Annotated in this window: 113 protein-coding genes (2 of these 113 running past the window's edge); 77 read left to right on the forward strand and 36 right to left on the reverse strand. The window is 63.3% G+C overall.

Features of this window, described 5'->3' with window-relative positions; all coding sequences use genetic code 11:
* On the forward strand, positions 1-2,256 hold the 3' portion of the coding sequence (locus tag FEZ59_RS14770; RefSeq protein ID WP_029255290.1) for a RelA/SpoT family protein. Its footprint begins 156 nt before the window's first position; only the last 2,256 of its 2,412 coding nucleotides appear in the window; its start codon lies beyond the left edge, outside the window; it ends in the stop codon at positions 2,254-2,256.
* 53 nt (positions 2,257-2,309) lie between these two features.
* Here the strand turns inward: FEZ59_RS14770 and FEZ59_RS14775 are convergent, their stop codons facing one another.
* Complete coding sequence (locus FEZ59_RS14775) at positions 2,310-3,104, reverse strand: peptidylprolyl isomerase (RefSeq protein WP_021344164.1); 795 nt, start codon at positions 3,102-3,104, stop codon at positions 2,310-2,312.
* Between the two features lie 17 nt (positions 3,105-3,121).
* A complete protein-coding gene (locus tag FEZ59_RS14780; protein ID WP_047888380.1) occupies positions 3,122-4,003 on the reverse strand; it encodes a peptidylprolyl isomerase in 882 nt (293 codons plus the stop codon).
* A 194-nt stretch (positions 4,004-4,197) separates the two neighbouring features.
* On the opposite strand from FEZ59_RS14780, the gene FEZ59_RS14785 reads away from it, so the two are divergent.
* The 4 genes from FEZ59_RS14785 (at position 4,198) to FEZ59_RS14800 (ending at position 7,840) form a co-directional block, all read left to right on the forward strand.
* Complete coding sequence (locus tag FEZ59_RS14785; protein WP_141487325.1) at positions 4,198-4,878, forward strand: MBL fold metallo-hydrolase; 681 nt, start codon at positions 4,198-4,200, stop codon at positions 4,876-4,878.
* A 15-nt stretch (positions 4,879-4,893) separates the two neighbouring features.
* On the forward strand, positions 4,894-6,165 hold the full coding sequence (hisS, locus tag FEZ59_RS14790; RefSeq protein ID WP_019748310.1) for a histidine--tRNA ligase: 1,272 nt from the start codon (positions 4,894-4,896) through the stop codon (positions 6,163-6,165).
* On the forward strand, positions 6,155-6,784 hold the full coding sequence (locus tag FEZ59_RS14795) for a hypothetical protein (protein ID WP_047888379.1): 630 nt from the start codon (positions 6,155-6,157) through the stop codon (positions 6,782-6,784). Before hisS ends, FEZ59_RS14795 begins: the two co-directional genes overlap by 11 nt.
* Before the next feature lie 66 nt (positions 6,785-6,850).
* A complete protein-coding gene (locus FEZ59_RS14800; RefSeq protein WP_084325982.1) occupies positions 6,851-7,840 on the forward strand; it encodes a malate dehydrogenase in 990 nt (329 codons plus the stop codon).
* 33 nt (positions 7,841-7,873) lie between these two features.
* On the opposite strand, the gene FEZ59_RS14805 is transcribed toward FEZ59_RS14800, so the two are convergent.
* Complete coding sequence (locus tag FEZ59_RS14805) at positions 7,874-9,196, reverse strand: hypothetical protein (RefSeq protein ID WP_172932834.1); 1,323 nt, start codon at positions 9,194-9,196, stop codon at positions 7,874-7,876.
* A complete protein-coding gene (locus tag FEZ59_RS14810; protein WP_242459818.1) occupies positions 9,193-9,522 on the reverse strand; it encodes a type VII secretion target in 330 nt (109 codons plus the stop codon). Before FEZ59_RS14810 ends, FEZ59_RS14805 begins: the two co-directional genes overlap by 4 nt.
* A 173-nt stretch (positions 9,523-9,695) precedes the next feature.
* Between FEZ59_RS14810 and otsB the strand changes: the two genes are divergently transcribed.
* Positions 9,696-10,484: a trehalose-phosphatase gene (otsB, locus tag FEZ59_RS14815; protein ID WP_019748315.1), complete on the forward strand. Its 789-nt coding sequence runs from the start codon at positions 9,696-9,698 to the stop codon at positions 10,482-10,484.
* Between the two features lie 9 nt (positions 10,485-10,493).
* Here the strand turns inward: otsB and FEZ59_RS14820 are convergent, their stop codons facing one another.
* The 5 genes from FEZ59_RS14820 to FEZ59_RS30025 form a co-directional block, all read right to left on the reverse strand.
* The gene (locus FEZ59_RS14820) at positions 10,494-11,294 is read right to left on the reverse strand and encodes an alpha/beta hydrolase (RefSeq protein WP_172932836.1); all 801 of its coding nucleotides are present in this window, start codon (positions 11,292-11,294) and stop codon (positions 10,494-10,496) included.
* Positions 11,295-11,427: 133 nt separating this feature from the next.
* Complete coding sequence (locus FEZ59_RS14825; RefSeq protein ID WP_019748317.1) at positions 11,428-12,219, reverse strand: ABC transporter permease; 792 nt, start codon at positions 12,217-12,219, stop codon at positions 11,428-11,430.
* Positions 12,219-13,193, reverse strand: a complete 975-nt coding sequence (locus tag FEZ59_RS14830) for an ATP-binding cassette domain-containing protein (RefSeq protein WP_021332944.1) — start codon at positions 13,191-13,193, stop codon at positions 12,219-12,221. The genes FEZ59_RS14825 and FEZ59_RS14830 overlap by 1 nt, the downstream gene beginning before the upstream one ends.
* Before the next feature lie 80 nt (positions 13,194-13,273).
* Positions 13,274-14,329 (reverse strand): serine/threonine protein phosphatase, encoded by a 1,056-nt coding sequence (locus tag FEZ59_RS14835; RefSeq protein WP_172932837.1) that lies wholly within the window; start codon positions 14,327-14,329, stop codon positions 13,274-13,276.
* Entirely contained in the window at positions 14,326-14,829 is a 504-nt protein-coding gene (locus FEZ59_RS30025) for a hypothetical protein (protein ID WP_223257837.1), read from the reverse strand. The genes FEZ59_RS14835 and FEZ59_RS30025 overlap by 4 nt, the downstream gene beginning before the upstream one ends.
* A 158-nt stretch (positions 14,830-14,987) precedes the next feature.
* Here FEZ59_RS30025 and FEZ59_RS14845 point away from each other — a divergent pair, with 158 nt between their 5' ends.
* Genes FEZ59_RS14845 through FEZ59_RS14855 form a run of 3 tightly spaced genes read left to right on the forward strand, consistent with a single transcriptional unit; the run spans position 14,988 to position 19,057 of the window.
* Entirely contained in the window at positions 14,988-15,608 is a 621-nt protein-coding gene (locus FEZ59_RS14845) for a TetR/AcrR family transcriptional regulator (RefSeq protein ID WP_020969546.1), read from the forward strand.
* The gene (gene kstD, locus FEZ59_RS14850; protein ID WP_020969547.1) at positions 15,608-17,371 is read left to right on the forward strand and encodes a 3-oxosteroid 1-dehydrogenase; all 1,764 of its coding nucleotides are present in this window, start codon (positions 15,608-15,610) and stop codon (positions 17,369-17,371) included. Before FEZ59_RS14845 ends, kstD begins: the two co-directional genes overlap by 1 nt.
* A 15-nt stretch (positions 17,372-17,386) precedes the next feature.
* Positions 17,387-19,057, forward strand: coding sequence for an ATP-binding cassette domain-containing protein (locus FEZ59_RS14855; RefSeq protein ID WP_172932838.1), 1,671 nt, complete (start codon positions 17,387-17,389; stop codon positions 19,055-19,057).
* Positions 19,058-19,074: 17 nt separating this feature from the next.
* Here the strand turns inward: FEZ59_RS14855 and FEZ59_RS14860 are convergent, their stop codons facing one another.
* On the reverse strand, positions 19,075-19,722 hold the full coding sequence (locus tag FEZ59_RS14860; protein ID WP_084325905.1) for a hypothetical protein: 648 nt from the start codon (positions 19,720-19,722) through the stop codon (positions 19,075-19,077).
* Positions 19,723-20,162: 440 nt separating this feature from the next.
* On the opposite strand from FEZ59_RS14860, the gene FEZ59_RS14865 reads away from it, so the two are divergent.
* Positions 20,163-20,717, forward strand: coding sequence for a transglycosylase family protein (locus FEZ59_RS14865; protein WP_019748325.1), 555 nt, complete (start codon positions 20,163-20,165; stop codon positions 20,715-20,717).
* 12 nt (positions 20,718-20,729) lie between these two features.
* Here FEZ59_RS14865 and FEZ59_RS14870 read toward each other — a convergent pair whose 3' ends face one another.
* Positions 20,730-21,461 carry a TetR/AcrR family transcriptional regulator gene (locus FEZ59_RS14870; RefSeq protein ID WP_041814987.1) on the reverse strand — a complete coding sequence of 244 codons (732 nt, stop codon included), beginning with the start codon at positions 21,459-21,461 and terminating at the stop codon, positions 20,730-20,732.
* Between the two features lie 197 nt (positions 21,462-21,658).
* On the opposite strand from FEZ59_RS14870, the gene FEZ59_RS14875 reads away from it, so the two are divergent.
* From FEZ59_RS14875 to FEZ59_RS14890, 4 genes are read left to right on the forward strand one after another with little or no spacing between them, the layout of a single operon-like run.
* Positions 21,659-23,218, forward strand: coding sequence for an amino acid permease (locus FEZ59_RS14875; protein ID WP_020907661.1), 1,560 nt, complete (start codon positions 21,659-21,661; stop codon positions 23,216-23,218).
* A 2-nt stretch (positions 23,219-23,220) separates the two neighbouring features.
* Positions 23,221-24,054, forward strand: coding sequence for an urea amidolyase associated protein UAAP1 (locus FEZ59_RS14880; protein ID WP_047888372.1), 834 nt, complete (start codon positions 23,221-23,223; stop codon positions 24,052-24,054).
* Entirely contained in the window at positions 24,051-24,704 is a 654-nt protein-coding gene (locus FEZ59_RS14885; protein WP_021332947.1) for an urea amidolyase associated protein UAAP2, read from the forward strand. Before FEZ59_RS14880 ends, FEZ59_RS14885 begins: the two co-directional genes overlap by 4 nt.
* Complete coding sequence (locus tag FEZ59_RS14890) at positions 24,701-26,683, forward strand: 5-oxoprolinase/urea amidolyase family protein (RefSeq protein WP_172932839.1); 1,983 nt, start codon at positions 24,701-24,703, stop codon at positions 26,681-26,683. Before FEZ59_RS14885 ends, FEZ59_RS14890 begins: the two co-directional genes overlap by 4 nt.
* Positions 26,684-26,798: 115 nt before the next feature.
* On the opposite strand, the gene FEZ59_RS14895 is transcribed toward FEZ59_RS14890, so the two are convergent.
* The 4 genes from FEZ59_RS14895 to FEZ59_RS14910 are packed head-to-tail and all read right to left on the reverse strand — an operon-like array spanning position 26,799 to position 30,364.
* The gene (locus FEZ59_RS14895) at positions 26,799-27,581 is read right to left on the reverse strand and encodes a Fic family protein (protein ID WP_134999222.1); all 783 of its coding nucleotides are present in this window, start codon (positions 27,579-27,581) and stop codon (positions 26,799-26,801) included.
* A complete protein-coding gene (locus FEZ59_RS14900) occupies positions 27,578-29,011 on the reverse strand; it encodes a putative nucleotidyltransferase substrate binding domain-containing protein (RefSeq protein ID WP_223257836.1) in 1,434 nt (477 codons plus the stop codon). Before FEZ59_RS14900 ends, FEZ59_RS14895 begins: the two co-directional genes overlap by 4 nt.
* A gap of 49 nt (positions 29,012-29,060) precedes the next feature.
* Positions 29,061-29,945, reverse strand: coding sequence for a DUF5995 family protein (locus FEZ59_RS14905; protein WP_134999252.1), 885 nt, complete (start codon positions 29,943-29,945; stop codon positions 29,061-29,063).
* Between the two features lie 53 nt (positions 29,946-29,998).
* The gene (locus FEZ59_RS14910) at positions 29,999-30,364 is read right to left on the reverse strand and encodes a RidA family protein (protein ID WP_019748335.1); all 366 of its coding nucleotides are present in this window, start codon (positions 30,362-30,364) and stop codon (positions 29,999-30,001) included.
* Positions 30,365-30,462: 98 nt separating this feature from the next.
* Here FEZ59_RS14910 and FEZ59_RS14915 point away from each other — a divergent pair, with 98 nt between their 5' ends.
* The 4 genes from FEZ59_RS14915 to FEZ59_RS14930 are packed head-to-tail and all read left to right on the forward strand — an operon-like array spanning position 30,463 to position 36,207.
* Entirely contained in the window at positions 30,463-31,500 is a 1,038-nt protein-coding gene (locus tag FEZ59_RS14915; protein ID WP_134999223.1) for an Rv2578c family radical SAM protein, read from the forward strand.
* Positions 31,501-31,537: 37 nt separating this feature from the next.
* Positions 31,538-32,962 (forward strand): 3' terminal RNA ribose 2'-O-methyltransferase Hen1, encoded by a 1,425-nt coding sequence (locus FEZ59_RS14920; RefSeq protein ID WP_153211192.1) that lies wholly within the window; start codon positions 31,538-31,540, stop codon positions 32,960-32,962.
* Positions 32,959-35,502 (forward strand): polynucleotide kinase-phosphatase, encoded by a 2,544-nt coding sequence (locus FEZ59_RS14925; RefSeq protein WP_172932840.1) that lies wholly within the window; start codon positions 32,959-32,961, stop codon positions 35,500-35,502. Before FEZ59_RS14920 ends, FEZ59_RS14925 begins: the two co-directional genes overlap by 4 nt.
* 36 nt (positions 35,503-35,538) lie before the next feature.
* Positions 35,539-36,207 (forward strand): class I SAM-dependent methyltransferase, encoded by a 669-nt coding sequence (locus FEZ59_RS14930; RefSeq protein WP_070386082.1) that lies wholly within the window; start codon positions 35,539-35,541, stop codon positions 36,205-36,207.
* Here FEZ59_RS14930 and FEZ59_RS14935 read toward each other — a convergent pair.
* Positions 36,168-37,397, reverse strand: coding sequence for an MFS transporter (locus FEZ59_RS14935; RefSeq protein WP_134999224.1), 1,230 nt, complete (start codon positions 37,395-37,397; stop codon positions 36,168-36,170). The two genes, FEZ59_RS14930 and FEZ59_RS14935, sit on opposite strands and share 40 nt — an antisense overlap.
* 70 nt (positions 37,398-37,467) lie before the next feature.
* On the opposite strand from FEZ59_RS14935, the gene FEZ59_RS14940 reads away from it, so the two are divergent.
* Together FEZ59_RS14940 and FEZ59_RS14945 are read left to right on the forward strand one after the other, a co-directional pair.
* Positions 37,468-38,523, forward strand: coding sequence for a LacI family DNA-binding transcriptional regulator (locus FEZ59_RS14940; protein WP_228117894.1), 1,056 nt, complete (start codon positions 37,468-37,470; stop codon positions 38,521-38,523).
* Complete coding sequence (locus FEZ59_RS14945; protein WP_202022886.1) at positions 38,520-39,143, forward strand: hypothetical protein; 624 nt, start codon at positions 38,520-38,522, stop codon at positions 39,141-39,143. The genes FEZ59_RS14940 and FEZ59_RS14945 overlap by 4 nt, the downstream gene beginning before the upstream one ends.
* A gap of 95 nt (positions 39,144-39,238) precedes the next feature.
* Here the strand turns inward: FEZ59_RS14945 and FEZ59_RS14950 are convergent, their stop codons facing one another.
* Positions 39,239-40,057, reverse strand: coding sequence for an AraC family transcriptional regulator (locus FEZ59_RS14950; protein WP_172932841.1), 819 nt, complete (start codon positions 40,055-40,057; stop codon positions 39,239-39,241).
* An 89-nt stretch (positions 40,058-40,146) separates the two neighbouring features.
* On the opposite strand from FEZ59_RS14950, the gene FEZ59_RS14955 reads away from it, so the two are divergent.
* Positions 40,147-40,518 carry a cupin domain-containing protein gene (locus FEZ59_RS14955; protein ID WP_020969562.1) on the forward strand — a complete coding sequence of 124 codons (372 nt, stop codon included), beginning with the start codon at positions 40,147-40,149 and terminating at the stop codon, positions 40,516-40,518.
* Here FEZ59_RS14955 and FEZ59_RS14960 read toward each other — a convergent pair whose 3' ends face one another.
* The 4 genes from FEZ59_RS14960 to FEZ59_RS14975 form a co-directional block, all read right to left on the reverse strand.
* Positions 40,519-41,247 (reverse strand): HD domain-containing protein, encoded by a 729-nt coding sequence (locus FEZ59_RS14960; protein ID WP_134999227.1) that lies wholly within the window; start codon positions 41,245-41,247, stop codon positions 40,519-40,521.
* 207 nt (positions 41,248-41,454) lie between these two features.
* Positions 41,455-42,051, reverse strand: a complete 597-nt coding sequence (locus tag FEZ59_RS14965) for a CHAP domain-containing protein (RefSeq protein ID WP_021344205.1) — start codon at positions 42,049-42,051, stop codon at positions 41,455-41,457.
* A gap of 17 nt (positions 42,052-42,068) precedes the next feature.
* On the reverse strand, positions 42,069-43,640 hold the full coding sequence (locus tag FEZ59_RS14970) for an MDR family MFS transporter (protein ID WP_020969565.1): 1,572 nt from the start codon (positions 43,638-43,640) through the stop codon (positions 42,069-42,071).
* A 43-nt stretch (positions 43,641-43,683) separates the two neighbouring features.
* The gene (locus FEZ59_RS14975; protein ID WP_172932842.1) at positions 43,684-44,316 is read right to left on the reverse strand and encodes a TetR/AcrR family transcriptional regulator; all 633 of its coding nucleotides are present in this window, start codon (positions 44,314-44,316) and stop codon (positions 43,684-43,686) included.
* Positions 44,317-44,429: 113 nt separating this feature from the next.
* On the opposite strand from FEZ59_RS14975, the gene FEZ59_RS14980 reads away from it, so the two are divergent.
* The 4 genes from FEZ59_RS14980 (at position 44,430) to FEZ59_RS14995 (ending at position 47,825) form a co-directional block, all read left to right on the forward strand.
* Positions 44,430-44,789, forward strand: coding sequence for a zinc ribbon domain-containing protein YjdM (locus FEZ59_RS14980; protein WP_020969567.1), 360 nt, complete (start codon positions 44,430-44,432; stop codon positions 44,787-44,789).
* A gap of 101 nt (positions 44,790-44,890) precedes the next feature.
* On the forward strand, positions 44,891-45,922 hold the full coding sequence (locus tag FEZ59_RS14985; RefSeq protein WP_259349279.1) for an ABC transporter substrate-binding protein: 1,032 nt from the start codon (positions 44,891-44,893) through the stop codon (positions 45,920-45,922).
* A gap of 51 nt (positions 45,923-45,973) precedes the next feature.
* The gene (locus tag FEZ59_RS14990) at positions 45,974-46,393 is read left to right on the forward strand and encodes a DUF1622 domain-containing protein (RefSeq protein WP_007728052.1); all 420 of its coding nucleotides are present in this window, start codon (positions 45,974-45,976) and stop codon (positions 46,391-46,393) included.
* A 31-nt stretch (positions 46,394-46,424) separates the two neighbouring features.
* Positions 46,425-47,825: a DUF2252 domain-containing protein gene (locus FEZ59_RS14995; protein ID WP_080910429.1), complete on the forward strand. Its 1,401-nt coding sequence runs from the start codon at positions 46,425-46,427 to the stop codon at positions 47,823-47,825.
* A 4-nt stretch (positions 47,826-47,829) separates the two neighbouring features.
* Here the strand turns inward: FEZ59_RS14995 and FEZ59_RS15000 are convergent, their stop codons facing one another.
* The 3 genes from FEZ59_RS15000 to FEZ59_RS15010 all read right to left on the reverse strand — a co-directional run bounded on the left by FEZ59_RS15000 (position 47,830) and on the right by FEZ59_RS15010 (position 50,160).
* Positions 47,830-48,546: an SRPBCC domain-containing protein gene (locus FEZ59_RS15000; RefSeq protein WP_134999229.1), complete on the reverse strand. Its 717-nt coding sequence runs from the start codon at positions 48,544-48,546 to the stop codon at positions 47,830-47,832.
* A 2-nt stretch (positions 48,547-48,548) separates the two neighbouring features.
* Positions 48,549-49,160 carry a helix-turn-helix domain-containing protein gene (locus FEZ59_RS15005; RefSeq protein ID WP_134999230.1) on the reverse strand — a complete coding sequence of 204 codons (612 nt, stop codon included), beginning with the start codon at positions 49,158-49,160 and terminating at the stop codon, positions 48,549-48,551.
* Between the two features lie 76 nt (positions 49,161-49,236).
* The gene (locus FEZ59_RS15010; RefSeq protein ID WP_003945028.1) at positions 49,237-50,160 is read right to left on the reverse strand and encodes a neutral zinc metallopeptidase; all 924 of its coding nucleotides are present in this window, start codon (positions 50,158-50,160) and stop codon (positions 49,237-49,239) included.
* 163 nt (positions 50,161-50,323) lie between these two features.
* Here FEZ59_RS15010 and aspS point away from each other — a divergent pair, with 163 nt between their 5' ends.
* The 3 genes from aspS (at position 50,324) to FEZ59_RS15025 (ending at position 54,489) form a co-directional block, all read left to right on the forward strand.
* Positions 50,324-52,132: an aspartate--tRNA ligase gene (aspS, locus tag FEZ59_RS15015; protein ID WP_019748356.1), complete on the forward strand. Its 1,809-nt coding sequence runs from the start codon at positions 50,324-50,326 to the stop codon at positions 52,130-52,132.
* 18 nt (positions 52,133-52,150) lie between these two features.
* Positions 52,151-53,116 carry a DUF389 domain-containing protein gene (locus tag FEZ59_RS15020; RefSeq protein ID WP_019748357.1) on the forward strand — a complete coding sequence of 322 codons (966 nt, stop codon included), beginning with the start codon at positions 52,151-52,153 and terminating at the stop codon, positions 53,114-53,116.
* Positions 53,117-53,307: 191 nt separating this feature from the next.
* Positions 53,308-54,489 (forward strand): Kae1-associated kinase, encoded by a 1,182-nt coding sequence (locus tag FEZ59_RS15025; RefSeq protein WP_021344212.1) that lies wholly within the window; start codon positions 53,308-53,310, stop codon positions 54,487-54,489.
* Positions 54,490-54,560: 71 nt separating this feature from the next.
* Here FEZ59_RS15025 and FEZ59_RS15030 read toward each other — a convergent pair whose 3' ends face one another.
* Positions 54,561-54,941: a nuclear transport factor 2 family protein gene (locus FEZ59_RS15030; protein ID WP_134999231.1), complete on the reverse strand. Its 381-nt coding sequence runs from the start codon at positions 54,939-54,941 to the stop codon at positions 54,561-54,563.
* A 210-nt stretch (positions 54,942-55,151) separates the two neighbouring features.
* Here FEZ59_RS15030 and FEZ59_RS15035 point away from each other — a divergent pair, with 210 nt between their 5' ends.
* From FEZ59_RS15035 to aroQ, 11 genes are all read left to right on the forward strand, one after another.
* Positions 55,152-56,477: a replication-associated recombination protein A gene (locus FEZ59_RS15035; RefSeq protein ID WP_317558648.1), complete on the forward strand. Its 1,326-nt coding sequence runs from the start codon at positions 55,152-55,154 to the stop codon at positions 56,475-56,477.
* 77 nt (positions 56,478-56,554) lie between these two features.
* Positions 56,555-59,227: an alanine--tRNA ligase gene (gene alaS, locus FEZ59_RS15040; RefSeq protein WP_172932843.1), complete on the forward strand. Its 2,673-nt coding sequence runs from the start codon at positions 56,555-56,557 to the stop codon at positions 59,225-59,227.
* Positions 59,228-59,229: 2 nt separating this feature from the next.
* The gene (ruvX, locus tag FEZ59_RS15045; protein ID WP_003944838.1) at positions 59,230-59,763 is read left to right on the forward strand and encodes a Holliday junction resolvase RuvX; all 534 of its coding nucleotides are present in this window, start codon (positions 59,230-59,232) and stop codon (positions 59,761-59,763) included.
* Positions 59,760-61,070 (forward strand): endolytic transglycosylase MltG, encoded by a 1,311-nt coding sequence (gene mltG, locus FEZ59_RS15050; protein ID WP_019748362.1) that lies wholly within the window; start codon positions 59,760-59,762, stop codon positions 61,068-61,070. The genes ruvX and mltG overlap by 4 nt, the downstream gene beginning before the upstream one ends.
* Complete coding sequence (locus FEZ59_RS15055; RefSeq protein ID WP_019748363.1) at positions 61,060-61,899, forward strand: shikimate dehydrogenase; 840 nt, start codon at positions 61,060-61,062, stop codon at positions 61,897-61,899. The genes mltG and FEZ59_RS15055 overlap by 11 nt, the downstream gene beginning before the upstream one ends.
* 80 nt (positions 61,900-61,979) lie before the next feature.
* Entirely contained in the window at positions 61,980-62,618 is a 639-nt protein-coding gene (locus FEZ59_RS15060) for an A24 family peptidase (protein WP_060938541.1), read from the forward strand.
* A gap of 225 nt (positions 62,619-62,843) precedes the next feature.
* The gene (locus FEZ59_RS15065; RefSeq protein ID WP_020907692.1) at positions 62,844-63,542 is read left to right on the forward strand and encodes a S1 family peptidase; all 699 of its coding nucleotides are present in this window, start codon (positions 62,844-62,846) and stop codon (positions 63,540-63,542) included.
* 111 nt (positions 63,543-63,653) lie between these two features.
* Entirely contained in the window at positions 63,654-64,841 is a 1,188-nt protein-coding gene (gene aroC / locus FEZ59_RS15070; protein ID WP_003944974.1) for a chorismate synthase, read from the forward strand.
* 13 nt (positions 64,842-64,854) lie between these two features.
* A complete protein-coding gene (locus FEZ59_RS15075) occupies positions 64,855-65,364 on the forward strand; it encodes a shikimate kinase (RefSeq protein ID WP_020907693.1) in 510 nt (169 codons plus the stop codon).
* 25 nt (positions 65,365-65,389) lie between these two features.
* A complete protein-coding gene (gene aroB, locus FEZ59_RS15080; protein WP_172932844.1) occupies positions 65,390-66,499 on the forward strand; it encodes a 3-dehydroquinate synthase in 1,110 nt (369 codons plus the stop codon).
* The gene (gene aroQ / locus FEZ59_RS15085; protein WP_020907695.1) at positions 66,496-66,924 is read left to right on the forward strand and encodes a type II 3-dehydroquinate dehydratase; all 429 of its coding nucleotides are present in this window, start codon (positions 66,496-66,498) and stop codon (positions 66,922-66,924) included. The genes aroB and aroQ overlap by 4 nt, the downstream gene beginning before the upstream one ends.
* An 87-nt stretch (positions 66,925-67,011) precedes the next feature.
* Here the strand turns inward: aroQ and FEZ59_RS15090 are convergent, their stop codons facing one another.
* On the reverse strand, positions 67,012-67,620 hold the full coding sequence (locus FEZ59_RS15090) for a B-4DMT family transporter (RefSeq protein ID WP_019748369.1): 609 nt from the start codon (positions 67,618-67,620) through the stop codon (positions 67,012-67,014).
* A gap of 111 nt (positions 67,621-67,731) precedes the next feature.
* On the opposite strand from FEZ59_RS15090, the gene FEZ59_RS15095 reads away from it, so the two are divergent.
* The 19 genes from FEZ59_RS15095 (at position 67,732) to FEZ59_RS15185 (ending at position 88,627) form a co-directional block, all read left to right on the forward strand.
* Positions 67,732-68,826, forward strand: a complete 1,095-nt coding sequence (locus FEZ59_RS15095; RefSeq protein ID WP_080910420.1) for a Xaa-Pro peptidase family protein — start codon at positions 67,732-67,734, stop codon at positions 68,824-68,826.
* 34 nt (positions 68,827-68,860) lie between these two features.
* Positions 68,861-69,424 carry an elongation factor P gene (gene efp / locus FEZ59_RS15100; protein ID WP_003944958.1) on the forward strand — a complete coding sequence of 188 codons (564 nt, stop codon included), beginning with the start codon at positions 68,861-68,863 and terminating at the stop codon, positions 69,422-69,424.
* The gene (gene nusB / locus FEZ59_RS15105) at positions 69,425-69,922 is read left to right on the forward strand and encodes a transcription antitermination factor NusB (protein WP_007728014.1); all 498 of its coding nucleotides are present in this window, start codon (positions 69,425-69,427) and stop codon (positions 69,920-69,922) included. It begins immediately after the preceding gene.
* Between the two features lie 173 nt (positions 69,923-70,095).
* Complete coding sequence (gene pyrR / locus FEZ59_RS15110) at positions 70,096-70,737, forward strand: bifunctional pyr operon transcriptional regulator/uracil phosphoribosyltransferase PyrR (RefSeq protein ID WP_020907698.1); 642 nt, start codon at positions 70,096-70,098, stop codon at positions 70,735-70,737.
* On the forward strand, positions 70,734-71,678 hold the full coding sequence (locus FEZ59_RS15115) for an aspartate carbamoyltransferase catalytic subunit (protein ID WP_172932845.1): 945 nt from the start codon (positions 70,734-70,736) through the stop codon (positions 71,676-71,678). The genes pyrR and FEZ59_RS15115 overlap by 4 nt, the downstream gene beginning before the upstream one ends.
* On the forward strand, positions 71,675-73,012 hold the full coding sequence (locus FEZ59_RS15120) for a dihydroorotase (RefSeq protein ID WP_007728012.1): 1,338 nt from the start codon (positions 71,675-71,677) through the stop codon (positions 73,010-73,012). The genes FEZ59_RS15115 and FEZ59_RS15120 overlap by 4 nt, the downstream gene beginning before the upstream one ends.
* 6 nt (positions 73,013-73,018) lie before the next feature.
* Positions 73,019-73,585, forward strand: a complete 567-nt coding sequence (locus FEZ59_RS15125; protein WP_003944773.1) for a transporter — start codon at positions 73,019-73,021, stop codon at positions 73,583-73,585.
* A complete protein-coding gene (carA, locus tag FEZ59_RS15130; protein WP_003944927.1) occupies positions 73,582-74,757 on the forward strand; it encodes a glutamine-hydrolyzing carbamoyl-phosphate synthase small subunit in 1,176 nt (391 codons plus the stop codon). Before FEZ59_RS15125 ends, carA begins: the two co-directional genes overlap by 4 nt.
* A complete protein-coding gene (gene carB / locus FEZ59_RS15135; RefSeq protein ID WP_019748372.1) occupies positions 74,757-78,113 on the forward strand; it encodes a carbamoyl-phosphate synthase large subunit in 3,357 nt (1,118 codons plus the stop codon). The genes carA and carB overlap by 1 nt, the downstream gene beginning before the upstream one ends.
* A complete protein-coding gene (gene pyrF / locus FEZ59_RS15140; protein WP_021332968.1) occupies positions 78,110-78,931 on the forward strand; it encodes an orotidine-5'-phosphate decarboxylase in 822 nt (273 codons plus the stop codon). The genes carB and pyrF overlap by 4 nt, the downstream gene beginning before the upstream one ends.
* A gap of 57 nt (positions 78,932-78,988) precedes the next feature.
* The gene (locus tag FEZ59_RS15145; protein WP_230544042.1) at positions 78,989-80,188 is read left to right on the forward strand and encodes a glycosyltransferase 87 family protein; all 1,200 of its coding nucleotides are present in this window, start codon (positions 78,989-78,991) and stop codon (positions 80,186-80,188) included.
* Positions 80,189-80,557: 369 nt separating this feature from the next.
* Positions 80,558-80,878 (forward strand): integration host factor, actinobacterial type, encoded by a 321-nt coding sequence (mihF, locus tag FEZ59_RS15150; protein WP_003944825.1) that lies wholly within the window; start codon positions 80,558-80,560, stop codon positions 80,876-80,878.
* Between the two features lie 36 nt (positions 80,879-80,914).
* The gene (gmk, locus tag FEZ59_RS15155) at positions 80,915-81,514 is read left to right on the forward strand and encodes a guanylate kinase (protein ID WP_019748375.1); all 600 of its coding nucleotides are present in this window, start codon (positions 80,915-80,917) and stop codon (positions 81,512-81,514) included.
* A gap of 98 nt (positions 81,515-81,612) precedes the next feature.
* The gene (rpoZ, locus tag FEZ59_RS15160) at positions 81,613-81,912 is read left to right on the forward strand and encodes a DNA-directed RNA polymerase subunit omega (RefSeq protein WP_003944996.1); all 300 of its coding nucleotides are present in this window, start codon (positions 81,613-81,615) and stop codon (positions 81,910-81,912) included.
* A 44-nt stretch (positions 81,913-81,956) separates the two neighbouring features.
* Positions 81,957-83,207: a bifunctional phosphopantothenoylcysteine decarboxylase/phosphopantothenate--cysteine ligase CoaBC gene (gene coaBC, locus FEZ59_RS15165; protein ID WP_020907705.1), complete on the forward strand. Its 1,251-nt coding sequence runs from the start codon at positions 81,957-81,959 to the stop codon at positions 83,205-83,207.
* 188 nt (positions 83,208-83,395) lie between these two features.
* Positions 83,396-84,610, forward strand: a complete 1,215-nt coding sequence (gene metK / locus FEZ59_RS15170; RefSeq protein ID WP_003944827.1) for a methionine adenosyltransferase — start codon at positions 83,396-83,398, stop codon at positions 84,608-84,610.
* Positions 84,611-84,635: 25 nt separating this feature from the next.
* A complete protein-coding gene (locus FEZ59_RS15175; protein ID WP_019748377.1) occupies positions 84,636-86,654 on the forward strand; it encodes a primosomal protein N' in 2,019 nt (672 codons plus the stop codon).
* A gap of 103 nt (positions 86,655-86,757) precedes the next feature.
* Positions 86,758-87,513: a PadR family transcriptional regulator gene (locus FEZ59_RS29840; protein ID WP_020969583.1), complete on the forward strand. Its 756-nt coding sequence runs from the start codon at positions 86,758-86,760 to the stop codon at positions 87,511-87,513.
* 94 nt (positions 87,514-87,607) lie between these two features.
* Positions 87,608-88,627, forward strand: a complete 1,020-nt coding sequence (locus FEZ59_RS15185; protein ID WP_084325924.1) for an alpha/beta fold hydrolase — start codon at positions 87,608-87,610, stop codon at positions 88,625-88,627.
* 57 nt (positions 88,628-88,684) lie between these two features.
* Here FEZ59_RS15185 and FEZ59_RS15190 read toward each other — a convergent pair whose 3' ends face one another.
* Positions 88,685-88,891 carry a hypothetical protein gene (locus FEZ59_RS15190; RefSeq protein WP_003944900.1) on the reverse strand — a complete coding sequence of 69 codons (207 nt, stop codon included), beginning with the start codon at positions 88,889-88,891 and terminating at the stop codon, positions 88,685-88,687.
* Between the two features lie 288 nt (positions 88,892-89,179).
* On the opposite strand from FEZ59_RS15190, the gene fmt reads away from it, so the two are divergent.
* From fmt to tpiA, 16 genes are all read left to right on the forward strand, one after another.
* Positions 89,180-90,103 (forward strand): methionyl-tRNA formyltransferase, encoded by a 924-nt coding sequence (gene fmt / locus FEZ59_RS15195; protein ID WP_020907709.1) that lies wholly within the window; start codon positions 89,180-89,182, stop codon positions 90,101-90,103.
* Positions 90,100-91,548: a transcription antitermination factor NusB gene (locus FEZ59_RS15200; RefSeq protein ID WP_141487303.1), complete on the forward strand. Its 1,449-nt coding sequence runs from the start codon at positions 90,100-90,102 to the stop codon at positions 91,546-91,548. The genes fmt and FEZ59_RS15200 overlap by 4 nt, the downstream gene beginning before the upstream one ends.
* 40 nt (positions 91,549-91,588) lie before the next feature.
* Positions 91,589-91,936 carry an MmcQ/YjbR family DNA-binding protein gene (locus FEZ59_RS15205; protein ID WP_019748383.1) on the forward strand — a complete coding sequence of 116 codons (348 nt, stop codon included), beginning with the start codon at positions 91,589-91,591 and terminating at the stop codon, positions 91,934-91,936.
* Between the two features lie 132 nt (positions 91,937-92,068).
* Positions 92,069-92,752, forward strand: a complete 684-nt coding sequence (gene rpe, locus FEZ59_RS15210) for a ribulose-phosphate 3-epimerase (RefSeq protein WP_019748384.1) — start codon at positions 92,069-92,071, stop codon at positions 92,750-92,752.
* 8 nt (positions 92,753-92,760) lie between these two features.
* Positions 92,761-93,813, forward strand: a complete 1,053-nt coding sequence (ribD, locus tag FEZ59_RS15215) for a bifunctional diaminohydroxyphosphoribosylaminopyrimidine deaminase/5-amino-6-(5-phosphoribosylamino)uracil reductase RibD (RefSeq protein ID WP_141487302.1) — start codon at positions 92,761-92,763, stop codon at positions 93,811-93,813.
* 5 nt (positions 93,814-93,818) lie between these two features.
* Positions 93,819-94,427 (forward strand): riboflavin synthase, encoded by a 609-nt coding sequence (locus FEZ59_RS15220; RefSeq protein WP_003944892.1) that lies wholly within the window; start codon positions 93,819-93,821, stop codon positions 94,425-94,427.
* A gap of 110 nt (positions 94,428-94,537) precedes the next feature.
* Positions 94,538-95,812, forward strand: a complete 1,275-nt coding sequence (locus tag FEZ59_RS15225; protein ID WP_003944833.1) for a bifunctional 3,4-dihydroxy-2-butanone-4-phosphate synthase/GTP cyclohydrolase II — start codon at positions 94,538-94,540, stop codon at positions 95,810-95,812.
* A complete protein-coding gene (gene ribH, locus FEZ59_RS15230) occupies positions 95,809-96,306 on the forward strand; it encodes a 6,7-dimethyl-8-ribityllumazine synthase (protein ID WP_020907710.1) in 498 nt (165 codons plus the stop codon). The genes FEZ59_RS15225 and ribH overlap by 4 nt, the downstream gene beginning before the upstream one ends.
* Entirely contained in the window at positions 96,303-96,776 is a 474-nt protein-coding gene (locus FEZ59_RS15235; protein WP_007727982.1) for a PH domain-containing protein, read from the forward strand. The genes ribH and FEZ59_RS15235 overlap by 4 nt, the downstream gene beginning before the upstream one ends.
* Positions 96,777-96,850: 74 nt before the next feature.
* Complete coding sequence (gene uvrC, locus FEZ59_RS15240; RefSeq protein WP_019748387.1) at positions 96,851-99,043, forward strand: excinuclease ABC subunit UvrC; 2,193 nt, start codon at positions 96,851-96,853, stop codon at positions 99,041-99,043.
* Positions 99,040-99,939, forward strand: coding sequence for an RNase adapter RapZ (rapZ, locus tag FEZ59_RS15245; RefSeq protein ID WP_003944872.1), 900 nt, complete (start codon positions 99,040-99,042; stop codon positions 99,937-99,939). The genes uvrC and rapZ overlap by 4 nt, the downstream gene beginning before the upstream one ends.
* Positions 99,936-101,000: a uridine diphosphate-N-acetylglucosamine-binding protein YvcK gene (yvcK, locus tag FEZ59_RS15250; RefSeq protein WP_019748388.1), complete on the forward strand. Its 1,065-nt coding sequence runs from the start codon at positions 99,936-99,938 to the stop codon at positions 100,998-101,000. Before rapZ ends, yvcK begins: the two co-directional genes overlap by 4 nt.
* A complete protein-coding gene (gene whiA, locus FEZ59_RS15255) occupies positions 100,997-101,974 on the forward strand; it encodes a DNA-binding protein WhiA (protein WP_021344225.1) in 978 nt (325 codons plus the stop codon). The genes yvcK and whiA overlap by 4 nt, the downstream gene beginning before the upstream one ends.
* A gap of 158 nt (positions 101,975-102,132) precedes the next feature.
* On the forward strand, positions 102,133-103,152 hold the full coding sequence (gap, locus tag FEZ59_RS15260; RefSeq protein WP_003944851.1) for a type I glyceraldehyde-3-phosphate dehydrogenase: 1,020 nt from the start codon (positions 102,133-102,135) through the stop codon (positions 103,150-103,152).
* A gap of 17 nt (positions 103,153-103,169) precedes the next feature.
* Positions 103,170-104,381 carry a phosphoglycerate kinase gene (locus FEZ59_RS15265; protein WP_019748389.1) on the forward strand — a complete coding sequence of 404 codons (1,212 nt, stop codon included), beginning with the start codon at positions 103,170-103,172 and terminating at the stop codon, positions 104,379-104,381.
* A 6-nt stretch (positions 104,382-104,387) separates the two neighbouring features.
* Positions 104,388-105,173, forward strand: a complete 786-nt coding sequence (tpiA, locus tag FEZ59_RS15270) for a triose-phosphate isomerase (protein WP_019748390.1) — start codon at positions 104,388-104,390, stop codon at positions 105,171-105,173.
* A 110-nt stretch (positions 105,174-105,283) separates the two neighbouring features.
* Here tpiA and FEZ59_RS15275 read toward each other — a convergent pair whose 3' ends face one another.
* A complete protein-coding gene (locus tag FEZ59_RS15275) occupies positions 105,284-106,084 on the reverse strand; it encodes a tyrosine-protein phosphatase (protein WP_134999235.1) in 801 nt (266 codons plus the stop codon).
* A gap of 209 nt (positions 106,085-106,293) precedes the next feature.
* On the opposite strand from FEZ59_RS15275, the gene secG reads away from it, so the two are divergent.
* The 3 genes from secG to FEZ59_RS15290 all read left to right on the forward strand — a co-directional run bounded on the left by secG (position 106,294) and on the right by FEZ59_RS15290 (position 110,295).
* Positions 106,294-106,527: a preprotein translocase subunit SecG gene (gene secG, locus FEZ59_RS15280; protein ID WP_003944946.1), complete on the forward strand. Its 234-nt coding sequence runs from the start codon at positions 106,294-106,296 to the stop codon at positions 106,525-106,527.
* A 103-nt stretch (positions 106,528-106,630) separates the two neighbouring features.
* Positions 106,631-109,405, forward strand: a complete 2,775-nt coding sequence (gene ppc / locus FEZ59_RS15285; RefSeq protein WP_172932846.1) for a phosphoenolpyruvate carboxylase — start codon at positions 106,631-106,633, stop codon at positions 109,403-109,405.
* Positions 109,406-109,509: 104 nt separating this feature from the next.
* Positions 109,510-110,295, forward strand: a complete 786-nt coding sequence (locus FEZ59_RS15290) for an oxidoreductase (protein ID WP_021344228.1) — start codon at positions 109,510-109,512, stop codon at positions 110,293-110,295.
* Here the strand turns inward: FEZ59_RS15290 and FEZ59_RS15295 are convergent.
* The 8 genes from FEZ59_RS15295 to zwf form a co-directional block, all read right to left on the reverse strand.
* On the reverse strand, positions 110,282-110,794 hold the full coding sequence (locus FEZ59_RS15295) for a hypothetical protein (protein WP_223257831.1): 513 nt from the start codon (positions 110,792-110,794) through the stop codon (positions 110,282-110,284). The two genes, FEZ59_RS15290 and FEZ59_RS15295, sit on opposite strands and share 14 nt — an antisense overlap.
* Before the next feature lie 121 nt (positions 110,795-110,915).
* The gene (locus tag FEZ59_RS15300; RefSeq protein WP_019748395.1) at positions 110,916-111,236 is read right to left on the reverse strand and encodes a TfoX/Sxy family protein; all 321 of its coding nucleotides are present in this window, start codon (positions 111,234-111,236) and stop codon (positions 110,916-110,918) included.
* A gap of 27 nt (positions 111,237-111,263) precedes the next feature.
* Positions 111,264-111,986: an AAA family ATPase gene (locus tag FEZ59_RS15305; protein ID WP_046378541.1), complete on the reverse strand. Its 723-nt coding sequence runs from the start codon at positions 111,984-111,986 to the stop codon at positions 111,264-111,266.
* 32 nt (positions 111,987-112,018) lie between these two features.
* Positions 112,019-112,363 (reverse strand): DUF1801 domain-containing protein, encoded by a 345-nt coding sequence (locus FEZ59_RS15310; RefSeq protein WP_041814994.1) that lies wholly within the window; start codon positions 112,361-112,363, stop codon positions 112,019-112,021.
* A gap of 26 nt (positions 112,364-112,389) precedes the next feature.
* Positions 112,390-113,310, reverse strand: a complete 921-nt coding sequence (locus tag FEZ59_RS15315; RefSeq protein ID WP_134999237.1) for an SDR family oxidoreductase — start codon at positions 113,308-113,310, stop codon at positions 112,390-112,392.
* 326 nt (positions 113,311-113,636) lie between these two features.
* The gene (gene pgl / locus FEZ59_RS15320; protein ID WP_020969595.1) at positions 113,637-114,374 is read right to left on the reverse strand and encodes a 6-phosphogluconolactonase; all 738 of its coding nucleotides are present in this window, start codon (positions 114,372-114,374) and stop codon (positions 113,637-113,639) included.
* Positions 114,367-115,275, reverse strand: a complete 909-nt coding sequence (gene opcA, locus FEZ59_RS15325; RefSeq protein ID WP_097388189.1) for a glucose-6-phosphate dehydrogenase assembly protein OpcA — start codon at positions 115,273-115,275, stop codon at positions 114,367-114,369. Before opcA ends, pgl begins: the two co-directional genes overlap by 8 nt.
* On the reverse strand, positions 115,275-115,343 hold the 3' end of the coding sequence (zwf, locus tag FEZ59_RS15330) for a glucose-6-phosphate dehydrogenase (RefSeq protein ID WP_020907722.1). 1,476 nt of this gene lie beyond the right edge of the window; 69 of the gene's 1,545 nt are visible here — the last part of the coding sequence; its start codon lies off the right edge, out of view — the gene reads right to left on this strand; its stop codon occupies positions 115,275-115,277. The genes opcA and zwf overlap by 1 nt, the downstream gene beginning before the upstream one ends.

The raw sequence follows: 115,343 nt of genomic DNA on the forward strand, positions 1-115,343 counted from the left end.
GTGCCCGCTTCCGCCTCCCGTAGGGTGCGCGCTCGGCTTGCTCGGCGCATCACCGGTCAGCGCAACGCCACCATCCGCCCGGTGCTCGAGCCGTTGGTCAGCCTCCACCGTGAGCTGTATCCGAAGGCCGACCTCGCGCTGCTCCAGCGTGCGTACGACGTCGCCGAGGACAGACATTCGAGCCAGCGTCGCAAGTCCGGCGATCCGTACATCACGCATCCGTTGGCCGTCGCAAGCATTCTGGCCGAGTTGGGTATGGACACCACCACCCTCGTCGCAGCCCTGCTGCACGACACCGTCGAGGACACCGGGTACTCACTCGAAGAGTTGACCAAGGACTTCGGTGACGAGGTCGCTCACCTCGTCGACGGCGTCACCAAACTCGACAAGGTCGTTCTGGGCACCGCCGCCGAGGGCGAAACCATCCGCAAGATGATCATCGCGATGGCGCGGGACCCGCGCGTGCTCGTGATCAAGGTCGCGGATCGTCTGCACAACATGCGCACGATGCGATTCCTGCCGCCAGAAAAGCAGGCACGTAAGGCGCGAGAGACTCTCGAAGTCATTGCGCCACTTGCACATCGACTTGGAATGGCGACCGTCAAGTGGGAACTCGAGGACCTCTCATTCGCCATCTTGCACCCGAAGAAGTATGACGAGATCGTTCGACTGGTCGCCGATCGCGCGCCTTCTCGTGACACCTATCTGGCCAAGGTTCGCGCCGAGATCAACTCGACCCTGTCCGCCTCGCGGATCAACGCCATCGTCGAAGGCAGGCCCAAGCATTACTGGTCGATCTATCAGAAGATGATCGTCAAGGGCCGCGATTTCGACGACATCCACGATCTGGTCGGCGTCCGCATCCTGTGTGAAGAAGTGCGTGACTGTTACGCCGCGGTCGGCGTTGTCCACTCACTGTGGCAGCCGATGGCCGGACGCTTCAAGGACTACATCGCACAGCCGCGCTACGGCGTCTACCAGTCGCTGCACACCACCGTCGTGGGACCGGAAGGCAAGCCCCTGGAGGTCCAGATCCGGACCCAGGACATGCACCGGACCGCGGAGTTCGGTATCGCCGCGCACTGGCGGTACAAGGAGACCAAGGGCAAGCACGCGGGCGACATCGCCGAGGTCGACGACATGGCGTGGATGCGTCAGCTACTCGACTGGCAACGTGAAGCGGCCGATCCGGGGGAGTTCCTCGAATCGTTGCGTTACGACCTCGCGGTCAAGGAGATCTTCGTCTTCACGCCAAAGGGTGACGTGATCACGTTGCCTGCCGGATCGACTCCCGTCGATTTCGCGTATGCGGTGCACACCGAGGTTGGGCACCGATGCATCGGTGCCAGGGTCAACGGCCGGTTGGTCGCGCTGGAACGAACTCTCGAAAACGGCGAAGTGGTGGAGGTCTTCACGTCGAAGGCTGCCACCGCCGGGCCGAGCCGAGATTGGCAGACGTTTGTCGTCTCGCCGCGTGCCAAGGCGAAGATCCGTCAGTGGTTCGCGAAGGAACGCCGCGAAGAGGCGCTCGAGTCCGGCAAGGATCAGATCGCGAAGGAAGTCCGCCGTGTGGGACTTCCGTTGCAGCGGTTGATGAATGCCGAATCGATGAGCACGATCGCGCATGAACTTCGCTATCCCGACGTCTCGGCGTTGTACACGGCGGTAGGCGAGAGCCAGGTGTCTGCGCACCACGTCGTGCAGCGACTGGTTGCTCATCTGGGCGGCGTCGGCGCCGTCGAGGAGGAACTGGCCGAGCGTTCGACGCCGTCGACCATGCCGGTGCGCACCCGCAGTACGGGTGACTCCGGAATTCTGGTTCCCGGAGCACCCGGCACGGTGGCAAAACTCGCAAAGTGTTGCACGCCGGTTCCGGGCGATTCGATTCTGGGCTTCGTCACGCGCGGTGGGGCGGTGAGCGTGCACCGTACCGACTGCACCAACGCCAACTCGCTCCACGATCAGTCCGAGCGAATCATCGACGTCGAATGGGCGCCCTCAGCGACGTCGGTGTTCCTGGTCGCGATCCAGATCGAGGCGCTCGATCGTCATCGGTTGCTTTCCGACGTCACCAAGGCGTTGGCCGACGAGAAGGTGAACATCCTGTCGGCCTCGGTCACCACCTCAGGTGACCGAGTGGCGATCAGCAAGTTCACCTTCGAGATGGGCGACCCGAAGCACTTGGGTCATGTGCTCAACGTGGTTCGCAATGTGGAAGGCGTCTACGACGTCTACCGCGTGACCTCTGCTTCGTAAACTGCTGTGCGCCTTTATTAACCGCGGGCGGTTAATAAAGGCGCACAGCAGGGTTAGGCGACTACTGCAGTCTCGATGGTGATCGGGGTGTTGGGTGCGCCGCCACCGGTTGCGCCCATGCCTCCGTCGTCGCCGTCGGCTGCGATCTTCTCGATCGTCGCCAGGCCGGCGTCGTCGATCTTTCCGAAGACCGTGTAGTTGGGCGGCAAGACCGAATCCTCGTAGACGAGGAAGAACTGGCTGCCGTTGCTGCCCGGTGCACCCGAGTTGGCCATTGCGAGCGTGCCGCGAGGGTAGACGGCAGGCAAGGAGAGCGCCGGATCGTTAGCGGAGTACGCAGTGGTCGGGTACTCGTTGTCGAATCCGTAGCCCGGTCCGCCCGTGCCCTTGCCCGAGGGATCGCCGCACTGCAGGATCTGAAGACCGGGTGTGGTGACCAGTCGATGGCACGGGGTGTCGTCGAAATACTTCTGCTCGGTCAAGCTCACGATGCTGTTGACCGTGCATGGGGCTTCTGCCCGGTTCAGTTCCATCCCGATCGGGCCGGCCGTAGTCGTGAGCGCGACGTTGACGGTTCCCTCGGTGGACACGCCCGTGGAGTTCGGCGGATTGACGGTCTTTGCAGCGCCCGCTGCGCTCGGGTACGAGCAGTCGACGGTCGCCGACGCCGGAGTCGGGACAGGCGGGAGTGCGTCGAACTGTGACATGTCGAGCGGCGGCATGGCAGCCGTTGTCGTCTTCGCCTTGGAGGTACTGGACGGCGAGTCCGAGCTACCGGAATCACTGGAACAACCAGCCAGAAGCAGCGCTGCGGCGCTTGCGGCGGCAATAACTACAGGAAAGCGCATCACAGGATTACGTCGCATCAGTCGAGCCTTACTGTCTTGATGTCGGTGGTCAGATTCGGCTTGCCGTCGCCCTCTGGTGTCGATCCGCCGGCCGCGACCTTGTCCAAAGTGGCGAGACCGGTCTCGTCGATCGTGCCGAAAACCGTGTACTGCGGCGGGAGTTGTGAGTCGCCGTAGACGAGGAAGAACTGGCTGCCGTTGCTACCGGGTGCCCCGGTGTTGGCCATCGCAACCGTGCCGCGCGCGTAGGTGACTGGCTCTTGCGCTGCCGGGTCGGTGGTGGCGTACGCCGTGGTGGGGAACTCGTTGTCGAATCCGTAGCCCGGTCCGCCGGTGCCGGTGCCCGACGGGTCACCGCACTGCAGAACCTGGAGCGAGGGGCTCGTCGTCATGCGGTGGCAGGTGGTGTCGTTGAAGTAATCCTGCTGCGCCAAGCTCACGAAGCTGTTGACCGTGCACGGAGACTTCGTTCCGTCGAGCGTGAGCCCGATGTTTCCCTGCGAGGTCTCGACGCTGATGCTCGGCGTCGCGTCCGGCGCGGTGGTGGGAATCCCGTCGGTACGAGGAGGGTTGTTGGCCTTGGACGCGGTAGCGCCGTCAGCCGGGTACGAGCAGGAAACCGTGTCGGCCAGCGGCGTCGACAGACCGGCCGGCATTGCACCCGCAGTCTGTGGCGTGAGGCTCGAATCGTCGGCAGCAGTGTTGGTGGTGTTCGCGTCGTCGTCACTGCGATTGCTGAACCAGATGAGTCCACCGACGACGCCGACTACGACGACCACGCCGAGCGCAGTTCCGGCTATCGTCATCTGCTTGCGCTTGCGGGCACGTTCTGCGCGACGTTCGAGCTGACGCTCGAGCTTGCGTTTCGCCGCCTCGCGGCGTTGCTCGTTACTCGGCACTGCTGTAGTCCTCCGTATCGCGGGTGGATCGTGGTCGGCCCGCCGAGCGACACCCTGGGGTCGGCTTCGGCAAGCGGCTCTACTCGTCGTCAGAGTCTCCCATTGCAACCTGAGAACTTACTGGCGGGGCAGCAGCTTAGGCTGTAACCGACAGCGTGTTGTTCGTTTCCACCCTTCGAAGAGGAGTTGCCCCCGTGCTCGTCACTGGTTTTCCGGCCGGGATGTTCCAAACCAACTGCTACATACTCGCTCAGGACGACGCGTGCGAATGCGTAGTCGTCGATCCGGGTCAGGATGCAGCCGAGCCGCTCTTCGAATATCTCGACTCCAAGGACATGTCGGTCAATGCAGTACTTCTGACCCACGGTCACCTCGATCATGTGTGGTCGGCCCGCGAGGTCTGTGAGCGGTACTCCGTGCCCGCGTACATCCATCCCGAGGATCGCTACATGCTCAGCGATCCGGCACGGGGGATCGGCCCGACGATGAAGGAATTCATTCAGGGCATGACGTTCGTGGAGCCGGACGAGGTGATCGAACTGAGTGACGGAGACAAGATCACCGAGGCCGGAATGACGTTCGTCGTGGACCACACGCCCGGGCACACGCAGGGATCGGTGGTGTTCCGCACCCAGGCGAACACCGAGAGCGGGCCCGCGGACTTGGCGTTCACAGGTGACACCCTGTTCCAGGGTTCCATCGGGCGCAGCGACCTGCCAGGCGGAAATCACGAGCAGTTGCTCGCTTCGATCGCCCGCAAGCTACTGGTGCTCGGTGACGAGACCGTGGTCCTGCCCGGGCACGGTGGCAACAGCTCGATCGGCGCCGAGCGAAGCTCGAACCCGTTTCTCGTTGGACTCAGCGCACAGAAATAAGGAAAAGTACCTCTCGTGAGTAAAGCCAGCACCTTCTCTGCACCCAAGGGAATTCCGGACTACGTTCCGCCGCAGTCAGCCGAATTCGTCGCCGTTCGTGACGGTTTGACGCGCGCCGCCAGGTTGGCCGGGTACGGCCACATCGAATTGCCGATCTTCGAGGACACCGGCCTGTTCGCGCGCGGTGTCGGTGAGTCGACCGACGTCGTCAGCAAAGAGATGTACACGTTCGCCGATCGCGGTGACCGTTCGGTGACGTTGCGTCCCGAGGGAACCGCCGGTGTCATGCGTGCCGTCATCGAGCACAGCCTCGATCGTGGACAGTTGCCGGTCAAGGTCAGCTACGCGGGCCCGTTCTTCCGCTACGAGCGCCCGCAGGCCGGTCGCTACCGCCAGTTGCAGCAGGTCGGCGTCGAGGCCATCGGGATCGACGACCCCGCGCTCGACGCTGAGGTCATCGCGATCGCTGACGCTGGATTCCGGTCGTTGGGGCTCGACGGCTTCCGCCTCGAAATCACCTCTCTCGGCGATGACACCTGCCGACCGCAGTACCGCGAACTGCTGCAGGAGTTTCTCTTTGCACTCCCGCTCGACGAAGACACGCGTCGACGCGCCGAGATCAACCCGCTTCGGGTGCTCGACGACAAGCGCCCAGATGTACGCGAGATGACGGCCGGCGCACCGCTCATGCTCGATCACCTCTCGGAGAGCTGCAAGGCGCACTTCGACGAGGTACTAGCGCACCTCGACGCCTTGGGAGTTCCCTACGTCGTCAACCCGCGCATGGTCCGCGGCCTCGACTACTACACCAAGACGACCTTCGAATTCGTGCACGACGGACTGGGCGCGCAGTCCGGAATCGGTGGTGGTGGTCGATACGACGGACTGATGGAACAGCTGGGCGGACAGCCGCTCTCGGGGATCGGGTTCGGAATCGGCGTCGACCGCACGGTTCTCGCGCTCGAGGCCGAGGGTAAGTCGGTTGCGCCACCGGCACGTGTCGACGTCTTCTGTGTACCGATGGGAGCCGAGGCGAAGGCGGCACTGGTGAAGATCGCACACCAGTTGCGTGCCAATGGGATTCGCGTCGACCTGGCGTACGGAAATCGTGGCGTCAAGGGCTCGATGAAAGCGGCCGATCGCTCGGGCGCCGCAGTCGCCTTGGTTCTCGGCGAGCGCGAGCTCGAAGAGGGCGTTGTCGTTGTCAAGCAATTGGCGACAGGTGAGCAGGAGACGGTGCCGCTCGACCAAGTTGTCGACAAGCTCGGGGATCTCGTTGAGCACTGAGGCTGAACCGGTTTCGCTCGATCTGGTTCCCGTGGCGTTGATCGCGCCGCGGCTGAAGAAGTTCGCCGTTGTTGTGGTGGTCTTCGGTGTGGTCGTCGGGTTGATCGTCAGTGTGTTCTCGACGATGACGGTCGGAGTGATCGTCGGTGCCGTCATCGCGGTTCCGACGTCACTGGCGATTCTGATGACGCTGCGCCGGCATATCACCTTGTATGGCAACAGGATTCGAGCACAAGCTGGTTTTCGCACCAACGACGTCGACGTGGCCGAGGTGCTCACGGCGGCGTTGACGGTGCGATCCGGCCGGATCAGCGAGGTCAGCCTGACACTCGGTGACGGTCGGTCCACCGTGCGAATACCGCTGGCGCTCTACACGGCAGGGGGCGGGCGCGAGTTGGAGATCCTTGCACTCCGCAAGCTCGCCGACGCCCTGGCAGCAAGCGAGTTGGTACCGGCTGCCGCCTTGTCCTCGGTGCTGATCGAACAGTTGCGTGCCGAAGCCCGCGGCGCCGGACTGGCCGAGCGTCCGCTCTACCGCGCCGTCGAACTCGTGACGGCGGAGGGACGAGTGCCGAGAACCACACTCACAGACCACGAAGTGGCCGGATTACTCGACTAGCGTGGAACCCGTTCTTACAGCGTTGTAGAACGGACAGTCGTGAAAACGGCAGGTGAGGAGTCGGCAATGAGTATTGCGCCCGTAACCGTCACGGTGACCGGAGCGTCCGGTCAGATCGCCTACGGCATGCTTTTCCGCATATCTGCGGGGGAGATGCTCGGCGCTGACGTACCGATCAAACTTCGACTGCTCGAGATTCCCGCCGCCGTGTCCGCTGCCGAAGGCGTCGCGATGGAGCTCGAAGACGGCGCATTTCCCTTGCTGAGCTCCATCGACATCACCGACGATCCCGATGTCGCCTTCTCCGGCGCGAACGTCGGGATGCTGGTCGGTGCACGTCCGCGGAGCAAGGGGATGGAGCGCGCCGACTTGCTGAGCGCGAACGGCGCTATTTTCACAGCGCATGGGAAGGCGATCAACAACAACGCAGCCTCGGACGTCAAGGTGCTGGTCGTCGGAAACCCGGCCAACACCAACGCTCTCATCGCGATGAACAACGCGCCGGATGTACCCGATACTCGGTTCAGTGCGCTGACGCGCCTCGACCACAACCGAGCGATTGCGCAGGTGGTGAAGAAGACCGGCGTTCGTGCGTCGTCGGTGCGCAAGGTGTCCGTCTGGGGAAACCATTCGGCGACGCAGTACCCGGACCTGTCCCACGCGACCGTCGCGGGTGAGCCTGCGCTCGCGGTGATCAACGACCGCGACTGGGTGGAGAACGATTTCATCCCGACTGTGCAGGTGCGAGGCACCGCCATCATTGCTGCGCGTGGATCGTCCTCTGCGGCAAGTGCGGCCAGCGCGTCGATCGACCACGTCCGTGACTGGGTGATCGGAACGGCCGAGGACGACTGGGTATCCATGGCCGTCTGTTCGGACGGTTCCTACGGGGTGCCCGAAGGATTGATCTCGTCCTTCCCGGTGACCTGTGCCGATGGTGAATTCGCTATCGTTCCGGATCTCGCGATCGACGACTTCTCACGCGAACGGATTGACCTGTCCGTCAGCGAATTGGAGCAGGAGCGTGCGGCGGTACGGGAGTTGGGCTTCGTTTGAGGTTGTAATGCCGCCCCGGCCGGGGAGTCCCGATCAGAGATCTCGGAACAGGTACTGATCGGGATTCTCGGCACCGAGCACGGGCGGTGACACCATCGGTAGATCGTCGACCATCGAGTTTTCGTCACCGGCGCTGACGAGATACCCCGGAGTCGTGCGTGACGACTCGTCGTCCCGCGTTCCGCGAGGACCGCCGCCCATCATGCCGCCCGGCGATATGCCGCTACTGCCGACCGCCGAAGATGGTGCACCCAGGCCGGGCGTTGCTACCGGAACCGGTTGAACTGCAGCAACTCCCGCTGCGCCTCTCATCGTTCCACCGGTAGTGCCGCTTCCACCCACCCATGCTCCGCCGGAGCTCGCTGTCGCACTGGGCGACGGCGACCCGCCGGCTGCGAGTGACGTCGACGAATTGCCTGCGCCCCACAGCTTGTCGACGCCGGTCGGAAGTCCGGCGCCTGCCTGCGCTGCCGCGGTCCGAACGGCATCGGTTCCTGAGTGCGCGGATAACGGTGCGTCGCCGGCATCGGTCGATCCAGACAGCTGCGATCCAGACAGCTGCGATCCAGACAGCGGCGATGCCGACGCGGCTGATGCCGCCAGAGGTTGGGCGATCTGACGGGCGGCGTCGGCGAGCGCCCCCGGAGTGGCAAGGTTGGCGAGAGCCTCACCGATCGGTGGAGTCGGCACGGGGATCGACCCGGCAAGGGCGTTCATGGCAGCGGTGTGCCCGAGCATTTCCCCGCGAGTCTGTGTCACCGCCGCGACGGCTGCCTGCATGTGTTCGGCTGCGGAGGCAATCAGCATCGCCTGTCCTGGTGGTGTCCACGCGATCGGTGCAGCAGCTGCAACCGTGGTCGCGAAGGACTGCGCGATCGCCGCGAGATTCGCGTTGCCTCGCTGCACCGATTCCGCGGCGGCAGCAGCGGTTTTCGATATCGCGGTTCCGCGTTCGCTCAATTCTGCGCCGCTGTTCTGGGCGGATCGCGACAGTTCGGTCGCGGCTTCACTGCCGGTGCTGTTCCAGGTCTGGCCCACCTCGGCGACCGCCCTTTGGGACAATCCCATGGCTTGGTCGATGAGAGTGGACGCCTGGTTGAAGATGCCGACGGGATCGGTGCCGGCAAAAGTGCCGGTGCCGAGGCTCTTCCCGAGTTCGATCAACGGCGCGAACAGATCTTCGATTCCGGGTAATGCCGGAACCGGTATGCCGGCGAGCATCGATTCGACCGTGTTGTTCGGCAATGCCGGGGCCGGAGCACCACTTTGAAGGAATTCGAGGACCGTCGTCGAGTCGTCTTCAGTGTTCATGCGATCGGTGTTCATGCGATCGGTGTCGACGCGATCGCTGTTCACGCGGTCACGTCCGTCGATCCAGCGATGCCGGCGAGATCTGACGCGGTTGAAAAATCTGTGGTGTCGTAGGCCTGAGCGGCTGCACTCGCCGTTGCTGCGTTGCCGGCGTAGAAGGTCGCCAGTGCTGCAACATCTTTGGTGTGAGTTGCCTGGGCGCGCGCGAATGCCGCGAGAAACTCGATGCCGACAGGACCGACGGCTGGTGCGACTGCCGCGATGTTGGCGCCCAGATCGACGGCGGCGGCCTGCGCGATGTGTCCTGCAGCTTCGGCCGACGTCGAGCCGTACCTTCGGATGTCGTCAGTGACGACAGTCAATTCGCTCATCATTACCCCCCAGTTGGTAAGCGTCGTGAGAACTGTATCGGAGAGAAGCGGCGCCGGAGGGGAGTGGACACGGCTCACCCTGCGCTTTCCGGACAACCTGGACGAAGTGGCAGAGATTACATTCTGATCCGGTGTTGGTTATGCGGGTGCGATCGATTTGGCACACTCGAACCATGCGAACCGCTTCGGACGTCATCCTCCGACTCACGTCCGATCCAGCTCGGTGTGGGCTGGTGATGGATTTCGACGGCGTGCTTGCACCTATCGTCGACGATCCGTCGGCCAGTGCGCTCCTGCCCGGTGCCGAGGAGGTGCTCGCGACTTTGTCGAGGCACTTCGGCGTGGTGGGCTTGCTCTCGGGACGGCCGGCGTCGTTCTTGCGAGAACGACTGAGTCTGGATTCGGTTGTTCTCATGGGTTCCTACGGCGTCGAGACCTGGACGGAGAACGGAATCGAAGTGCTTCCGGCCGTCGCTGCGTTCAGTGATGCCGTCGCCGAAGCAGAAGCCGAACTGCGTCGCCTGTTCGACTCTCAGTCAGTTCCTGGCATCCACGTCGAGAGCAAAGGCCTTGCGGTGGCTGTGCATTGGCGTCGGGCCGCGGATCGAGCGGTCGCGCAGCGCCTGGTGGAAGCAGCGACGACAGAAATCGCGAGCCGGACCGGGTTGCGGCGTGAGCCCGGCAAGTTGGTCGAAGAATTGCGTCCACCCGTTGAGGAGGACAAGGGGACAGGCCTCCTTCGCGCGATCGCCACCGCAGGCGTCGACGTCGTCGCGTACGCGGGCGACGACCGTGGTGACCTACCTGCCTTTGCTGCTGTCCTTGCCTCGGGTGGAGAAGCGTTGGTGGTCAAGGGCGATGACATTGCACCGGAAGTGGCTGCTGTCGACGGCGTCCAGTTCGACGGCCCGCCGGCATTCCTCGATTGGATGAAAGAGCTTGCCGCGCACCTGGAACGCTGACACGTGAGGTCAGTCTGCCAAGAACTCGACCAGCGCGCGGTTGACCTCTTCCGGATTGTCCTGTGTGCATTGATGTCCGACGCCGGTGATCACCACCCGGCGAGTCAGGTCCGGTAGTTGATCGCTCAGGGCGTCGTAGATTCGATCGAGTTGGCGCGACATGTCGACCTCTCCCCGCATCAGGAGGGTCTCCTTTCGGGGTGCCGTATCCACCGGGCAGAGTGACGCGAACCCGCTTGTTCCCAGATCCAGCCAGGTCTGCCGTCCGGCGGCCAGCATGCAGTCGGCAACGTATCTGCGAGTTGCGGGATTTCGACTCGACCACCGGCCACTGTAAAAGGCAAAGGGACCCCACGGAATCCGTCGATACAAATGCGTGCCGATTTTGATTGCCGAGGCAGCGGCTCCACTCATTTCCCGGTGCTGGCCAGGGCTGCCGATCATGACGAGCTTGTCTACTCGATTCGCATGACGATGGGTGAACTCCTGCGCGATGTTTCCGCCGAACGAGTGTCCGACGATGCTTGCGCGATCGATTCCGAGCGAGTCGAGCATGACCTTCACGTCGTCGATCACAGTGTCGAGAGTGGCGCGGTGGCCTTCCTCGAGAATCGACAGCCCTTGACCACGTAGGTCGGGCAGCACCAGGGAATAGGCGCCCGCGAGTTCCGCGACCTGGTCGTCGAACATTCGATGATCAACTCCGGCGCCATGCAGGAAGACGATGCATTTCCGATCGAGCGCCGGCGTGCGCCACACACGCATTTCGGTGCCCGGAGTGGAAATAGTCTGGGTTGTCAGAGTCTGCATCGCTGTCCGTTGCCTCAGTTCGTTGCCGAAACAAATGAAAGTGAGCCTATCCTAACTTCTGTGGACCGCGGTTGTGGCAACAAGAAACTGGCCGCACCGGAACATCTCCGGTACGGCCAGTCTTGGTGTTAGGTCAGGCGTCGCGCTTGTTGACGACGGCGATGCTGATTCCGAAAACCACCAGCACAAATGCTGCGAAGTAGAACAGGCTTCCCCAAGGGCCCCAATGGAAATTGGTGCTCGAACCCGAAGAGAGGAAGTGGTCGGCGTTGGCGAACGGGAGGAACGGTGTGACGTTTCTACCGAAGGATCCGAACATGCCGAACAGGCTCTCGATGAGCAGCGGCCAGAGCAGGAGCAATGCAATAGCGCCGGCAGATTGACGGAGGAGTGCTCCGACGGCGATGGCAAGGACAACGCAGAGGAAGGCGAAGATCGGTACGCCGTAGACGGCGCGCCAGGCATCGGCGTTGTCGAGTGCCAGATTGGTGGAACCTTCAGAGCCTGCAGCAGCTTTGGTGATGAATACCGCGCCGAGCATGAGAACGAAGGACAGCGCCGCGCCGAAGGCGCCGATCAGGCCGGCTTTGGCGATCAGGACCGAAGCCCGGCTCGGGATGGCCTGGAAGGTGGTGCGGATGATGCCGAAGCGGTATTCACTGGTAATCGCGAGGGCCGCCATGATCATCAGGACCATGACGCCGAAGCCGGAAACGCCCAGTCCCGCTTCATTGAACGTGGGGAGGAACTTCTCGAAATCAGGAGTTCCTGATGCGGCTTCGTCGTTGTACGCCTGAATGCTCGAACTCGACGAACGCCCGATCATCCAGGCGACGCCCAACCCTAGGACGATGATTGTGATCGTGCACCACAGCGGCGACTTGGTCGTGGTGATCTTGATACGTTCAGCACTGAGAACAGCCATTACAGTGCACCTCCCATAGCGTGCTGTGTGTTTGTGTGGTGGGCTCCGGCACCCGGATCGATACCGGATGCGTGGTACTGGACATCGTCTCCGGTCAACTTCATGAACGCGTCCTCGAGCGATCCCTGCACAGACGCCAACTCGTGCAATACGATTCCCTGCGAACCAGCCAGACCGCCGATCACATCAGTGGTCGAATCCACGACCACCAACACCGGCTCCGATCCTGAATGCTCCTCGCGGACAGTCAGTCCGTGGGCAGTTAATGCGGCATGGAGAGCGTCCAATTGTGGGCTGCGCACGCGCACCGTCGACTCCGACGAACGATCCACGAACTCCGCCACCGTCGAATCCGAAATCAACCGACCCCGACCGATCACCACCAACTGCTCCGCCGTCAACGCCATCTCCGAGAGAAGGTGACTCGACACCAACACCGTGCGGCCCTCGGCCGCCAACCGCTGCATGAACTTACGAATCCAGACGATGCCCTCCGGATCGAGACCGTTGACCGGCTCGTCGAACAACAACACCTTCGGATCCCCCAACAACGCACCCGCCAACCCGAGACGCTGCGACATACCCAACGAGAACCCGCCGGCCTTCTTGCCCGCCACCTCGGACAATCCGACCAACCCGAGCACCTCGTCCACGCGGGACTTCGGGATCCCGTTCGAAGCAGCCATCCACTGCAGATGCGCCCGCGCACTGCGATTGGGATGCACCCACTTCGCATCCAACAACGCGCCCACCGTCCGCAGCGGTGTCTTCAACTCCCGGTACGGCTTGCCGTCGATCAACGCCGCACCCGACGTCGGCTGATCCAAACCCAGGATCATCCGCATCGTCGTCGACTTACCCGCACCGTTCGGGCCCAGAAAGCCCGTCACGATGCCCGGCTTGACCGTGAACGACAAATCGTCCACCGCTTTCGTCGGTCCGTAAACCTTGGTCAATCCCCTCAGTTCAATCATGAGGAGAACTGTGCCCTACGGCGCTGACCAGCACATCGGTCCGGAGGATGACATGGACCCTGAGATGTGGAGACGGCAGTTCAGGGAAAACCCTGTCCTCGACCGGAAGTCGGAACTGCCGCGGCATGAGGGTAGGGCGCGTCGAAGTCGCCGTCGAACAATCGCCAGTAGAAGTCATTCATTCTCGCAGCGGCGGGCGCGTGCCGGGTCAAGATCGCGGCCTCCTCCGGTGCCACATCACCTGGGACATGACCTGTGGCGCATCGTCGTACGTACTGGTTGCGGGCGACTGGTCCGCCGTGTTTCGGTCTCGGCACTCCGCAGACCTCGGTGACCAGCCAGTTGACCAGAAGCATGGCGGCGTAGTCGGCGTCATGGGTGGCATGGCGCCGGACGAAGTCATGTTCGGTAGTCGACAGGTCGAAGTGTGGGGATGTGGCTAGTCCGAAGTCGGTGAGATAGATCCGCTCCATATCTGTGCGCATGTTGCCGAAATGTCCGTCCATGTGCAGCAACTGTCGATCGCGTAAGAACGCCACGATCTCCGAAAACTGTCGCTCGACTTCGGCAGCTTTGGCGGCCGGGTTGTCATGCAGCCAATCCGAGATCGGGTGTGCGACGTACTCGCAGAACAGTACGAGGCTGCACGGCGCAGTGGCGAGTGCTTCGAGGCGGACCCGCGCTTCACTACTGGCGCAGGCGGTGGGAACGGAAGCGATGTCGGCGTGTTCGGGTGCAACCGGCGATCGACCGGGCAGCACCCGCCAGTGGTAAAGCATTGGGAACGACTGTGTTTCGCCGGCCAGAACGGCCTCGGTGACCAAGACGTTCGCGGCCAGCTCTCGCCAGGCGTTGAAGCTCGGGCCCCCAATGCCGTACTGGCAGAACGTCGGCAAGTCGAAATGGTTGGAAGTAGAGCCCACGTCGGCGAGTTCCTGTTCGGTCAGTGGGATGCGTTTGGTGAATACCGGAACGCTGTCGAACCCGTTTTCGCAGACACCGACGAGTCCTGCGGCGCCGCCCACGCCTACGCTCGAGACTCGAGCGGTGTCGACCAGTCGGGCCAGTTCGACATCGTTCTGGGAAGACAGGAATGCTGATAGTTTCCGGTGGCGGTCAATCCTGACGTCCGTCATTCCGCGACTGTGCCACAGGCTCGTCCGGCTTCGATTTCGCGGAGCCGTCTGTCGAAGTCACCGATTCTGGCGGTGTCCTCGTAGTAGTCCTCCTGCTCGACGATTCTTCCCCACTTGGTTCGAACGAGAAGCACTGTTCGATTTTGATAGATGACGGCGCCGTCCGGGCCTAGGGCTCGGTCGTCGAATCGGACGAGCAGTGTCATGCGCCAGAGCGGACCACCGAAATACGCTTCGGTGACCGCGCCTTGAAGCCCCGCGTCGACAAATTCCTGGAGAAACGTCTCGATTTGGTCCCGTCCGGCATGCACTCCTGCCCACCGATGATCACCCTCGGCGAATCTGAGCACCGCGTGGTGGTGATAGGAATTCAACAGCGGCCGGTAGTTGCCGGAATTGAGTGCACGGACGTCGCGTCGGAACTTGAAGATGAGTGCTTTGCGCAGAAGTGATCGCGAGACGATCGCCGTTCCGAAGCCCGCCGCGAACCATCGTTTCATCTTCGAAGCTTGTCGTGGCATCGAATGCCCTGTCAACGAAATGCCGGGGTCTGCTGATATCTGACAGAGAATTGGATATTGACAGTGACTGTCACAATAGGTGAGACTCGCATTATCGAGAATGGCCGGATCTCGGCCGAGGCGGGAGGACGTTGCTGATGTCACTACGGGAGAGACAACGGTTGCAGGTGCGAGCAGACATTCAACGTGCGGCATTCGATCTGTTCGCGCGTGACGGTTTCGAGGATGTGACCACCGAGCAGATTGCGGCAGCAGCGGGGGTGTCGGCGAGTACGTACTTCCGGCACGTTCGTAACAAGGAGGATCTGCTGTTGGACCCGGTCAGGCAGGGCGGTGCCGGGATCGTGACACTGCTCGAGGATCGCCCGGCATCTGAGTCGGCTGATCTTGCGATCTCGCGGGCAATCCTCGAGCGTTCCAATGCTTTCGAGTCCGCGGAGATCGATCAGTGGCGAGCAGCGTTCCGCACCGCGCCGCACCTGATGGATCGAGTCGCGCTGATCGCGCCCGAGCATCGTGATCGGTTGGTGGAGTTGGTGGCACAACGAATGCAACTCGATCCTGAAAATGACAGCCGACCAGGACTACTCGTTCACTTGATGTTGGCGGCGGCGGAGTTCGGCTATCGGCAATGGATACGTAACCCCCAGAAGCGTGGGGCATCACTTCCCGTGTGCGTCGAGGGGGCACTCGACGCGGTTCAGGGATCCCGGTGGCGCACGCAGGATGACGATGACATGAAAGGTCGTGATCAGTGATGAACGAGAACTCTCGAAACTCCGAGCGCTCGGTAGTGGATGTGCCAGTGGTGGATGTGATCGTTGTGGGATCGGGGGCTGCCGGCATGTCGGCAGCCATCACTGCAGCCCGCAACGGACTCTCGACAATTCTCGTGGAGAAGTCGGAGTACTGGGGCGGTTCGTCGTCCCGGTCCGGGGGCGGAGTGTGGATTCCGGGAAACTCGATACTTCGCCGCGAGGCGCCGGCGGATGATATCGACTCTGCGCGAACATATCTGAAGAGCATTGTCGGAGAGGATGCAGACACCGACCGTATCGACACGTATATCGATCGAGGCCCGGAAGCCCTCGATTTCCTGATTCGGCACTCTGCACTCGAGCTCGAATGGGTGAAGGGTTACTCCGACTACTTTCCCGAGGCACCTGGCGGACTTGCAAGCGGCCGCTCGTGCGAGCCGCGCCCGTTCGACGCGCGAGCTCTGGGCGACGATCTCGCGACCCTTCATCCGCCGTACATGAAGGTGCCGCTCAACATGGTTGTCCAACAATCTGATTACCGTTGGCTGAGCACGGGGGTTCGGCATTGGCGGGGGCCGGTGCGAATGCTTCGGGTGGGAATGAGATCCCTGGTCGCAAAAGCTCGGAAGAAGAAGCTGATCGGGCTCGGGCCGGCGCTCATGGCGGAACTGATGCTCGGAGTTCGGGACGCCGGAGTGACGGTCGAGCTCGGAACGAGGCTTGTGGATTTGGTTACCGACAATGATCGTGTCGTGGGTGCGCGACTCGAGTCCGGGGGAGTGCGGAGAACCATGCACGCTCGATGCGGTGTCATCCTCGCATGCGGCGGGTTCGACAACAACGACGACATGCGAGGCGAGTACCAGCGCCGGCCGAGTAGTGCGCAGTGGACTCTCGGGGCACCGACCAATACCGGGGATGGTATCCGTGCCGCTCTGCGCGTCGACGCGGCAATTTCGTACATGGACGACGCGTGGTGGGCCCCGTCGATTCCGCTGCCCAAAGGCCCGTGGTTCGCCTTGGCGGAACGCTCGTTGCCTCGAAGCCTGATGGTCAACGCCAGCGGTCAGCGCTTCATGAACGAGTCGCTTCCCTACGTCGAAGCCGCGCACGCCATGTTCGGCGGAAAGTACGGCCGAGGTGAAGGACCCGCTGAAAACATCCCCGCTTGGCTGATCTTCGATCAGACGTACCGTGACCGTTACCTGTTCGCGGGAGTGCCGGCGCGCAGGCCGATACCTCGGTCGTGGATCGAATCGGGTGCGATCGTGCGAGCTGGATCGATTGCCGAACTCGCTGCCGAGATCGGAGTGCCGGGCGATGCGCTGTCCGCGACCATCACACGATTCAACAGTCACGCGCGCGACGGAGTCGATCGCGACTTCGGCCGTGGGACAAGCAGATACGACCACTACTACGGCGACTGCACCAACAAGCCCAACCCCAGCCTCGGAGAACTCACGAAGGGTCCGTTCTATGCCGCGAAGATGGTGCCCGGAGACCTGGGGACCAAGGGCGGCATCAACACGGACGCTCGCGCGCGAGCGTTGCGCGCCGACGGTTCGGTCATCGACGGGCTCTACGCAGCAGGTAATACCAGCTCGCCGGTCATGGGTCATACCTATGCCGGTCCAGGTGCAACTATCGGTCCCGCAATGGTTTTCGGATATCTGGCCGCGCTCGATGCGGTCGGACGATCCCATGACGGTCGTGAACTCGACAGCGAAGGCAGGAATAATGGTTTGGCAGATCGCCGTGGGTAGGGTTCCCTTGAGAGCGTGACCCACCTCAACATCGCCGACGTCGACTACTTCCTTCCTGATGGTCGACAACTGCTCAGCGGTGTCAGCTTTCGGGTCGGAAACGGTGCAAAAACTGCACTGATCGGGCCCAACGGGACTGGTAAGACGACATTGCTTCGCATTGTCGCCGGAGACGCCGTCGCCGACGAGGGCGCTGTCACTCGATCCGGAACACTGGGCGTGATGCGGCAATTCGTCGGCCAGGTTCGCGACGAGTCCACCGTGCGCGATCTTTTGTTGTCCGTCTCTCCGGCGCGGATCCGGGATGCAGCACTGGCGCTCGATACGGCAGAAAACGCGATGATCGAGCGCGACGAGGAATCAACTCAAATGAAGTATTCGCATGCGCTGGCCGATTGGGCCGATGTGGGCGGCTACGAGACCGAAGACTTCTGGGACAAGGTCACTACCGCGGCTCTCGGTGTTCCTTATGACCGTGCGAAGTGGCGCGCGGCCAACTCGCTCAGCGGTGGCGAGCAGAAACGGTTGGTTCTCGAAGCACTGTTCGCTGGGCCCGACGACGCACTCCTGCTGGACGAGCCGGACAACTACCTCGATGTTCCGGGCAAGCGATGGCTGGAAAAGACGATCTCGGAATCGTCGAAAGTGGTTTTGTTCGTCAGCCACGACCGCGAACTGATCGCCAACGCGGCCACCCACATCGTGACGCTCGAGCCCGGAATCAGCGGCGCAACGTCGTGGACCCACGGCGCTGGGCTGGCCAGCTACCACCAGGCCCGCGAGGATCGCAACGCTCGATTCGAAGAACTGCGTCGACGCTGGGACGAGGAGCACGCGAAACTGCGTGCTCTGGTTCTGCGATTGCGTGAAAAGGCCAAGTTCAACGACGGCGTCGCTGCGCGGTATCACGCCTCGCAAACCAGGTTGGCGAAGTTCGAGGAGGCAGGGCCACCCGAAGCGATTCCACTTCAGCAGAAGGTGACAGTTCGGCTGGCGGGCGGGCGAACCGCCAAGCGCGCGTTGGTATGTCAGGATCTCGAGCTGACCGGATTGATGAAGCCTTTCGACACCGAGATCTGGTACGGAGATCGGGTTGCCGTGCTGGGCTCCAATGGATCCGGGAAGTCACATTTCCTTCGTCTCTTGGCGGGTGGTGGGACCGAGCATCTGCCCGTCGAGGCGCTCGACATCGCGCCGGTCGAGCACGGGGGTACTGCGACGCTGGGTGCCCGGGTACGTCCCGGATTGTTTGCGCAGACCCATTCCAGGCCTGATCTGACCGGGAACACGCTGCTCGAGATCCTGCACATGGGCGACGAACACCGAAACGGAATGGGGCGTGAAGCGGCGAGCCGCGCGCTCGACCGTTACGGATTGTCCCAAGCAGCCGAACAGAAGTACGACGACCTGTCCGGCGGACAGCAGGCGCGCCTGCAGATTCTGCTCGTCGAGCTTTCCGGCGCCACGATGTTGCTGCTCGACGAGCCGACCGACAACCTCGACCTTCATTCGGCTGACGCGCTCGAACAGGGCATCGCACAGTTTGCCGGCACCGTCATCTCGGTAACCCACGATCGTTGGTTCGCGCGCGGGTTCGACAGGTTCCTCGTCTTCGGATCGGACGGGAACGTGTACGAGAGCGAGTCTCCGGTGTGGGACGAGGCCAGGGTCGAACGAGCGCGCTGAGATCGAGCAGCCGCTTGCTACCTGGGGAGTGGCGGCAACTCGTTGATCATCGCGCGCAGGAGGCCCGGATCGCTGCGATCCGATCGAGGTGGGGGACAGCGCGAAAGATCGAGCAGTGTCGGGAAGCCCCACAGAACGCGACCTGGATCCACCCTGTCCACCGCCGAGTACCAGTGGGTGAGCGGCTCGGCGAGCGCCGCGTGAAGCTCGAAATGCCGTCGTCGGCGGCTGGGGTCTCTTTCGCGCTGCAGTCGAAGTTGCTTCGGTGACGGTATCGAGATGACGGTCAGATCCGCGAGACCCAGTTCGAGGCGCGCAAAAGCCGTCTCGACTGCCTCGAGCTCGTACTCGAATCGCTCCCGAGGTGCTGCGCCCACCGCGGCGAGACACCAGCTGTAGTGCAGTTTCAGCGGGTCGCTGTCGCAGAGCGCGATCCCGGTTCTCGATTCGAGTTCTTCCGCTTGCGACCATCGCTTCGAATTGACCGTTGCCCAGTAACTTGCCTGGACGTCGAGATCCGTGCCGTCCGGCTCGCGCCCCGTGGGCTGATACTCGGCGACGAATCCTTCCGATGCCGTTTGTCCACCGAGTTGGGTTCGGCACCAGGTGGTCTTGCCGGCGGCGCTGGGTCCTTCTACTGCGACGATCACCAGTTCATTCTCCATAATGATTGGGGCGGTTGGTTTTTGCTCGTTGCCAGGACTCTCTTAACATTTGAATAGGGCTGTTTTGCGTTCCGACACGGCCTGTTTCGGTGCGGTGGGTCACAAAATCGCAGTGACGGTTGCCACATAACGGACGGATAACGATCGGTATGGTTGAAGCTCGAATCAACTAGTTGACCTGTGGTTATTACTTGAATCTCGACTGAATCTGGTACGGCAGTGCCGGAAAACTGCCCCGTGACCAATCCGTGACCATCGCCTACGGTCGTTGACAGCCCGAAACTACCGGGCAAACACCGACCCGCAACTGCGTGCTTCTGCCCCGCGGGTCCGGTACTCCCGAAACCTTCGCGGGGCAGGAGTGAAACAGACGAGTCGATCGACGAGACGTGAAAGCGTCCGGGCCGACCTCGTCCGCGGTAGCGGAGAGGATTTACCCAATGACCAGCATCACCTTCAAGCGCGCCCTCGGCGCAGTTGCAACCGCAGGCGCAGTCGTCGCAATCCCGCTCGCCATGAGCACCGGCACCGCTTCGGCAGCCGGCCACGACTGGTCCGGAGTCGCAAACTGCGAGTCCTCCGGTAACTGGGCCGCCAACACCGGAAACGGCTTCTACGGCGGACTGCAGTTCACGCAGAGCACCTGGAACGCGTTCGGTGGATCGGGCAACGCTGCCAACGCCAGCCAGTCTGAGCAGATCCGTGTCGCCGAGAACGTTCTCGCAGGCCAGGGCGTCGGCGCATGGCCCGTCTGCGGTCAGTACCTGACCACCGGCACCACCGCAGGCAACTACGAGGCCGCAGCAGCCCCCGTCACCGCTGAGGCTTCCGTCGAGTCGGCTCCGGCAGCAAGCACCGGAAGCGGCAACTACGTGGTCAAGGCAGGCGACACCCTGTCGAAGATCGCTGCTGCACACGGCATCTCGCTCGAGAACCTCGCCAGCCAGGTCCCGAACATCAACCTGATCTTCCCGGGACAGTCCCTCTCGGTCTAGTCTCGTGGCCGTTTAGGTCCTCATTGCGTCGAAATTGTCCGGAGCTGATGCAGCCCCGGACAATTTCGGCGTTTCTGCGTTCGCAATGAGCTCTGCCGCTTCCGTGTGGATGGGATCAAGATCCTGGCGCCACCCCAGAATGTGCAGTGCCGACCCGGCGATGACGGCGGCGTTGGGGATCGGGGTGCCTTCGAGTGCGTCGGCTCGCGCGCTGATCACGCTTTCCACCAGGCGAAACGGAAGCTCGGCCAGGTGAGTTGATGCTGGATCGTCAATCGCGTCGAGCACTGCCTGGGCGAGGGCCCGGTATTGCTCGCGAAGCCGATCGCGATCGGCTCGGAACGACATGAACCTGTCGCTTCTCAGTTCCGGCAAGAGATAGAGGACGCCGAGGTTCCACCGTCCGGTGATCAGTTGGGCCGCGTCGATGTACGAAAGCGCGTACAGCTTCACCTCGGGTGAGGTGCCGCGTGGCCTGAGATTCTCCGCGAAGTCGAGCGCCGGAGTCACGGTGTCGGCGAGCAGTGCAACCAGGATGTCGTCCTTGGTGGCGAAATGGTTGTACAGCGACGCCTGACGCATTCCGACTGCTTCGGCGATGTGGCGTGTCGACGTCGCGGCGAAGCCTCGGGTGGTGAACAGTTCAGCGGCTGCATCCAAGATCTCCGCCCGGGCAGTCCCACCCGGGCGTCGGCGAGCGGTCAGGCGGGGTCGTCCGGGGCCGGCGTTGGTCACGCCTTCCATAGTGGCAGGCTCTGGCCTTACATGCGGGGTGGCCGTCGCTGTGAGCATTCGGTCACGTGCTCGAAACGTACTCAACGAGCCTGTTACAGAATCAGGCGAATCGTATACGCGGGCGTCACCTGCGGCGAGTGGATTTCGCGAAAACTATCAATCGACAGTTATTCGCCTCTGAATCGCTTCGCCGAAGGAGTACGCCGTTGAGTGCAACCACCCCGGCTGCGCAGCCCACCACCGCATCCGCACTCGCCTCTTCGCCTCACGACGACGGTGACCTCGCGGAGTTCGGCTACGAGCAGCAGCTGCATCGATCGCTGGGAAAGTTCGCGTCGTTCGCCGCGGGCTTCTCCTTCGTTTCCATCCTGACCACGATCTTCCAATTGTTCGGCCTCGGTTTCGGTTTCGCGGGTCCGGCGTTCTTCTGGACCTGGCCCGTCGTCTTCATCGGTCAGTTCATGGTTGCTCTCAACTTCGCGGAACTTGCTGCCAGATATCCGATTTCGGGCGCCATCTACCAGTGGTCGCGGCGGATGGGTGGTGAAATCGTCGGCTGGTTCGCCGGTTGGTTCATGATTCTCGCTCAGATCGTCACCGCGTCCGCCGCCGCGATCGCCTTGCAGGTCGTGCTCCCCAATGTGTGGAGCGGGTTCCAGATCATCGGCGAGGACAGTGCACTCACCTCCTCGAGCGGTGCTGCCAATGCCGTACTGCTCGGTTCGGTACTTCTGGTTCTGACCACCTTCATCAACTGCATCGGCGTCAACTGGATGTCGCGTATCAACAACATCGGCGTGACCTGCGAAATCGTCGGTGTCATCGCGGTGATCGGGATGTTCTTCACCCACGCTCAGCGCGGACCGGACGTCGTCCTCGACACCGGCAGTGCCGGCGGTCAGCCCGGATACGCCTGGGCGTGGATCATGTCCGGACTTATGGCTGCCTACGTCATGGTCGGCTTCGGTTCGGCAGGCGAACTGGCCGAGGAGACCCGCAACCCCCGACGGGTCGCACCTCGTACGATCCGCCTTGCACTCTCCGCTTCCGCGCTCGGCGGCGGCTTGATGATCCTCGGCGCGTTGATGGCAGCGCCCTCACTGACCGACGGACGCCTGGCCACGGAAGGTTTGCCGTACGTACTGACCTCCATTCTGAGTTCGCCGTGGGGCACGGTCTTGTTGATCGACGTCTCGATCGCAGTGTTCGTGTGCACCTTGGCCATTCAGACTGCTGCTTCACGGCTGATGTTCTCCATGGCCCGCGACGGGCGGCTTCCTGCCTCGCAGGTACTGGCAAAGGTCAACCCCCGCACCGGAACACCTATCGCGCCGTCCGTCCTCATCGGTCTGGTCTGCATTGCCGTCCTGGCCGTCAACGTAGGCAACTCGGCAATTTTCGCAACCCTGTCCAGCGTATGCATCATCTTGATCTACTTGGCCTACCTCATGGTGACGGTGCCGCTGCTGGTTCAGCGTCTCAAGGGATGGCCTCGCACGGCAGTCGGCCCCAAGTTCGACGCCGAAGGCAAAAAGCTTTTCTCCCTGGGCATCTGGGGAGTTCCGGTCAACATCGCCGCGGTTGTGTACGGCGCGCTGATGGTGATCAACCTGTCCTGGCCACGAGCCGAGATCTTCAACCCCACCGGGGAGTACCCCATTCTGCAGTGGGCCGCGCCCATCACGGTAGCGCTGGTCGTGGGGCTGGGAGTCGCTTGCTTCCCACGTGGCCGCGCCACCCCGAATCCCGTCACGATCGGAGCCTGACCATGAGTACTCAGACCACCGCCGGAGCGCGCGAGCATGCCCGGTCCCAGGCCGGAACAATCACAGACTCCATGCCGGTGTTGCCGGCCACCCGCTGGCCGAACCCGCCCGACGACGTCGCTCCCGAACGTCTGACCTGGGCTGAAACAGTGCCGGGTGGGCGATACACGACCAAGGTTCTCGCCCGTGGAACCCGATTGCGACTTCGCGACATCGTCGGCAGCGCCTGTGCAAACATCTTGCTCTACCGCGCCGACGCCCCCTGGGAGCGTCTCAACGTCGCCGATACCGTCAAGGTGCCATGGCAGGCCTATCTCGGTGTCGGGCACCCGTTGCTCTCCGATCAGGGGCGAGTACTCGCGACGGTGGTCGCCGACACGTCGGGTCACCACGACGCGTTCTGCGGAACGACGTCACGCGCTACCAACGAGGCGAAGTACGGGCAGGGTTCGCTGCACAGTGCCTCACCCGCCGGTCGTGAACTGTTCACCGTCGCTGCCGCGAAGAACGGACTCGGGCCGCAGGACATTGCGCCGCCGTTGTCCTTCTTCCATGGTGTCCGCGTCGAGGCGGACGGCGCTCTCACCAGTACGGGTTCCGCCGGCGCCGGCGCGACGGTCGACCTTCTGATCCACCTGCCGGTCATCGTGATGATCGCCAACACCGCGCACCCACTCGATCCGGCGCTGGAGTTTCCCACCACGTCCCTCGAAGTGCTCGCGTGGAACGCGGCCGACGAACTCGGCAGCCTTGACGATCTCGGGCCGGAATACCAACGCGCAGTGCTCAATACCGAAGACGCCTGGACGGCTTCGAACCTGGAGGAGATCGCATGACCACCACCTTGGATGTCCCCGCCCTCGTTCCCGGAACGGTGATCCTCGACGAGATTGCTGACGCGTTCGGGCCGTGGTCCGCAGTTGTCCGCGCCGGCGACGTCCTGACAATCGTCGATCTGCACGGAAATCAAGCCGTCGACACACTCGTCTTTGCCGGTGACGATCACAGCGTTCGGTACTCGGCAGCAGCGACGGTCACAGCGCAGCAGAATCTGTTTCTGACCACAGGATCCGTGCTCCGAAGTGACGACGGAACTCCACTCATGACCCTGGTCGCGGACGAGGTCGGAAACCACGACACCGTCGGCGGAGCGTGCTCACAGGAATCGAACACCCTGCGATACGGCCACCACACCAAGCATCAGCACGCGTGCGTAGAGAACTTCCTCGTAGAGGGCGCAAAATGGGGGCTCGGCAAGCGGGACCTGGTGTCCAACATCAACTTCTTCATGAACGTCCCGGTCGACCCCGACGGCACACTCGGAATCGTCGACGGATTGTCTGCGCCAGGCAAGCGGCTCGCGTTGCGTGCCGAACGCGACGCGCTCGTCCTCGTGTCCAACTGCCCGCAGATCAACAACCCGTGCAACGGCTTCGATCCGACGGCCGTCCGCATGATCGTCACACGGCCGGAGGCAGACGAATGAACGCAAAACTGACCATCGTGCGTCCCGGAATGTTGACGACGGTTCAGGACTATCCAGGGCGCGTCGGGTACTGGCAGATCGGTGTCCCACCGTCGGGCCCGATGGACGACCTGTCGTTTCGGTTGGGAAACACCGCACTCGGAAATCCCGAAGGCGCACCCGGCATCGAATGCGCGATGGCCGGACCTGCGATGACGTTCGACGAGGACACCACGGTGTGCGTCACGGGCGCTCCGGTGTCTGTGACCGTCGACGGCATCGCCCACGGTCAGTGGCGTCCTGTTTTCGTCCCCGCTGGAGCGGTGCTCGACGTCGGGACGCTCAGCGGCCCAGGACTGCGCATCTACGTACTCGTACAGGGCGGAATCGAGACCGACGACTATCTCGGCAGTGCGTCGACCTTCACCCTGGGCAGGTTCGGTGGACACGAAGGTAGGACTTTGCGGGCGGGGGACGTTCTCAAACTCGGACAGGCGACCGGGGCAGCGGGAGGTGTTCCCGCCGAGCATGTTCCGGCGATACACACGTGCTGGGAACTTGCGGTGACCGAGGGCCCGCACGGGGCGCCGGAGTTCTTCACCCGCTCCGACATCGACACGCTGTACGCGACCGAGTACGAGGTCCACTTCAACTCCGACCGCACCGGAGTCCGGTTGATCGGTCCGAAACCTGACTGGGCCAGAACCACCGGCGGCGAAGCGGGACTTCACCCTTCGAACATCCACGACAACGCGTATTCGATCGGTGCACTCGACTTCACCGGCGACACGCCCATCCTCCTCGGACCCGACGGACCGAGCCTCGGCGGCTTCGTCTGCCCGATCACGGTGGTGTCTGCTGATCGATGGAAGCTTGGACAGTTGGCTCCCGGGAACAAGATTCGCTTCGTGCCGGTCCGCGCCGACCGGGTAGCCTCCCGCCGTGACCTCGGAGTATCGCGTCGAGCGTCCAATTCGGTTGTGCATTCCTCCGGTGGTGACGGAGACGACGGCGTCATAGCCCGCCGTGACGGCGACACCGCGGTCACGTACCGGCGCTCAGGCGATGACAACGTGTTGGTCGAATACGGCGACATGAATCTCGACCTGGCGCTACGTGCGCGTGCACATGCACTGCATCAGCGACTCGAAGCCGAGAAGCCGGCCGGACTACTCGATCTCACCCCGGGAATCCGTAGCCTGCAGGTCCGCGTCGACCCGGACGTGCTGCCCGTCGGCAAACTGATGGGAATGCTCGCCGAGGCGGAGGACACCTTGCCTGCTGCCAACGAACTTGTTGTGCCCAGTCGCACTGTGCGGATGCCACTGTCGTGGGACGACCCGGCTACGCGCGAAGCGATCCAGCGGTACATGCACGGAGTGCGCGCAGACGCGCCGTGGTGCCCGTGGAACATCGAGTTCATCCGCCGGATGAACGGTCTCGAATCCGTGAACGACGTGTTCGACACCGTTTTCGGCGCAGAATACATGGTGCTCGGGCTCGGCGACGTCTACCTCGGAGCTCCGGTCGCGACGCCGCTCGACCCACGTCATCGCCTTGTCACGACCAAGTACAACCCCGCCCGCACCTGGACCCCCGAAAACGCCGTCGGGATCGGTGGGGCTTACCTCTGCATCTACGGCATGGAAGGCCCGGGCGGGTACCAGTTCGTCGGGCGTACGACGCAGGTGTGGAATCACCGTCACCCCGCGAAGTCGGGCCCGTTCGAGGAGGGCACTCCCTGGTTGCTGCGATTTTTCGACCGGATCTCCTGGTACCCCGTCGAGCCGGAAGAGCTGATGGATCTGCGCGCGGACACTGCGGCCGGCCGCGGCGGGGGAGTCGAGATCGAGGACGGCAGCTTCTCGCTGGCTGAGCATCAGGAGTTCCTCGCGTCGAACTCGCGCTCGATCGAGGAGTTCCGCGCGATGCAGTCCGTCGCATTCGGAGCCGAGCGTCAGCGCTGGTCCGACGCAGGAGAGTTCGCGCTGCCCGGTTGATGGTCGAGTGAGCACCCTTTTCTTCGAGTGAGCACCGCTTCCAGAGTGTCGGAAGCGGTGCTCACTCAGCAGTAACGGTGTTCAGTCCGCCTGGAACGGGCAGCAGATGTTTGCGTCAGCGAGTCAGCGCGCGATTGAACAGATCGATGAACGGGCGAGGCGACGGGGTCCCGGTGGGCCGGAAAGGCGCAGAATCCCTGGACGCGGATACCCACTCGGTTCTGCTCACCCGCGACAAGTCGAGCTGATATCGGGTGTCGGCGGCGAGTCGGTGCAGGAAGAGTGTTCCGGTTCGCCCGTTTCCTTCCCGAAACGGGTGGGCATGATTGAGCGTCGAGTACACCGATGCGAGCGCGAACGACGCAGCGCCGTGATCGAGCGCTATCCAATCGACGGCGGCGATGATCTCTTCCACCTCGGACAGGTAGTTCCGAATCGCCGAGACCGGGGCAAACGTTGCCGCACCTTTCCTGATGTCAACGGTTCTGATGTGTCCGGCCCACTGGTACAGATCTTGGAAAACGTGCTGGTGAAGTAGGAGAAGTTCGGCTGTGTCTCGCGTGTGCGGTACGAGGTCGCTGCCGAGATGCGCCTCACCCAGACGAAGCGCGGTCGCCGCGAACTCGAGTGATTGCAGTGCGGCGGGATCTCGCACGTCGAAATTGTTCTCGAGCACCGATGTACCGCGATAGACGTACGGCGCTGATTTTCGCCAGCGGATCCGCGGGGGAATTGCTGACGACAGGCCGACGGCTCGCGCTAATTCCTGCTCGAAATACTCACGCCGAGAAAGCATCCCGATCATGACGGCCTCGAGTTCCGCGATCTGCTCGTTACTCGGATCCCAGCCTTCGAGGCGCTCCGCCGCCAGAACCTGTTCGAGCGCAGTGCGATTCACGGGTCGATGTCGGGTAGCGCCGACGCGGACGCGGCATATTCGAGTCGTCGTTGCACACCTGCGACCTCGCGCACTGCATTGCTCAGCAAGCTCCGCGAGAGCGGAGTGAGTTCGGAGATCACGACTTCGTCGGTCGGTGGCCGACCTGCCGCGAACTGATCGGTCTGGTGGCGGACACGAATCTGCTGCAACACTTCGAAAGATTCGATCAGTACCTGGGCGTCGTCGTCGAGTAGGAAACCGCTTCCCGCTGCAGCCTTGAGGCGTTCGAGTGTCGAACTCGTGCGGGCGCCCACGGAAATCCCCGCCCATCGAGCGATGTTCACGATCGGTTGGACGGCGCTGGCTTTGAGGTCGACGGTTCCGGTCCGACGCGTCATCACGTCCTTGAACGAATGGAGCTTTGCCTTGTCTCCGACCGCTTCGCGAAGGAGTAGTCGCATGACGGCCGGGTGCAGTCGCAGTTGATCCAACGCCGCGGGACGAGGATCCAACGCCGGATCGCCTGCGACGACGCGGGCATCCGCCAGCATCGACAACATGACCAGGGCTTGGTCCTGATACGGGTTGGACACCCATTTCCGCAGCGCAGTGCGCCATTGTGGGAGCGTCCGAGCAAACCTGGCCTGGGTCGCGACGGCGTTCTTGGTGTCGCGAGGGAACCCGCAGAGATCGAGGATGTCGTGGATGGTCTTCGCGGCGTCGGCTCCCTCGTGATGTGATTCGCCGCCCCACACCAGCGCACTGTCGATATCCGAAGAGGGGAGCGCTTCACGCCTGGCGACGCTGCCGAGCGACAGCCACGCGAAATCCGGTCGCTCGTCTCCGCCCACCACCAATTCGATGGCTCGCCTGACCGTCACGTCGATCAGCACGGCCAGCGTCGCGCCGATGTCGAGCGGTGAGACCCGTGACGCCACCAATTCCGTCACCAGAACAGGGACCGCGCGGGCTGTTTCGACGAGGTGGGCGTCGTCCTGTGCTGTGGCGAGCGCTGCGCGCAGTTCGAAACCCTGATTGGTGGCCGAAGTCAGGAGGTCGCTGAGTTCGAGCACACCCATCAGTGCGCCTGCCTCGGTCACGACCGGGAGATGGCGCAATCCGTACTCGAGCATGTCGGTCACGGCGTCGGCGCCCAATCGATCCGGATCGACTGTCACTGCTGACGGCGTCATCACTGTTGATACCGGCTGATTGCTGTCGATACCACCGACTACCACGCGAGCGCGTAGGTCACCTTCGGTGAAGATTCCGAAACCGCTTGTCTCCGTCGGGATCACAACAGCACGGCGGCCCGCGTCGGTCATCAACTTCGCGGCCTCGCGGATGGTTGCCTGGCCGTCGCAGACAATTGCGGGCCCGCGCAACAGGTCTCGCACCCGGCGCATGGCGGGACTCTGGATGCCTTGCCCCGCCGAGTGCCCCGTCATGGGGTCATTGTCGCAGGTGTGTCCGTTTCAGGCAGCGGAGGGTGAGATGTCAGAGACCGCCGAGTCGTGAGAGTACGTCGAGAGCGGAATCCGTAGTACGCCAGAGTGCGTCGATCTCCTGTTCTGCGCCCGGACGTGTCTGCGGATTCTGGAGGGCGAATCCGTTGGCCAGTGTGATGGTGTTGTATCCGCTGTCGGCGGCGCGGAGCAGCAGTTCCGAGGGTTGCGAGTTTCCGGCCAATCGGTCGAGTCCTTCGCCGACGAAGTAGAACCGCCAGAGCGGCCCCAGATCGGCGTCGTACTCGGCCTTGGTGAGGGTCACGATCGAACCACCCTTGACGGCAATGGAATCGACGATCTTGTAGAAATCCGTGACATCCTCCGCAGTGGTTCCGGACGTGGCGACGGCGTGAGCGAGGTCGACGGTGAGATGCGCGTTGTAGCCGGCCATGGCAACCCGTGCTGGACTGGCGTCGCACTGACGTGTCAGGGCGAAGTAGTTGGTCCACGCCGGATCGGTGGGAGTACCGGTGAACTCCGCATGGACGTTCACCAGGTACCTGCGCAGCAATTCGAAGCTGACGGAATGGGCCCACTCGTCATCGGCGAAGGCTGCAGGGTCTCGCTGCAGCGGCATCACCGCCTCGTGTTCGACAGCGTCGAGGCCGATGGAGAACAAGCCTCGCCAATCGTGGTGTGAGACGAGGATCGACGTGATCTCACGATGACGTTCTACAGCGGTCTCGAGCCGAGGCAGTCCGGCACCGTTCAGCGTCGTGACGTCGCTGAGTTCGGCAATCCGGCCCACCTCGGCATTGCTCAACTGGCTGCCGCAAGCCGTCGAAAGACTCTCGCCCGGATCTGCGAATGCAGAACCGGGCGAGAGGAAAGCGGCGGTGATGCCGAGCGCGAGCGTCAACGGATACAGCCGCATCGGTTTCATCGGCTCAGACTAGGCGCCCATTTCACAAATGTCCGGATTGGCGATCAGCTGAGAACCGCGTCGGCCTCGATCTCGATGAGCAGAGCGGGGTCGATCAGCGAGCTGACCTCGAGGATGGTCGTGGCGGGACGAATCTCGCCGAACACTTCACCGTGCGCGAGAGCGGCCTGCTCCCACTGCGTCATGTCGCGCAGGTACATGCGAGTGCGGATGACGTCGTCGAGCGAGGCGCCGGCCTCGGCAAGTGCTGCCTTGATAGTTTCGAGCGCTGCGCGGGTCTGATCTGTGAGGGTCTCACCAGGAGCGGTGGTCCCAGAGACTGCGATCTGGTTACCGATGCGCACGGCACGGGAGTAACCGATCTTGGGTTCCCATTCGGAACCGGACGAAATATTGATTCTGTTCGACATGCACCGAATTCTGCCAACAACTTCCCGGCCGTGGTGAGGCACGGTCGGGTATTCGCTCCATCTTGACATACCTTAGAACAAGTGTTCGACTTGGGGCCATGAGGTGGTCGGGTCAGGCATTGGATGCAGATGACGGAGCGCTACCCGGACTCGAACGGGCCGGGTTGGTTCGCTCCGTGCAGACTCCCGAGTTCGAGGGAATCACGTTTCACGAGGTGCTCTGCAAGAGCGCGCTCAACAAGATGCCCGAAGAGTCGACGTTGCCGTTCAGCTTCACCGTCAACGCTTTTCGTGGTTGCTCGCACGCATGCCGATATTGCTTCGCGAGACCGAGTCACGAGTACCTCGACCTCGACGCCGGCGCGGATTTCGATTCCCAAGTGGTCGTGAAGACGAACATTGCCGCGGTGCTCCGCAAGGAATTGGCGCGAAAGTCCTGGAAACGGGAGGCAGTGGCACTGGGTACCAACACTGATCCTTATCAGCGAGCGGAGGGCCGATACCGCTTGATGCCCGGCATTATTCGCGCGTTGACCGAATCGGGAACTCCCTTCTCGATCTTGACGAAGGGAACTCTGCTCCGACGGGACCTGCCGCTGTTGAAGATGGCGGCGGCGCAGGTCGACGTCGGAATCGGAGTGTCGTTGGCGATCAACGACGCTGCACTTCAGAAGCAGATCGAGCCTGGTACCCCGTCACCGCGGGCGCGTCTCGAGATGATCCGGGCCATCACCGACGCGGGATTCTCGTGCAATGTCATGGTGGCGCCGGTCATTCCGTTCCTCACCGATTCCACCAGTCACCTCGACGGTCTGTTCGAGGCACTGTCCGAAGCCGGTGCGACGAGTGTGACGGTCTTCCCGATGCACCTGCGGGGGAGTACTCGGGGTTGGTTCATGAATTGGCTTGCTCAGGAACATCCGGCACTCATCCGTCGTTACCGCGAGTTGTACGGGCGGGGTGCGTATGTCACTCCCGAATACAAGCGTTGGCTCGCAAGCCGCGTCGAGCCATTGGTCGAGCGTCATGGGTTGGGTGGTCGTTCGGAGCATCGAGACGTCAGTGCGGCTGGCACTGAACCGCGTGAGGCGCCTCGGGAACTGGTGGGTGCGGGAGCAGCTCTCACTTTGTTCTGACGGCCGCGGGCGCGTAAATCGGAGGCGCCCCGGACGTTTGCCGGGCTACATTCGCCTGGTGCTACTCACACTGACGTCCACCCCGACCCCGCAGACTCCTGATGCGACCGCGTTGAGCTACCTGCTGCACAAACATCCCGACCGCGTGCAAAGCTTCGACTTGGCGATCGGCACCGCCACGGTCCTGTACCCGGAGGCCTCGGCCGAAAAGACCACGGTGGCAGTGATTGTGGACGTCGACCCCATCGAACTTGTGCAGAGTAGGTATCGACGCGGCAAGAGTGGCGACAACTTTTCGCTGGGGGAGTACGTCAACGATCGGCCGTATGCGGCGTCGTCCATACTCTCGGTTGCTCTGTCGAAGCTGTTTCGCACCGCGTTGACGGGAACGTGCAAGTCGCACCCGGAACTCGTCGGAGCCGAACTCGCGTTGACCGTCTCGATTCCGGTGGTTCCGTGTGGCGGCGATGCGGAATTGCCTCGTCGGCTGTTCGAGCCGCTGGGCTGGGACGTGACCGCGATACCGGTGCAGCTTGATCCGCACCTACCGACGTGGGGAAACTCCGACTTCGTGTCGCTGACACTGACCGGGGAACACACGGTGCAGAGTGCCCTACGGCACCTCTACGTGCTGTTGCCCGTCCTCGACGATGTGAAGCACTACTGGGTGGGACCTGACGAGGCAGACAAATTGATCCGCGTCGCTGGAGAGTGGTTGGCGTCGCATCCGGATTCCGCGCTGATCATGTCCCGCTACCTGGCTCGTCGACGCGACCTGGTCGAATCGGTGGTCGATCGACTGATTCCCGAACAAGCTGAGGCGCAGATCGAAGCACCGAGACCGGATCCGCCGCTGGCACGCCTTCGCGTCGACGCAGTTTTGGCGACGCTTCAGCGACTGCACGTGAGAACAATTGTCGATATCGGTTGTGGCGAAGGTAAATTGCTCGAGGCGCTGATGCCGCACGCTCGATTCGACAAACTTGTCGGCGTCGATGTGAGCGCGCGCGAACTGACACGGGCGCAACGCAGATTGAAGTTCACCGAAATGTCCGACGTCCAGCGTGAACGTGTGTCTTTGATGCAGTCGTCCGCGACGTACCGCGACGCACGCTTGAAAGGCTTCGACGCAGCCGTGCTGATGGAGGTGGTCGAGCACGTCGACACGGCGCGCCTGCCGGCGCTGGTCAGATCGGTCTTCGTGGACGCAGCACCGCAGTATGTGCTGCTGACTACTCCGAATGCCGACTACAACGTGCTGTATCCGGCATTGGCCGCGGGAGAGTTCAGGCACCCCGATCACAGGTTCGAGTTCTCACGGACCCAATTCGACGACTGGGCAACCGAAACGGCCCGAGTCCACGGCTATTGCGTGGAGTTCGAATTTATCGGAGCAATTGATCCGGTCCTCGGCGGGCCGACACAGATGGCAATCTTCACGAAGGAGGCACGAACGTCATGACGGTGTACGAGATTCCAGATCTCGCCCTGGTAGTACTCATCGGCGTCAGTGGCTCGGGAAAGTCGACCTTTGCGGCGCGCCACTTCGGTGAGTACGAAACCCTCTCGAGTGACACATTCAGAGGGTGGGTCAGTGACGATCCGAACTCACAGGAGTCGACGTCCGATGCTTTCGAAGTGCTGGAGTTCGTCGCGGCCAAGCGTTTGCGACGCGGACGCCTCACGGTGGTCGACGCGACCAACGTCCAGCCCGCTGCGCGCAAGCGACTCGTTGCGTTGGCTCGCGAGCACGACATACTGCCGGTGGCAGTCGTGCTCGATGTTCCGGAATCGGTCTGTTCTGCACGAAACGACGCACGCTCTGATCGGACGTTCGGACGTGACGTGATTCGCCGCCAGCACCAACAGTTGACTCGCTCGCTCCGCGGGTTGGGTAAGGAAGGTTTCCGTTCGGTTCACATCCTCAGAGGTGAGGACGCGGTTTCCGAAGCCACATTCTTGCGCCACCCGCTCCGCAGCGATCTGCGTGTCGAGTGTGGTCCGTTCGACGTCATCGGTGACATCCACGGATGTCGAAGTGAGCTCGAGACGCTCCTCGTGAAACTCGGCTACACCGTCGACTTCGGGACGGATGGCAGAGCTGTCGATGCGGTGCCGCCGGACGGGCGAACAGCCGTCTTCCTCGGTGACTACGTGGATCGAGGTCCGGATTCGGTCGGTGTGCTGCGTCTGGTCATGGGGATGGTCGCGGCGGGACATGCGATAGCGGTTCCGGGTAACCACGAGAACAAACTCGTCAAGGCGCTGCGCGGTAAGAAGGTCACGCCGAGTCACGGACTCGCCGAGACCCTCGAGCAGATGGCCACCGAGTCGGCGGAGTTCCGCGAAAGCGTCGTCGACTTCTGTGACGGTCTCGTCGCGCACCTCGTCCTGGACGACGGCAAACTCGTTGTCGCGCACGCCGGTCTCAAGGAGGACTACCACAACAGGGCGTCCGGCCGAGTGCGAAGCTTTGCGCTCTACGGTGAAACCACCGGTGAGACGGACGAATTCGGCTTGCCCGTTCGATACCCGTGGGCGCAGGACTACCGAGGATCAGCGATGGTCCTCTACGGTCACACTCCGGTGCACGAGGTGGAATGGATCAACAACACCGCGTGCCTCGACACCGGCTGTGTGTTCGGTGGATCCCTCACCGCCCTTCGATACCCGGAACGAGAGATCGTGTCGGTTCCGGCGGAGCAGGTTTGGTACGAGCCGGTGGTACCGCTGGCACCGCCGACTCGCGATCCGGACGTGCTCGATCTCGCCGACGTCCTCGAAACAACAGGCGTCGACACCGAACTGCGAGGTCGAGTGTCCGTTCGCACCGACAACGCTGCCGGCGCCTTGGAAGTGATGAGCCGATTCGCGGTCGCGCCGCAATGGCTGCGGTACCTACCGCCGACCATGGCGCCCTGCGCGAGCGCCCAATCCGATGACTATCTGGAACACCCGTCGACCGCGTTCGACGCATACCGGGCCGGCGGAATCGGAACAGTTATCTGCGAAGAGAAGCACATGGGTTCGCGGGCAGTGGTGCTCGTGTGCCGTGATCGATCGGTTGCTCAGTCCCGCTTCGACGCACCGGATGCGCTCACCGGGATGGTGCACACCCGCACCGGCCGCCAGTTCTTCGACGACGACCTGACTCAGCAGTTGATCGATGACATCGCCGCCGCAGTCACCTCCGCTGGGTTGTGGGAAGAGCTGGGCACCGACTGGCTGCTCCTCGACTGCGAACTGTTGCCGTGGAACGTCAAAGCGGAAGGTCTGCTGCGCTCGCAGTACGCGTCGGTTGCGGCGGCCGGGCGATCAGACCTCACAGCTCGCGAGGCCGTGTTGGCGCGGGCCGGGTCGCGGGGCCTGGACGTGGCGGAGATGTTCGAACAGACAACTGTTCGGGCCGCCAGTATCGAGCGCTTCGGCGAGGCGTACCGACGGTACGTGTGGCCGACGAACGGACTGGACGGCGTCACCATCGCGCCGTTCCAGATTCTGGCGACCGAGGGCCAGTCGTACGGGGAACGGGATCACGAATGGCACCTCGGTATTTCGGACCGCCTGGCCGCGGCCGGCCCGAGTCGATTTACCACCACACGTCGCCTGGTGGTCGATCTCGGTTCCGAGGACTCGGTGTCCGAAGCGACGAAGTGGTGGGAGTCGCTCACCGGTGACGGTGGTGAGGGGATGGTCGTCAAACCGCTGGCGAATCAGATTCACGGACCGCGGGGGTACAACGCGAAGGTTCAGCCGGGGATCAAGGTCCGCGGCCGGGAGTACCTGCGATTGATCTACGGTGCCGACTACCTCGAACCGTCGACTCTTGCGAGATTGCGTAACCGCAACCTCGGACACAAGCAGTCGATGGCGCTGCGCGAGTACGCGCTCGGCATGGAGGCGGTATCCAGGCTCGTCGACCGTGAACCTTTGTGGCGAGCGCACCAGGCCGTGTTCGCAGTGTTGGCTCTCGAATCGGAGCCGGTCGACCCGCGGTTGTGACGGCCGGTGCCCGGGCTCGGATTGATACCGTCGGGTATGGGTGTGATTGCGCGCTTGGACGGTTTCAACCGACGCCATCCGTGGAGTCACAACGATCACTACGGCCGGTGGGTTCTACGTAATCTGCGCGGGGTCAGGTCCGGTCGCGCTCTCGACGTGGGGAGCGGGACCGGCAATCTGATCGACCTCTTGCGGCGGCGGTTCGACGTGGTGGTCGGTGTGGAACCTGACCTGACGACGTCGGCCGCCGTGCGCGCAAGGTTTGTCGACGACGAGAACGTGATCATCGAAGCGCGGCGGATCGAGGACTTTGCATACGAGGCGAAGTACGACGCGATCACAGTCGTTGCAGCGTTGCACCATCTTCCACTCGAGGAGTCGATGAAGCGGCTGAGCGGCCTGCTCGAACCGGGCGGCCGGCTCGTCGTGGTCGGGTGTTATCGATCGACCACAGCCACCGACGCACTCCTGTCGGTGTTGGCGACCGTGTGCAATCCCGTCGTCGGCGTCGTCAAGCATCGACGGGTTGCCTCCGAGCCACTGAAGGCGATGACGGCTCCCACCGCGGAACCGGGTGAGTCGATGGCTGACGTCCGACGCGCGGCCGCGTTGTGTTTGCCAGGTAGCCGGATCAGGAGACGACTGTTCTGGCGATACACCCTGATCTACGACGCGACCGTCGCTGCCGCGTCGGTGGGGGAGTGAGTAGACCGCTGCGGTTCGCGGGGAAATGCGCGTCGGCCGAACCCGACTATCACCAACGAACCGATCATCAGAGCGACCCCGATGCCCGCCAGATGTGAGAGCCCGCCACCGTCGACGACGGCAGAGCCGAGCAAGGCACCCGTAGCAATCGCGATCTGGAACACGACGACGTAGATGGCCGAGGCACGGTCGGTCCCGATCGGAACGGCGCGCAGAACCGAGGACTGGAGGCAGATCGGAACGGTGGTGAACGCCGCACCCCACAAGATCGTGGCGACGACGGCGAACGCTCCCATCGACGGCGCCAAGAGCCAGAAGATGGCCAGCGCGCCTGCCACCGTCGCGATCGAGATGAGCGTGAAGAGACGCGGTCGGCGGTCGTAGTACTTGCCGGCGACCAACACTCCGACTGCGCCGGCGGCGCCGTAGACCAGAAGCATCGCGGTACGGATGCCACCGGACGAGCCGAGGCTTTCCTCCACCAGAAGTGTGAAGAACGTGTACGAAGCGAACTGCCCCAGGGCGGCAAACAGCGTTGCCGCGCAGATGACGGCGAGTGCCCGTTTCATCGCCGGTGTCGGCTTCGGTTTGTCTCGCTTGCTCCGATGGTGTTGATCGACCGGCATTTCGGGCAACGCACGATGCAGTGAGAAAGCGATGACCACTGCCACCACACCGATTGCCGCCGACGCAGTCCGCCAACCCCAGGATTGGCCGATCGCCGAAGACAGTGGACCTCCGAGAACAAAAGCGAGAGACGTACCGGCATACACCATCGCGATTGCCTTGCCCTGTTGTCCGCGCGGAACCAGAGTGGCTGCGACCGGGGCAACGACAGCCCAGAACACTCCGTGCGTCGCAGCGCAGAGCAATCGTCCGATCACCAGCATCGGATAGTTGACGGCCAATGCTGCGACCAGTTGCGACACCGCGAGGGTGGCCACCGTCAGAACGACAACACGTCGGCGCGGCCAGGTTTTGACCGCTCCGATCAGCGGAAGCGTCAAGACCGCGACACCGTATGCGTAGAAGGTCAGCAGTAGGCCGACACGCCCTTCGGTGACGTCGAGGTCCGTCGAGATTTCGCTGAGCAGTCCGACGGGGAGCATTTCGGCCGTCACGTAGGCGAAGGCTGCTCCGGCCAGTGTCATCAGCCGTAGCGTGGTTGCCTTCGGCAGTCGAACAGTCATGTTGTGTAACGATACATGTATCGATACACACCTGCGCAATGGATATTCTGCACTCGCTATGCTGATGCTCATGGCCATACGTGCGCAGCGTTCGAGTCGACCGACGATGGCCGACGTCGCCAAGGCCGCAGGCGTGTCGGTGATGTCGGTGTCGTACTCCTTCGCACAGCCCGAGCGCGTGTCTGAATCAACGCGAGCCAAGGTGTTCGCCGCCGCCGAAGAGCTCGAGTACGCGGGCCCTAACCGGGCGGCGCAGTCCTTGCGGAGCGGGAAATTCAACAACATCGCGGTCGTCTTCAGCGAGAAGCTGACGTACGCCTTCGAAGACGCAGTAGCTCGGCGATTCCTCTCGGGAGTCGCCGAAGCGTGCCTGGATGCGAACGCCGGGCTGATGATGCTGCCGAACTCGGGGAAACCGGGAGACGTCGACAGAGTTCGCGACGCGGCAGTAGACGGTTTTGTCGTCTGGACCACCGTCTTCGACGATCCCATCCTCGACGCGATTGTCGGCACCGGAAAACCCGCATGCATCCAGGGTGGGCCGTTGCACGAGGGTGTGGATCTCGTCGGGATGGACGATGTTGCCGGCGCCGTTGCAATCGCGGCAGTCGGGTTGTCGGGGGCGCAGCGGCCCGCGGTGATCAGCCTTCCGTGGGATCGTGAGCGTCGGTCCGAGATTCGGATGGACGTGGTTTCAAGTGAAGCGTTCTTTCCGGTGTCCCGCCATCGGCTCGAGGGCTACGAGCGCGCCGTCCGCGACGCGGGCCTCGATTGGCCCTCGGTGCGGGTGGGGGTCGTCACCGTCAACGAGCGGAGCGAGGGTGCGCGGATGGCTCGGTCCCTTCTCGACGTTCCCGAGAGCAGAAGGCCCGATGTCATCTTGGCGATGAGTGACGAACTGGCTCTGGGGGTTCTGGACGCGATCCGTGAACTCGGCCTCGCGCTGCCCGACGATGTCGCAGTCGTCGGATGGGACGACACAACAGCCGCATCGGACGCCGGCTTGACCACAGTTCGCCAGTCCCTGTTCGATCAAGGGCGCAATGCAGCTCGCGTGGTTCTCGGGCTGGACGATGCGGTGGAGCCGGTCGAGTGGTCGGTGCGTCGGCGAACTTCGACACGATGATCACGCCGGTAGTGGTCGACGCTCTGCGTCTTCGGTGGTTCGTTCCTCCCGAATTGGGGGAGACCGTCCGGTGGGGACTCTCCTGGAATGTCGACAGCCCGAGCAGGTGGGCGGTAGTCGAGCCGGCGTGGCTCTTGACGGCGGAAGTGCGAACGAGTTCGAAACCATTGATGTGGAGACTGCCTCGCGACGGGTCAGACATCCGGGAGCCGGTCCAGCCGGCGATCGCTCGCGTCGGCGCACTGCAATTCATGTTCGACGCCGAACTACCGTTGCCGTCTCGGATCGAAGCCGCGGGCGCTTTGCAACTACGCGCCGGAACTCCTCGTGACGACACAAATGCCCGTCAGGCGTGGACCGATTTCGACGAGAATGCCTCAACTACCGGAGTGGTTCGCCGTCTACGGCTGATGTCGATGGAGTCCGACATGCTGCCCGACCCGAAGTTTCCGCACGGCCCGAACTGGGGTTGGGCATCGAGGCAATTCGTGTCCGGGTCCGAGCGGTTCTACGAGTTGGCCCGCGCGCCTCGCGCATTGCGCTCGTATCAGCTGACCGATCGTGAATACGGGCCGCTGCGCGAGGACTTCCTCCTGGTCGACCTCGAGACGGCTGCTTGATCGTTGGGACCTGACACCGTTTTCATTCAGTGGACACAGACTCCAGCTGACCGGAACCAGTGTCTGCTCGACGAAACCGGTGCCAGGTGCTTCGACTAGCGCGCTCTGCCGACCACGTTCAGTGCGTATTTACCGGGCGGCGCCCCGACATGCTTGACGAAGTGCCGCGACAGGTGGGATTGATCGTGGAATCCGACGTCGACGGCCACGTCCGCCAATTCGCGCCCGGCGAGGATTGCGCGTCGCGCCAGATCGATTCGACGTCCCGTCACGTACTTGTGAGGCGGAAGCCCGAAATGCTTCGCGAAGTTCTTGATCAGATACGTGGGGTTCCGTTGCAGGATGTTCGACGCTTCCCGCATCGTGATTCCCGTTGTGAGTCGCGCATCGAGCAGGTCCCGAAGTTGATCGGCAACGCGTTCGTCAACGGTCGGCGTGTGACGGGATCGACCTGTGGCCGGCGTGAGGATCTCGTTTAATCTTTCAGCGAGGAACCCCAGGCGACTTTCGGCTTCGAGTGGTTCGCCGTCAGGGCCGAGTGCAGAGTGCAGTTGATCGATGCGGTGGCGCAGCAGAGGGTCTCGAATCTCGGGACTGTCCACCGCCAGGCCTATGAGGACCTCGCCGAGAACTGACGTGTCGAGGTAAAGGATTCGTTGACGAAATCCGGCCTCGGTGACCGGAACTCCGTCGTGTGCGATGCCTGGCGGCAACAGAGTCACGATCTCGGGTGCTGCGCCATGAGCGCGATGATCGAGGTCGTATGCAATCGTGCCGCGGTCGACGAGCATCAGAGACCACTGATCGTGCGTGTGTTTGGGATAGGCGTGTCCGACGAAATCGGCATGGAAGACCTCGGTGATTCCCGCGAGGCCCGGTGCCCACGCGGTGATCTGTGCGCCGCGGGGATCCATGTCAGAAACGTACAAGACGCAGCTGCCGCGGGTGACGAAGAGTGGCGGGGTCGTCATCGCGGTGGTGGCGCGCCCGAGGGAGGAACAACATGAACAGTTCGGCAACAGCGGTATCGCTCCGCGAGAAGTTCGGTCAGTTCACCGAGCACTGGTCGCCCAAGAAGATTGCGGTCCTCAATGATTACGAGATCAAGATCGTCAAGATCAAAGGTGAATTCGTCTGGCACTCCCACACCGACACCGACGAAATGTTCCTGGTGACGAAGGGGCAGATTCGAATCCAACTCCGAAACGGAGATGTTCCACTGGGGCCCGGTGAACTGTTCGTGGTACCTCGCGGAGTCGAACATTGCCCGATCGCCGAGGAAGAAGCGGAGGTGATGTTGATCGAACCCGTCGGCGTGGTGAATACCGGGAACGTCGGAGGGCCGCGAACTGCAGTGCTCGAGGACTTTTCGTAGTTACCGGCTCTTCCAATCCAGGGGATTGGTACGCAACGGCAGGGCCATTCCCGATCTCCAGAGCGTCGCCGCGCGAGAGTGCGGACGGAGCTCGACCTCGCGCCGCATCGATTGCGCGAACTCGTCGGTGAACCCTGTTCGCGGGTACTCCGCGATTGTTGCATCAACAGTTGCCCGCGGAATTTCGGGCGGACGCCGACCGGCAACGTCGAAATGCGCTGCGGCATGCAGTAGATAGGCGTCAGCGCCCGCGCCGCGGTCGACGGTCAGATCCATGTGCAGACGGATCGCTTCGCCGATTCGCTGTACCGACCTCTCCGAAGTTCCCACTCTGGTCGCGAGTTCTTCTGCGTCTGCGGCACTGATGTAGGTGAAACACCCGTGCTCGGCCGATCCTTTTGCGCCCAGTCCGACATCGTGAAGGGCGCACGCAGTGAAGAGATCTTCGGGGTCGTACTCGATCGCATCGATCTGCGCGAAGGCGTCGGCCCAGATCCAGCAGCGCAGGCTGTGGTTCAAGACCGCGGGGGAGAGGGTTCCTCTGGCGTGATCGAGCGCTTCGCTGCACAGCTTGGTGTCGGGGAGTGGGCGTTTGCGCAGTTCGGGTGTGCGAGTGGGGTAGCGGCCGAGCCGCAGCCGGAGCATCGACGGCGTGCTCATGGCCTGCGCAGCAGGCGCGCGGGCCATGAGCTGTATCTGCTCGAGGGTGGTCAGCTCACCAGGGCGCATCGAATTCCTGTCTGAGGTAGGGGGCAGCTGGATATGAATCTAGTTGGCAGGGAAACTTCTTCACAGATGTCTAATATCTGTCAATGACGGAAACACGGAATTATCCGAATATTGGTTGATAGCAAGTGCCATCCAACGGCAACCCCGAATCTGTAGCCTCACCTCTGCACATCGCAAGAACCATCAAGCAACGACGGCGGGGGTGGCTCAGATGACGCCGAACCCGACGATCCCCGGGACTTCCGACGGGACGATGCGATGGAGCATGACCTTGTTGTTCTCGTTGCCGCCGACGGTCGTCAGAGTGCCGCCGTCGTTGACCAGAACGACGTTGACGTGTTGGCCGAAGGGGCTCGAGTCGCCGTACAGGATCGTGTCGCCGACCTTGGGCTGGTAGTCCTGACCGTAGGGGACAAACGCGTCGACCGACTCGTAATACTCCTGCAGCGTGTACACCCCGGGGATGCGCCACGACCCTGAGTTGGGGTTCGAGAACGGCGTGCCGATCTGGTTCATCGACCAGCTCACGAAATCGGCACACCACGATTCCTCGACGCCCTCGGCGTACTTGGTGCCGGGACTCCCTGACTCCCACTCTTGCTCGAGGACGCCCAGTAGCGCACTCTGCTGAGCGCTGAGAATGCCGTGGTCGACGGCCGGGAACGAATCGAGATTCTCGCCGGCAAGAGCGTCGTCGCCGCGCGCGAACCACCACAGTGCGCCGGCGACAGCTACGACCACCACAACGCCGAATACGCCCAGAACAGCGAGAGTGCGTCTGGGCGTATTCGGTGCGTGCGACATCACGCCACGATAGTCAATTACTCGAGCGGGGGTGCCGAGCGATCGATCGTCGTCGCGAGTGGCTTCTCCTTGACGAAGAGCAACAGGACAACTGCCGCGATGACCAAGGGGACGAGGTACAGGAAGATCGGCGCCAGCGCGTCGTTGTACGCACCGACGATGATCTCGCGAACCTGGCTGGGCAACTTCCAGAGGATTCCCGGGGTCAAGGAGTTCTCGTCACCACCGACCGCGCCGCCATTCGCGGGGAGTCGCTCGGCCAGGAGATTGGTCAGACGCGAGGCGAACAGGCTGCCCACGATCGCGCTGCCCAACGACGCACCGATCTGACGGAAGAAGTTGTTCGACGCGGTGGCCGTTCCCACTTCGGCCGCGGGGAAGGTGTTTTGCACGATCAAGATCAAGATCTGCATGACGAGGCCGAGGCCGATACCCATGAGTGCGATGTAGCAACCGAAGACCAGCAGTGAGGTCGACGGCGTCAGACGTGAGAGCAGGACAAGAGCGACTGCGACGATGGATGTTCCGACGATGGGGAAGATCTTGTAGCGGCCGGTCTTGCTGACCAGCTGACCGGATCCGATGGAGGCGACCAGCAGGCCTGCCATCATCGGAATCATCATCAGTCCTGCTTCGGTGGCGTTCTTGCCTGTCACCATCTGGATGTAGGTCGGCAGGTAGGCGAGCGCACCGAACATCGCGATGCCGATGATCAGACCCGCGACGGTGGTCAACACGAAGTTTCGCTGAGCGAACAGGTGCATCGGAATTACCGGTTCGTCAGCACGCTTCTCGACGAAGACAAACGCCACTGCGGTCACGATGCAGCCGATGATCAACCCGATGATGACGCCTGACCCCCAGGCGTAGGTGTTGCCGCCCCAGGTGGTGAACAGGATCAGACAGGTTGCGGCCGTTGCGACGAGGACCATTCCCAGATAGTCGATGCGAGGTTTGCCGAGGTTCGGCTTCCGCAGGTGAAGGAATGCCATTGCGCTCGCGATTGCGAGGAGTCCGAGGGGGATGTTGATCCAGAATGCCCAGCGCCAGCCGATGCCCTCGGTGAACCATCCACCGAGAAGGGGGCCGGCAACCGAAGCCAGTGCGAACACGCCGCCCATCGCACCCATGTACCGGCCGCGTTGCCTGGCCGGGACGACGTCGGCGATGATCGCCTGGGACAGCAGGATCAATCCGCCGCCGCCGAGTCCTTGCACGGCTCGACCAGCGATGAGTGTGGTCATGTCGTGGGACAGACCGCCGATCACCGAACCGACGATGAAAATGCTGATGGCGCCGATGAAGAGGCCCTTGCGCCCGATCAGGTCACCGAGTTTTCCGTACACCGGCATCATGACGGTCGAGGCGAGGATGTATGCCGTCGTCACCCAGACCATGTGGTTGACGCCGTTCAATTCACCCACGATGGTCGGGAGCGCGGTGCTGAAGATCATCTGGTCGAGCGATGCCAGAAGCATCGTGATCATAAGCCCGACAAAAACGAGGATGATCGACCGTTTGTCCGGCGCGGCCTCGGTATCGGTATGCGTGCCGTCGGGCTCGACGGTCGCAGCTTCTCGAGTGGACATGTAGTTCCTTAGTTGAGTGACAGCCGGTGCGAGAGAGTGTGGATCAGCTCTCGGACCTGAGTATTCGAGCCATCAGGAGTAGTGCCGGATCAAGCAAGTCGGTTCTGGGGCTTGCCCGTTCACTGTTCTGCCATTTTCGGAAGACGTAACGCATCGCGGCGCCTGCGGTGATGACCGTTGCCGTGGCTTCGTCGGCAGCGGCTGTATCCGCGTGCAGGCGGCGATACTCGGTTCTGTGCGACAACTCCCGCGTGAGGATCCGGGTGAGCGTGTCTTCAAGATCGTGGAAGGTGGCCAGATGTTGTTGCAACAGCGTGGGATGACGTTCGAACAATTCGCGTCGATGCGCGAGCAGATCGGGTCGCTCGTCGACGATCTGCATCGCCGCCTCGAAGACCGCGAGGGCGCCGCGCAGCGGATCGTCCGGGTGCTCGCCGATGAGCGTGAGCATGGTTGCCTCACTTGGCACGACGAGCATGAGCCCACCGATCGCCGCGTCCTTGGTGGGGAAGTAGTTGAAGAACGTGCGGGTCGACAGATTGCAGGCCTCGCAGATCTTCTCGACAGTCACTTCGTCGTAGCCCAGGTCGAGGACGAGTTCGACGGCAGTGTGCTCGATCAGCTGCCTCGTCGCAATTCGTTTTCGTTCGCGCAATCCGAGAGTTTCGGTTCCCATTTCATCCATAATTGCATAGAGTGCAAAGTTTCATCGAATGCAATATTTCGCCCAAGAATGCCTCATGAAATGCAAAAATGGGGATCGGGTGCCTGGTGGATAGGATGAACCGCGTGGAAGACACCTTGCCCCCTTGCCCCGAATGCGCCGGCGAATACACCTACGAGATGGGCGCGTTGATGGTCTGCCCGTCCTGCGCGCACGAGTGGGCGCCGACCGATAGTGCCGGCGAGGACTCGGGTGTGGTGAAACTGGGTGTGGTGAAAGATGCCGTAGGAAACATCCTTGCGGACGGAGACACGGTGACGGTCGTCAAGACGCTCAAGGTGAAGGGCAGTCCGACCGGCATCAAGTCAGGTACGAAAGTGCGCAACATCCGCCTTGTTCAGGGCGTTGGCGACCACGACATCGACTGCAAGGTCGACGGCATCGGACCGATGCAATTGAAGTCGAGTGTCGTCAAGAAGGTGTGACCGGACAGCGATAGATGTCGGCTCGAAATCCTGTTCAGTTTCGACGGTTCGATAGCCACAATCGAGGAGATCTTCGACCGCTCGAACGAATGGACCGAACTGTGCCGAACTCGATCTGCCTGGCGCCCGCACTCGATAACACCACACTCGATACAGACGAGCAGTGGGAACGCATCGTCGATGCGCTGACACGCAGGGGATTCCTCGGCGCCGGGCTCGGTGTCGCGGCTGCGACATTGCTGGCAGCGTGCAGCAGCGACGAAAACGGCTCGGCGCCAAGTGGTCTCGTCACAGTGCAGGATGAGACGGGCAGTGTCGAGATTCCGTCGGATCCGCAGCGAATGGTCATCGCCCACGTCAGCGCCATGGCGACGGTCCTCGACCTCGGTGTGCCGCCGGAGAAGATCGTCGGCGGCTTCTTCGGTCTCGAAGGGGTGGGCGGCGACGCGGTGTTGCGCACGATGCCGGAGGCGGCGAACATCCCGAACCTCGGCACGGCGGGAACGTGGAACAAGGAAGCGATCATCGGCGCGTCGCCGGATCTGATCGTCATGCTCCTGACCGCCGGAAATGCTTATGCGGCAAAGTCCTACGACGAACTCTCTGCGACCGGTGTTCCAGTGTTCGCCGGCTTCAACGGGTACCTCACGTGGGACGAGATGAAGAAGTTGGTCACCTCGATGGGCGTCGCGGTCCGACAGGAAGAAGCTGCTGCGGAATTGAACGCGAGAACGGAAGAGCGCCTCCTCACAATCAAGGATCGGCTCTCGGCCCTCGGCTCGCTACCGTCGGTGACGCTGCTGCGTACCGGCGAAAACGGTGTCGTCTACAACCAGGTCGACGCTCTTCTCGATGCTCTCGGTTTCCCGGGCGATCGAGCTACATCGGAGGAGTTCACCCGCACACTCACAGCGGAGCAACTCGATCAGGTGACCAGCGACGTGATCATCGTGGGTGCATTCCAGGACCAGCAGGACGTCCGCGCGCAGTTGGCAATGAACCCGCTCTGGGAGCGTCTTCCCGCTGTCCGCTCGGGGAACGTCCATTACGTCGACGACAGCCTGTGGGGCTCGGGCTATTCTCCTCGCGCGACCGAGCTGCGACTCGACGACATCGAGCGGATCTTCAGCTGACTCCGTCGTGTCACCTCGACTTATCGGTGCATTACCTCGAGAATCATGATCATGGACAAAATCAGGTTCTTCGAGCTTGTCACCGAATGGTTCGAAGTACTCGGTGTTGTCGCCATGGTCCTCGGGTTCGTGTTCGCATTCGTGATCGCGGGGCGCGCCTGGAGTCGAACGCGCGACGGTAGTTCAGCGTTTCGCACTCTGCGCGAGACGATGGGTGCGGTCATCCTTCTCGGGCTCGAGATCCTTGTCGCCGCTGATCTGGTGAAGACTGTGACGTCTTCACCGTCGCTGACCGACGCCGCAGTTCTGGGCATGATCGTTCTGATTCGGACCGTGTTGAGCCTGTCGATTCAGATCGAGATCGACGGGGTACTTCCGTGGCGCAAGGCGTTGGTGTCAAGTCCGGAACTCCTGGTACGCGCAGCGCGCGGATCAGGAGGCCGAACGACGCCCGACGCGTCGAGTTCGTAGCGATAGCCGTTGCGAGTGAAAGGTCGGGCAGATGACAGCAGTGCGTACCGAGCATCCCACTGTCGACGAGAGGCGGGCGCGCGGCCGCCAGGCGCGTAGAGATACGCCATTGGCCGCGCTCGCGGATCTGACAGAGAGTGACCGCGATCCGATATCACTGCTGGAACTGCAGGCGAAGTCGCGGGTACAGGACCTGGTGCCCATCCGATACGGGCGCATGTCGGCGTCCCGGTTCTCGTTCTTCCGTGGTGCTGCCCTGGTGATGACGGACGACTTGTCCCGAAGCCCTGATTCCGGCCTGAACAGCCAACTCTGCGGCGACGCACACCTGAGCAACTTCGGTATCTATGCGACGCCCGAGCGAAAGCTCGCGTTCGACATCAACGACTTCGACGAAACGTACCCGGGGCCGTTCGAATGGGACGTGAAACGGCTGGCCGCCAGTTTGGCGATCGCAGCGAAGGACAACGGATACTCCGGCAAAGAGCGTAAGAAGATCGTTCGCGGGTGTGCGGCCGAGTATCGCGAAACCCTGATCGCTCAGGCAGGATTGGGGAACCTCGCAGTTTGGTACGCGCACATCGCACCCGAAGACGGACTGGAAGAACTTCGCGTCGATTTGAAGAAGCGAATGCTCGAGCGGACCCAGGCGACGTTGGACAAGGCTCGTCGCCGAGACAGCGCTCAGGCAGCCGGCAAATTCACCGAAATCGTCGACGGGAGAAGGCGGTTCATCAGTGACCCGCCGCTGATCGTGCCGGCAGAGGAATTGTTCGCGGGCACCGACCTCACTCAGATCGAGGAGTTGCTACGTCAGCGCGTTCGTTCCTATCGAAGCACGTTGCAGTGGGACCGTCGGGTGTTGCTCGAAAGCTTCGAGATGGCGCACATCGCGCGGAAAGTTGTCGGTGTCGGGAGCGTCGGAACGCGCGCGTGGATGATCCTGATGAAAGGCGTCGACGACGACGATCCGTTGATCCTGCAGGTCAAGGAGGCGCAGCCGTCCGTTCTCTCGGCGTACGTCGATGGCCCCACCTTCTCCAACGAGGGCGAACGAGTAGTGAACGGGCAGCGCCTGATGCAGGCCACCAGTGACATCTTCCTGGGGTGGGAGCGCGGACCGGGACTCGACGAGGATGAGCACGACTTCTACATCCGCCAACTTCGGGACGGCAAGGGATCAGCGGTCATCGAAACCATGAAACCTGAAGGGATGGAACTCTACGGGCGACTATGCGCGAGGGTCCTGGCCTATGCGCATGCTCGCTCGTCCGATCGGATTGCGATCGCCGAATATCTCGGTGACGGAACCGAATTCGATTTCGCGATCGGGGAGTTCGCGGCTGCCTACGCCAAACGCAACGCACGCGATCATGCCGCTTTGCTGACCGCGATCGACGACGGTCGCGTGTCAGCAGAGCGGGGAGTGTGACGACTCAGGCGAACACGCCGTCGAGCCAGGCCTGCCACGCTGTCGTTGCTGATCCACCGTCAGCGCCCTCTGCGAAGAGGTGATGGGCCGCGTCGACGGTGCCGCCGAAGGCGTTTCGTCCGTAGAACCGCAGCAATGCGTCCTCGGTACGCAAGCCGATGAACCAGTCGTTGATGTAGTCGACAATCGCGTCGACGGTTCCGATTCCGGGGCCTTCCACCGACGTGGCGTCACCGACAGCGGTGCCCGAGGTGATTCCGAGGGCGCTGCGAAGCGTTCCCATCGCTTGCGGCGAGGACGAGGATTCCGGGCCTTCGGCCGAGACATAGGTGACGGGTTTGCCGGCGAAGTACCGCACGTATTGGCCGAGACTGTGCAGGTAGAAGTCCGTGTGCTTACTCGCGCCGTCGTACTGGTTGTCCCAGTCCTCGGCAAACACTCCGGCGTGGACGTAGCGGACAACGGCGGTGCTCTCGTCGCGGGCCTCGACGACGTACTCGAGGTTGTTGAACCAGCCGTCGGGGCCTTGCATGTGGATGGCTAGCTCGCGGGGCGGCTCCCACGTCGCGATGATCGGGCTGTCCGGACTACTGCCGTCCGCAGGGATTTCGAGCGGGGACGGGAACATCCAGCCGGCCGTCTCTGCCGAGATTGCGGCCCAGATCTGCTCGGGAGTTCCGGGGACGACCACCTCGCGGCGGATTTCGAATTTCTCGGACATCGCTACTGCTCCGTTTCGGGTGTGGTGACGTGGGGTGTGGTGAGACCGGGATGCAGGGCGACAACCAAGCGGTGTTTGCGCCCGGCTTCGGAATTGCCGTCGTGGTATTTGGCCACGAGTGAGTTGACCGACTCGCCGAGTTCGCCGGCGAAGGCGGCGCGGTCGGCCGCCGTGGCAAAGGTGATGTCGCTGTCGATGGCAAAGGACGCCAACGGTTTTCCGGCCGCAGTTGCGCCGGCGATCAGTTCGCCGACCTCTCGGACGATCCGCGCCGCGAGAGTGACGAGCCAGCGCGCCGAGAGCTGATCCGGGAACCGGCTCGGGTCCGGCGCGAGCGCGGACATTGCAGCGGGGGAGATGACGTACGACGCGGCGCTGGCCTGCATGATCCGCTCCGTCATGTTTCCCCGCTTGCGCTCCTCGACGAGTTCGACGAGTCCGTGTTCCTCGAGAGTGCGCAAGTGGTAATTGATCTTCTGGCGCGTCAAGCCCACTCGGGGTGCCAGCGAGGATGCTGATGCCGGGACTGCCAGTTCAGCCAGAATCCGTTGGCGGATCGGATCGAGCGAGGCCTCGGCAGCTGCGGGACGATCGATGACTGCAACTTCCAACATGAGAAAACCATCCCACCGACAACCAAATCTGTCAAGACAGAAAAAATTGTCGGCGGGATGGTATTTCGGAGGTTCTCTACCGCTTCAGATCGGGCGGATTGTTCAGATCCCGCGCCGAGTACGTGTCACACGACGAGATCTGGCCCGTCTGGTATCCGGTCATGAACCACGCCTGACGCTGTGCCGACGAACCGTGTGTCCAGCCTTCAGGGTTGACCCGACCGGTCGTGGACTTCTGGATACGGTCGTCGCCCACCGACGAGGCGGCGGACAACGCGTCGCGAATGTCGTCTTTTGACAAGGGCTTCAGGAACGGTTGACCGGTCGCCTGATCGGGAATCGTGTCGGCAAAATGCGCCCAGACGCCGGCGTAGCAATCGGCCTGGAGTTCGGTGCGAACCGCACCCGACTGCTCACCCTGCGGGTCGGCCTGCGCGCGGCCGATGTCGCCGAGTTGATTCTGGATGTGATGTCCGAACTCGTGAGCGACCACGTACTCCTGTGCGAGCGGTCCGGCACTGGAACCGAAACGGTCGACGAGCAATTGGAAAAAGCTCGTATCGAAGTACGCCGTTTGGTCCGCCGGGCAGTAGAACGGACCGACATCACTCGACGCCTGGCCGCAACCGGTGTTGACCGAACCGCTGAACAGAATGACTTCAGGTCGCACGTACGCCGTGCCGGTCTGCTTGACCAACTGCTGTTCCCAAACGTCGTCGAGGCTTCCGACGGTCAGTGTGACGCGGCAGTTCACATCGGCGTTTGCCTGAGCGCCGGTGCACTCGTCGACCGACGACAGTCCGGTCGACGAACTCGAAGTTTCGGTGGACGTGCCCAGTAGTGAGCCGGGGTCACCGCCGAACAACAGCGCCAGGATCAGAACGATGATGCCGCCCGCGCCACCGCCGATCGCGATCTTGCCGCCGCGGCCACCGCCGCCCCCGCCGCCTTGAACCTGAACGCGTCCCGCTTCGCCGCGGGCCCCCTCGTTGAAGGTCATCTATGTCCGCTTTCTGCTGTCGTGAACAAGTGCTTGCCGTCACTTCTGGAGATAGCTTCGCATGCGATGCGGGTCCGCGTTTCCGCTCTGCGCAGTTCGCTCCGTAGGATCGCAGGCAAAGTAGTCGGTCGTCGGTTATTGGAAGTAGTTCGAAAGGAATCCCGTGCTGCGCACACATCTCGCCGGTTCATTGCGACCCGAGCAGGCAGAGCAGACCGTAACGCTCACCGGTTGGGTAGCCAGGCGTCGTGATCACGGCGGAGTGATCTTCATCGATCTCCGTGATGCATCCGGAGTTGCGCAGGTAGTTTTCCGGGCAGGTGACGTGGCCGAGCAGGCGCACCGTCTGCGCGCGGAATACTGCGTTCGCGTAACCGGAACGGTCGAGGTTCGCCCCGAGGGCAACCAGAACTTCGAGATCCCCACCGGAGCAATCGAGGTCAACGCCACCGAACTCGAGGTTCTCAACGAAAGCGCACCGCTGCCGTTCCAGCTCGACGATCAGGTCGGCGAAGAAGCTCGCCTCAAGTACCGATACCTCGACTTGCGTCGTGAAGGGCCCGGATCCGCAATTCGCTTGCGTTCCAAGGTAAGTGCTGCAGCGCGCGGCGTTCTCGCGCACCACGAGTTCGTCGAGGTCGAGACTCCGACGCTCACGCGTTCGACGCCAGAGGGTGCCCGTGACTTTCTCGTACCGTCACGCCTGCAGCCCGGTAGCTTCTACGCACTGCCGCAGAGCCCGCAGCTGTTCAAGCAGCTACTCATGGTCGGCGGCATCGAGCGCTACTACCAGATCGCGCGTTGCTACCGCGACGAGGATTTCCGCGCCGATCGTCAGCCCGAGTTCACTCAGCTCGACATCGAGATGGCTTTCGTCAACCAGGACGACATCATCCTGCTTGCCGAGGAAATCCTGACGGCGCTCTGGAAGCTCGTCGGCCACGAGATCAAGACGCCGATCGATCGCATGACCTACAACGAGGCAATGCGTCGTTACGGCAGCGACAAGCCGGACCTGCGTTTCGGTATCGAACTCGTCGAGTGCGCGGAGTTCTTCAAGGACACGACCTTCCGCGTCTTCCAAGCCGAATACGTTGGCGCCGTCGTGATGCCCGGTGGTGCAAGCCAGCCGCGCAAGCAGCTCGATGCCTGGCAGGAGTGGGCGAAGCAGCGCGGCTCCAAGGGCCTGGCGTACGTGTTGGTCGGCGAAGACGGCACTCTCGGTGGTCCCGTTGCCAAGAACCTGACCGACGCCGAGCGTGAGGGCCTGGCCGCTCACGTCGGAGCCCAGCCGGGCGACTGCATCTTCTTCGGAGCGGGCGCGACCAAGTCGACGCGCGCTCTCCTCGGCGCTGCCCGTGGTGAGATCGCCCGCAAGAAGGATCTCATCGATCCCGACGCGTGGGCCTTCGTGTGGATCGTCGACGCTCCGATGTTCGAGCCGACCGCCGACGCCACTGCATCCGGTGACGTTGCTCTCGGCCACTCCGCCTGGACCGCCGTGCACCATGCGTTCACGTCGCCGAAGCCGGAGTTCTTCGACACGTTCGACACCGATCCGGATTCCGCTCTCGCCTACGCCTACGACATCGTCTGCAACGGCAACGAGATCGGCGGCGGCAGTATTCGTATCCACCGCAAGGACATTCAGGAACGAGTGTTCAAGGTGATGGGTATCTCCGAGGAAGAGGCGCAGGAGCAGTTCGGCTTCCTTCTCGACGCCTTCGCCTTCGGCGCGCCTCCGCACGGCGGAATTGCTTTCGGCTGGGACCGCATCACCGCACTCCTCGCCGGCATGGATTCCATCCGTGAGGTCATCGCGTTCCCGAAGTCCGGTGGCGGCGTCGACCCGCTGACGGATGCTCCGGCACCGATTTCTGCGCAGCAGCGCAAGGAATCGGGTATTGACGCGAAGCCCGAGAAGAAGTCAGAGGACAAGAAGTCCGAAGGCGACACCGTCGAAGCCAAGTAGAGCCGACACCGGATCGCCATGCTGCATTTGCGGGTGATCTGCCCGACCGAGCGCACCGAGCAAGTTCTCGGTGCGCTCGCGTCGCAGCGGGGCGCGACACACATCGTCGTATTACGTGATGTCGCGGTTCATCCCGCCGGCGACATGGTGGAGGCCGACGTCGCCCGTGAGGCGGCCAACGACGTCGTCGATGCTCTGACCGCTCTCGGCGTCGCCGAGGACGGCGGAATGACGCTCGTACCAGTCGAGACGGTGTTGTCGGCGGCGGCGCGCAAAGCCGAGCGCGACGTGCCGGGTGATCCCGCGGATTCCGTCGTGTGGGAGGAATTGCTGTCCCGCACTCGGGAAGAATCAACTCTCAACGGATTGTTCGTCGCGTTCCTGACGATCGCATGTCTGCTCGCGGCAATCGGCGTTGTCACCGACTCTCAGATCACGATCGTGGGCGCCATGGTCGTCGGCCCGGAGTTCGGGCCGCTGGCCGCGCTGGCTGTGGCACTCGTACGGCGGGATCGACGGTTGCGTCGACGTTCGATTCTCGCGCTCGCCGTCGGATTCCCCATCGCGATGGGCGTGACTCTCGCCGCAACGTTCGTGGTGAAGTTCTTCGGGTGGATGGACGTCGTGAGTCTCGAATCGCTCCACGAGGTCGATTTCGTCTACAAGGTCGGGCCCATCTCGTTTGTCGTCGCGCTTCTTGCCGGTGCGGCTGGAATGCTGGCACTCGTCTCGTCGAAGTCCGCTGCCTTGGTCGGAGTGTTCATCTCCGTCACCACGGTTCCTGCCGCCGGTTTCGCGGTGGTTGCGGCAGCAAACGGAGAATGGCGGATCGCCGGGTTGTCGTCGCTGCAACTGGCTGTCAACCTGGTCGGGATCGTCACTGCCTGCGTGCTCGTTCTCTGGGTCAGGACCCGGGCCGACGAGGAATTCGAAGCAGCGTTGAAAGGCATTTCTCGATTTGTCGACGAGGACAAAACTCCATGACATCGCCGGTTCGGAGTTCTGCTCACCGACAGCAGAATTCTCGCGAGAACTGTGTGCCGGTGTGGCGATTAGGGACTTTTGTCATCGTCGCAGGTAGACGGCAATTTCTGTCGCTGTGAGGGCTTGAATTCTCCGCTGTGAGTGGATGAGCTGGGCATGATCGGAGTCACTAACGGGTAAGTTGGTCGGTGATGACCGCATTACTGGCAGACCCCGTTTCCGAAGTCGTCGCAGCTGCTGAGCAGTTGCTGACACGCCGCACAGGGGCACCCGTAACCCTGGTGGATCCAGTCGATCTCGGGGGGAGTGGCCGCACCGTCGTGCTGCGCGTACGTGTCGCCGAGAACCCGTTCTCCCTGCCTCGAACGCTGGTGATCAAGCAGGTCCGCGACAACTTCCAGGGAGCTACCAAAACCGCGATTGCGCTCCCCGCCGCGTCCGAAGGTGACTTCGACGTCGAGACCGCTTTCCTTCGTGAAGCGGTGTCGTATCAGTTCGCCAACGCGCTTGCCAAGGACGCACGCCCCGGCGCCGAACTGTTGGCGTCCGACCTCGATGCTCGCCTCTTGATCCTGAGTGATCTCGGCGACGCCACCGCCATCAGCGTCCGACTCGAAGACTCCGACCCGGACACCGTCACTCACACGCTGATGGCCATGGCGCAGGCCATGGGGCGCATGCACGCCGCGACCGTCGGCCGTGAGGACGACTTCACCGCACTGCTGCGTCGAGCCGAGGTCGCCCATTGCTCCGATGAAGTGGCGGATCAGGTGGGACGAGCAGTGGCCGGTGTTCCCGCGATGTTGGTGGAAAGTCTCGGCATCGATGTGAGTTCGGACATTCTCGAGCAGGTTCGGCACGCGCAGACACTGTTCAGTGGCGGTCGATTCCGCGCCTTCAGTCCGTCGGACCTGTGCCCAGACAACATCATCGTCAACGACGACGGCGTGCAGTTCCTCGACTACGAGTGGGGTGGCTACCGCGACGCCCTCCTCGACATCACCTACGCGTTGGTGTCGTTCCCCGGTTGCCTGTGCAACATCGACCTGACCGAAGAGCGGGCGTCGGCGATGGTCGATGCCTGGCGGGCCGAGGTCGTCGGGATGTGGCCGGCCCTGGCCGACGAGGCCGAATTGGGGCGCAGGATCGTCGAGGCCCAACTCATCTGGGTCTGGCTCAGCACCTATCTGTACCTGCCCGAGGATCATTCACGTATAGCCGCTGTCCGCGAGCACTATCTCTCGATTCCACGCGCCGACGCACTGGTGGGACGCTGGGCAAGGCTCGCGCGTTCGGCGAAGCTCGCCGGCAACGACGCCGTCGAGGCACACGCCCGCGACGTCGTGGCGGCGCTGCGCACCGAGTTCAGTTGAGTCTCTGACTGATCACACGCAGAAGGGCGCCCGTGCATGCAGCACGAGCGCCCTTTTTCGGTCGAGTCCGCTCAGTTGTCGGAGACCAGATCGTTCTCGGACAGGTCCGTCGCCGCGAGCGCCGTCGCCAGATCAGGATGCCGGAACGTCGACGTCACCTGGTCGGCCACGACTCGGAAAGCCGAGGCCAGGGTCGCGGACTTGTCCGGTTCGGTCGCCCACGTTGCGGTCTGTTCGACGACGACCACGCCATGGTGGACGTACATCTTCCCGGGGACGAGCGTGATGCCGGCGTTGGTGGCCCACTCGCGCAGGGCAGCGAGTCCCTGGCTCGCGCCCTTGGGGCCGCCTACCTCGATGTCGTCACTCGACAACTGCAGAAGTGTGTCGATGTCTTGGGAGTTGAGTGCATCGTGCCACGCGAGGACGGTGGCGATCTCGGAGGTGCTCATGGCGACAACGCTATTACAGCGCCTTTGCCGAGGACGTGAGGGCTGGCGGAACCGCGGGTTGTGTCAAGCGTCGGTGGTCTCTAGTAGCGTCGATTCGTGAGCGATTGGCAAGCGGAAGACAGTGTGGGGGCGAAAGACGGCGTGGTGGCGGAAGACGGCCTGTTCGAGGCAACTCCGGAGGAATCCGCGATCGTCGACGAACCCGATGTCGTGTCTGTCGCCGAGCGCGCATTGTCCTCGGTGCCGCCTGGTGCTCCTCTGGCTGTCCGCATGCGCCCCCTCACTCTCGGTGAAGTTGTCGGTCAACAGCACCTGCTCGGCCCTGGTGCTCCGCTGCGCAGAATGGTCGAGGGGTCCGGCGCCGCATCGGTTCTCCTGTACGGACCTCCCGGCACCGGCAAGACCACGCTCGCCTCGTTGATCTCGGGCGCTACCGGCCGCCGGTTCGAGGCTTTGTCTGCCCTGTCCGCCGGCGTCAAGGAAGTCCGCGGTGTCATCGAACTTGCCCGCCGTCGTCTGCTGAACGGCGAACAGACCGTCTTGTTCATCGACGAGGTCCATCGTTTCTCCAAAACCCAGCAGGACGCCTTGCTCGCCGCGGTCGAGAACCGGATCGTGCTCCTGGTCGGCGCGACCACCGAGAACCCGTCCTTCTCGGTCGTCTCCGCGCTGTTGTCGCGCTCGTTGGTCCTGCAACTGCAATCGCTCACCGCTGCGGATGTCCAGGAACTGCTCGAGCGTGCGGTCGCCGACGAGCGCGGGTTCGGGGGAGCGATCGCGATCGACGACGACGCGATGGAACACCTCGTTCGTCTGGCAGCCGGTGACGCACGCCGAGCCCTGACGGCACTCGAGGCCGCTGCCGGAGCTGCACTGGACACGGCCGGTGACGCTCCGGGCCCGGTGGTGCTCGACCTCGCGACCGTCGAGGCCAGTGTCGACAAGGCCGCGGTTCGGTACGACCGTGCCGGGGATCAGCACTACGACGTCATCAGCGCCTTCATCAAAAGCATTCGCGGCTCCGACGTCGATGCCGCCCTGCACTACCTCGCTCGGATGCTGACCGCGGGCGAAGACCCTCGTTTCATCGCGAGGCGTCTGGTGGTTCATGCCAGCGAGGACATCGGCATGGCGGACCCGATGGCGCTGCAGACTGCCACCGCCGCTGCCCAGGCAGTGCAGCTGATCGGTATGCCGGAGGCTCGTCTGGCGCTGGCACAGGCCACCATTCATCTGGCGACGGCTCCCAAATCGGGTGCGGTGATCGCCGCTCTCGGTGCAGCCATGGCCGACGTGGCCGCCGGAAAATCCGGACTGGTACCGCCGCATCTGCGTGACGGGCACTACAAGGGTGCCGAGCAATTGGGCAACGCAGTCGGATACAAGTACCCGCACGACACACGTGATGGTGTTCTGCGGCAACAGTATCCACCGGACGATCTGGTGGGTGTCGACTATTACCAGCCCACCGCACACGGCAACGAGCGAGAGATCGCCGATCGGGTGAGCAAACTCCGCCGAATCGTTCGTGGCTGACGCCTGCCAGGTTCCACCGGTCGACGCGTTAGTCTGGACACCCATAGCTCGACGCTCTTGAAGGTAAGGACCGGTTAGTGCAAACCCACGAGATCCGCAGGCGATTCCTCGACCACTTCGTCAAGGCCGGCCACACCGAGGTGCCCAGCGCCTCGCTGATTCTCGACGACCCGAACCTTCTGTTCGTCAACGCGGGCATGGTTCCGTTCGTGCCGTTCTTCCTCGGGCAGCAGACGCCGTCCTATTCGCGCGCGACGTCTGTGCAGAAGTGTGTCCGCACCCTGGACATCGAAGAGGTCGGCATTACCACCCGCCACAACACCTTCTTCCAGATGGCGGGCAACTTCTCCTTCGGTGACTACTTCAAGAAGGAAGCCATCTCCCACGCCTGGCAGTTGCTGACAGGTTCGGTCGAGGACGGCGGATACGGCATCGATCCCACGCGCTTGTGGGCAACCGTCTATCTCGACGACGACGAAGCGTTCTCGATCTGGCGCGACGAGGTCGGTGTGCCCGAAGAGCGCATCCAGCGCCGCGGCATGAAGGACAACTACTGGTCCATGGGCATTCCCGGACCGTGCGGCCCCTGCTCCGAGATCTTCTACGACCGCGGCGCCGAGTACGGCGTCGAGGGTGGCCCGGAAGCCGACGAGGATCGCTACATCGAGATCTGGAACCTCGTGTTCATGCAGAACGAGCGCGGAGAGGGCACCAACAAGGGCGACTACCCGATCCTCGGACCGCTGCCGAAGAAGAACATCGACACCGGCATGGGCGTCGAGCGCGTTGCGTTCCTCCTGCAGGGCGTCGAAAACGTCTACGAGACAGACCTTCTCCGCCCCGTCATCGACAAGGCCGCCGAACTGACCGGCAGCGTGTACGGGACCGATCACACTTCTGACGTCCGTTTCCGCGTCATCGCCGACCACGCACGCACCGCCGCGATGTTGATCGCCGACGGTGTGAACCCCGGCAACTACGGCCGCGGATACGTCCTGCGCCGGTTGCTGCGTCGCATCGTGCGCTCGGCCAAACTGCTCGGCAGCGAGCAGCCCACCATGCGCGAGTTCATGATCGTCGTCCGCGACACGATGGCGCCGTCGTACCCGGTTCTGGAAACCGACTTCACGCGCATCGAGAACGTTGCCGTCGGTGAGGAGACCGCGTTCCTCAAGACGCTGGCGTCCGGTTCGGCCCTGTTCGAGAATGCTGCCGAGACGGTCAAGTCGTCCGGAAAGTCGGTCATCGCCGGCGATCAGGCGTTTGCACTGCACGACACCTACGGCTTCCCGATCGACCTGACGCTCGAAATGGCATCCGAGGCCGGTCTCACCGTCGACGAAGACGGCTTCCGCACGCTCATGGCCGAGCAGCGCAAGCGCGCCAAGGACGACGCTCAAGCGCGCAAGCACGCGCATGCGGACCTCACGGTCTACAAGGAACTGCTCGATCGAGGTGCCACCGAGTTCACCGGTTTCGACGAGCTCGTCTCCGAGGCTCACGTCCTCGCACTGATCGTCGACGGTGTCCGCGTGCCGGTCGCGAAGGCAGGTCAGGACGTCGAGGTCATCCTCGACCGCAGCCCGCTCTACGCAGAGTCCGGTGGACAGATCGCCGACATCGGTTCGCTCACCGCGCCGGGTCTCGAAGCCAAGGTCAACGACGTGCAGAAGATCGCCAAGAAGGTCTGGACGCACAAGGTGACGGTGCAGAAGGGCGAGATCACCGAGGGCGACGTCGTGCTCGCGCACGTCGACGCCGAGTGGCGCAAGGGTGCAACCCAGGGGCACTCCGGTACCCACATGGTGCACGCGGCGCTGCGTCAGGTGCTCGGCCCCAACGCCGTTCAGGCGGGTTCGCTCAACAAGCCGGGTTACCTCCGCTTCGACTTCTCCTGGCAGGGTGCGCTGTCCGACTCCCAGAAGCAGGACATCGAGGCACTCACCAACGAAGCCGTGGCGTCCAACTACGCGGTCAACACATTTGTCACGGATCTCGACAAGGCCAAGGCGATGGGTGCGATGGCACTCTTCGGTGAGAACTACGGCGACGAGGTTCGTGTCGTCGAAATCGGCGGTCCGTTCTCGATGGAACTGTGCGGCGGTACTCACGTCGGAAGCTCCGCCCAGATCGGTCAGGTCACGCTGCTCGGTGAGCAGTCGGTCGGCTCCGGAATCCGACGCGTCGAGGCGTACGTCGGTTTGGACTCCTACCGCTACCTCGCCAAGGAACGCGCTCTCCTCGCCGGACTCTCCTCCTCACTGAAGGTTCCTTCGGAAGAGGTACCCGCCCGCGTCGAGGCGCTCGTCGAGCGACTCAAGGTGGCCGAGAAGGAACTCGAGCAGACCAAGGCCAAGGCTGTGCTGGCGTCGGCAGGCGAGTACGTCGCCAAGGCCAACCGCATCGGTAGCGTCCTGGTCATTGCCGAGCCTGCTCCCGCGGGAGTCGGCGGCAACGATCTGCGCAGCCTCGTCACGGACATCAAGGGCCGACTCGGCTCCGAACCTGCCGTTGTAGCTCTCCTCGGTGACGTCGACGGCAAGGTCCCGTTCGTGGTCGCATCCAGCAAGGCGGCCCAGGGTCTCGGTGTGAAGGCCGGCGAGCTTGTCGCGTCCTTCGGTCCCAAGATCGGTGGCCGCGGCGGCGGAAAGCCCGACATGGCCCAGGGTTCGGGTTCGGACTCTGCCGGAATCCCGGCGGCGCTCGATGCGATCCGGGACAGAGTCGGAGAGCTGGCGGGCGGCAGCTGACGGTGGTGGCTACGCAGCAGGGTCCCGATCGCCCCGGCATCGACGACCCTGGTCGCGGGCGGCGCATCGCCATCGACGTCGGCAGTGTTCGCATCGGCGTCGCGTCCAGCGACCCCGACGGCATCCTCGCGACACCGGTGGAAACGGTTCCACGCTCGAAGGAGCGTGGGCCCGACGCGCCGGATATCCGGCGCATTATCGCCATCGTGTCCGAATACGAGGCCGTTGAGGTTATCGTCGGACTGCCACAGACGCTGCGCGGTGAGCAAGGTAAAGCCGCCGGTATCGCGACTGCATTCGCCAAACGACTGCAGCGGGCCGTCGAACCGATCCCGGTGAGATTGTCCGACGAACGACTGACGACCGTCACGGCTGCGCGCAACCTCCGCGAAAGTGGAGTCAAGGCTCGCGGCCAGCGGCCGATGATCGATCAGGCTGCGGCGGTGGAAATCCTGCAAGGCTGGCTGGACGAGCGGAGTAGAGCTGTGAAACCAGGGGAGTCGTCGAAGGACGCTGCACTGGAGGGCGATCTGTGAACGCGCGGTGGGATGAGGGCGGCGGAAGCCGGCCCACCAGTTCGTTCGACTTCGACAACGACGAGACCATGGTCATGCGTGCGTTGCCGCAGAACATCGATCCGCCGCATATGTCGCGAGCGGAGGCACGCAAGCAACGCGAAGCGCGCAACAAGCGCGCCAAGCGAGGTAAGAAGGTTGGTGTTCTCGCGCTCCTGGTGTTGGTGATCGCGGTTCTCGGTGTCGGTGCCTACGGCGCCCTCTGGTACATGGATCGCAACAAGGCCGCGGAGGACTTCGCCGGCCCGGGCGGCGCACCCGTGGTCATCCAGATCAACAGTGGAGAAACCGCATCGGAGATCGGTGCGACGCTGGAGGCGAAGAACGTCGTCGCGAGTTCTGCTGCTTTCTACAACGCTGCGATCGCCAATCCGTCGGAGATCCAGAAGGTACAACCCGGCTTCTACCAGGTGCCGGTGCAGAGTAGTGCCGCGAGCGCACTCGACAGTTTGGTTGCCCCGGACTCCCGAGTCGGCAGTGTTGTCATCGCCGAAGGGCGTCAGCTGCACGACAGTTCGGACGCGCAGACCGGCTCGCTCAAGAAGGGCATATACAACCTGATTTCCGAGGCGAGTTGTGTCGGCCCGGTTTCTGCTCAGAAATGTGTCTCGACAGACGAATTGAACACTGCGGGAGCATCTTCCGATCTGGCTTCGCTCGGCGTGCCGGACTGGGCGATGTCGTCGGTCAAGAGTGTTCCGGACAAGGATCGCCAGCTCGAAGGTTTGATCGCCGCCAGCAGTTGGGATTTCGATCCCACTGCGACGCCTACCGAGATCCTGCGGTCGTTGGTCGAGGGTAGCGCCGCCAAGTACGAGGCCACCGGGATTCTGACAGCCGGCAGCGGAGTCGGAATGTCGCCGTACCAGTTGTTGGTGGCAGCGTCGCTGGTCGAACGTGAGGCATTGCCCGGTGACATGGCCAAGGTCGCGCGGGTGATCGTCAACCGACTCGCAGTCGATCAGCCGTTGCAGTTCGACTCCACGGTCAACTACTCACTCGACACCACCGAGGTCGCCACGACCGATGCCGACCGTGAGCGCGTCACCCCCTGGAACACGTACGCAATGCCCGGTCTGCCTGCGACGCCTATTGCTTCACCGAGCATCGACGCGCTGAAGGCCGTGGAATCTCCGGCGGCCGGTGACTGGTTGTACTTCGTCACGATCAACAAGGAAGGCCAGACGCTCTTCACCAAGAGTTACGAGGAGCATCTGGCCAACATCGAACTGGCACAGCAAAGTGGGATTCTCGACAGTGGACGGTAGTACCGCGACTTCGCTCGCGACGCCGCGTAAGGCGGCAGTTCTCGGAAGCCCGATCGCTCACTCGAAGTCGCCGTTGCTGCACCTTGCTGCGTACGAGGCTTTGGGTCTGAGCGATTGGACCTACGAGCGGATCGAATGCACCGGCGAGCAGTTGCCTGCCCTCGTTGACTCACTCGGCCCCGAATGGGTCGGCCTCTCCGTGACGATGCCGGGCAAGATCGCAGCACTCGACTATGCCACCGAACGCACACCGCGAGCGGTGACCATCGGCTCGGCCAACACCTTGGTTCGCATCGAGGGCGGTTGGCGTGCCGACTGCACGGACGTCGACGGAGTCAGCGGTGCGTTGATCGCCGGCGGCGTCGGCGATCTCAGCGGCACTTCGGCGGTAGTCGTCGGCGCGGGCGGCACCGCGCGGCCGGCATTGGTCGCGTTGGCCGACATGGGAGTTCGGGCAGTCACCGTGGTCGCGCGTGATCCGGGACGTGCGTCCGGGGCCGTCGAATGCGGCGGCGCGGTCGGGTTGGAAATTGATCTGGTCACCTTCGACGACGCACGACTCGGTGGGATCTGTGCCGAATCCTCGGTCTTGGTCAGCACCGTTCCCGCAGAAGCGGCCGCGCCTTTCGCCCAGCAACTGGGGAGGGCACGATTTGTCCTCGACGCGATCTACAACCCCTGGCCGACGCCACTCGCTTCGGTTGTCGAGGCGGCTGGTGGCACGGTGATCGGTGGCCTCGAGATGTTGCTCAATCAGGCCTTCGGGCAGGTAGAGCAGTTCACGGGCAAGCCCGCTCCGCGAGAGGCGATGGCAGCCGCTATCGCTTAGCTCTGTTCACAGTGTCGAGGTAGTCCACAAGGCGATTCGTAGAGTGCCGCTGGTGAACGCCAGAGACCAAGCTCGAAACCATGTGGACGTTGGTGGTCTTGGCAGGCGCTGGGGTAGTCGCTGGTGCCGGTGCTCGGGCGATCGTCGACAGTTGGTTGCGACGACACGGTTATCGACCAGTCGTGGCTCTCTGTTGTGTGCCCCAGTGCGGTGTCGCCACAGGTTGGGTTGCCGTCGGCGCACTGAATACCTCGGTGGTGCAACTGATCTCAGGTCTTGCCGTGGTGTGGTGGTGCGTCGCAATCTCGACTGTCGACCTGGCCGTGCGCCGGCTGCCCAACAGTTTCACGCTGCCGGGTTACGTCGTCGTGATGGTCTACGCGGCGGCGTCGGGAACGGTGTGGGTTGCTGCAGTGGGATCGGCACTGCTCGCCGGAATCCACCTCCTGGCGCACGTGATGTCGCCTGGTTCCATGGGTCTCGGCGATGTGAAGCTCTCTCTTCCGCTGGGCGCTCTGACCGGATTGGTGGGCGCTGACGCCTGGCTGTGGTCGTTGGTGTCTGCGTCGGTGCTCACCGCAACCCTGGGTGTCGTGATCGAACTGCGAAAACTGGGCCGGCGACAGTCGGGGCCGGTAGCCCACAATTCGCCCATCGCGCACGGTCCCTCGATGTGCCTGGCAGCCTGCGGTTCGACGGCGTTTGCCTGGTTGACGTGACGAGTGCAACATCCGCGGAAAACCTTGCGTTATTGACTGTTCAACGACGGACCGTGATCTGCAGGAAAGACGTAACCGTCGGTTTCATAAAGGCGGGTATCGCAGGCGCGCAGTCCCAGCATGCGGCGAGTCGGACTTGCCGAATGTCCACTCCCTGACGTTGACTGAGGCTTCGGAAATGGGACAAAACGAATCTCGTTTCGCACTCGATTATCGGGGGAACCTATGCGCACAAGGCTTTTCGTCGCTGCGGCAGCCTGTTTGGCGGCTGTGGCTGCAGGGGCGGGCGTCGCCGGCGCCGCGCCTGCACCTTCGTCGGTGGCACTGGGCGGGGGCTCAGGAATCCTGCTGCCGGACGTGGATCATTCCGATCCGGAGCAAGTTGCGGCGTGCACGTTGACCGCGGTCGGATACGACAACGCCGGCTCGCTCGTGGCACTCACCGCCGGACACTGCGGAGTTGTCGGGGACCGGGTGTTCGCCGAATACCTGCCCGAAGCCGGCCCCATCGGTCGGTTCTCCTACTCGAGTCCGGTCTCGGATATCGCGGTGATCGATCTCGACGACGCGAAGGTAGCCCCGCTACGTACCGTCGGCGGCACGACGATCAACGGAATCGGCGCTCCGCCGGCACCGGGCACGATCGTGTGCAAGGAAGGCCGTTCGACCGGCAATACGTGCGGTATCACCTGGGGCTACGACTCCGTCTACGGTGAAATTGTCGAGCACACGTGCTCGATTCCCGGAGACTCCGGTGGACCACTCGTCGTCGGCGATCGCCTGGTGGGCTTGATCAGCAACGGCTTCGAACCGTACTGCTTCGAGCCGCTCCCGCCGCCGTTCCATGCTCCCGACAACTCGGCAGACATCAACATCGGTTTGGCTGACATCAATGCCAACGGTGGAGGATTCCGCCTGTTCTAGGCCCGCAGGAACCTCTGAGATGGCCCACACGCATGGTGCGTGTGGGCCATCTGCGTTCACCCGGAGGGCCACTGTGACAACTGAGGTCTGCGACGTGGAAAGATGGTCGGCGTGCTGCGTTGGATAACTGCCGGAGAATCCCATGGTCCCGCCCTCGTCGCGATGCTCGAGGGCATGGTCGCGGGGGTCGAAGTGACCTCTGAGGCCATCTCGTCCGAACTTGCCCGTCGTCGACTCGGTTACGGCCGTGGCGCGCGGATGAAGTTCGAGGCCGACAAGGTCACCATCATCGGTGGTGTCCGCCACGGATTTACGCTCGGTGGCCCCGTGGCCATCGAAATCGGCAACACCGAGTGGCCCAAGTGGGAAACCATCATGTCCGCCGACCCGGTCGACCCGGACCTGCTCGCCGATCAGGCTCGCAATGCTCCGCTGACGCGCCCGCGTCCCGGTCACGCCGATTACAGCGGCATGCTCAAGTACGGCTTCAACGACGCGCGTCCCGTCCTCGAGCGCGCCAGCGCTCGCGAGACCGCAGCCCGTGTAGCCGCCGGAACAGTCGCACGGTCGTTCCTGCGTCAGGTATTCGGTGCCGAGGTCGTTTCACACGTTATTTCCATCGGTGCTTCCGAGCCTTACGTCGGGCCCGTGCCGGAGGGCAAGGACCTGGACGCGATCGACGCGAGCCCGGTCCGCGCATTCGACAAGGCTGCAGAAGAGTCGATGATCGCCGAAATCGAATCGGCCAAGAAGGACGGCGACACCCTCGGTGGCGTCGTCGAGGTCGTCATCCACGGCCTGCCGGTCGGACTCGGCACCTTCGTCAGTGGCGCCGAGCGTCTCGATTCACGACTTGCCGCTGCCCTCATGGGAATTCAGGCCATCAAGGGCGTCGAGGTCGGTGACGGCTTCGAGACCGCGCGCCGTCGTGGCAGCGAAGCTCACGACGAAATCCGCCCGGGCCCCGACGGCATCGTGCGCTCCACCAACCGCGCAGGCGGTATCGAAGGTGGCATGACCAATGGTGAGGCCCTTCGAGTTCGCGCCGCGATGAAGCCGATCTCGACGGTTCCGCGCGCTCTGGCGACGGTCGACATGGAGAGCGGCGAGGAAGCGGTTGCCATCCACCAGCGCAGCGATGTGTGCGCGGTTCCGGCCGCCGGCGTCGTCGCCGAATCGATGGTTGCGCTTGTCGTGGCTCAGGCCGCACTCGAAAAGTTCGGTGGTGATTCCATTGCTGAAACCACTGCCAACTACCGTCGTTACGCCGAGGGCATCGCAGCCCGACCGCCTCGATAGGACTCATGTATCGATGAAGCCGAAGGCTGTACTCATCGGTCCGCCCGGTGCCGGCAAATCGACCATCGGTCGACGTCTCGCGCAGGCACTCGAACTCGAATTGGTCGATACCGACGCCGAGATCGAACGGACCACGGGTAGAACGATCCCGGAGATCTTCACCCATGACGGAGAGCCTCGGTTTCGTGAGATCGAGGAATCGGTGGTTCGCGACGCGTTGCAGGCCACCGACGGAATCGTCTCGCTCGGCGGTGGTGCGATCCTGTCCGATCGCACGCGCGAACTGCTCCAGGGTCACACGGTCATCTACCTGGAGATCAGTGTCGCCGAAGGGCTTCGCCGCACGGGGGCGAACAATCATCGTCCGCTGCTGGCCGGCGGAGATCCCAAGGTCAAGTACCAGGAGCTGATGAGGCGTCGTCGTCCGCTGTACCGGCGTTCGGCCACGATTCGGATTCGGACGGACGGCCGAAGCCCGGCGCGTGTCGTCGGGCAATTGGTGTCGAAACTTCAAGACAAATGAACAACCGGAGCGGAGTAGTGGAGCAGTGACCGAACCCGTACGTGTAGAGGTGAAGACCGCAAGTCCCTACCCGGTCGTGATCGGCCGCGGCCTGCTCGGTGACCTTGTTGCCGAGTTCGACGGCGCGCGCACTGTCGCGATCTTCCATCAGCCGCCGCTGGCAGAGACCGCGGAGGCTGTACGGGCTGCGTTGGCAGAGAAGGGAATCGACGCTCACCGCATCGAAATCCCCGACGCCGAGGACGGTAAGGATCTTGCCGTCGCGGGCTTCTGCTGGGACGTGCTCGGCCGGATCGGCCTGACTCGCAGCGACGCGATCATGAGCTTGGGCGGGGGAGCGGCGACCGACCTCACCGGCTTCGTCGCTGCTACGTGGATGCGTGGTGTCAAGGTTGTTCACGTCCCCACCACTTTGCTCGCGATGGTCGACGCAGCAGTGGGCGGCAAGACCGGTATCAACACCGAAGCGGGCAAGAACCTCGTCGGTTCGTTCCACGAGCCGGGAGCGGTGTTCATCGATCTCGCGACGCTCGAGACTGTGCCGCACAACGAGATCGTTGCAGGCATGGCCGAGGTCATCAAGACCGGATTCATCGCCGACCCGGTGATCCTGGACCTCATCGAAGCCGATCCCAAGGCTGCTCTCGATCCGTCGGGAACTGTTCTGCCCGAGCTGATTCGGCGCTCCGTCGAGGTCAAGGCCAAGGTCGTGGCCGCGGATCTGCGCGAGTCGGATCTGCGCGAAATCCTCAACTACGGCCACTCCCTCGGCCACGCGATCGAACGTCGTGAGCGCTACAAGTGGCGCCACGGTGCCGCTGTCTCCGTCGGCCTGGTCTTCGCTGCCGAACTCGGACGGCTCGCGGGCCGACTCGACGACGCCACCGCCGATCGTCACAAGTCGATCCTCGATCTCGTCGGGCTGCCGACGTCGTACGACGGTGATGCGTTCGGCGATCTGATGAAGGGAATGCAGACCGACAAGAAGAACCGTGCCGGGTTACTCCGTTTCGTGGTCCTCGACGGCCTCGCCAAGCCGGGCCGCCTCGAAGGGCCGGATCCGAGCCTGCTGGTCGCGGCATACTCCGCGATCGCCCGTGATCCTCGGCCGGCCGGCGGAACGGTCCTGCTGTGAGGATCAACGTCGTCAACGGACCCAATCTGGGGCGTCTGGGTAAGCGTCAGCCCGAGGTCTACGGCGCGACCACACACGACGATCTGATCGAATTGTGCGTCGCGGCAGGTAAGGACCTCGGCGTCGAGGTGATCGTCCGTCAGAGCGATCACGAAGGCGATCTGCTCGGTTGGATCCACGACGCGGCGGACGCGGGGGAACCGGTGATCCTCAATGCCGGTGGCTTGACGCACACGTCGGTGGTCCTGCGAGATGCATGCGCCGAACTGACCGCAGGTCTCGTCGAGGTGCACATCTCGAACGTTCATGCGCGAGAAGAGTTTCGGCACCATTCCTACCTGAGTCCGATTGCGACCGGCGTGATCGTCGGACTCGGCGTCGCCGCGTATCCGCTGGCGATCAGGTTCCTCGCCGAGCGAGGCTGAACGAGGGAAGTCGAAAAGCCGACCACACGAATGCGGCCCCGAGGAAAATTTCCTCGGGGCCGCATTCGATTGTGTAGACGGCGGGCGTTACTGCTCGCGCTTGCCCAGATCGATCGCTGGGAAGACCGCGGTATCGGCGTCGGATTCCTCGACGGACATGGCGGCTCCGCTGTATGCGTGCTGCTCGGTGGGGGAGTCGTAGCCCTCGCTGACGGGCACCGGTTCGTGGTGACGCTCGTGGGACGGGGTCTGCGGAGCGGTTCCGTTCTTGCGCTGCTCACGACTGACGAAGAAACGTCCGACGGTGATGGCGATCATGGCAGGGACGAAGATGAGAAGGATCGTGAACGCCGCACCGGAGGTCACCTCGAAGAACAAGCCCTGCTGAGTGAGTTCGAGGGAGGGGACCAGGCTGAGTGCCCAGCTGGCAGCGCCGGCGACGAATCCGCCGACCAAAGCAGCTTTGAGCCACAGCATGGTCAGATCGGCGCCGTCCTCGGGTTCGGGGAAGTTTCGGCGGTCGCGAATGCCGTCGATACCACCCCAGATCGCGGCGAAGACGATGACGATCAACAGGGACAGCCAGCGCAGGGTGGACCCCTGAAGTGGCCACTGTGCGATTGCTGCACCGAGCAACGCACGAAACACAACATGTATCAGGGCCATGCCGAGGCCACGTACCAACCACGCATTCATGGGTACAGCCTAACTAGAACCCATTACACCTTGTGGCCTAACCCACACTTATTGCTGTAACCGTGAGTTTCGAGTTGATCGGCAGGTCTGCCAGGGCGGTAGGTTCGAGGGATGCCGGTCGACTTCAGAGCACGCCGTGAATCCCTCAGACGCCTCCTCGCGGAGCGCGAACTCGACGCGATTCTCGTCACAGATCTCCTCAACATCAGGTACCTCACCGGTTTCACCGGTTCCAATGCTGCGCTCGTCGTCAGTGCGTCCGATTCGGCGTCCGACGAACGCGCGACGGTGATCTGCACCGACGGTCGTTACGTGACGCAGGTGGCGGAGCAGGTTCCGGACCTGCGCGCTGAAATCGCCCGTTCGAGTGCTGCGCACTTGATCGAGAAGTCGACGATGCCCGTTCTCGCGTTCGAGTCACACGTCGCGACGTTCGCCGAACATCGCGCATGGACCGAGGCAGCACCGAAGATCCGGTTCGAACCGGTGAGTGGACTCGTCGAACAGTTGCGCATGGTCAAGGACGAGCACGAGGTGGAGTTGTTGCGCGCCGCATGCACTTCAGCCGATGTCGCGTTGGCGCAGTTGATCGCTCGCGGCGGTCTGCGACCTGGCCGAACCGAACGAGAGGTCGGTCGTGAACTGGAAAACCTGATGCTCGACAACGGCGCAGACGGTATTTCCTTCGAGACGATCGTGGCGGCAGGCGTCAACTCGGCGATTCCGCATCACCGACCGACCGACGCGATCCTGGCGTCGGGTGACTTCGTGAAACTCGACTTCGGCGCACAGGTCGGTGGGTACCACTCGGACATGACCCGGACGTACGTGCTCGAGTCCGTTTCCGATTGGCAACGGGAGATTTACGAACTCGTCGCGCGGTCACAAGCTGCCGGTTGCGATGCCCTCGCTCCGGGTGTCGAATGTGCGGCCGTGGACGCCGCCGCCCGTTCGGTGATCGACGATGCAGGCTACGGCGAGTTGTTCCTGCACGGCCTCGGCCACGGTGTCGGCCTCGAAATCCACGAAGCACCGGGAATCGGCAAGCTCGGCACCGGTACACTTCTTTCCGGCGCGGCGGTGACCGTCGAGCCGGGCGTGTACTTCTCCGGGCGCGGAGGTGTACGGATCGAGGACACGCTCGTTGTTCGTGAGCAGGGGCCAGAGCTGCTCACACTGACCGCAAAAGACCTTACCGTCGTCTGAGACGGTTTCCCGACCCCTAGGAGACGCGAAGCAAGTGGCTTCCACCAGTGATTTCAAGAATGGTCTGGTTCTGCAGATCGAAGGCCAGCTGTGGACGATCATCGAGTTCCAGCATGTCAAGCCCGGCAAGGGCCCTGCCTTCGTGCGCACCAAGCTCAAGAACGTGCTCTCGGGCAAGGTAGTGGACAAGACGTTCAACGCCGGTGTGAAGGTCGAGACCGCCACGGTCGACCGTCGTGACATGACCTACCTGTACCACGACGGCAGCGACTACATCTTCATGGACGGCGACACCTACGACCAGGTGTCGATCAGTGAATCCACCGTCGGCGACCAGTCGCGTTTCCTGCTCGAGAACATGGCCGTCCAGGTCGCGACCCACGAAGACGTTCCCCTCTTCGTCGAGCTTCCGGTCACGGTCGAGCTCGTCGTCAAGCACACCGATCCGGGCCTGCAGGGCGACCGCTCCACCGGCGGCACCAAGCCTGCCACCCTCGAGACCGGTGCCGAGATCAACGTGCCGCTCTTCATCAACACCGGTGACAAGCTCAAGGTCGATTCCCGTGACGGCAACTACCTCGGGCGTGTGAATTCCTGAGTGTCCGGCACACATAAGAAACTCGGTGCACGCCACAAGGCGCGCAAGCGTGCCGTCGACTTCCTCTTCGAAGCCGAGGCACGTGACCTCGATCCGGTCGCGCTCGCATCGGAGCGTTCCGATCTGTCCGTCAAGGACGACGCGGTAGCACCCGTCGCGGCCTACACCGTCACGTTGGTGTCCGGCGTTGCGGAGAATCTGGACCGGATCGATCAGGTCATCTCCTCGCATCTGCAGGATTGGACGCTCGAGCGTCTGCCCGCCGTCGACCGTGCGATTCTGCGTATCGCCGTGTGGGAGCTCTTCCATGCGACGGACGTTCCGCCGGTTGTCGCCGTGGACGAGGCCGTCGAACTCGCGAAGCAGCTCTCGACGGACGACTCTCCGGGATTCGTCAACGGAATCCTCGGTCAGGTCGTTCTCGTTGCGCCGCAGGTTCGATCGGCTGCAGCTGCGACCTCGCAGCGCGCGCAGGAATCGGATTCGGGTACCGAGTAGCAAGTTCTGTTCCACCACCGCCGTGCGAGTGTCACCGTGCGCGTTGTGTGTCTGCACACAACCGGTCTCAGTCGCTGCTCGCACGGCGGGATCAGGTCTGTCGGCTGATAGGGTGGGGACCGTCAGACATCCTTTAACGATCCGTCCAGTGAGGCGGAGAAGGAGGTCGCTGTATGAGCGTGCCCGAAGGGTCTCGCCCATCCGATCTTGCAGGTCCAGGCAGCGCCAAGGCATCCGCTGGTGCCGAGGCAAGTAGTGAGACCCGTGAATTGTTGTCCGCCCAGGATGTGGGCCGGACCATCGCGCGGATCGCTCACGAGATCATCGAGAAAACCGCACTCGACGGACCCGAGGGAACAGCCCCTCGTGTGGTCCTGATCGGCATCCCGACGCGCGGAACCACCCTCGCCACGCGACTGCGCGCCAAGATCGAAGAATTCTCCGGTGTGCGTCTTCCCATCGGATCTCTCGACATCACGCTCTACCGTGATGATCTCCGCACCAAGCCGCATCGCCCGCTCGAGCGCACGTCCGTCCCCGAAGGTGGCGTCGACAATGCTCTGGTCGTCCTGGTGGACGATGTCCTCTTCTCCGGTCGCACCGTGCGCTCCGCCCTCGATGCGTTGCGCGATCTCGGTCGCCCCCGGGCCGTCCAACTCGCAGTGCTGGTCGATCGCGGTCATCGCGAACTGCCGCTGCGCGCCGACTACGTCGGCAAGAACGTCCCGACCGCGAGGTCAGAAGACGTCAAGGTCCTCCTCCAGGAACACGACGGCAGGGAAGCGGTAGTCATCTCCGGAGGTAAGAGCGCGTGAAGCACCTTCTTTCCATCGCGGACCTCGATCGTGAGTCCGCGGTAGAACTTCTCGACGAGGCAGAACGCTTCGAGCAGGCGCTGCTGGGCCGCGAAGTACGCAAACTCCCGACGCTGCGCGGACGCACGGTCATGACGGTGTTCTTCGAGAACTCGACGCGCACCCGGGTGTCCTTCGAGGTGGCCGGTAAGTGGATGAGCGCGGACGTCATCAACGTCAGCGCATCGAGTTCCTCGGTGTCCAAGGGCGAATCCCTGCGCGATACCGCGATGACCCTGCGCGCGGCCGGTGCTGACGCCCTCATCGTGCGGCATCCGGCTTCGGGTGCCGCCCATCAGATCGCCAAGTGGACCGGAGCGGCCGACGACGGTGGCCCGGCAGTCATCAACGCAGGTGACGGCACGCATGAGCATCCCACTCAGGCGCTTCTCGACGCTTTGACCCTTCGCCAGCGCCTCGGCGACATCGAGGGCAAGCGGATCGCGATCGTCGGCGACATTCTGCACAGCCGTGTGGCCCGGTCCAACGCGCTGCTGCTCTCGATGCTCGGCGCGGAGGTCGTCTTGGTGGCGCCTCCGACACTGCTGCCGGTCGGCGCGCACACGTGGCCGGTCACGGTCTCGCATTCGCTCGACGCCGAACTGCCCGGACTCGACGCGGTGCTGATGCTGCGGGTCCAGGCCGAACGCATGAACGGCGGCTTCTTCCCTTCGCAGCGCGAGTACTCGATCAACTACGGCTTGTCCGAGAAGCGACTGGCGATGCTGGCCGATCACGCGTTGGTCTTGCACCCCGGTCCGATGCTGCGCGGCATGGAGATCGCATCCGCCGTCGCTGATTCCTCGAAAACTGCTGTACTGCAACAGGTTACCAACGGCGTACACATGCGCATGGCTGTCTTGTTCCGACTGCTGGTCGGGTCGGAGGACGGTGCGCTGTGACCAGAAACGAGAACGGAGAATCACCCGTGAGTGTCCTGCTCCGCGGAGTCCTGATCTACGGAGAAGGTGAGCCCACCGACGTCCTCGTCGGCGACGGCACGATCCTCGAGATCGGCGTGGACCTCGATCCGGCCACGGCATCCGAGGTGATCGATGCCGGCGGGCAGATCCTGCTTCCCGGCTTCGTGGACCTGCACACCCATCTACGTGAGCCTGGTCGCGAAGACACCGAGACCATCGAAACCGGAAGCTCCGCGGCCGCTCTGGGTGGATACACCGCGGTCTTCGCGATGGCGAACACGAGCCCCGTCGCCGATTCGGTGGTCATCACCGATCACGTCTGGCGACGCGGACAGGAAGTCGGCCTCGTCGACGTCCACCCCGTCGGCGCAGTCACCGCAGGCCTGGAAGGCAAGCAGCTCGCCGAGATGGCGACCATGGCGGCAGGCGTCGGCAAGGTCAAGATGTTCTCCGACGACGGTCACTGCGTCTACGACCCACTGATCATGCGTCGCGCGCTCGAATACTCCAGCTCACTGGGCGTCCTGATCGCGCAGCACGCGGAAGAACCGCGTTTGACGGTCGGTGCGGTCGCCCACGAGGGCCCCACGGCCGCGCGTCTCGGCCTGGCCGGTTGGCCGCGAGCAGCCGAAGAATCGATCGTGGCCCGTGACGCACTGCTCGCGCGTGACGCTGGCGCCCGCGTTCACATCTGCCACGCATCCACCGCCGGAACCGTCGAACTCGTGAAGTGGGCTCGCAGCCAAGGGATTTCGATCACCGCCGAGGTCACCCCGCATCACCTGCTTCTCGATGATTCACGTCTCGAGACGTACGACGCCATCAACAAGGTCAACCCGCCACTTCGTGAGGCCAGCGATGTTGCTGCCCTGCGCAAGGGTCTGGCCGAGGGCATCATCGACTGCGTGGCCACCGATCACGCTCCGCACGCCGAGCAGGACAAGTGCTGCGAATTCGCGGCCGCCCGCCCCGGAATGCTCGGCCTCGAGACCGCGCTCTCGATCATCGTGCAGACGATGGTCCAGCCCGGCCTGTTGGACTGGCGCGGTGTTGCGCGGGTCATGAGCGAGCGCCCGGCGGCGATCGTCGGACTCGACGATCAAGGCCGTCCCATCGAGGTGGGGGAGCCCGCCAACCTGACATTGGTCGATCCGTCGGCCGAGTGGACGGTCCACGGCCCAGACCTGGCGAGTGTCGCGCATAACACTCCGTACGAGTCGATGACATTGCCCGCACGGGTCACGACCACACTGTTACGTGGCCGCATCACCGCACACGACGGGAATGTGCGGCTGCGGAGTAGCGAGGAGTAGCGCGTCATGGACAGAGCACTGTGGATCATCGGTCTGGCGATCTTCTGGGTCGCGATGATCGGCCTGATGTACGTCGGTTGGCGTGGACGCGCTCGACGGCAGAAAGACAAGATCGGCGAACTGCCGACGGTACCGGCAACCCTGGGTGAACTGCTCGTCCTGCCGACCACCGGCCTGTACGTCGGTAGCACCATCGCACCCAGTTGGCAGGACCGCATCGCCGTCGGCGACCTCGGTTTCCGCGCCACCTGCGAGATCAGCCGCTACAGCGGCGGAATTCTGGTCGAGCGTGACGGTGCGTCGGCCATCTGGATTCCGGAGAAGTCGATCCGTGCGATCCGCACGGAGAACGGTCTTGCCGGCAAGGTCATGAGCAAGGACGGCGTCCTGGTGATTCGCTGGGAATTGCCGAGCGGAACCGAGATCGACACGGGCGTGCGCGGTGACGACAAGACGGTTTATCCGGACTGGGTCAAGCCGGTAACTGCTTCGAACAAGACTGCCTCGAACAAGACGAATGACAACGAAGACGCAAGCTCTGGCGACATCGAGCAGAACGGAAAGAACGCATGAGCGGCTTTGGCAACAGCCCCGCAGTACTGGTCCTCGAAGACGGACGGGTGTTCCGCGGAACCACCTTCGGTGCGGTTGGACAGACCCTGGGCGAAGCGGTGTTCAGCACCGGCATGACCGGCTACCAGGAAACGCTCACCGATCCCAGCTACCACCGCCAGATCGTGGTCTCCACCGCGCCGCAGATCGGCAACACCGGCTGGAACGACGAAGACGACGAGTCGGTCGGACCGACCGGCGAGAGTGCCGGTGCCAAGATCTGGGTTGCCGGGTACGTCGTTCGTGACCCCTCGCGCGTCACCTCGAGCTGGCGTGCAACCGGTTCGCTGCAGGCCAAGCTCGAAGAGCAGGGCATCGTCGGAATCGCCGGGATCGACACTCGTGCCCTGGTTCGCCACCTGCGTACTCGCGGTTCGATGAAGGCAGGCGTCTTCTCCGGTGAAGCCATCGCCGCCGATGACGAACTGGTCCGACGGGTTCAGGATCAGCCGACCATGCTCGGCGCCGATCTTGCCGGTGAAGTCAGCACCACCAGCGGCTACGTCGTCGAGCCGAAGGGCGGGGAGGCGCTGTACACGGTTGCCGCCATCGACCTCGGTATCAAGACCAACACCCCGCGCATGTTCGCCGAGCGCGGTATCCGCGTCCACGTGTTGCCGTCCAATGCGAGTCTCGAACAGATCCTCGACCTGAAGGCCGACGGAGTGTTCCTCTCCAACGGTCCCGGTGACCCGGCCACCGCCGACGGCGCAGTGCACCTGACGAAAGAGGTCATCGGACAGGGCTTGCCGCTGTTCGGTATCTGCTTCGGCAACCAGATCCTGGGCCGCGCACTCGGCCTGAGCACGTACAAGATGAAGTTCGGCCACCGCGGCATCAACATCCCGGTGATCGAGCATCAGACGGGTCGCATCGCGATCACCGCGCAGAACCACGGCTTCGCACTCGAAGGTGAAGCCGGCCAGGAATTCGACACCCCGTTCGGTCGCGCCGTGGTAAGCCACACCTGCGCCAATGACGGAGCCGTCGAAGGTGTTCGCCTGCTCGACGATTCGGCCTTCTCGGTGCAGTACCACCCGGAGGCGGCAGCCGGCCCGCACGACGCTGCGTACCTCTTCGACCGCTTCACCAGCCTGCTCTCCGCACGGAAAGAAACCGGAGTCAAGAACTAATGCCACGCCGTACAGATCTCAAGCACATCCTGGTAATCGGCTCCGGTCCGATCGTCATCGGTCAGGCCTGTGAGTTCGACTACTCGGGCACCCAGGCTTGCCGCGTCCTCCAGGAGGAGGGCCTGCGCGTCAGCCTGGTCAACTCCAACCCGGCCACCATCATGACGGACCCCGAGTTCGCCGACGCCACGTACGTCGAGCCGATCACGGCCGAGTTCCTCGAGAAGGTCATCGCCAAGGAAGCGTTGCAGGGCAACAAGATCGACGCCGTCCTCGCGACGCTCGGCGGTCAGACCGCTCTCAACGCCGCTGTGGCGCTGCACGAGCAGGGCATCCTCGAGAAGTACGACGTCGAACTGATCGGCGCCGACTTCGACGCCATCCAGCGCGGCGAGGATCGCCAGAAGTTCAAGGACATCGTCGCCAAGGTCGGTGGCGAATCCGCGAAGTCCGCAGTTTGCTACACGATGGACGAAGTACACGCCACGGTCGCCGAACTCGGTTACCCGGTTGTCGTGCGTCCGTCCTTCACCATGGGCGGCCTCGGTTCCGGCATGGCGTACGACGTCGACGATCTCAACCGCATCGCCGGTGGCGGTCTGGCCGCGTCGCCGACGGCGAACGTCCTGATCGAGGAATCCATCCTCGGCTGGAAGGAATACGAACTCGAGCTGATGCGCGACAGTCGCGACAACGTCGTGATCGTCTGCTCCATCGAGAACGTCGACCCGGTCGGTGTCCACACCGGAGACTCGGTCACCGTCGCTCCCGCGATGACGCTGACCGACCGCGAGTACCAGGCGATGCGCGACCTCTCCATCGATATTCTGCGTGAGGTGGGCGTCGACACCGGCGGCTGCAACATCCAGTTCGCGATGGACCCGAAGGACGGCCGCCTGGTTGTCATCGAGATGAACCCGCGCGTTTCCCGCTCGTCGGCGCTGGCGTCGAAGGCGACCGGTTACCCGATCGCCAAGATGGCCGCCAAGCTTGCCATCGGCTACACGCTCGACGAGATCGTCAACGACATCACCAAGGAAACCCCGGCTTGCTTCGAGCCGACGCTCGACTACGTCGTCGTCAAGGCTCCGCGGTTCGCTTTCGAGAAGTTCCCCGGTGCCGACGGAACCCTGACCACCACGATGAAGTCGGTAGGCGAGGCCATGAGCATCGGCCGCAACTTCACCGAGGCTTTCGGCAAGGTCATGCGTTCACTCGAGACCAAGCGTGCGGGTTACTGGACCGGCGCCGACATCGAGACGGAGAGCCTGGACGCCCTGCTCGCCGATCTGAGCGTTCCGCAGGACGGCCGCATGTACGGCATCGAGAAGGCATTCGCCCTCGGCGCAACTGTCGAGCAGCTCTTCGACGCCACCAAGATCGATCCGTGGTTCCTCGACCAGTTCCAGCAGATTCACGAGCTCGGTGAAAAGCTTCGCGCTGCAGAGTCTTTCGACGAGGCTGCCCTGCGTCAGGCCAAGTACCACGGCATCTCGGACCGCCAGATCGCGGCTCTGCGCCCCGAACTCGGTGGTGACACGCACGCAGGTGAGGACGCCGTTCGCGCTCTGCGTGATCAGCTTGGCGTGCGCCCCGTCTACAAGACCGTCGACACCTGCGCCGCAGAGTTCGAGGCCAAGACGCCGTACCACTACTCGACCTACGAGCTTGATCCCGAGGCCGAGTCCGAAGTGGCTCCGCAGACCGAGCGACCCAAGGTTCTGATCCTCGGATCCGGCCCCAACCGCATCGGCCAGGGCATCGAGTTCGACTACTCGTGTGTCCACGCTGCCCAGACGCTGTCCGAGGCCGGGTACGAGACCGTCATGGTCAACTGCAACCCCGAGACCGTCTCCACGGACTACGACACCGCTGATCGCCTGTACTTCGAGCCGCTGACATTCGAGGACGTCTTCGAGGTCTACCGCGCGGAGGCGCAGTCGGGCACCGTTGCCGGCGTCATCGTCCAGCTCGGCGGCCAGACCCCGCTCGGATTGGCGAAGCGCCTCGAAGCTGCCGGCGTTCCCATCGTGGGAACCAGCCCCGCAGCCATCGACCTGGCGGAGGACCGCGGCGAATTCGGTCGCGTGCTCACCGAAGCCGGTCTGCCTGCACCGAAGTTCGGTACCGCCACCACGTTCGACGGCGCCCGCGAGATCGCAGCAGGCATCGGCTACCCGGTGCTGGTGCGTCCGTCGTACGTGCTCGGTGGACGCGGCATGGAGATCGTCTACGACGAGGCTTCACTCGCCGACTACATCTCGCGTGCCACGGAGATCTCCGACGACCGCCCGGTGCTGGTCGACCGCTTCCTCGAAGACGCGGTCGAGATCGACGTCGACGCACTGTGCGACGGCACCGAGGTGTATCTCGGCGGCGTCATGGAGCACATCGAGGAAGCCGGCATTCACTCCGGTGACTCGGCGTGTGCGCTCCCGCCGATCACTCTGGGTCGTGCGGACCTCGAGAACGTCCGCCGCTCCACCGAGGCTCTCGCAAAGGGCATCGGCGTCAAGGGTCTGCTCAACGTCCAGTACGCACTCAAGGACGACATCCTCTACGTGCTGGAAGCAAATCCCCGCGCCAGCCGTACGGTTCCGTTCGTCTCCAAGGCGACGGCCGTCCAGCTTGCCAAGGCATGCGCCCGCGTCATGCTCGGCGAATCGATCGCCGACCTGCGCGCAAGCGGCATCCTGCCGGCGACCGGCGACGGTGGAAACACCCCGGCCGGTGCACCGATCGCGGTCAAGGAAGCTGTGTTGCCGTTCAACCGCTTCCGCCGCGCCGACGGTACCGGCGTGGATACCTTGCTCAGCCCGGAAATGAAGTCCACCGGTGAAGTCATGGGAATCGACTTCGACTTCGGTACGGCTTTCGCCAAGTCGCAGACGGCCGCCTACGGGTCGTTGCCCACCACAGGCGCGGTGTTCGTCTCGGTCGCCAACAAGGACAAGCGTTCGCTGATCTTCCCGGTCAAGCGCCTGGCAGATCTCGGATTCACCATCCTGGCCACCGAAGGAACCGCAGATGTGTTGCGGCGCAACGGTATCGAGTGCAAGCAGGTGTACAAGCAGTCGGGTGAGGATGTTCCGGCCGGTGCCGAGACCATCGTCGACCAGATCCGCAGCGGTGAGGTCGCCATGGTCATCAACACCCCGTACGGCAACAACGGTCCGCGTGTCGACGGCTACGAGATCCGAAGCGCAGCAGTCGCGTCGAACATCCCGTGCATCACGACGGTCCAGGGCGCCTCGGCCGCCGTGCAGGGCATCGAAGCGGCCATCCGCGGCGACATCGGAGTTCACTCCCTGCAGGAACTGCACGCAGGTCTTCGTCAGCCGGCACAGCAGTCGTGAGTCACAGTTGGGGGCATCGTCTCCGGTCCGCGATCGCGGACCGGGGGCGGCTGTGCGTCGGTATCGACCCGCATCCCGCGCTTCTCGACGCGTGGGGACTGCCACGTACCGCCGAAGGTCTCGAGACTTTCGCCGAGATCTGCGTCGAGGCCTTCACCGGTGAGGTTGGACTCGTCAAACCTCAGGTTGCGTTCTTCGAGGCGTACGGAAGCGCCGGCTTCGCCGTGTTGGAGCGGACCATCTCGGTTCTTCGCGATGCTGGAACGCTTGTCGTCGCGGACGCCAAGCGCGGTGACATCGGTTCGACGATGGACGCGTACGCGCAAGCCTGGTTGGGTGATTCGCCGTTGGCCTCCGACTCGGTCACCGTTTCGCCGTACCTGGGATTCGGGGCGTTGGCTCCGACACTCGAACTGGCAAGGCAGAACGCACGCGGGATTTTCGTGCTGGCACGAACCTCCAATCCGGAAGGCGGCGTACTTCAACAGTCGTCGGCCGACGGTGTGAGCGTGGCTCAGTCGATCGTCAACGCTGCGGTCGACGCGAACGCCGACGGACGCGACACCGTCGGACTGGTGGTCGGTGCAACTCGGGACCACGGTCTGGACCTGTCGCAGTTCAACGGCCCGATTCTCGCTCCGGGGCTCGGCGCGCAGGGTGCGACGGCAGCGGATCTCGCAGACATCTTCGCGGGATCGACCGAGCTCCTGCTGCCGAACACTTCCCGTGGGGTGCTCAAGCATGGTCCTTCGGTATCGGCACTTCGGGAGGCAGCAATGCGTGACCGAGACGAGATCGAAGCCGCATTGGCGCACTGATCCGTGAGTGACCTCGAGGCTCGTTCGAGCGGTGGAACCCGGTGGTACCGTCCGTCGGTGAATCGTTGGTGGCAGATCGGACTTCTCGTCGCGGCGTGCGCGCTGCTCGCCACCGGGTTCCAATCCGTCACCGGCGTACACGGCGACGATCTCGCCGTGTACCGGACGGCGGGTCAAGCCGTCCTCGACGGCTCGAACCTGTACGACGAGTCGTTCAACGCGAGACTGCCGTTCACTTATCCGCCCTTCGCTGCGCTCGTCGCCGTTCCGGTCGCCTTGGGTTCCTGGGGTGCGGTCCAGTGGGGATGGAGTTTCGTCAGCCTCCTGATGCTGGCCGCGATCATCGTGCTCAGCTATCGCGAAGTCCCGTTCACACGTAGGCGGCCCGTCGTCGTCTACGTGGGTTTCCTGGTCCTGTGGACGGCGGCATCGCCGATCTCCGATCACCTCGGGTACGGGCAGGTCGGGTTGTTCCTGACACTCCTGTGCCTGATCGACCTGCTGGCTCGACCACGGTGGATTCCCGAGGGTGTGCTGGTGGGGATCGCCGGGGCCGTCAAACTGGTGCCTCTCGTCTACATCGGTTACTACGTGATCACCGGGCGTTGGAAAGCAGTTGCGGGCGGCCTCGCCGGCTTCCTCGGCGCCACGGCACTCGGCTTTGCCGTTCTCCCGCGCCAGACGATCGACTACTTCGGTGACATCGCCTCACTCTCGGGGCGCGTCGCGGTCGGTGACCCGTCCGTGTTCGGTAACCAGTCCGTGCGTGGAATGGCCTTACGGCTACTCCCCGAGGGCCTGGTGGGTCCGGCATGGCTCGTCGCCTGTGCAGTGTTGGGTGTCCTCGGAATTGTCGCGACGCGGCGCGCTCAGCGCCTGCGAGGTGATCTTGCCGGTTTCACGGTGGTGGCTCTGCTGGCGGCAATCGTGACTCCCATTGCCTGGACCCACCACTTCGTGTGGTTGGTGCCGGCGGTGGGTGTGCTCCTCGTTCCGATCAAGTCGGGCGTGGGGGAGGACACCCGATCGGTACCCGCGTGGTCCTGGATCGCGATCGGCCTCACCGCTGCGGTCGTGCTGTTTCGGCTTCCTCGGGTCGGCGCGGACATGGATATCCCGGTCGTCGGCTTCGTCCTGGAGAATTCATTGCTCTGGGCGAGCCTCGCGGTAGTGCTCGCTCTGGCCGCCCCCGGCGTGAGCCGCACCGAACCTGACACGGTCGATGCCGACGATCCGAAATCGTCGCTGCCGACCTGAAAACAGGCCGCGACACGCGCATGGGCGTCGAAAATGCTCGAAATTTTTGGATGTGTCGGCGACCACGTTCATTCCCGCAGGTAACGATTTCGCACACACGCATGGGGACGTCGCACCCGATGTATCGAAATGCTTTGTGTTACAGTCTATTTCGGTACTGTACGCACGTTCGTGTTGCGTCGAATCCGTCTCGATCCAGCCGAAAACGGCGACGATGTGTGACATCGATTCGACGCGCATAACCCACCGCGATCTGCATCGGACCGCGGGGGGTGGGTTAGCAATTCGCGCCAGGCGTGAGTACGGTCGCTATCGCTGCTGGTTATCAGCGGAATAGACAAAATTTGCACACGACGAGACGGAGGAACCGTGGCCCTTCCCCAGTTGACTGATGAGCAGCGCGCTGCTGCTTTGGAGAAGGCAGCTGCTGCCCGCAAGGCCAGGGCTGAGCTCAAGGAGCGCCTGAAGCGTGGCGGCACCGACCTCAAGCAGGTCCTCAAGGACGCCGAAGACAACGAAATCTTGGGCAAGATGAAGGTTTCGGCACTGCTCGAGGCGCTGCCCAAGGTGGGCAAGGTCAAGGCTCAGGAGATCATGACCGAGCTGGAGATTGCACCGACCCGTCGCCTTCGTGGCCTCGGTGATCGGCAGCGCAAGGCTCTGCTCACCAAGTTTGACTTCGAGGCCTGAGCCGACAAGTGATGATTGCTGACGCGGCAGTGTCTGATGATTGCTGACGCAACAGTGTCAGAGAGCAAGACCGCAGTGCGGAGGGGTCGGCTGGTTGTACTGGCCGGCCCTTCGGCTGTCGGTAAGTCCAGCGTCGTTCGCGAGCTGAGAACTCGGTTGCCTGAACTCGTTTTCAGCGTTTCGGCGACCACTCGCGATCCCCGTCCCGGTGAAGTGGACGGCAAGGACTACCGATTCACCTCCCGTGAAGAATTTCAACGGATGATCGACTCCGGTGAACTTCTCGAATGGGCGGAAATCCACGGCGGTCTACAGCGCTCCGGCACCCCCGCAGCTCCGATCGAAGAAGCGCTCGAAGCTGGAAAGCCCGTACTCGTCGAGGTCGATCTCGCCGGAGCACGAGCTGTCCGCCGGGCGATGCCCGAAGCTCTGTTGGTGTTCATGGCTCCACCGAGCTGGGACGTTCTGGTGCAACGGCTGACCGGACGGGGAACCGAAACGGAAGACGTCGTGGCACGCCGACTCGAGACGGCCCGAGTGGAATTGGCCGCACAAGACGAGTTCGACACGGTCATCGTGAACGAGGATGTAAGCCGTGCTTGCGATGAGTTGGTATCCTTGTTGGTTGGGAACTGATTCCGCACCCTTCGGGAACCGATTTCCGCCCCGTTTCTCAGATATCCGGATCGATAAAACTAGTTCTTCAATGAAGATCTAATTCAGGAGACACAAGAGTGAGCAGCACTTCAGCCGCGTCCGCAGCAGGTCAGGGCGCTCTGCCTGCCTACGACACCCCGCTCGGCATCACCAACCCGCCGATCGACGAGTTGCTCGAACGCACCTCTTCCAAGTACGCCCTGGTCATCTACTCGGCCAAGCGTGCGCGCCAGATCAACGACTACTACAACCAGCTCGGTGACGGCATCCTCGAATACGTCGGACCTCTGGTCGAGCCCGGTCTGCAGGAAAAGCCGCTGTCCATCGCGTTGCGTGAAATCCACGCTGATCTCCTCGAGCACACCGAAGGCGAGTGAGCACCACGTCTGCCGCACCCGAACCTCGTTCGGGTGTCGGGGGAGTGTCCGACGCGCCCACATCGATACGTAAGCGCATTGTCGTCGGTGTCGGTGGGGGTATCGCCGCGTACAAAGCGTGCTCGATCATCCGCAGCTTCACCGAGAGCGGTCATCACGTCCGCGTGATTCCGACCGAATCCGCTCTGGAGTTCGTCGGCCGCGCCACGTTCGAAGCACTCTCCGGCAACCCGGTTCACACCGGCGTCTTCAACGACGTCCCGCAGGTTCCGCATGTCCGCCTCGGACAGGAAGCCGATCTCGTTGTCATCGCGCCGGCAACCGCTGATCTGATGGCGCGAGCTGTCATGGGTCGCGCAGACGACCTGTTGACAGCCACCTTGTTGACCGCACGCTGTCCGGTCGTCTTCGCCCCCGCAATGCACACCGAGATGTGGGAGCACCCCGCAACGGTGTCCAACGTGGCGACACTGCGCTCGCGCGGCGTCCACGTGATCGAACCTGCCTCCGGGCGTTTGACCGGAAAAGACACCGGGGCCGGTCGACTTCCCGAACCCGACGAGATCGTCGGGTTGGCATCGTTGCTCCTCGAGCGCTCGGACGCGTTGCCGCGCGACCTGGAAGGTCGCCGCATTCTGGTCACCGCCGGCGGTACTCGCGAGCCGCTCGATCCGGTGCGCTTTCTCGGTAATCGCAGCTCCGGCAAACAGGGCTACGCGCTCGCCCGTCTGGCCGCACAACGCGGCGCTCACGTCACGCTGATCGCCGGTTACACGGCCGATCTTGCCGACCCCGCCGCTGTCGACGTCGTGCACATCAAGACGGCCGAAGATCTCCGGTTGGCAGTAGAGAAGCACGCACCGGGACACGACGGAGTCGTCATGGCTGCAGCTGTCGCGGACTTCCGCCCCACCACCGTCGAAGGCAGCAAGATCAAGAAGGGCGCAAACGAACCCGACTCGATCAGCCTCACCAGAAACGCCGACATCCTCGCCGGTCTCGTCGAAGCGCGTCGTGACGGCGATCTGGACGCTCGAACGGTGATCGTCGGATTCGCCGCAGAGACCGGTGACGCCCATGGTGACGTTCTCAGTTACGCCCGCTCCAAGCTTGCCCGCAAAGGTTGCGATCTCCTCGTGGTCAATGCGGTCGGCGAGGGCAAGGCGTTCGAGGTCGATCACAACGACGGTTGGCTGCTCGGTTCCGACGGCTCGGAGTCCGCGCTCGAGCACGGATCCAAGGCTTTGATGGCCAGTCGAGTACTCGACGCCCTGGTCAAGCTCTTCCCCGAGTAGCGACACGCGCCCGGTGGTGAGAGTTACCCCACGATAATCGGGTGAGCACAAGGGTGTTGCGCAGGCGGTCCAACCGTTATCGTCGGCTCAGCCCCCAGCTAACAAAGCATGACAAAACGGTCACCGAACGGTGATTCGGATACTTCAATAAGCTGTAGTCAAGAACTCAGTCGTCGAGAGGGAGATCTGTGAGCAAGTCCGGCAGTCGGCTATTCACCAGCGAGTCCGTCACCGAGGGGCACCCGGACAAGATCTGTGACGCGATCAGCGACTCGATCCTCGACGCGCTGCTCACCCAGGACCCGCGCGCCCGCGTGGCCGTCGAAACTCTGGTCACCACCGGCCAGGTTCACGTAGCCGGCGAGGTCACGACCACTGCGTACGCAGACATTCCGAAGATCGTGCGCGACACGGTCCTCGAGATCGGCTACGACAGCTCGGCAAAGGGCTTCGACGGTAACTCCTGCGGCGTCAACGTCGCGATCGGCGCGCAGTCGCCCGAAATCGCGCAGGGTGTCGATCACTCGCACGAGGCTCGCGTCGACGGAATCAGCGACGACGAGATCGACCGTCAGGGTGCGGGCGACCAGGGCCTGATGTTCGGCTACGCCACCACCGACACGCCGGAACTGATGCCGCTGCCCATCGCGTTGGCTCATCGTCTCTCTCGCCGGTTGACCGAGGTCCGTAAGTCCGGCGTGCTGCCGTACCTGCGCCCGGACGGCAAGACCCAGGTCACCATCGAGTACGACGGTGACAAGGCTGTCCGTCTCGACACCGTGGTCATCTCCACCCAGCATGCCGCTGACATCGACCTCGACAACCTGTTGACGCCCGATCTTCGCGAGAAGGTGCTTCACTCGGTGCTGACCGACGTGAACCTCACCGATCTCGACACCTCCGATGTTCGTCTGTTGGTGAACCCGACGGGCAAGTTCGTCCTCGGTGGCCCGATGGGTGACGCCGGTTTGACCGGCCGCAAGATCATCGTCGACACCTACGGCGGAATGGCTCGCCACGGCGGCGGCGCGTTCTCCGGCAAGGACCCGTCAAAGGTCGACCGAAGCGCTGCCTACGCCATGCGTTGGGTGGCCAAGAACGCTGTTGCCGCAGGTCTGGCCGACCGCATCGAGGTTCAGGTCGCATACGCCATCGGTAAGGCAGCTCCGGTCGGACTCTTCGTCGAAACCTTCGGCACCGAGAAGACCGATCCGGCACGGATCCAGAAGGCGATCACCGAGATCTTCGACCTGCGTCCGGGAGCGATCATCCGCGACCTCGACCTGCTGCGTCCGATCTACGCGCAGACGGCGGCATACGGTCACTTCGGTCGCACCGACATCGACCTCCCGTGGGAGAGCACCGATCGCGCCGACAAGCTGCGTAGCGCAGCTGGTCTCTGATCACTGACGTACAGACGGGGCGCGGGTGGGCGCGGAAAGAGTAGCGGCAGAAGTCGATCCGGTCGCCCGGGTGCTGCCGATGCTCCCGCTCGCTCACCTCGACCGTGAATTCGACTACCTCGTTCCTCGTGAACTCGAAGCGGATGCGCAGCCCGGAGTCCGGGTGCGCATCCGCTTCGCTGGTCGTCTGGTGGACGGCTTCATCGTCTCGCGCGAGGCCACCAGTGACCATCAGGGGAAGTTCGGCTGGCTCGAACGCGTCATCTCGTCCGAGCGGGTCCTGACGGCCGAAATCGCGCAAGTCGTCGATCGTGTGGCGGAGCGTTATGCCGGAACCCGTGCTGACGTTCTCCGTTTGGCGGTACCGCCGCGCCACGCGAAGGTCGAGGCGGAACCGTGGGAGCCCGCCGAGCCGCCGTCCGCTCCTGAACCGATCGAAAATGGTTGGCATCTCTACAGATTCGGTGACGCCTTCCTGTCCGCGATTCGCGAGTCGAAAAGCCCGCGTGCGGTCTGGCAGGCGTTGCCTGGTGAAAACTGGCCACTGCGCCTGGCCGAATTGGCCGGGGCTGTAGCGGCAAGTGGCAAATCCGCGATCCTGGTTGTGCCCGATCAACGCGACCTGGACCGCGTCGTCGCCGCATGTACCGAACTCTCCGGAGCGGATGCAGTGGTGGGTCTGTCCGCAGGCCTGGGGCCGGCCATGCGATACCGAAGGTGGCTCGCTGCACTGCGCGGGACCGCCCGGATCGTCGTCGGCACGCGCAGTGCAGTTTTTGCGCCGACGCCCGAGACCGGTCTTGTCGTCGTCTGGGACGACGGCGACGACAACTTGTCCGAGCCGCGGTCGCCGTATCCACATGCCCGCGAAGTTGCCGTCCTGCGTGGCTACGTCGCCGGGTGCGCCGTCGTGATCGGTGGGTTCTCCCGTACGGCAGAATCGCAGGTACTCGTCGACTCGGGATGGGCGCACGATCTGGTCGCTACGCGGGACGTCGTTCGTGCTCACGCACCCAAGATCACCGCGCTTGCCGACAGCGATCAAGCCTTGGCCCGCGATCCGGGAGCCAGAGCGGCTCGTTTGCCCGCTATTGCATTCGCGGCCGCCCGGCGCGCTCTGGGTGAGGGCAACGGAGTCCTGGTGCAGGTGCCTCGGCGGGGGTACGTACCGACCCTGGCCTGCGGAAAGTGCCGTGCCCCGGCACGGTGCCGTCGGTGCAACGGCCCACTGGCTCTTCCCGCTGCGGCAGGTCCCGACGGCGCCGGGACACCGGCGTGCCGCTGGTGCGGGGTTGCCGATGCCGCCTACCGATGTCACGCGTGCGGGGCGAAAGCGTTGCGCGCGGTGGTGGTCGGTGCCGGCCGGACCGCCGAAGAACTCGGGCGCGCTTTTCCCGGTGTGAAAGTGGTTCTGTCCGGAGGCGGTGATGTGGTCAAGGAACTGCCACACGGGCCCGCGTTGGTGGTCTCGACGGTGGGTGCGGAGCCGGTGATGACCGGCGGCTACGGCGCCGCGCTCTTGCTCGACGGTTGGGCACTGCTCGGTCGGCCCGATCTTCGCGCCGCCGAGGAAACACTCAGACGCTGGATGTCGGCTGCTGCCATGGTGATTCCGCTGTCCGAAGGTGGTGAAGTTGTGGTTGTCGCAGACTCGGGTATCCCGACGGTGCAGGCGTTGGTCCGATGGGATCCGGTGGGGCACGCACAGTCTCAATTCGAGGAACGGGACGAGGTCGGCTTTCCTCCGGCCGTTCACATGGCTGCGATCGACGGTGGATCCGCAGCAATTGCGGAGTTGGTGGACTCAGCTGATCTGCCGGCAAGTGCTGTACTACTCGGGCCAGTGGAATTGCCTGCGGGGGAGAGGCTTCCGTATTCCGGTGAGGACGAGAGCGGTGTCGCGCCGGAGCGAATGCTGGTCCGCGTTCCACGCAAGGACGGTCGCGGCCTTGCGGACGCTCTGGCACATGCGAGGGCCGCGCGCAGTGCGCGGAAGTCATCGGGTCCGGTCCGCATTCAGATCGACCCACGCCGCATCGGCTGATTTTCGAGTTCTCCAAGGCCTGGTTGTGTGCAGCAAAAATCTTGCGCAACCCGATATGGCGATATATCGTCGAACTATCAACGATAGTGATGGAGGTTCGACGATGGATGCAAGTTTCCCGAACGAGGGGATGTTCGGCCGACGCGGTTTCTTCGGCGGTTTCGGCCGTGAGCAACGGCCACCATTTGTGATGTGGGTGCCGACGGACGACGGCGCGCCGGGCGATGGTCCCGGCGATCGAGACGGTGGACGACGCGGTCGACCGCACGAGCGGCCGGGCTTCGGTGACATGCCACGCAGAGGCCATCGGCGGGGGCGTTTCGGTCCAGACGGCGGACCCGGCCCCGGCTTCGGTCCGGGCGCTCAGTTCGGTCGCGGGCGAGGACGTGGCGGACGAGGTCGTCGTGGAGATGTGCGCGCTGCGATTCTGTTGTTGATCGCGGAAGAGCCGATGCACGGCTACGAATTGATTCAGCAGATCGTCGAGCGCAGCGGCGGCGTCTGGAAGCCGAGTCCGGGTTCCATTTATCCCGCGCTGTCCCAACTCGAGGACGAGGGACTGGTCATCATCGAAAAGGTCGCCGGCCGCAAGACCGCCAAGCTGACCGAGGAAGGCGTCGCGTACGTCGAGGAGCATCGCGCCGATCTCGGGGCACCGTGGGATGACGTTCGTCTCAGCGTAGGGGAGCCGGAGCAGGACCTTCGTGAACTGATCGGCCAGCTGATGGGCGCGGCCGGTCAAGTGGCCGCTGTAGGCACACCCGCGCAGGTCAAGGCCGCAGCCGACGTGCTTGTCGAGGCGCGCAAGTCGCTCTACCGAGTGCTTGCCGGTGATGACGCCGATGAAGGCGGCAATTGAGACGTCGGATACCTACTGTTCGGTAGGGTATGCGCCCCGAAGTTTCTGGTGTTACGGTCAGCTCCCTCGTAGGATCAGAGCAGGAGCAGGAACAATGGCTGGCGTCAAACGGTCTGTGGGACTGACATTTTCGGTAGCAGTGGCGCTGCTGATCGGAGCACCGCCGGCGATATCGGCTGCCGCACCGACGCTCCCGTCTGCGAGTGCCGACGCGATGGACGTTCCTCTCGACATCGGTCCGGGTCAGGCGACTCGTTCCGTTGCCACGGCATATGCGCATGCTCATCCAGGATCCGCGCCTGCCGGGTCGAACGATTTCGGCTGTGAGCCTTCCGCCACGCATCCCCGACCGGTTGTACTCGCCCACGGAACCGACACCGAGGCGTACGCGGATTGGGCGGCCCTGTCGCCGGCACTGGCAGCTGACGGCTATTGCGTCTTCGCCCTCAATTACGGCGGTGCGATCGAAGTAGAAGACGGGGACGTCGCACACGAGACTTACGGCGTCGGCGACATAGTCGGTAGTGCGACCGCGTTCGGTTCTTTCGTCGATCAGGTGCTGACCGCGACCGGAGCGGACAAGGTCGACGTGATCGGCTACTCCCAAGGCGCGACGGTGACGCGGTACTACGTCAACAAAATGGGCGGCGACGCCTACGTCGATCATTGGGTCGGTTTGGCTTCGCCGACCTACGGCGGGGTGATGTTCGGGTTGGTTCCCATCGTCCGTGCGATCCCCGGCGGAGAAGTCTTTGTCGAAGATGTCTTTTCGCGAGCTGTCCGCGAGCAGATGCAGGGGTCGGATACGTTGAACGCCCTCAACGACGGCGGTGACACCGTACCCGGAGTGCGCTACACGACTATCGGGTCCACTGTCGACGAGATGATCCAGCCGTCCTCGAACATCGCGCTCCGCGACGCCGGTGCAGAAAACATCGTCCTCCAGGATCTGTGTCCGTCGAACCTGACCGGCCACTTCCGCATGCCGTACGACCCCTACGTGATCGACGTCATCCGGACGGTCCTCGACCCCGATGCCGAGCGGCACGCTTCGTGCAGCGCGGTGCCGCTCGGCACGGATATTCCGCAAGTGGTCATCGACGCAAATTCGTGAGCTGCAAATTCGTGAGCTGCTAACTCGTGAGCACCTAGACCACGTGGGTCGGGATGTTTACTCGGCGAGCTTGGCAGTGGCCTGCGCCCACAGGAAGAACTTGTTCGTTCCGAGGTCGCGGACGGTCTTGATGTTGAACGCTGCCTTCAAATGTTCTGCGTCCGAATCGCTTACGCCGTTGAGTGCCGCGACCGGGGCGTCCGCCAATTCTTCGACGGACTTTCCTGCGTAGGCCTTGTCGAACTTACTGTCGATGCCTGCCATCTAAGTTCCTCCGTGTGATCGGTGTATCCCGTATCAGCCTCCGCCGAGTGGCGACGACAGAGACAGTCAATACCGAGGACCGGTGAATCTGCAGGGTTCTGATCAAAGAAATTGCTGAGAAAGTGGTTCGGTGTGGCGCGAGGTAGGTCGTAGCTCCCGCAGTCCTTAGACTGACAGTTCCACCCACCGACACATCCGGGAGCATTTTCGTGAGTTGCAGTCCACCGCGTTCGACAGGCCGATCGGCTGATCAGAGTCCGAAGAGCCCAACGAAACGGGAGAGCTGACATGCGCGTCGTGTTCGCCGGAACGCCCGAACCCGCGGTTCCTTCGCTGCGGCGTCTCATCGAGTCCGCCAACCACGAAGTGGTAGCCGTCGTCACGCGTCCGGACGCTGTGGCGGGCCGCGGTCGCAAAGTCACCCGCTCGCCGATCGGTCTGCTTGCCGACGAGCACGGCATCCCGGTCCTGACACCGGTCAAGGCGTCCGATCCCGACTTCGCAGCCGAACTCGCCCGCCTCGAACCGGACTGCGCACCCGTCGTCGCCTACGGAAACCTGTTGCCGCAGAACGTCCTCGACATTCCGAAATACGGTTGGGTCAATCTGCATTTCTCGCTGCTTCCGGCGTGGCGCGGCGCCGCGCCGGTGCAGGCCGCGATCAGTGCCGGTGACGAGGTGACGGGCGCCAGTGCGTTCCGTTTGGAAGCCGGCATGGATACCGGCCCCGTGTACGGAGTGATGACCGAGCGGATTCGCGACACCGATACGGCAGGCGACCTGCTCGGGCGTCTGGCGGAAAACGGCGCTGCCCTGCTCGAATCGGTACTCGACGGCCTGGAGGCCGGAGAGATCAACGCGGTTCCGCAGTCTGCCGACGGCGTCTCGTACGCCCCCAAGGTGACTGTGGACGCGGCCCGCGTGCGGTGGGAATTGCCCGCTCGCACGGTGGACCGGCACATCCGAGCAGTCACACCCGCGCCTGGGGCATGGACGATGATCGGTGATCTTCGAGTCAAGGTCGGCCCGGTCACCGTTACGGACGAGACCCTGGCAGTCGGTGAGATCTCGGTACGCAAGGATGGTCTGTACATCGGTACCGCGACCACCGCGGTACGACTCGGGCAGATTCAGCCCCCGGGCAAGAAATTGATGTCGGCAGGGGACTGGGCACGCGGTGCCCGACTCGACGCGGAGGTACGAGCACAGTGACCGAATCACGACGACCGGCACGGCGGACACAGGGTCCCGGAGCCAAGAATGCAACCGGTGGCAAGAACACCAAGCCGAAGCAGGCCAAGCGGCCGGATCCGGCAACCGCCGGGCTCGATCAGCCGCGACTGGCTGCGCGCGACGTCCTGCGCGCGGTCCGTGAACGTGACGCATACGCGAACCTGGTTCTGCCCGGGCTCCTGCGTGACCGCAAACTCGACGCACGCGATGCGGCGCTGGCAACCGAACTCGCGTACGGCGCGGCACGTGCTCAGGGCCTCCTGGATGCGGTGATCGCGCATGCGGCGGGTCGGCCGATCGAAGAGATCGACGGAACCCTGCTCGATGTTCTTCGACTCGGCTCGTACCAACTGCTGCGTACTCGTGTCGCACCGCACGCTGCTGTTGCCACTTCGGTCGACCTCGTCCGCGCCGAAAATAGCCAGGGCCGAGCAGGATTCGTCAACGCGGTCCTGCGCCGTGTCTCCGAACGCACCCAGGACGAGTGGGTCGAGCTGCTGGCGCCGAAGGACCCGGTCGGCCGACTCGCCTTCGAGCACGCGCATCCCCTGTGGATCGCGCAGGTATTTGCCGACTCGCTCGGCGCCGCAGCCGGAGAGCTCGAAGACGTCCTGATCGCCGACGACGCCCGCCCCGCCGTGCACCTCGTCGCCCGCCCCGGTGAGATCTCCGCCGAGGAGCTCGCACTGGTGACCGGCGGCGAGATCGGGCCGTACTCGCCGTACGCCGTGCATCTCGACGGCGGTGACCCCGGACAACTCGAGGCGGTCCGCCAAGGCCTGGCAGGAGTGCAGGACGAGGGCAGTCAGCTGGTTGCCCGCGCCCTCAGCATTGCTCCTCTCGAAGGTGAAGACTCCGGACGCTGGCTCGACCTCTGTGCAGGTCCAGGAGGAAAAGCGGCACTTCTCGGTGCTCTTGCCGGCATCGAAGGTGGTCGACTCGACGCCGTCGAGCCGGTCGAACACCGTGCCGAGTTGATTCGCAAGACCACTCGCGAGCTTCCCGTGGACGTACACGTGGCGGACGGCCGCGAATCCGGGCTCGAACCCGGATACGACCGCATCCTCGTCGACGCTCCCTGCACCGGGTTGGGTGCGCTGCGTCGGCGCCCGGAGGCACGTTGGCGTCGCCAGCCGTCCGATGTGGCTCCGCTCGTGAAGTTGCAGCGTGAATTGCTTGCTGCCGCAATCGAACTGGTTCGCCCCGGCGGAGTGGTGCTGTACTCCACGTGCTCGCCGCACTTGTCGGAAACGCTGGCAGTGGTCGCCGATGCGGTGCGGCGTCATGGCGTCGTGGAACTCGACACCAAGGAATTGGTGCCAGGTGTCCCGGACGTCGGAGACGGATCGTCGGTTCAGTTGTGGCCGCATCGACACGGCACGGACGCTATGTTCATGGCCGCTTTGCGCAAGCCGCTGGCCTGATCGGATGACTTCTGGGCATCGGTAGTCGTATGGTGCCTACATGGTTACGTGGGAACAGGTTGTAGTACTGGGTTCGGCTCTTCCCTCCGTGGAAGAGTCGACCTCGTACAACACCCCGGCACTCAAGGTGGCAGGTAAAACTTTTGCGCGGCTCCGCACCGAAGCGGAGGGCGCTTTGGTCGTGATGTGCGGTCTGGACGAGAAGGAGGCGCTACTCGCCAGTGGCGAGGCGGCTTTCTTCACCACAGATCACTATCACGGGCACGGATCGATCCTCGTGCACCTCGAACTGATCGACGAGGTGCAGTTGGGCGAGATGCTCGAAGATGCGTGGCGGATCAAGGCGCCCGCCAAGGTGCGAAAGCTCCGCACCGTCGTCAAGAACTGATCGGATTTCACCGGCTCCGATGTGCATGCACGGTCGGCGATGAAGCACAGCCGATGTGCATGCACGGTCGGCGATGAAGCACAGCCGATGTGCATGCACGGTCGGCGATGAGTCACAGCTAAACTCGGCGGCGTGGCTTCCCCGATGATTGCACCGTCCATTTTATCCGCAGATTTTGCTCGACTCGCCGATGAAGCGACTGCCGTGTCCGGCTCCGACTGGCTTCACGTCGACGTGATGGACGCGCATTTTGTTCCCAATCTCACGCTGGGTCTGCCGGTGGTCGAGAGTCTGCTGAAGGCGACGGACATTCCGCTCGACTGCCATCTCATGATCGAGAATCCGGAGCGCTGGGCGCCGCCGTACGCCGAGGCCGGTGCGTACAACGTCACGTTCCACGCCGAGGCCACCGACGACCCGCGTTCGGTTGCCCGCGATATTCGTGCAGCTGGTGCCAAGGCGGGGTTGAGCATCAAGCCTGGAACCCCGATCGACGACTACCTGGAAATCCTCAAGGACTTCGACACCCTCCTGATCATGAGCGTCGAACCCGGATTCGGTGGTCAGTCCTTCATGCCTCAGGTGCTCGACAAGGCACGCGCAGTTCGAAAGCTCGTCGACTCGGGTGAGCTGACGCTCCTCGTCGAAATCGACGGCGGCATCAACGCTTCCACGATCGAGCAGGCCGCTGAAGCAGGGATCGACTGCTTCGTCGCCGGTTCGGCGGTGTACGGGGCGAGTGATCCCGGTGAGGCGGTGCGCAAGCTACGCGCGCAGGCCGCCTCGGCGTCGCCGCACCTGACGCTGTCGGTCTGAGCCGCTCGATGGCAAAGGGTGGACAGGCGTCGACGGCTGATCTTGACGCCGCGATGCAGATCGCGCTGGCCGCAGCGGATTCTGCGCGCGGATTCACCAGCCCCAACCCGCCGGTCGGCGCTGTCATCCTCGCCGCCGACGGCACCATCGCGGGCGTCGGTATGACGCAACCGCCCGGTGGACCGCACGCGGAGGTCGTGGCTCTCGACGAGGCCGGCGATGCGGCACGTGGCGGTACGGCCGTGGTGACACTGGAACCGTGCAATCACCAGGGGCGAACCGGGCCCTGCTCGCAGGCATTGATCGACGCCGGAGTCTCGGCGGTCGTCTACGCAGTCGGTGATCCCAATCCCGAGGCTTCCGGCGGCGCAGCGACGCTCATGCGCGCTGGAATCAGCGTCACCGCCGGACTGCGAGCACCCGAGGTGGAAGCTGGTCCACTGCGAGCCTGGCTACACAAACAGCGCACCGGTCGCCCGCACATCACGTGGAAGTACGCGGCCAGTCTGGACGGGCGCAGCGCCGCCGAGGACGGAACGAGTCAGTGGATCACCGGTCCGCAGGCGAGGGCGCGCGTGCATGCTCAGCGGGCGCAGATCGATGCGATCGTGGTCGGCACCGGCACCGTGTTCGCCGACGATCCGTGGCTGACGGCGCGTCAGCCCACCGGTGAGCTAGCGGCGCACCAGCCCGTACGCGTCGTCGTCGGAAAGCGTGAAATACCTTCGACGGCAAGCGTTCTCGATGACACCGCACCGACTCTGGTGCTCAACACCGACAACATCGACAAAGTAGTCGAGGCGTTGGGGGAGTACACAGACGTACTGCTCGAGGGTGGGCCCCGTCTGGCCGGAGCATTCCTCGCCGCCGGATATGTCGACGTCATCGAGGCGTACATCGCTCCGATACTGCTCGGCGCGGGCGCTTCCGCGCTCGTCGATGCCGGAGTGCACACCATCACCGACGCCCACCGATTCCGTTTGGAGTCCGCGGTAACGATCGGCCCCGATATTTTGTTGAGTCTGGTTCCGGAGAGTTCTGCTCCGGGGAACGAGGAGTAGGGCGCGTGTTCACAGGAATTGTGGAAGAACTCGGCGAAATTGTCGCCAAGGAAGAACTGGTCGATGCTGCACGCTTCACGGTGCGCGGGCCACTGGTCACCTCCGACGCCGGTCACGGCGATTCGATCGCGGTCAACGGCGTGTGCCTGACGGTCGTCGATGTGCTTGCCGACGGTTCGTTCACCGCAGACGTCATGCAGGAAACGCTGAACCGCTCGAGCCTGGCGAAGTTGGACGTCGGCTCTCGCGTCAACCTCGAGCGCGCCGCGGCGCTGAACAGTCGACTCGGCGGCCACTTGGTTCAAGGGCACGTCGACGGAACTGGCCACGTCATTTCCCGCTCGCCTTCCGAGAACTGGGAGGTAGTGCGGATCGCACTGCCGGACTCCATTTCCCGATACGTGGTGGAGAAGGGTTCGATCACTGTCGACGGAGTCTCGCTGACGGTCTCCGCGCTGGGTGGCGACCGCGGGTTCGAGTACTTCGAGATCTCGCTGATCCCGACAACGCTCGAGTTGACGACGCTCGGAACCGCTGTGGTCGGTACGCCGGTCAACCTCGAGGTGGACGTGATCGCCAAGTACGTCGAGCGGCTTCACTCTGCCGGTCGGTAGGACCAGGCTGATCGGACCCGTCCGATTGGTCGTAGGGTTGTCAGTGCATCCGTCGGATGCACTTGTTGTATTCGATGATGTTAAAAGTCAAGACTTTGGAGTGCGAGCACGTGACCAGGTTCGACAGTATCGAGCGCGCAGTAGCAGATATCGCTGCAGGTAAAGCTGTTGTCGTCGTGGACGACGAGGATCGCGAGAACGAGGGCGACCTCATCTTCGCCGCCGAGAAAGCCACCCCGGAACTGGTGGCGTTCATGGTCAGGTACACCTCCGGCTACCTGTGCGTGCCGCTCGACGGTGACGATTGCGATCGGCTGGGCCTGCCCCCGATGTACGCCACCAACCAGGACAAGCACGGCACCGCCTACACCGTGACCGTCGACGCCCGCGAAGGAATCGGTACCGGCATCTCGGCATCGGACCGCGCTGCGACGATGCGTCTGCTCGCAAACCCCGAATCCGGTGCCAACGATTTCACTCGTCCCGGCCACGTCGTTCCGCTCCGCGCGAAGGAAGGCGGAGTGCTGCGTCGTCCGGGCCACACGGAAGCTGCAGTCGACCTCGCCCGCATGGCGGACCTGCGTCCCGCCGGCGTCATCTGCGAAATCGTCAGCCAGAAGGACGAAGGCGCGATGGCTCAGACCGACGAGTTGCGAGTCTTCGCCGACGAACACAACCTTGCTCTGATCTCGATCGCGGACCTCATCGCATGGCGTCGCAAGCACGAGAAGCACGTACTGCGCATCGCCGAGGCCCGCATCCCCACCCGCCACGGTGAGTTCACCGCTGTCGGCTACACCAGCATCTACGACGAGGTCGAGCACGTTGCGCTGGTGCGCGGCGACATCGCAGGCCCCGACGGAGACGGTAGCGACGTACTCGTCCGCGTTCACTCCGAGTGCCTCACCGGCGACGTCTTCGGTTCGCTGCGGTGCGATTGCGGCCCACAGCTCGACGCCGCACTGGACATGGTCGCCCAGGAAGGCCGCGGCGTTGTCCTGTACATGCGCGGACACGAGGGTCGTGGCATCGGCCTCATGCACAAGCTGCAGGCCTACCAGCTCCAGGACGCCGGTTCCGACACAGTCGACGCCAATCTCGAACTCGGGCTACCGGCGGACGCCCGCGACTACGGCATCGGTGCGCAGATCCTCGTCGATCTGGGGATCTCGTCGATGCGTCTGCTGACCAACAACCCGGCCAAGCGTGTGGGTCTGGACGGCTACGGCCTGCAGATCACCGATCGCGTTCCGATGCCGCTGCGCGCGAATGCGGAGAACCTCACCTACCTGCGCACCAAGCGCGATCGGATGGGTCACGATCTGATCGGACTGGACGAGTACGAGGCGAACCAGAACACCGCACAGCCGGGAACCGCACTGTGAGCGGCGAAGGTCAGCCGAAGCTCGCGATCGCCGAGGCCAAGGACCTGAAGCTGGCGATCGTTGCCGGGCAGTGGCACGCGACGATCTCCGAGGCTCTGATCGCCGGCGCGCAGCGCGTCGCGCAGGAGGCACAGATCAAGGACGTGACACTGGTCCGTGTCGCCGGCGCGATCGAACTGCCGGTCGTTGCGCAGGCATTGGCGCGCACGCACGACGCCGTCGTCGCACTCGGTGTTGTCATCCGCGGCGGCACGCCGCACTTCGAGTACGTGTGCGACGCGGTCACCGCGGGCCTTACACGCGTCTCACTCGACGAAAGCACTCCCGTGGGGAACGGTGTCCTGACCACCGACACCGAGCAGCAGGCTCTTGACCGTTCGGGGCTGCCGGGTAGCGTCGAGGACAAGGGCGCACAGGCCTGCGCCGCCGCACTGGACACCGCAGTGACCCTGCGCCATCTCCGAGCACCATGGACCGAGGATTCGTTTCGATGAGTACACCCGGCGACAACGAGAACTGGGAACTGATTGCGTCACCGCGTAAGTCGACGCGATACGCGATCGGAGTTGCTGTCCTCCTGGTGATCGTTCACGTCACACTTGCACTCCTGCTCCGCCAGGGGTCCACCGGCGTGTACTTCCGAGCCGCGGACCAACTTGCGATGGCAGGCATCGGCACCATTCTGGCTCTCGGTGTACTGATGTTGACGCGGCCCCGGGTCAAGGTGGGCAAGCAGGGAATCGCCGTACGAAACATCTTGGGCGAGAAGATCGTCGACTGGGATCTGTTCGAGGGACTCTCGTTCCCCGACGGCGCCGCCTGGGCACGCATCGAATTGCCCGACGACGAGTACATGGCAGTGATGGCGATCCAGTCCAACGACCGTGAGTACGCCGTCGACACGGTCGGCAAGTTCCGCGAACTGGCCGACCGCTACGCACCGGTCGCGCACAAGAGCAACTGACGTCTTCCGGCCGGTTCGGTGCCCGCATCCTGCGCGTTTCCGAGTCGGTCGGTGGCGGCGACTAACCTGAAACCGTGCCGGATCCCTCGACTTACCGCCCCGCTACCGGAACCATTCCGGCTGCGCCGGGCGTCTACAAATTTCGCGATCCGCATGGTCGGGTCATTTACGTCGGAAAGGCGAAAAGCCTCCGTTCACGTTTGAACTCGTACTTCGCGGACGTCACGACACTTCATCCCCGTACTCGGCAGATGGTGACCACCGCCGGCAGCGTCGAGTGGACCGTCGTCAGTACCGAAGTCGAAGCGCTTCAGCTCGAGTACAACTGGATCAAGGAATTCGATCCGCGGTTCAACGTGCGGTACCGCGACGACAAGACGTATCCGGTTCTCGCCGTGACGCTCAACGAAGAGTTCCCGCGGCTGTTCGTCTACCGCGGTCCGCGGCGCAAGGGCGTCCGCTACTTCGGTCCCTACTCCCATGCCTGGGCCATCCGCGAAACACTCGATCTGCTGCTGCGAGTGTTTCCCGCACGAACGTGCTCGTCCGGAGTCTTCAAACGACACAACCAGATCGGCCGGCCGTGTCTGCTCGGCTACATCGACAAGTGCTCGGCGCCCTGCGTCGGGCGAGTCAGCGCCGAGGAGCATCGTCAGATCGTCGAAGATTTCTGCGACTTCCTCGCCGGCCGCACGGACAAGCTGGTCAAAGATCTCGAAAAGCGCATGCAGCAGGCTTCCGAGGACCTCGATTTCGAGACCGCGGCCCGTCTGCGTGACGATATCGGGGCTTTGCGCAAGGCGCTCGAGAAGCAGGCCGTCGTACTCGGTGACGGCACCGACGCCGATCTCGTCGCCTTTGCCACCGATGATCTCGAAGCCGCCGTTCAGGTGTTCCACGTGCGCGGCGGACGCGTGCGGGGTCAGCGTGGATGGGTCGTGGAGAAGGCAGGCGATGCCATCGACTGGGCCGCACTCGACGCCGAGTCCGACCTGCCGATCCTGGTCGAGCAGTTCCTCACCCAGTTCTACGGTGAGCAGGCGGCACTCGACCCGGGAGCGGGCTCCGAGGCCGGGATCAGCGCCGTTCCCAAGGAAGTTCTCGTGCCGGTCCTGCCTGCCAACGCGACCGAGATCCAGGCGTGGCTGAGCAAGCTTCGGGGATCGCAAGTGCAACTGCGGGTTCCGCAACGCGGCGACAAGAAAGACCTCGCCGAAACGGTCCAGCGAAACGCGAAAGAGGCTCTGGCGCAGCACAAGCTCAAGCGCGCCGGCGATTTCACCTCGCGTTCTGCGGCGCTTCAGGGCATCCAGGAAGCACTGGACCTGGACTCGGCTCCGCTACGAATCGAATGCATCGACATCAGTCACGTCCAGGGAACCGACGTCGTGGCGTCACTGGTCGTGTTCGAAGACGGGCTCCCGCGTAAGTCGGACTACCGCCATTACGCGATCAAGGAAGCTGCCGGCGACGGTCATTCCGACGACGTGGCGAGTATCGCCGAGATCACTCGCAGGCGGTTCCTGCGACACAACCGCGACCTGGGCATTCTCGCTGCGTCGGCGTCGACCATGGACGCGGACGGTGGGGATCTGGCTCCCGAAGCGGCGATCGACCCGGCGACGGGCCGGCCTCGGCGGTTCGCCTATCCACCCAATCTGTTCGTCGTGGACGGCGGCGCCCCTCAGGTCACGGCCGCAGCGGCGGTCCTCGACGAGCTGGGGGTCACCGACGTCGCGGTAGTCGGCTTGGCCAAGCGACTCGAAGAGGTATGGGTACCGGGGGAAGAAGATCCGGTCATCCTTCCCCGAACGAGCGAGTCGTTGTACCTCCTGCAACGCATCCGAGACGAAGCCCACCGCTTCGCGATCACGTTCCATCGCAGCAAGCGCTCGAGGCGGATGACGGCTTCGGCTCTGGACTCGGTCAAGGGGCTCGGTGAAACTCGTCGTACTGCTCTGGTGGCTCACTTCGGTTCCGTGGCGAAGCTGAAAACGGCAACGGTCGAGGAGATCATGCAGGTCCCCGGTATCGGTGAGACCACAGCCACAGCAGTTCTGGCCGCACTCGGCACGGATTCGGCTGCAGCCGATGCGGGTGCTGAAGCTCGAGCGCTGCCAGCCGCGGTAGGGGATGATGAGCTGGACAAGGAATCCGAATCGTCTGTTACCTCTGCTGACGCGCCAAGCGCCGAATCCGGTAGCGGTGACGAGGGCTCCGAGTCGCGAGAATTGTCCATGCCGACGACGGGGCCGAGTGCACAGTGACTACCGACAGCGCCAAAGACAGTCGAACGATGGATTTCCTGCTGGTGACGGGATTGTCCGGAGCCGGTTTGAGTACCGCTGCCAAGGTGCTCGAAGACCTCGGCTGGTATGTCGCGGACAATTTGCCACCTGAGCTCATTTCCCGGATGGTCGGTCTGAGCTTGACCTCCGATCCGCCGGTCGATCGTCTCGCCGTCGTGATCGACGTGCGGAGTCGACTCTTCACCGGCGATCTCGGGTGGGTGCTCACCGAACTCGAGGCGGAGCCGATCCACACTCGGGTGCTGTACCTCGAAGCGTCCGACGACGTGTTGATCCGACGGTTCGAACAGGTTCGCCGCAGTCATCCGTTGCAGAACGACGGCATCGACGGCACGTTGTCCGAAGGGATCGCAGCCGAGCGTCGGCAGTTGGCCGTGGTGAAGGCGGCCGCCGATCTGGTCATCGACACGTCGGCGCTGAAGGCACATCAGTTGCGTCAGAAGATCGAAACGGCGTTCGGGAACGATGCCAACCGCACGATGAAGGTGACGGTCCAGTCGTTCGGATTCAAGTACGGCCTGCCGATGGACGCCGATCTCGTCTGTGACGTTCGATTCCTGCCCAATCCCCACTGGATCCCTGAACTTCGCCCGCACACCGGTCAGGATGCCGACGTCCGCGACTACGTGTTGTCCCGCGAGGGTGCGGAAGACTACCTAGACACCTACCGACATCTGGTCGATTTGACGATCGCCGGATATCGGCGAGAAGGAAAGCGCTACATGACAATTGCGGTCGGGTGTACCGGCGGTAAGCACCGAAGCGTGGCCATGTCCGAAGCTCTCGCGAGGCGTTTGGGTTCCGAGGACGACATCTCGGTCAGCATCGTGCACCGGGATCTGGGGCGCGAATGAGTGAACCGACACATAGCTCGCGGGAGAAGCCAGATGGGCCGGCCATCGTCGCGCTCGGCGGCGGGCACGGATTGTTCGCCACGCTCCAGGCCGTCAGACGCCTGACGGTCGACGTCACCGCAGTGGTCACGGTCGCCGACGACGGTGGTTCGTCGGGCCGGCTGCGCGCCGAACTCGGCGTCATCCCGCCCGGTGACCTCCGGATGGCGCTCGCGGCTCTCGCGTCGGACGAACCCGAGATAGTCGACTGGACTCGGACCATTCAGCATCGCTTCGGCGGTGTCGGCGCACTTGCCGGGCACTCGGTGGGCAATCTCATCCTGGCCGGACTCACCGAGGTGCTAGGCGATCCGGTCGTCGCGCTCGACGAGATGGCGCGACTGCTGCGAATCCGTGGCCGCGTGCTGCCGATGTCGCCGATCGCGCTCGAGATCGAAGCCGACGTTCAAGGACTCGAAGAGGACCCACGCGTCAGCCGCTGCATTCGTGGACAGGTCGCCGTCGCGACCACGCCGGGCAAGGTTCGGCGTGTGAGACTGCTCCCGTCCAATCCGCCCGCGTGTCCCGAGGCTGTGACTGCGATCGATCGTGCCGATCTCGTGGTTCTCGGCCCGGGATCGTGGTTCTCGAGCGTGATCCCGCACGTACTGGTACCCGAACTTGTCGAATCACTGTCGTCGACGAATGCTCGAAAGGTGCTGGTGCTCAATCTCGCACCCGAGCCGGGGGAGACCGCCGGATTCTCCGCAGAGCGTCACCTGCACGTACTCTCCCAACACGTGCCCGATTTTCGGGTCGACTACGTGGTGGTCGACTCGGCGTCGGTACCGGCCGGGCGTGAACGTGAACATCTGCAGCGTGCGGCGGATCAATTTTCAGCCGAAGTCAGGTACGCGGATGTCGCGGACACCTCACCGGGCGCAGCGCATGTACACGATCCGGCAAAACTGGCCGATGTACTGGCTGAACTGTCGAGCAGTGCGGCAGTAGGGGATTCGACACAGTCTTCCCTGCAAGAACAGCAATCCGAAGAACAGAGGGAGAACGCTTCGTGGCAATGACAGCGGAGGTCAAGGACGAACTGAGCCGGTTAGTGGTGACTCAGGTCAGCTGCCGCAAGGCAGAGGTCTCCGCGTTGCTGCGCTTTGCCGGTGGGCTCCACATCGTCGGCGGCCGGGTGGTCGTCGAAGCAGAGGTGGATCTGGGCTCTACGGCGCGACGTCTGCGCCGGGAGATTTTCGACCTGTTCACCTACAGTGCCGATGTTCACGTACTCAGTGCGGGCGGGCTTCGAAAATCCGCTCGCTACATCGTGCGTGTGGCGAAGGAGGGTGAGGCCCTCGCGCGCCAGACGGGACTGCTCGATCTTCGCGGGCGCCCGGTTCGCGGCTTGCCTGCGCAGGTCGTCGGCGGAAGTGTCGGCGACGCCGAAGCAGCTTGGCGCGGTGCGTTCCTCGCGCACGGTTCCCTGACCGAACCCGGCCGTTCGTCGGCGCTCGAAGTGAGCTGCCCCGGCCCGGAAGCTGCACTTGCTCTGGTCGGAGCTGCGCGGCGTCTGGGGATCTCGGCGAAGGCACGTGAGGTTCGCGGAACGGATCGTGTGGTGATCCGCGACGGTGAGGCCATCGGCGATCTCCTGACCCGAATGGGAGCCCAGGACACACGCCTGGTGTGGGAGGAGCGACGGATGCGACGCGAGGTCCGCGCCACCGCCAATCGTCTCGCCAATTTCGACGACGCAAACCTGCGACGCTCTGCTCGCGCTGCCGTTGCGGCTGCTGCGCGCGTCGAGCGTGCGTTGGAGATCCTCGGCGAGGACGTGCCCGATCACCTCGCGGCGGCGGGCGCACTGCGCGTCGAGCATCGGCAGGCGTCCCTCGAAGAACTCGGCCAGTTGGCCGACCCGCCGATGACCAAGGACGCCGTTGCCGGACGTATCCGTCGCCTGCTGTCCATGGCTGATCGCAAGGCGAAGGAAACGGGCATACCCGACACCGAATCCGCAGTGAATGTGGAGCTACTCGAAGAGGGGTGACCTGCCCTCCGTCAGGGTGGGCTGCGCACGTTCGGGCCACGCGCATTAGGGTATGAGTCACATCGACCGATGAACCCCACGTCCGCGTCGTGCACACACGGATTCGGAGTATGCGTGGGTCAAGTTGCACACCAGAATCATGGTCAAAGGAGCGAATTGTGACTGTCCGGGTTGGCGTAAACGGTTTCGGCCGTATCGGACGTAACTTCTTCAGGGCGGTGGATGCGCAGAAGGCGCTCGGAACCACCGATATCGAGATCGTGGCAGTCAACGACCTGACTGACAACGCGACGCTCGCTCACCTGCTGAAGTACGACTCCATCCTCGGCCGTTTGCCGTACGACGTGTCGCTCGACGGTGACGACACGATCGTCGTCGGCGATCAGCGCATCAAGGCCCTCGCACACCGCGGCCCGTTGAACGAGCTTCCCTGGGGCGAGCTGGGCGTCGACGTCGTCGTCGAGTCCACCGGCATCTTCACCGACGCCGCAAAGGCCAAGGGACACCTCGAAGCCGGCGCCAAGAAGGTCATCATCTCGGCTCCGGCCAAGGGTGAAGACATCACCATCGTCATGGGCGTCAACGACGACAAGTACGACGGCAGCCAGAACATCATCTCCAACGCGTCGTGCACCACCAACTGCCTCGGCCCCATCGCCAAGGTTCTCGACGACGAGTTCGGCATCGTCAAGGGTCTGATGACCACGATCCACGCGTACACCCAGGATCAGAACCTGCAGGACGCTCCGCACGCAGACCTCCGTCGCGCCCGCGCAGCTGCCCTCAACATCGTTCCCACCGGCACCGGTGCAGCCAAGGCAATCGGCCTGGTTCTCCCGCAGCTGCTCGGCAAGCTCGACGGCTACGCACTGCGCGTGCCGATCCCCACGGGCTCGGTCACCGACCTCACCGCGAACCTGAAGAAGTCGGCTACCGCCGACGAGATCAACGCCGCGATGAAGGCCGCTGCCGAAGGACCCCTCAAGGGCATCCTGAAGTACACCGACGCACCGATCGTCTCCTCGGACATCGTCACCGACCCGCACTCGTCGATCTTCGACTCGGGTCTGACGAAGGTCATCGACGACCAGGTCAAGATCGTTTCCTGGTACGACAACGAGTGGGGCTACTCCAACCGCCTCGCCGACCTCATCGGCCTCGTCGCCAAGTCTCTCTGAGCGGAGTTTCGATAACAGTGGCAGTTCAGACGCTGAAGGATCTGCTGGACGCTGGGGTCGAGGGGCGCACCGTACTGGTGCGTTCCGACCTCAACGTCCCGTTGGATGGCGGAGAAATCACGGACCCGGGCCGCATCGTCGCGTCCGCTCCCACCCTGCGGGCACTTGCCGAGGGTGGAGCGAAGGTCATCGTGACCGCGCACCTCGGGCGCCCCGACGGTCAGCCCGATCCCAAGTTCTCCCTCGCACCGGTTGCTGCGAAGTTGGCCGAAATCCTCGGTCGCAACGTGCAACTCGCCGGTGACGTAGTGGGACAGGACGCGCTGGCTCGTTCCGAAGGACTCACCGATGGTGACGTCCTGATGCTCGAGAACATCCGTTTCGACCCTCGCGAGACCAGCAAGGACGAAGCCGAGCGGGTCAAGCTCGCCAAGGCTCTCGTCGAGCTGGTCGGTGACGACGGCGCATTCGTCTCCGACGGATTCGGTGTTGTTCACCGTAAGCAGGCGTCGGTCTTCGACGTCGCGAAGCTGCTCCCGCATTACGCCGGTTACCTGGTCGGCGCCGAGGTCGAGGTGCTCGCCAAGCTCACGCAGGACGCTGCGCGTCCGTACGCGGTGGTGCTCGGTGGCTCGAAGGTCTCGGACAAGCTGGCCGTCATCGAGGCACTGGCACCGAAGGTCGACACTCTGGTGATCGGCGGCGGAATGTTCTACACGTTCCTCGCGGCTCAGGGTGTCTCCGTGGGCAATTCGCTGTGCGAAGAGTCCATGATCGAGACCTGCAAGGGTCTCCTCGACCGGTACGCCGACGTCATCCACATCCCTCAGGATGTTGTCGTCGCGGACTCCTTCTCGGCCGATGCCGAGTCGAAGATCGTTCCGTTCGACAAGATTCCCGACGGCTGGATGGGACTGGACATCGGACCGGAGTCGGTCAAGCGCTTTGCCGCGATCCTGACCGGCGCCAAGACGGTGTTCTGGAACGGCCCGATGGGCGTGTTCGAGTTCCCGAAGTTCGAGGCAGGCACCCGCGGTGTCGCCGAGGCAATCGTGGAGGCAACCGAGAAGGGCGCCTTCAGCGTCGTCGGTGGCGGTGACTCTGCAGCAGCCGTTCGTCAGCTCGGTATCCCGGACGAGGGCTTCTCGCACATTTCCACCGGTGGTGGCGCTTCCCTCGAGTACCTCGAGGGCAAAGAGCTGCCTGGCATCGCAGTACTGGAAGGCTGATCCGACATGGCACGTAAGCCGTTGATCGCCGGCAACTGGAAGATGAATCTGAACCACCTCGAGGCTATCGCCCTGGTGCAGAAGATCGCTTTCTCCTTGCCTGCGAAGTACTTCGACAAAGTGGACGTCACGGTCATCCCGCCGTTCACCGACATCCGTAGCGTCCAGACGCTGATCGAGGGCGACAAGCTCCTCCTCACGTACGGCGCGCAGGATGTCTCGGCTCAGGACTCGGGTGCGTTCACGGGTGAGATCAGCGGCTCCATGCTGGCCAAGCTCGGATGCACCTTCGTCGTGGTCGGCCACTCGGAGCGTCGCACCCTTCACGGTGAGACCAACGAGACCGTCCTCGCCAAGACCAAGGCCGCTCTCAAGAACGGCCTCACGCCGATCGTGTGCATCGGTGAAGGCCTCGAGATCCGCGAAGCGGGCGATCACGTTGCCTACAACGTCGACCAGCTCAAGGGTTCATTGGCGGGCCTGAGCGCGGAGGAGATCTCCAAGATCGTCATCGCGTACGAACCTGTCTGGGCCATCGGCACCGGCCGGGTCGCTTCTGCCGCCGATGCACAGGAAGTGTGCGCTGCGGTACGAGCAACAGTTGCCGAACTTGCCGACGCCGAGGTCGCAGCCGGCGTTCGCGTTCTGTACGGCGGCAGCGTCAGCTCCAAGAACGTCGGAGAGATCGTCGGCCAGACTGACGTCGACGGCGCTCTGGTCGGCGGCGCGTCGCTCAAGGCTGACGAGTTCGCGACACTGTCTGCGATCGCTGCAGGCGGTCCACTCCCGTGATGTGATCGGGTCGTGAGCTGGAAACTGCAGGACACTGTTACTGCATGACACTGAACTGCGGGCGTGTGACCGAGTAGGTCACACGCCCGCAGTTTTTTGATTCGCCGGATTCAGCGCACGAGTTTGGTTTCCAAAGCGCCGACGAGTTCGGGAGCAAGGTCCAACCCGGTGGTCAGATAGTTCTCGACGGTCCCGTAGTGGTGTTCCACCTGCTCGAAGGCAGCGCCCAGGTAACTTGCGTCGACGGACAGCAGCAACCGGATCACCTCGCCCTTGTCTGCATCTGTGGCGGCGGCGATCGTTGCGACCGTCGCATCGATGTACTCGGCCGAGTACGTATTCGTGAGCAGGTAGTCCGCCATGATCGTTTCGCGCGGTACACCGGCGAGTGTCTGCAGTAGTGCTGCTGCCCAGCCTGTTCGGTCCTTGCCTGCCGTGCAGTGGAAGAGTTGCGGCCCGGCGGTAGTGGCCAGGGCGGCGAACAACTGCGAGAATCCGCTGCGAGTGACCGGGTCTGCGACAAAGCTGCGATTGATGTTCTGCATGAAAGCTGTTGCAGCGTCCGCTGTTCGGAGAGCCATCGCTTCGGCGTGGATGTTGCCGGACAGGATGGGAATGTGGGCGTACATAGCCGGCGTAGGCACGGTGTCGGGAGTTTCGTTCGCTTCGGTTTCGGAGCGCACGTCGTAGACGGCAGTCAGCCCCAGCGATTCCACGATCGCAAGATCCTCAGGCGAGGGCGTCAGCACGTTTGCGCGGTAGAAAACTCCGCGGCTCATCGCCTGTCCGCTGGTCGTGACGTACCCGGGGCCGGCCACGTCGCGGAAGTTGTGAATCGAAGCCAGACGTGGTGTGTCAGGCAGGGGTATGTCTGACAGGGCAGTGTCGGGCAGGGCAGTGTCGGAAAGCATGGAGCCGGCCTTTCGGAGGTAGAGTCGCGTCAACTGAAAAACTACTGAATCGGTATCTCGACAGTGTGATCGATGCCACTGACCAAGAGTCGTGCCTGGCCGGGTGCAAAGTCATGTGCGAGGCGGGTATGTGGTCAGGCTATCTGTGCGCGCCTGTATGGTGTTATCGGTTGTAGTTGTCCCTATTGGATTGGTGGACGTAGACAGACATGAAACTGTTCCTGGATATCCTGCTGGTCATCACCAGCTTGCTCCTCATCGCCTTGGTGCTCCTGCACCGCGGTAAGGGCGGCGGTTTGTCGAGTCTGTTCGGTGGCGGTGTCCAGTCCAGCCTGTCCGGATCGACTGTTGTCGAGAAGAACCTCGACCGGTTGACGGTCTTCACCGCGTTGATCTGGCTCATCTCGATCGTCGGCATCGGCCTGGAGATCAAGTTCGCCTGATTCTCGGCTCATGACTTGCAGCCGGTAGTTTTTCACACACGAATTTCAGACACGGAACCCCGCCTATCGAGCGGGGTTCTTTGTTTCGGTCGATAATTGAGTGATGACTGAAACCGCGTCGCATCGAGAAACACCGCGAGAGGCCACCGAGCCGCTGCGCGAAGACATCCGGCTTCTCGGCGGAATACTCGGACAAATAGTGCGAGAGCAAGCCGGCGACAATGTTTTCGATCTGGTCGAGCGAGCCCGTGTCGAGTCGTTCCGAGTCCGTCGGTCGGAGATCGACCGCGCCGAACTGGTGTCGCTGTTCGCCGAAATCAGTACGGACGACGCCATTCCCGTCATTCGTGCGTTCAGTCACTTCGCGCTGCTCGCCAACCTGGCCGAGGACATCCACCGCGAGCGTCGACGGGCCATCCACGTCAACGCGGGTGAGCCGCCCCGCGACAGCACTCTCGCCGCCACGTACACCAAACTCGATGCAGCCGATATCGATTCGGCTACCGTCGAAGAAGCGCTGCGGGGCGCCCTGGTCTCACCCGTCATCACCGCTCACCCGACGGAGACTCGACGCCGCACGGTGTTCGAGACGCAGAGTCGGATCACCGAGTTGATGCGATACCGCGAGCGCACGGCGCTGAGCGTCGCAGAAACCGCTGATGTCGATCTGCAATTGCGCCGTCAGATCCTGACCCTGTGGCAGACGGCTCTGATCCGGCTCAGCCGCCTCCGTATCCAGGATGAAATCGAGGTAGGCCTGCGCTACTACGACGCGGCGTTGTTCGAGGTGATTCCGAAGATCAATGCCGAGGTCCGCAAAGCTCTGCGCACGCGTTGGCCGGACGCCGGGCTCCTGCCGGAACCGATCCTGAGGCCGGGTTCGTGGATTGGCGGTGACCGGGACGGCAATCCGTACGTGACCGGCGAAATCGTCCAGCGCGCCACGTCGCGCGCTGCGGCGACTGCTCTCGAGCATCACCTCGAGGAACTCGAACATCTCGAGCGTGAACTGTCGATGTCGGCGCGGTTGGTGTCCGTCACGCCCGAACTCGATCTGCTGGCGTCTACCTCCGGCGACGATTCTGCATTCCGGGCCGACGAGCCCTACCGTCGCGCGATTCGCGGCATCCGCGGGCGATTGAGCGCAACCGCACTGACGGTACTGGGGGAGTTGCCCGCCCACGGCTCCGACGACGGACTCGAGGCGTACACCGACCCGGCACAACTGCAGCGGGATCTCGGAATCATCGACACCTCGTTGCGTCGTTTCGGCGACGAGACCATCGCCGACGATCGACTCGATCGGCTCCGAGAAGCGGTGGAGGTGTTCGGCTTTCACCTGTCCGGTCTGGACATGCGGCAGAACTCCGAGGTACACGAAAGCGTCGTCGCAGAACTTCTGGCGTGGGCCGGAGTTCACCCGGACTACACGTCCTTGCCGGAAGCCGATCGAGTCGAACTGCTGTCGGCCGAGTTGACGACGCGGCGACCACTGACTTCGCCGGACGCCGAGTTCAGCGAATTGACCACCAAGGAACTGGCCATCATGGCGGCCGGCGCCAAGGCAGTGCGGGTTCTCGGAGCGGGCGCAGTACCCAACTACATCATCAGCATGTGTACCTCGGTCAGCGACATGCTCGAAGCTGCGGTGCTGCTCAAAGAGGTCGGGGTGCTCGATCCGGGCGTCGGTAGCGAACCCTCCTGCCCGATCGGCATCGTCCCGTTGTTCGAGACGATCGAGGATCTGCAGGGCGGCGCCGACACATTGCTGGCGACGCTCGACATCCCGATCTATCGTGCGATCGTCCGTTCGCGCGGTGACAGTCAGGAAGTGATGCTCGGGTACTCCGACTCGAACAAGGACGGCGGGTACTTGGCCGCCAACTGGGCGCTGTACCGTGCCGAACTCGACCTCGTCGATGCCGCGCGTAAGAGCGGAATCAGGTTGAGGCTCTTCCACGGCCGCGGCGGAACCGTCGGACGTGGCGGCGGACCGAGCTACGAAGCGATTCTCGCGCAGCCCCCCGGTGCCGTCGCTGGTTCTCTGCGAATCACCGAGCAGGGTGAGGTGATTGCGGCCAAGTACGCCGAACCGCGTCTGGCGCACCGCAACCTCGAAACACTCATCGCCGCGACTATCGAGTCGACGTTGCTCGACGTCGAAGGTCTTGGCAGCGACGCAGATGCGGCCTACGCGGTGTTGGACGAGTTGGCGGCACTCGCCCGCACCGCGTACACCGAATTGGTGCACGACACACCAGGATTCGTGCAGTACTTCGAAGCGTCGACGCCGGTCGCCGAGATCGGAGCACTCAACATCGGCTCTCGTCCGGCCTCTCGCAAGCAGACCAAGGCGATTTCCGATCTGCGTGCCATTCCTTGGGTGCTCTCGTGGAGTCAGTCTCGCGTGATGCTTCCGGGTTGGTACGGAACCGGCGCCGCGTTCGAAAGATGGATAGACGGAGACGACACTCGGCTTGCCACGTTGACGGGCCTGTACGAGAAGTGGCCGTTCTTCCGAACCGTGCTCTCGAACATGGCCATGGTGATGTCGAAGTCTGATCTCGGTTTGGCGGCCCGCTACGCGGACCTCGTGCCCGACGCCGAACTGCGCGATCGAGTCTTCGGAATGATCACCGACGAGCACGAACGCACAATTCGCATGTACAAGGCAATCACAGGCAACGAGAACCTCTTTGCCGACAACTCGGGCCTCGAGCGTTCGGTCCACAACCGGTTCCCGTACCTCGAACCTCTCAACCATCTACAGGTCGAGCTGATCCGTCGGTACCGTTCCGGCGACGAGAGCGATCAGGTGCGTCGGGGTATCCAGCTGACGATGAACGGCCTGGCCACTGCGCTTCGTAACAGTGGCTAGGTAACAGCGGCTGGTTCTGCAGGTTTACCAGGGTGTGCGTGCGGCGACTCTAGAGCTGTCGCACGCACACCCAACGCTGCGCACCGGACCGAACGGGGACCGCAGTGGATCTGCAATTGGACGGACGAACTGCCGTGGTTACCGGCGCGGGAAAAGGTATCGGGTTGGCGATCACTCGGGCCTTGGTGGCCGAGGGAGTCCACGTCGTCGCGGGCTCGCGGACGCTCTCGCCGGAACTCGAATCGCTGCAGTCCGGCGGCGCCGTCACCTTTGTCGGCGTCGACCTCGCGAGTGTCGAAGGATCTACCCGACTGCTCGAGGTTGCAGCAGCGAGGGGCGGCGTCGACATCTTGGTCAACAACGTCGGCGCCGTCACTCCGAGAACGAGCGGCTTCGCGGCTATCACGGACGAAGAGTGGGCGTCGTCGTTCAATCTGACGTTCTTGTCGGCTGTACGCACTGTTCGCGCTGCGCTGCCGGAGTTGATCCGCAGAGGTGGCGGGAGCATCGTGACGATCAGTTCGGTCAACGCATTCTTGCCTGATCCCACGGTGATCGACTACAGCGCCGCCAAAGCGGCGTTGACCAACTTCTCGAAGTCGTTGTCGAAAGAACTGGGAGGGAAGGGGATCCGCGTCAATACCGTCAGCCCTGGTCCGGTGCAGACGGAGTTGTGGCTCGGCAAGCACGGAGTGGCCTCGACGCTGGCGAAGGCGAATGGTTCAGCGGCCGACGATATCGTCGAAAGTGCCGCCGCCGGCGCCGAGACAGGCCGCTTCACCTTTCCCGAAGAGGTAGCGGACCTGGTGTTGTTCCTCGCCAGCGATCGCGCGGGGAACGTGACGGGCGCGGATTTCGTGATCGACGGCGGGCTGATCAAGACCTTGTGATCATTGCTGCCTGAAACCTGATCATGTGCGCGACGGACGACGACATGATGCACAGGATCACTGCAGACGCGATGACCACCCACAGTCCCCACCCGATGGACGGTCCGGCGGTGTGCCCTGCGACCTCGGTACTACGTCGCACAATGGACGCGGCGTTTCCGACGGCAACGATCAAGACGGCGATTCCCACCAGCGGTCCCGTGCAGTGATTCTTCATCTCGGGCGTGACGTCTCGAACCATGAGGGTGATAAGCGCGGTTACCGAGCCCAGAGCGAGGACGAGTGTGATCACTCCGCATTCGTCGATACCACTGTGGTCGAGGGCGGAGGACGACGTCCACGGGCCGAGGCTTCCGGCGACGATCCCGGCGCACGCCCACAGCGAGCCGATGAGGCTAGGTCCGAAACGGTCGGGCATGAGGGAGGGAATTGCGCGGGTCGACGGCGGCTGAAACCCGAAGGCGCGTTGGTGATCCGGCTGATTGGGTGTGAACGTCACGCGACGGACCACCTTTCCTCCGCGCCGTCGTGGCGCCCAATCCAATGCTTTTTCGGAGTCTAGGGCCGCCCACTTCACTTTTTGCCGAATCGAGCGAAATTGATCGAACCGGCAGTACCAGTCAGTGCACGAAGTCCAGAGCTTCCTTGATCCACGCATTGAACTCGACGTTCGAACTCGTCCCGGTTCGGTCGACGACGATCCATCCCTTGCTCATCGGCTTACCCCGCATCTCGGGCCAACTTGCACCCTTGTGCGTCAGGAGTTCGTCAACTCGATCGGGGTCACACCGAACCATGATGTTGCCGTGTGAGTTCGCACTGGCGGCCAGCTTCCCGTTCACCATGAAGCTCAGCCCACCGAACATCTTTACTTCTTCGACGTCGCTCTCGCCCGAGAGCGCATCGCGGATACGCTCAGCCAGCGCCTTGTCGTATGCCATGGATGCCTCCTGGGGTGGAGTTCCAGGTTAGATCAGGTGGCGCAGGTACGTCTGCGGGTCGTGAAGGAACCGCTGCCAGTTCGAGACCAGATCGAGGTCCTCCCAGCTCGCGGCTCGGATTCCCCATTCGCCGATCTCGAGCAGATTGGCGTTCGGCAGTGCCGCGATGATCGGCGAGTGCGTCGCGATCACCGCCTGCGCGCCAGATTCCACCAGCTCACCGAGCAGCGCGACCAGCGTCAAGGTCCCTTGGAATGAGAGTGCGGCATCGGGTTCGTCGATCAGATAGAAGCCGCCGTCGGAGGTCCTCGACGACAAGATCTCGAGCAGCGCCTCACCGTGGGAGAGGTGATGGTAAAGCGGTTCAGGTCGCGTGGGATTGGGGTTGTCCTCCAAATACGTGTACAACCCGTGCAAGGTTTCGTCTCGGAGGTAGTACGCCCACTTCGACGCGCCGGGGCTCCGCTCGACCACAAGGTCGAGGGCGCTCGGTTCACTCGATCTGGTCTGATGTCGCGTATTGGTCGACCCGCCTTCGGCATTGAGACCGAGAACGGCGGCAAGAATTTCGATGACGGTCGACTTCCCCGCTCCGTTTTCGCCGACCAGAATGGTGACACCCGGTGGAAGTTCAAGACCGTCCTGAATGATCTGCGCAACCGCGGGCACCGTCATCGGCCAGCTGCCTACGTCAGCGCCCGACGATGTCCCGGCCTTGATGCGTCGGATGGGTTGTCTCTGCACGGCCATACGCTCTCACAAGGCTCCGACGGGAACTGAGGTTAGTGGCGCTGCGCGAGCAATTCGACGATTCGAGCCACGAGATCGAGGGGGATCGGTTTGTTCAGCGGGAACTTCACGGTTGATTTCGCAGCCCGGTACGGGTCGACGGACTTCTCGAACTCTGCGTCACCTGCCGGGAGTGGGTACATCGAGATGTGGTGTTTCCAGCCTGCGAAGTGAACCAGGTTCTTCCCATTCACCGTCATGGTCGGCATCTGATAGCTGATGGTTTCATCGAGGCCGGGAACAGTGCTGTGGATCGTCTCGCGGATGCTCCCGAGGGATCGCTGCACGTCGGTGGGAAACGACGCGATGTAATCGTCGATCGTCGCGAATTCGGCCATGAAACGGATCTTAATCACTGTCGGATTCAGTTGGCTCGCCAAAAATCGGGGCGGCTGCCGTCGGTGTCGGTGAACCCGTATGCCGTTCCGAGTTCGCCTGAACTGACCGATCGCTGATTCCATCGCTTCCGATTCGAATCGGCGGCGAGGGCGGCGATCGCACGTCCTGTGAATCTTGGTGACTCGGAGCGGGCAAAATCCGGAGGTGCAGTCGGCCCATCCCGCTCCGGCGACAAAGCGTCACGCCAATTCGATTCGCCGACACCAAAATTGTCGAGCATCATCTCCGATCGCAGGAACCCCGGAGTGATGGCGACGGCAGTACAGCCGAACGGGGCAAGTTCGTGGCCTTGCGAAAATGCAAGCCTGTTCACGGATACCTTCGCCAGGTCGTAGAACACCGAGATGCGATAGTTCGATGCGTTGTATTCGGTAGTGCCGTCGGTTATTTCGGCGACCAGTCCGCCTGGCCGATCGATCATCAGCGGCAGGAGGTGGTGCGACGTGGTGATGTGGGTGTCGATCGCCAGGCGCAGAATGTGAAAGCCCTTGTCCAGATCGTGTTCCCACACCGGCGTGTTCCACTCCGCCGGCCCACCCTTGAGTAGTTCCGCGCCCCAGATGTCATTGACCAAGATGTCGATATGTTGATAGTCGGCGCGCACGCGTTCGGCGAGATCAGCCACTTGTTTGCTCTTGAGATGATCGACGGCAATCGGCACGCCGACGCCGCCCAGTTCGGTGACAAGCTCTGCCGTCTCCTCGATGGTTTCGCCGCGCGGATAGTCCGACTGAAGTATTCCGGCAGATGTGCTCCGGCCAGTGCAGATGACGGTTGCACCGGCCTCACCCAGGGCTGCGGCGATTCCGCGTCCGGCGCCCCTCGTCGCCCCGGCAACAACAGCCACTCGCCCGCGAAGTGCATCCGGATTCGGTGTCCACGACATTGTTCGATTGTTCTCGCCTGGATTGCTTCGTTCAAGAGTGAAAGCGATCTGCGGAACCGAACCCTACTTCGCGGCGTCCAAGGTAGTAATCGCTCGAAAGAACGAGACAGGGGGAGAGATGAATCATTGTGCAGGGCAGAGTGCCCGTTGGAGACAAGGGATCTCGGGATTGAGTTCCGTTCCGTCAAAAGGAAATTCGCATCGGATCCGGACTCAGCGGGTAGTCATGACTCGCCACTGTGAAAATGTCCTCGATGTACCACCGGGCCGGGAATCGCCTGAAGACGATTCCCGGCCCGGTGTGAAATCAGATCCGTGAAATCAGATCAGAGCTGCGAGGCAGCGTCCGTATCGAGGAACCAACGCGTCGCCACCAAACCGGTGGCGCCGGCGGACGGCCAGTCCTCGGACGAAGCACCTCCGACAGCTTTGGCAACGGCCTCGGCCTTTGCAGCACCCGAGACGAGCAGCCAGACCTCTTTGGCACGCCGAACAGCAGGCAACGTCAGGGTGATCCGTACCGGTGGCGGCTTGGGGGAGTCCGTCACCGCGACAACGAAACGAGCTTCCTCGCGAACGGCGTCGGTGTGCGGGAACAACGAGTTGACGTGTCCTTCTCCACCCATGCCGAGCAGGTGCACGTCGAACGTCGGAACCTGATTGCCGTGTGCCTGAGCGCCCAGCAGTTGTTCGTACGCCGTCGCCGCCCCGTGCGGATCACCGTCGTAGATACCGTCGGATGCGGCCATCGCATGCACCCTGTCGGGATCGACCGGCACGTGATCGAGAAGCGCCTCACGAGCCTGGACTTCATTCCGCTCGGGATCGCCGGACGGCAGGAACCGTTCGTCGCCCCAGTACAGATCGATCTGCGACCAGTCGATGTCGCCGGGAGCGTCACGCAACTTCTCGAGAAGTGCGATCCCGGTTCCGCCACCCGTCAGCACGATGGATGCGAACCCGCGAGCCTTCTGGGCATCAACGATTGTCGTGACCAGGCGTGCGGCAGCGGCATCGACCAGTTGGCCGGCGTCGGGAAACTTCTCTACGACAACATCACTCATAGGTCACCTTGTCCAACCCAGCCAGAGCTTCTTCGTAGATCTCGTCCGGATCGAGCCGACGCAATTCCTCGGCGAGGCAATCGCGCGTCTCTCGACGACCGAGCGAGACCAGCGAGTCGGGCTGACCGGTGCGGATCAGGGTTGCGGTCGTACCCTCCTGTGGGCGGCTGATGGAGATGCTGCGAGTCTCCAGCTTCAGCTCGACGGTGAGCTCACCCGTACGTCGGATGACCGGACCGTCGATCTTGGCAGCCAACCAACCGGCGAGAATATCCAGTGCCGGTTCGGTTTTGAGACCGGAGACCACCGCTGAGGTGATCTTCTCGTGCGGCGGCTGATCGAGAGCCGACGCGAGCAGTGCGCGCCAGTAGGTGACGCGACTCCAGGCGAGATCGGTGTCACCGGCGGTGTACGACGCGAGTCGTCCCTTGATGGTGGCAGTCGGATCCGGGGCACCGGTGGCGTCGGTGATACGACGGATCGCAAGCTTTCCGACGGGGTCCTTCGCCGGAATCTCGGGTGCCTCGAGGGGCCACCACGCGACTACCGGTGTGTCGGGGAGCAGGAACGGGATGACGACGCTGCTCTCGTGGTCCGCCAGGGGACCGTAGAGGCGCAGCACCACGACCTCAGAGGCGCCGGCATCCCCACCGACGCGGATCTGAGCATCGAGCCGAGGCTCGCTCTGCTCGTCGCCACGCAGAAGCACGATGACGCGGCAGGGGTGCTCGCGGCTTGCTTCGTTGGCGGCCTCGATTGCGGCCTCGGCGTTCCCGGTGTCCCTGGTGCAGACGACAAGCGTGAGCACACGTCCCAAGGTGACAGCGCCGCCGGTCTTACGTACCTCGACCAGTTTCTTGCTGACCTGGACCGTGGTGGTGGAGGGCAAATCGAGAATCACTAGGGTCGCCTCCATTCGCGTCCGGTGCGTTGCATCATTTCGTCCGCAGACGGTGGTCCCCACGTTCC

Origin of the sequence: Rhodococcus sp. MS13 (assembly GCF_013277835.1) — a bacterium.
GTDB classification, from domain to species: Bacteria; Actinomycetota; Actinomycetes; order Mycobacteriales; family Mycobacteriaceae; genus Rhodococcus_F; species Rhodococcus_F erythropolis.

Coding starts and splice junctions, on each gene's coding strand:
- FEZ59_RS14775 (WP_021344164.1), bottom strand. CDS start 3,104: ATGCGCTTTCCTGTAGTTATTGCCGCCGCAAGCGCCGCAGCGCTGCTT.
- FEZ59_RS14800 (WP_084325982.1), top strand. CDS start 6,851: ATGAGTATTGCGCCCGTAACCGTCACGGTGACCGGAGCGTCCGGTCAG.
- FEZ59_RS14810 (WP_242459818.1), bottom strand. CDS start 9,522: ATGAGCGAATTGACTGTCGTCACTGACGACATCCGAAGGTACGGCTCG.
- otsB (WP_019748315.1), top strand. CDS start 9,696: ATGCGAACCGCTTCGGACGTCATCCTCCGACTCACGTCCGATCCAGCT.
- FEZ59_RS14820 (WP_172932836.1), bottom strand. CDS start 11,294: ATGCAGACTCTGACAACCCAGACTATTTCCACTCCGGGCACCGAAATG.
- FEZ59_RS14825 (WP_019748317.1), bottom strand. CDS start 12,219: ATGGCTGTTCTCAGTGCTGAACGTATCAAGATCACCACGACCAAGTCG.
- FEZ59_RS14830 (WP_021332944.1), bottom strand. CDS start 13,193: ATGATTGAACTGAGGGGATTGACCAAGGTTTACGGACCGACGAAAGCG.
- FEZ59_RS14835 (WP_172932837.1), bottom strand. CDS start 14,329: ATGACGGACGTCAGGATTGACCGCCACCGGAAACTATCAGCATTCCTG.
- FEZ59_RS30025 (WP_223257837.1), bottom strand. CDS start 14,829: ATGAAACGATGGTTCGCGGCGGGCTTCGGAACGGCGATCGTCTCGCGA.
- FEZ59_RS14845 (WP_020969546.1), top strand. CDS start 14,988: ATGTCACTACGGGAGAGACAACGGTTGCAGGTGCGAGCAGACATTCAA.
- kstD (WP_020969547.1), top strand. CDS start 15,608: ATGAACGAGAACTCTCGAAACTCCGAGCGCTCGGTAGTGGATGTGCCA.
- FEZ59_RS14860 (WP_084325905.1), bottom strand. CDS start 19,722: ATGGAGAATGAACTGGTGATCGTCGCAGTAGAAGGACCCAGCGCCGCC.
- FEZ59_RS14865 (WP_019748325.1), top strand. CDS start 20,163: ATGACCAGCATCACCTTCAAGCGCGCCCTCGGCGCAGTTGCAACCGCA.
- FEZ59_RS14870 (WP_041814987.1), bottom strand. CDS start 21,461: ATGGAAGGCGTGACCAACGCCGGCCCCGGACGACCCCGCCTGACCGCT.
- FEZ59_RS14880 (WP_047888372.1), top strand. CDS start 23,221: ATGAGTACTCAGACCACCGCCGGAGCGCGCGAGCATGCCCGGTCCCAG.
- FEZ59_RS14885 (WP_021332947.1), top strand. CDS start 24,051: ATGACCACCACCTTGGATGTCCCCGCCCTCGTTCCCGGAACGGTGATC.
- FEZ59_RS14890 (WP_172932839.1), top strand. CDS start 24,701: ATGAACGCAAAACTGACCATCGTGCGTCCCGGAATGTTGACGACGGTT.
- FEZ59_RS14900 (WP_223257836.1), bottom strand. CDS start 29,011: ATGACGGGGCACTCGGCGGGGCAAGGCATCCAGAGTCCCGCCATGCGC.
- FEZ59_RS14905 (WP_134999252.1), bottom strand. CDS start 29,945: ATGCGGCTGTATCCGTTGACGCTCGCGCTCGGCATCACCGCCGCTTTC.
- FEZ59_RS14910 (WP_019748335.1), bottom strand. CDS start 30,364: ATGTCGAACAGAATCAATATTTCGTCCGGTTCCGAATGGGAACCCAAG.
- FEZ59_RS14915 (WP_134999223.1), top strand. CDS start 30,463: ATGAGGTGGTCGGGTCAGGCATTGGATGCAGATGACGGAGCGCTACCC.
- FEZ59_RS14925 (WP_172932840.1), top strand. CDS start 32,959: ATGACGGTGTACGAGATTCCAGATCTCGCCCTGGTAGTACTCATCGGC.
- FEZ59_RS14930 (WP_070386082.1), top strand. CDS start 35,539: ATGGGTGTGATTGCGCGCTTGGACGGTTTCAACCGACGCCATCCGTGG.
- FEZ59_RS14935 (WP_134999224.1), bottom strand. CDS start 37,397: ATGACTGTTCGACTGCCGAAGGCAACCACGCTACGGCTGATGACACTG.
- FEZ59_RS14940 (WP_228117894.1), top strand. CDS start 37,468: ATGGCCATACGTGCGCAGCGTTCGAGTCGACCGACGATGGCCGACGTC.
- FEZ59_RS14945 (WP_202022886.1), top strand. CDS start 38,520: ATGATCACGCCGGTAGTGGTCGACGCTCTGCGTCTTCGGTGGTTCGTT.
- FEZ59_RS14950 (WP_172932841.1), bottom strand. CDS start 40,057: ATGGATCCCCGCGGCGCACAGATCACCGCGTGGGCACCGGGCCTCGCG.
- FEZ59_RS14955 (WP_020969562.1), top strand. CDS start 40,147: ATGAACAGTTCGGCAACAGCGGTATCGCTCCGCGAGAAGTTCGGTCAG.
- FEZ59_RS14960 (WP_134999227.1), bottom strand. CDS start 41,247: ATGCGCCCTGGTGAGCTGACCACCCTCGAGCAGATACAGCTCATGGCC.
- FEZ59_RS14965 (WP_021344205.1), bottom strand. CDS start 42,051: ATGTCGCACGCACCGAATACGCCCAGACGCACTCTCGCTGTTCTGGGC.
- FEZ59_RS14970 (WP_020969565.1), bottom strand. CDS start 43,640: ATGTCCACTCGAGAAGCTGCGACCGTCGAGCCCGACGGCACGCATACC.
- FEZ59_RS14975 (WP_172932842.1), bottom strand. CDS start 44,316: ATGGGAACCGAAACTCTCGGATTGCGCGAACGAAAACGAATTGCGACG.
- FEZ59_RS14990 (WP_007728052.1), top strand. CDS start 45,974: ATGGACAAAATCAGGTTCTTCGAGCTTGTCACCGAATGGTTCGAAGTA.
- FEZ59_RS14995 (WP_080910429.1), top strand. CDS start 46,425: ATGACAGCAGTGCGTACCGAGCATCCCACTGTCGACGAGAGGCGGGCG.
- FEZ59_RS15000 (WP_134999229.1), bottom strand. CDS start 48,546: ATGTCCGAGAAATTCGAAATCCGCCGCGAGGTGGTCGTCCCCGGAACT.
- FEZ59_RS15005 (WP_134999230.1), bottom strand. CDS start 49,160: ATGTTGGAAGTTGCAGTCATCGATCGTCCCGCAGCTGCCGAGGCCTCG.
- FEZ59_RS15010 (WP_003945028.1), bottom strand. CDS start 50,160: ATGACCTTCAACGAGGGGGCCCGCGGCGAAGCGGGACGCGTTCAGGTT.
- FEZ59_RS15020 (WP_019748357.1), top strand. CDS start 52,151: ATGCTGCATTTGCGGGTGATCTGCCCGACCGAGCGCACCGAGCAAGTT.
- FEZ59_RS15025 (WP_021344212.1), top strand. CDS start 53,308: ATGACCGCATTACTGGCAGACCCCGTTTCCGAAGTCGTCGCAGCTGCT.
- FEZ59_RS15030 (WP_134999231.1), bottom strand. CDS start 54,941: ATGAGCACCTCCGAGATCGCCACCGTCCTCGCGTGGCACGATGCACTC.
- FEZ59_RS15060 (WP_060938541.1), top strand. CDS start 61,980: ATGTGGACGTTGGTGGTCTTGGCAGGCGCTGGGGTAGTCGCTGGTGCC.
- FEZ59_RS15065 (WP_020907692.1), top strand. CDS start 62,844: ATGCGCACAAGGCTTTTCGTCGCTGCGGCAGCCTGTTTGGCGGCTGTG.
- FEZ59_RS15075 (WP_020907693.1), top strand. CDS start 64,855: ATGAAGCCGAAGGCTGTACTCATCGGTCCGCCCGGTGCCGGCAAATCG.
- FEZ59_RS15090 (WP_019748369.1), bottom strand. CDS start 67,620: ATGAATGCGTGGTTGGTACGTGGCCTCGGCATGGCCCTGATACATGTT.
- FEZ59_RS15095 (WP_080910420.1), top strand. CDS start 67,732: ATGCCGGTCGACTTCAGAGCACGCCGTGAATCCCTCAGACGCCTCCTC.
- pyrR (WP_020907698.1), top strand. CDS start 70,096: ATGAGCGTGCCCGAAGGGTCTCGCCCATCCGATCTTGCAGGTCCAGGC.
- FEZ59_RS15125 (WP_003944773.1), top strand. CDS start 73,019: ATGGACAGAGCACTGTGGATCATCGGTCTGGCGATCTTCTGGGTCGCG.
- carA (WP_003944927.1), top strand. CDS start 73,582: ATGAGCGGCTTTGGCAACAGCCCCGCAGTACTGGTCCTCGAAGACGGA.
- carB (WP_019748372.1), top strand. CDS start 74,757: ATGCCACGCCGTACAGATCTCAAGCACATCCTGGTAATCGGCTCCGGT.
- gmk (WP_019748375.1), top strand. CDS start 80,915: ATGATTGCTGACGCAACAGTGTCAGAGAGCAAGACCGCAGTGCGGAGG.
- FEZ59_RS29840 (WP_020969583.1), top strand. CDS start 86,758: ATGGATGCAAGTTTCCCGAACGAGGGGATGTTCGGCCGACGCGGTTTC.
- FEZ59_RS15185 (WP_084325924.1), top strand. CDS start 87,608: ATGGCTGGCGTCAAACGGTCTGTGGGACTGACATTTTCGGTAGCAGTG.
- FEZ59_RS15190 (WP_003944900.1), bottom strand. CDS start 88,891: ATGGCAGGCATCGACAGTAAGTTCGACAAGGCCTACGCAGGAAAGTCC.
- fmt (WP_020907709.1), top strand. CDS start 89,180: ATGCGCGTCGTGTTCGCCGGAACGCCCGAACCCGCGGTTCCTTCGCTG.
- FEZ59_RS15205 (WP_019748383.1), top strand. CDS start 91,589: ATGGTTACGTGGGAACAGGTTGTAGTACTGGGTTCGGCTCTTCCCTCC.
- ribD (WP_141487302.1), top strand. CDS start 92,761: ATGGCAAAGGGTGGACAGGCGTCGACGGCTGATCTTGACGCCGCGATG.
- FEZ59_RS15235 (WP_007727982.1), top strand. CDS start 96,303: ATGAGTACACCCGGCGACAACGAGAACTGGGAACTGATTGCGTCACCG.
- yvcK (WP_019748388.1), top strand. CDS start 99,936: ATGAGTGAACCGACACATAGCTCGCGGGAGAAGCCAGATGGGCCGGCC.
- whiA (WP_021344225.1), top strand. CDS start 100,997: ATGACAGCGGAGGTCAAGGACGAACTGAGCCGGTTAGTGGTGACTCAG.
- tpiA (WP_019748390.1), top strand. CDS start 104,388: ATGGCACGTAAGCCGTTGATCGCCGGCAACTGGAAGATGAATCTGAAC.
- FEZ59_RS15275 (WP_134999235.1), bottom strand. CDS start 106,084: ATGCTTTCCGACACTGCCCTGCCCGACACTGCCCTGTCAGACATACCC.
- secG (WP_003944946.1), top strand. CDS start 106,294: ATGAAACTGTTCCTGGATATCCTGCTGGTCATCACCAGCTTGCTCCTC.
- ppc (WP_172932846.1), top strand. CDS start 106,631: ATGACTGAAACCGCGTCGCATCGAGAAACACCGCGAGAGGCCACCGAG.
- FEZ59_RS15300 (WP_019748395.1), bottom strand. CDS start 111,236: ATGGCATACGACAAGGCGCTGGCTGAGCGTATCCGCGATGCGCTCTCG.
- FEZ59_RS15305 (WP_046378541.1), bottom strand. CDS start 111,986: ATGGCCGTGCAGAGACAACCCATCCGACGCATCAAGGCCGGGACATCG.
- FEZ59_RS15310 (WP_041814994.1), bottom strand. CDS start 112,363: ATGGCCGAATTCGCGACGATCGACGATTACATCGCGTCGTTTCCCACC.
- FEZ59_RS15315 (WP_134999237.1), bottom strand. CDS start 113,310: ATGTCGTGGACACCGAATCCGGATGCACTTCGCGGGCGAGTGGCTGTT.
- pgl (WP_020969595.1), bottom strand. CDS start 114,374: ATGAGTGATGTTGTCGTAGAGAAGTTTCCCGACGCCGGCCAACTGGTC.